86 protein-coding genes, 1 tRNA gene and 1 other RNA gene (1 of these 88 running past the window's edge) are annotated in these 91079 nt (G+C 71.7%); 67 read left to right on the top strand and 21 right to left on the bottom strand.

The genetic code is table 11. The features are described 5' to 3' along the window. Together ACLQ27_RS17680 and ACLQ27_RS17675 are read left to right on the top strand one after the other, a co-directional pair. The coding region (locus ACLQ27_RS17680) for a DUF397 domain-containing protein (protein WP_425867878.1) at positions 1–149 on the top strand (149 nt) is incomplete at its 5' end. 1 nt (position 150) lies between these two features. After that, a complete protein-coding gene (locus ACLQ27_RS17675) occupies positions 151–348 on the top strand; it encodes a DUF397 domain-containing protein (RefSeq protein ID WP_425867669.1) in 198 nt (65 codons plus the stop codon). A 103-nt stretch (positions 349–451) separates the two neighbouring features. Here the strand turns inward: ACLQ27_RS17675 and ACLQ27_RS17670 are convergent, their stop codons facing one another. Further along, positions 452–964 (bottom strand): Lrp/AsnC family transcriptional regulator, encoded by a 513-nt coding sequence (locus ACLQ27_RS17670; RefSeq protein WP_139584073.1) that lies wholly within the window; start codon positions 962–964, stop codon positions 452–454. 217 nt (positions 965–1181) lie between these two features. Here ACLQ27_RS17670 and ACLQ27_RS17665 point away from each other — a divergent pair, with 217 nt between their 5' ends. The 10 genes from ACLQ27_RS17665 to ACLQ27_RS17620 all read left to right on the top strand — a co-directional run bounded on the left by ACLQ27_RS17665 (position 1182) and on the right by ACLQ27_RS17620 (position 11860). Next, complete coding sequence (locus ACLQ27_RS17665; RefSeq protein WP_234587738.1) at positions 1182–2366, top strand: polyamine ABC transporter substrate-binding protein; 1185 nt, start codon at positions 1182–1184, stop codon at positions 2364–2366. A gap of 5 nt (positions 2367–2371) precedes the next feature. Then, positions 2372–3523: an ABC transporter ATP-binding protein gene (locus ACLQ27_RS17660; protein ID WP_425867667.1), complete on the top strand. Its 1152-nt coding sequence runs from the start codon at positions 2372–2374 to the stop codon at positions 3521–3523. Continuing rightward, the gene (locus tag ACLQ27_RS17655; RefSeq protein ID WP_357573277.1) at positions 3520–4428 is read left to right on the top strand and encodes an ABC transporter permease; all 909 of its coding nucleotides are present in this window, start codon (positions 3520–3522) and stop codon (positions 4426–4428) included. The genes ACLQ27_RS17660 and ACLQ27_RS17655 overlap by 4 nt, the downstream gene beginning before the upstream one ends. A 58-nt stretch (positions 4429–4486) precedes the next feature. Continuing rightward, positions 4487–5323, top strand: a complete 837-nt coding sequence (locus tag ACLQ27_RS17650) for an ABC transporter permease (protein WP_357493760.1) — start codon at positions 4487–4489, stop codon at positions 5321–5323. 78 nt (positions 5324–5401) lie between these two features. Further along, on the top strand, positions 5402–6823 hold the full coding sequence (locus tag ACLQ27_RS17645; protein ID WP_425867664.1) for an NAD(P)/FAD-dependent oxidoreductase: 1422 nt from the start codon (positions 5402–5404) through the stop codon (positions 6821–6823). Next, entirely contained in the window at positions 6823–8025 is a 1203-nt protein-coding gene (locus ACLQ27_RS17640) for a saccharopine dehydrogenase C-terminal domain-containing protein (protein ID WP_425867662.1), read from the top strand. Before ACLQ27_RS17645 ends, ACLQ27_RS17640 begins: the two co-directional genes overlap by 1 nt. 102 nt (positions 8026–8127) lie before the next feature. After that, the gene (locus ACLQ27_RS17635; protein ID WP_425867661.1) at positions 8128–8859 is read left to right on the top strand and encodes a LamG-like jellyroll fold domain-containing protein; all 732 of its coding nucleotides are present in this window, start codon (positions 8128–8130) and stop codon (positions 8857–8859) included. Between the two features lie 308 nt (positions 8860–9167). Further along, entirely contained in the window at positions 9168–9923 is a 756-nt protein-coding gene (locus ACLQ27_RS17630) for a G5 domain-containing protein (RefSeq protein ID WP_425867876.1), read from the top strand. A gap of 223 nt (positions 9924–10146) precedes the next feature. Then, positions 10147–11010, top strand: a complete 864-nt coding sequence (locus tag ACLQ27_RS17625) for a DUF559 domain-containing protein (protein WP_425867659.1) — start codon at positions 10147–10149, stop codon at positions 11008–11010. A gap of 184 nt (positions 11011–11194) precedes the next feature. Continuing rightward, complete coding sequence (locus tag ACLQ27_RS17620) at positions 11195–11860, top strand: hypothetical protein (RefSeq protein ID WP_425867658.1); 666 nt, start codon at positions 11195–11197, stop codon at positions 11858–11860. Between the two features lie 38 nt (positions 11861–11898). On the opposite strand, the gene gabT is transcribed toward ACLQ27_RS17620, so the two are convergent. Both gabT and ACLQ27_RS17610 read right to left on the bottom strand, forming a co-directional pair. Continuing rightward, entirely contained in the window at positions 11899–13170 is a 1272-nt protein-coding gene (gene gabT / locus ACLQ27_RS17615; protein WP_425867656.1) for a 4-aminobutyrate--2-oxoglutarate transaminase, read from the bottom strand. 3 nt (positions 13171–13173) lie between these two features. Beyond that, complete coding sequence (locus ACLQ27_RS17610) at positions 13174–14610, bottom strand: gamma-aminobutyraldehyde dehydrogenase (protein WP_425867654.1); 1437 nt, start codon at positions 14608–14610, stop codon at positions 13174–13176. A 93-nt stretch (positions 14611–14703) separates the two neighbouring features. On the opposite strand from ACLQ27_RS17610, the gene ACLQ27_RS17605 reads away from it, so the two are divergent. After that, positions 14704–16191 carry an aldehyde dehydrogenase family protein gene (locus ACLQ27_RS17605; RefSeq protein WP_425867653.1) on the top strand — a complete coding sequence of 496 codons (1488 nt, stop codon included), beginning with the start codon at positions 14704–14706 and terminating at the stop codon, positions 16189–16191. A 23-nt stretch (positions 16192–16214) separates the two neighbouring features. Here ACLQ27_RS17605 and ACLQ27_RS17600 read toward each other — a convergent pair whose 3' ends face one another. After that, a complete protein-coding gene (locus tag ACLQ27_RS17600) occupies positions 16215–17462 on the bottom strand; it encodes an SUKH-3 domain-containing protein (protein ID WP_425867651.1) in 1248 nt (415 codons plus the stop codon). 78 nt (positions 17463–17540) lie between these two features. Between ACLQ27_RS17600 and ACLQ27_RS17595 the strand changes: the two genes are divergently transcribed. The 14 genes from ACLQ27_RS17595 (at position 17541) to ahcY (ending at position 33044) form a co-directional block, all read left to right on the top strand. Then, complete coding sequence (locus ACLQ27_RS17595; RefSeq protein ID WP_425867649.1) at positions 17541–17963, top strand: YbaB/EbfC family nucleoid-associated protein; 423 nt, start codon at positions 17541–17543, stop codon at positions 17961–17963. After that, positions 17960–18292 (top strand): hypothetical protein, encoded by a 333-nt coding sequence (locus tag ACLQ27_RS17590; protein WP_234587722.1) that lies wholly within the window; start codon positions 17960–17962, stop codon positions 18290–18292. The genes ACLQ27_RS17595 and ACLQ27_RS17590 overlap by 4 nt, the downstream gene beginning before the upstream one ends. A gap of 16 nt (positions 18293–18308) precedes the next feature. After that, on the top strand, positions 18309–22385 hold the full coding sequence (locus ACLQ27_RS17585; protein WP_425867647.1) for a toxin glutamine deamidase domain-containing protein: 4077 nt from the start codon (positions 18309–18311) through the stop codon (positions 22383–22385). Positions 22386–22416: 31 nt separating this feature from the next. Beyond that, a complete protein-coding gene (locus ACLQ27_RS17580) occupies positions 22417–22674 on the top strand; it encodes a hypothetical protein (RefSeq protein ID WP_425867645.1) in 258 nt (85 codons plus the stop codon). A gap of 131 nt (positions 22675–22805) precedes the next feature. After that, on the top strand, positions 22806–23399 hold the full coding sequence (locus ACLQ27_RS17575; protein ID WP_357573268.1) for a DinB family protein: 594 nt from the start codon (positions 22806–22808) through the stop codon (positions 23397–23399). Beyond that, positions 23399–24055, top strand: a complete 657-nt coding sequence (locus ACLQ27_RS17570; RefSeq protein ID WP_425867643.1) for a tetratricopeptide repeat protein — start codon at positions 23399–23401, stop codon at positions 24053–24055. Before ACLQ27_RS17575 ends, ACLQ27_RS17570 begins: the two co-directional genes overlap by 1 nt. A gap of 240 nt (positions 24056–24295) precedes the next feature. Then, positions 24296–24988: a deoxyribonuclease V gene (nfi, locus tag ACLQ27_RS17565; protein ID WP_357493789.1), complete on the top strand. Its 693-nt coding sequence runs from the start codon at positions 24296–24298 to the stop codon at positions 24986–24988. Positions 24989–25092: 104 nt separating this feature from the next. Continuing rightward, entirely contained in the window at positions 25093–26151 is a 1059-nt protein-coding gene (locus ACLQ27_RS17560) for a hypothetical protein (RefSeq protein ID WP_357573265.1), read from the top strand. Between the two features lie 69 nt (positions 26152–26220). Beyond that, on the top strand, positions 26221–27606 hold the full coding sequence (locus ACLQ27_RS17555; RefSeq protein ID WP_425867641.1) for a phosphomannomutase/phosphoglucomutase: 1386 nt from the start codon (positions 26221–26223) through the stop codon (positions 27604–27606). A gap of 61 nt (positions 27607–27667) precedes the next feature. Further along, a complete protein-coding gene (locus ACLQ27_RS17550) occupies positions 27668–27853 on the top strand; it encodes a Trm112 family protein (protein WP_007455824.1) in 186 nt (61 codons plus the stop codon). Next, positions 27850–29046: an SIS domain-containing protein gene (locus ACLQ27_RS17545; protein ID WP_234587712.1), complete on the top strand. Its 1197-nt coding sequence runs from the start codon at positions 27850–27852 to the stop codon at positions 29044–29046. The genes ACLQ27_RS17550 and ACLQ27_RS17545 overlap by 4 nt, the downstream gene beginning before the upstream one ends. Positions 29047–29104: 58 nt before the next feature. Beyond that, positions 29105–30112 (top strand): cation diffusion facilitator family transporter, encoded by a 1008-nt coding sequence (locus ACLQ27_RS17540; protein ID WP_234587710.1) that lies wholly within the window; start codon positions 29105–29107, stop codon positions 30110–30112. 4 nt (positions 30113–30116) lie between these two features. Beyond that, positions 30117–31280 (top strand): mannose-6-phosphate isomerase, class I, encoded by a 1164-nt coding sequence (gene manA / locus ACLQ27_RS17535; RefSeq protein ID WP_425867638.1) that lies wholly within the window; start codon positions 30117–30119, stop codon positions 31278–31280. A 264-nt stretch (positions 31281–31544) separates the two neighbouring features. Then, the gene (gene ahcY, locus ACLQ27_RS17530; protein WP_234587706.1) at positions 31545–33044 is read left to right on the top strand and encodes an adenosylhomocysteinase; all 1500 of its coding nucleotides are present in this window, start codon (positions 31545–31547) and stop codon (positions 33042–33044) included. 352 nt (positions 33045–33396) lie between these two features. Here ahcY and ACLQ27_RS17525 read toward each other — a convergent pair whose 3' ends face one another. Next, the gene (locus tag ACLQ27_RS17525; protein WP_234587704.1) at positions 33397–33543 is read right to left on the bottom strand and encodes a hypothetical protein; all 147 of its coding nucleotides are present in this window, start codon (positions 33541–33543) and stop codon (positions 33397–33399) included. A 169-nt stretch (positions 33544–33712) separates the two neighbouring features. On the opposite strand from ACLQ27_RS17525, the gene efeU reads away from it, so the two are divergent. The 8 genes from efeU (at position 33713) to hpf (ending at position 43287) form a co-directional block, all read left to right on the top strand. Continuing rightward, complete coding sequence (gene efeU / locus ACLQ27_RS17520) at positions 33713–34720, top strand: iron uptake transporter permease EfeU (RefSeq protein ID WP_357493799.1); 1008 nt, start codon at positions 33713–33715, stop codon at positions 34718–34720. A 24-nt stretch (positions 34721–34744) separates the two neighbouring features. After that, entirely contained in the window at positions 34745–35878 is a 1134-nt protein-coding gene (gene efeO / locus ACLQ27_RS17515) for an iron uptake system protein EfeO (protein WP_357493801.1), read from the top strand. Positions 35879–35903: 25 nt separating this feature from the next. After that, positions 35904–37181 (top strand): iron uptake transporter deferrochelatase/peroxidase subunit, encoded by a 1278-nt coding sequence (gene efeB / locus ACLQ27_RS17510; protein ID WP_357493803.1) that lies wholly within the window; start codon positions 35904–35906, stop codon positions 37179–37181. 242 nt (positions 37182–37423) lie between these two features. Continuing rightward, positions 37424–38113, top strand: a complete 690-nt coding sequence (gene mtrA, locus ACLQ27_RS17505) for an MtrAB system response regulator MtrA (RefSeq protein ID WP_234587699.1) — start codon at positions 37424–37426, stop codon at positions 38111–38113. 12 nt (positions 38114–38125) lie between these two features. Then, entirely contained in the window at positions 38126–39883 is a 1758-nt protein-coding gene (mtrB, locus tag ACLQ27_RS17500; RefSeq protein WP_357493806.1) for an MtrAB system histidine kinase MtrB, read from the top strand. Next, on the top strand, positions 39880–41697 hold the full coding sequence (locus ACLQ27_RS17495; protein ID WP_425867633.1) for an LpqB family beta-propeller domain-containing protein: 1818 nt from the start codon (positions 39880–39882) through the stop codon (positions 41695–41697). The genes mtrB and ACLQ27_RS17495 overlap by 4 nt, the downstream gene beginning before the upstream one ends. Before the next feature lie 4 nt (positions 41698–41701). After that, positions 41702–42409: a ComF family protein gene (locus tag ACLQ27_RS17490; protein ID WP_425867631.1), complete on the top strand. Its 708-nt coding sequence runs from the start codon at positions 41702–41704 to the stop codon at positions 42407–42409. A 245-nt stretch (positions 42410–42654) separates the two neighbouring features. Then, entirely contained in the window at positions 42655–43287 is a 633-nt protein-coding gene (gene hpf, locus ACLQ27_RS17485; protein WP_234583100.1) for a ribosome hibernation-promoting factor, HPF/YfiA family, read from the top strand. A gap of 63 nt (positions 43288–43350) precedes the next feature. Here the strand turns inward: hpf and ACLQ27_RS17480 are convergent, their stop codons facing one another. Together ACLQ27_RS17480 and ACLQ27_RS17475 are read right to left on the bottom strand one after the other, a co-directional pair. Further along, positions 43351–44466: a GNAT family N-acetyltransferase gene (locus ACLQ27_RS17480; protein WP_425867628.1), complete on the bottom strand. Its 1116-nt coding sequence runs from the start codon at positions 44464–44466 to the stop codon at positions 43351–43353. Further along, on the bottom strand, positions 44463–45614 hold the full coding sequence (locus tag ACLQ27_RS17475) for a GNAT family N-acetyltransferase (protein ID WP_357493814.1): 1152 nt from the start codon (positions 45612–45614) through the stop codon (positions 44463–44465). Before ACLQ27_RS17475 ends, ACLQ27_RS17480 begins: the two co-directional genes overlap by 4 nt. Positions 45615–45782: 168 nt before the next feature. Here ACLQ27_RS17475 and secA point away from each other — a divergent pair, with 168 nt between their 5' ends. Then, positions 45783–48710, top strand: coding sequence for a preprotein translocase subunit SecA (gene secA, locus ACLQ27_RS17470; protein WP_357493816.1), 2928 nt, complete (start codon positions 45783–45785; stop codon positions 48708–48710). A 270-nt stretch (positions 48711–48980) separates the two neighbouring features. Here secA and ACLQ27_RS17465 read toward each other — a convergent pair whose 3' ends face one another. Together ACLQ27_RS17465 and ACLQ27_RS17460 are read right to left on the bottom strand one after the other, a co-directional pair. Next, entirely contained in the window at positions 48981–49562 is a 582-nt protein-coding gene (locus ACLQ27_RS17465) for an Rv3235 family protein (protein ID WP_234583096.1), read from the bottom strand. A gap of 257 nt (positions 49563–49819) precedes the next feature. Further along, a complete protein-coding gene (locus ACLQ27_RS17460; RefSeq protein ID WP_234583095.1) occupies positions 49820–50047 on the bottom strand; it encodes a helix-turn-helix transcriptional regulator in 228 nt (75 codons plus the stop codon). A 217-nt stretch (positions 50048–50264) separates the two neighbouring features. Here ACLQ27_RS17460 and ACLQ27_RS17455 point away from each other — a divergent pair, with 217 nt between their 5' ends. After that, positions 50265–50774: a DUF6912 family protein gene (locus ACLQ27_RS17455; protein WP_357493819.1), complete on the top strand. Its 510-nt coding sequence runs from the start codon at positions 50265–50267 to the stop codon at positions 50772–50774. A gap of 11 nt (positions 50775–50785) precedes the next feature. Here ACLQ27_RS17455 and ACLQ27_RS17450 read toward each other — a convergent pair whose 3' ends face one another. Beyond that, on the bottom strand, positions 50786–51895 hold the full coding sequence (locus ACLQ27_RS17450; protein WP_425867624.1) for a hypothetical protein: 1110 nt from the start codon (positions 51893–51895) through the stop codon (positions 50786–50788). A 443-nt stretch (positions 51896–52338) separates the two neighbouring features. On the opposite strand from ACLQ27_RS17450, the gene pruA reads away from it, so the two are divergent. From pruA to ACLQ27_RS17400, 10 genes are all read left to right on the top strand, one after another. Then, positions 52339–53967, top strand: coding sequence for an L-glutamate gamma-semialdehyde dehydrogenase (gene pruA, locus ACLQ27_RS17445; protein ID WP_425867622.1), 1629 nt, complete (start codon positions 52339–52341; stop codon positions 53965–53967). A 176-nt stretch (positions 53968–54143) separates the two neighbouring features. Then, entirely contained in the window at positions 54144–54659 is a 516-nt protein-coding gene (locus ACLQ27_RS17440) for a PadR family transcriptional regulator (protein WP_007455856.1), read from the top strand. 118 nt (positions 54660–54777) lie between these two features. Beyond that, entirely contained in the window at positions 54778–55899 is a 1122-nt protein-coding gene (prfB, locus tag ACLQ27_RS17435; RefSeq protein ID WP_234583091.1) for a peptide chain release factor 2, read from the top strand. A gap of 118 nt (positions 55900–56017) precedes the next feature. Then, positions 56018–56698 (top strand): cell division ATP-binding protein FtsE, encoded by a 681-nt coding sequence (ftsE, locus tag ACLQ27_RS17430; protein WP_161687384.1) that lies wholly within the window; start codon positions 56018–56020, stop codon positions 56696–56698. A gap of 68 nt (positions 56699–56766) precedes the next feature. Beyond that, complete coding sequence (gene ftsX, locus ACLQ27_RS17425) at positions 56767–57642, top strand: permease-like cell division protein FtsX (protein WP_234583090.1); 876 nt, start codon at positions 56767–56769, stop codon at positions 57640–57642. A gap of 153 nt (positions 57643–57795) precedes the next feature. Beyond that, entirely contained in the window at positions 57796–58275 is a 480-nt protein-coding gene (smpB, locus tag ACLQ27_RS17420) for an SsrA-binding protein SmpB (protein ID WP_357493826.1), read from the top strand. Positions 58276–58379: 104 nt separating this feature from the next. Beyond that, positions 58380–58755: a transfer-messenger RNA gene (ssrA, locus tag ACLQ27_RS17415) on the top strand. Positions 58756–58983: 228 nt separating this feature from the next. Continuing rightward, on the top strand, positions 58984–59640 hold the full coding sequence (locus tag ACLQ27_RS17410) for a hypothetical protein (protein ID WP_357573261.1): 657 nt from the start codon (positions 58984–58986) through the stop codon (positions 59638–59640). A 151-nt stretch (positions 59641–59791) separates the two neighbouring features. After that, positions 59792–60280 carry a hypothetical protein gene (locus tag ACLQ27_RS17405; protein WP_425867619.1) on the top strand — a complete coding sequence of 163 codons (489 nt, stop codon included), beginning with the start codon at positions 59792–59794 and terminating at the stop codon, positions 60278–60280. Between the two features lie 44 nt (positions 60281–60324). Beyond that, entirely contained in the window at positions 60325–61272 is a 948-nt protein-coding gene (locus ACLQ27_RS17400) for a hypothetical protein (RefSeq protein WP_357493832.1), read from the top strand. A gap of 29 nt (positions 61273–61301) precedes the next feature. On the opposite strand, the gene mdlC is transcribed toward ACLQ27_RS17400, so the two are convergent. Then, on the bottom strand, positions 61302–62897 hold the full coding sequence (mdlC, locus tag ACLQ27_RS17395; protein ID WP_425867617.1) for a benzoylformate decarboxylase: 1596 nt from the start codon (positions 62895–62897) through the stop codon (positions 61302–61304). Positions 62898–63039: 142 nt separating this feature from the next. Then, positions 63040–63840, bottom strand: coding sequence for an S-methyl-5'-thioadenosine phosphorylase (locus ACLQ27_RS17390; protein ID WP_234583084.1), 801 nt, complete (start codon positions 63838–63840; stop codon positions 63040–63042). A gap of 172 nt (positions 63841–64012) precedes the next feature. Here ACLQ27_RS17390 and ACLQ27_RS17385 point away from each other — a divergent pair, with 172 nt between their 5' ends. Then, positions 64013–64603, top strand: coding sequence for a YqgE/AlgH family protein (locus ACLQ27_RS17385; protein ID WP_234583082.1), 591 nt, complete (start codon positions 64013–64015; stop codon positions 64601–64603). An 86-nt stretch (positions 64604–64689) separates the two neighbouring features. Further along, a tRNA-Ala gene (locus ACLQ27_RS17380) sits at positions 64690–64762 on the top strand. Positions 64763–64824: 62 nt separating this feature from the next. On the opposite strand, the gene ACLQ27_RS17375 is transcribed toward ACLQ27_RS17380, so the two are convergent. Next, on the bottom strand, positions 64825–66075 hold the full coding sequence (locus tag ACLQ27_RS17375) for a hypothetical protein (RefSeq protein ID WP_425867615.1): 1251 nt from the start codon (positions 66073–66075) through the stop codon (positions 64825–64827). Between the two features lie 241 nt (positions 66076–66316). Here ACLQ27_RS17375 and ACLQ27_RS17370 point away from each other — a divergent pair, with 241 nt between their 5' ends. Both ACLQ27_RS17370 and ACLQ27_RS17365 read left to right on the top strand, forming a co-directional pair. Continuing rightward, positions 66317–66799, top strand: a complete 483-nt coding sequence (locus ACLQ27_RS17370; RefSeq protein WP_234583080.1) for an RNA polymerase sigma factor — start codon at positions 66317–66319, stop codon at positions 66797–66799. Between the two features lie 8 nt (positions 66800–66807). Beyond that, positions 66808–67470 carry a hypothetical protein gene (locus ACLQ27_RS17365; RefSeq protein ID WP_425867613.1) on the top strand — a complete coding sequence of 221 codons (663 nt, stop codon included), beginning with the start codon at positions 66808–66810 and terminating at the stop codon, positions 67468–67470. A gap of 76 nt (positions 67471–67546) precedes the next feature. Here the strand turns inward: ACLQ27_RS17365 and ACLQ27_RS17360 are convergent, their stop codons facing one another. Further along, positions 67547–67669 (bottom strand): 50S ribosomal protein L36, encoded by a 123-nt coding sequence (locus tag ACLQ27_RS17360; RefSeq protein ID WP_030490864.1) that lies wholly within the window; start codon positions 67667–67669, stop codon positions 67547–67549. A 139-nt stretch (positions 67670–67808) separates the two neighbouring features. Here ACLQ27_RS17360 and ACLQ27_RS17355 point away from each other — a divergent pair, with 139 nt between their 5' ends. Beyond that, a complete protein-coding gene (locus ACLQ27_RS17355; protein WP_425867611.1) occupies positions 67809–68720 on the top strand; it encodes a lytic polysaccharide monooxygenase auxiliary activity family 9 protein in 912 nt (303 codons plus the stop codon). A 28-nt stretch (positions 68721–68748) separates the two neighbouring features. Here ACLQ27_RS17355 and mgrA read toward each other — a convergent pair whose 3' ends face one another. Beyond that, positions 68749–69744 (bottom strand): L-glyceraldehyde 3-phosphate reductase, encoded by a 996-nt coding sequence (gene mgrA, locus ACLQ27_RS17350; protein ID WP_425867609.1) that lies wholly within the window; start codon positions 69742–69744, stop codon positions 68749–68751. A gap of 70 nt (positions 69745–69814) precedes the next feature. On the opposite strand from mgrA, the gene ACLQ27_RS17345 reads away from it, so the two are divergent. The 8 genes from ACLQ27_RS17345 (at position 69815) to ACLQ27_RS17310 (ending at position 78449) form a co-directional block, all read left to right on the top strand. Continuing rightward, positions 69815–70795, top strand: a complete 981-nt coding sequence (locus tag ACLQ27_RS17345; protein ID WP_425867607.1) for an aldo/keto reductase — start codon at positions 69815–69817, stop codon at positions 70793–70795. After that, entirely contained in the window at positions 70792–71298 is a 507-nt protein-coding gene (locus tag ACLQ27_RS17340) for a hemerythrin domain-containing protein (RefSeq protein ID WP_357493845.1), read from the top strand. Before ACLQ27_RS17345 ends, ACLQ27_RS17340 begins: the two co-directional genes overlap by 4 nt. A gap of 55 nt (positions 71299–71353) precedes the next feature. After that, entirely contained in the window at positions 71354–72598 is a 1245-nt protein-coding gene (locus ACLQ27_RS17335) for a sensor histidine kinase (RefSeq protein ID WP_425867605.1), read from the top strand. Beyond that, positions 72595–73245 (top strand): response regulator transcription factor, encoded by a 651-nt coding sequence (locus ACLQ27_RS17330; protein WP_234583069.1) that lies wholly within the window; start codon positions 72595–72597, stop codon positions 73243–73245. The genes ACLQ27_RS17335 and ACLQ27_RS17330 overlap by 4 nt, the downstream gene beginning before the upstream one ends. Positions 73246–73321: 76 nt before the next feature. Continuing rightward, complete coding sequence (locus ACLQ27_RS17325) at positions 73322–74398, top strand: hypothetical protein (protein ID WP_425867603.1); 1077 nt, start codon at positions 73322–73324, stop codon at positions 74396–74398. A 66-nt stretch (positions 74399–74464) separates the two neighbouring features. Beyond that, on the top strand, positions 74465–75916 hold the full coding sequence (locus ACLQ27_RS17320) for a sigma 54-interacting transcriptional regulator (protein ID WP_234583066.1): 1452 nt from the start codon (positions 74465–74467) through the stop codon (positions 75914–75916). Between the two features lie 2 nt (positions 75917–75918). Further along, a complete protein-coding gene (locus tag ACLQ27_RS17315; protein ID WP_234583065.1) occupies positions 75919–77871 on the top strand; it encodes a VWA domain-containing protein in 1953 nt (650 codons plus the stop codon). Positions 77872–77984: 113 nt separating this feature from the next. Continuing rightward, a complete protein-coding gene (locus ACLQ27_RS17310; protein ID WP_234583063.1) occupies positions 77985–78449 on the top strand; it encodes a hypothetical protein in 465 nt (154 codons plus the stop codon). A 105-nt stretch (positions 78450–78554) separates the two neighbouring features. Here the strand turns inward: ACLQ27_RS17310 and ACLQ27_RS17305 are convergent, their stop codons facing one another. After that, positions 78555–79544 (bottom strand): GlxA family transcriptional regulator, encoded by a 990-nt coding sequence (locus ACLQ27_RS17305; protein ID WP_425867600.1) that lies wholly within the window; start codon positions 79542–79544, stop codon positions 78555–78557. A gap of 71 nt (positions 79545–79615) precedes the next feature. On the opposite strand from ACLQ27_RS17305, the gene ACLQ27_RS17300 reads away from it, so the two are divergent. Further along, a complete protein-coding gene (locus ACLQ27_RS17300) occupies positions 79616–80920 on the top strand; it encodes an MFS transporter (RefSeq protein ID WP_357573248.1) in 1305 nt (434 codons plus the stop codon). A gap of 1 nt (position 80921) precedes the next feature. Here ACLQ27_RS17300 and ACLQ27_RS17295 read toward each other — a convergent pair whose 3' ends face one another. Together ACLQ27_RS17295 and ACLQ27_RS17290 are read right to left on the bottom strand one after the other, a co-directional pair. Continuing rightward, positions 80922–81632 carry an RICIN domain-containing protein gene (locus ACLQ27_RS17295; protein ID WP_357573247.1) on the bottom strand — a complete coding sequence of 237 codons (711 nt, stop codon included), beginning with the start codon at positions 81630–81632 and terminating at the stop codon, positions 80922–80924. Positions 81633–81707: 75 nt separating this feature from the next. Further along, positions 81708–82178, bottom strand: coding sequence for an aminoacyl-tRNA deacylase (locus tag ACLQ27_RS17290; protein WP_354860779.1), 471 nt, complete (start codon positions 82176–82178; stop codon positions 81708–81710). Positions 82179–82271: 93 nt separating this feature from the next. On the opposite strand from ACLQ27_RS17290, the gene ACLQ27_RS17285 reads away from it, so the two are divergent. The 4 genes from ACLQ27_RS17285 (at position 82272) to ACLQ27_RS17270 (ending at position 86546) form a co-directional block, all read left to right on the top strand. Continuing rightward, complete coding sequence (locus ACLQ27_RS17285) at positions 82272–83669, top strand: FAD-binding oxidoreductase (RefSeq protein ID WP_234583054.1); 1398 nt, start codon at positions 82272–82274, stop codon at positions 83667–83669. After that, positions 83666–85009 carry a class I SAM-dependent methyltransferase gene (locus ACLQ27_RS17280; RefSeq protein WP_357573246.1) on the top strand — a complete coding sequence of 448 codons (1344 nt, stop codon included), beginning with the start codon at positions 83666–83668 and terminating at the stop codon, positions 85007–85009. The genes ACLQ27_RS17285 and ACLQ27_RS17280 overlap by 4 nt, the downstream gene beginning before the upstream one ends. A gap of 117 nt (positions 85010–85126) precedes the next feature. Continuing rightward, complete coding sequence (locus ACLQ27_RS17275) at positions 85127–85684, top strand: winged helix-turn-helix domain-containing protein (RefSeq protein WP_234583050.1); 558 nt, start codon at positions 85127–85129, stop codon at positions 85682–85684. After that, positions 85677–86546 carry an SRPBCC family protein gene (locus tag ACLQ27_RS17270; protein WP_357493859.1) on the top strand — a complete coding sequence of 290 codons (870 nt, stop codon included), beginning with the start codon at positions 85677–85679 and terminating at the stop codon, positions 86544–86546. The genes ACLQ27_RS17275 and ACLQ27_RS17270 overlap by 8 nt, the downstream gene beginning before the upstream one ends. 181 nt (positions 86547–86727) lie before the next feature. Here ACLQ27_RS17270 and ACLQ27_RS17265 read toward each other — a convergent pair whose 3' ends face one another. Together ACLQ27_RS17265 and ACLQ27_RS17260 are read right to left on the bottom strand one after the other, a co-directional pair. Then, positions 86728–87051, bottom strand: a complete 324-nt coding sequence (locus ACLQ27_RS17265; protein ID WP_255786750.1) for a helix-turn-helix domain-containing protein — start codon at positions 87049–87051, stop codon at positions 86728–86730. After that, positions 87042–87407 (bottom strand): type II toxin-antitoxin system RelE/ParE family toxin, encoded by a 366-nt coding sequence (locus tag ACLQ27_RS17260; protein WP_357493862.1) that lies wholly within the window; start codon positions 87405–87407, stop codon positions 87042–87044. The genes ACLQ27_RS17265 and ACLQ27_RS17260 overlap by 10 nt, the downstream gene beginning before the upstream one ends. 109 nt (positions 87408–87516) lie before the next feature. Here ACLQ27_RS17260 and ACLQ27_RS17255 point away from each other — a divergent pair, with 109 nt between their 5' ends. Continuing rightward, positions 87517–87750 carry a zinc-ribbon domain-containing protein gene (locus tag ACLQ27_RS17255; RefSeq protein ID WP_355132985.1) on the top strand — a complete coding sequence of 78 codons (234 nt, stop codon included), beginning with the start codon at positions 87517–87519 and terminating at the stop codon, positions 87748–87750. 218 nt (positions 87751–87968) lie between these two features. Here the strand turns inward: ACLQ27_RS17255 and ACLQ27_RS17250 are convergent, their stop codons facing one another. After that, positions 87969–89150 (bottom strand): hypothetical protein, encoded by a 1182-nt coding sequence (locus tag ACLQ27_RS17250; protein WP_425867597.1) that lies wholly within the window; start codon positions 89148–89150, stop codon positions 87969–87971. 225 nt (positions 89151–89375) lie between these two features. Here ACLQ27_RS17250 and ACLQ27_RS17245 point away from each other — a divergent pair, with 225 nt between their 5' ends. Beyond that, on the top strand, positions 89376–91079 hold the 5' portion of the coding sequence (locus tag ACLQ27_RS17245; protein ID WP_357493866.1) for a putative bifunctional diguanylate cyclase/phosphodiesterase. The gene runs 573 nt beyond the window's last position; 1704 of the gene's 2277 nt are visible here — the first part of the coding sequence; the start codon lies at positions 89376–89378; its stop codon lies off the right edge, out of view.

Raw genomic sequence — 91079 nt, 5'->3', positions numbered from 1 at the left:
GCAGCAACAACGGCGGTGACTGCGTCGAGGTGGCCGACAACCTGCCCGGCCGGGTGCTGGTGCGGGACAGCAAGGACCCCGACGGTGGCACCCTGACCTTCGCCCCGACCAGTTGGCGCTTCTTCGTCGAGCAGTTGCGGCAGGCGTGACATGAGCGACGCACGCTGGCGCACCTCGACCCGCAGCAGCAACAACGGCGGTGACTGCGTCGAGGTGGCCGACAACCTGCCCGGCCGGGTGCTGGTGCGGGACAGCAAGGACCGCGACGGTGGCACCCTGATCTTCGCCCCGACCGCCTGGGCGTCGTTCGTCGGCGCGGCAGGCACGGTGGGCGCAGCAGGCCGCTGATCCACTCGGGTTCACGGAAACCGGGGCATCAGGGCCACCCGGACACCCCGACTTCCGGAAAGCCGAGTCGATCAAGCGCCGACGAGCGCCGACGAGCGGTGCGTCAGGCCGTACCCCAGGTGTAGGTCTGCTTGCGCAGCTTGAGGTACACGAACGCCTCGGTGGCGAGCACGCCGGGCACCGCGCGCAGCCGTTGCAGGATCTCCAGCAGGTGGTCGTCGTTGCGGCAGACCACCTCGGTGAGCAGGTCGAACGATCCGGCGGTGATGACCACGTAGTCGACCTCGTCCAGCTCGGCCAGTCGGTCGGCCACCGCCTCCAGGTCGCCGTCGGTACGTAGCCCGATCATCGCCTGGCGGGGGAAGCCGAGCTGGAGCGGATCGGTCACCGCGACGATCTGCATGACGCCCGAGTCGAGCAACCGCTGGACCCGCTGGCGGACAGCCGCCTCGGACAGGCCGACGGCCTTGCCGATCGTCGCGTACGGCCGCCGGCCGTCCTCCTGGAGCTGTTCGATGATCTGCTTGGCCACGTCGTCCAGCAGAGCGTGATTGGCGCCTTCACGTACGGCGACGCGTCGACCGCCGTTGCCGCTCTCGTGCTGCCGGTTCGTCATCGTGCGCTCCCCATGTCCCGAATCGTGATGTCGTGCGTGTGTCCCCGCGCAGTCTGGCGTATTTCGTCGTGCATCGCTAACCCCGCAACGGAATCCCTTGTGAGAGAGGGTGTCTCATGTCAGGATCAGTCGTCCCTGGTACTTGACCCTCCCGACATTCCCGCCGGCGCGCGCCTCCCCCGTCCCGCCCGCCGACGATGACCCCCTAGGAGTCGTCATGCGTACTCCCCTCCGGCCCCTTTCCCGGCGTGGACTGCTCACCGGCACTCTCGGATCGGCCGCCCTGCTCGCTGCGGGCGGCAGTCTCGCCGGCTGCGGCACCAAGGGCGCCCAGCAGACCGAGGCCGGCTGCGTCAGCGAGGACCTGTCCGGCACCGAGAAGAAGCTGGCCTTCTCCAACTGGCCGCAGTACATGGACGTCGACGAGAAGGACGAGTCGAAGCGGCCGAGCCTGGACGAGTTCATCACGAAGACCGGCATCCAGGTCACCTACACCGAGGACATCAACGACAACAACGAGTTCTTCGGCAAGGTGCAGAACCAGCTGGCCGCCTGCCAGAGCACCGACCGGGACATCATCGTGCTGACCGACTGGATGGCCGCGCGGATGATCCGGCTCGGCTGGATCCAGAAGCTCGACGCGGCAAAGATCCCGAACGTCCAGGCGAACCTGCTGCCGTCGCTGCTCAACCGCTCGTTCGACACCGAGAACCGGATCTCGATCCCGTGGCAGTCCGGCCTGGCCGGGTTGGCGTTCAACGGCAGCGTCACCAAGGAGCTGCGCACGGTCGACGAGCTGCTGACCCGCCCCGACCTCAAGGGCAAGGTGACGGCGCTCAGCGAGATGCGCGACACGATGGGTCTGCTGCTCGGCTCGAACGGGCACGACCCGTCGAACTTCACCGCTGCCCAGTTCGACGACGCGCTCAACAAGCTCAAGAAGGCAGTCGACTCCGGGCAGATCCGCAAGTTCACCGGCAACGACTACGCACCCGACCTGGCCAAGGGCGACATCGCCGCGTGCATCGGCTGGTCCGGGGATGTCATCCAGCTCTCCAGTGAGAACGAAAAGGTGCAGTTCGTCGCGCCGGACTCCGGCGCGATGCTCTACAGCGACAACATGATGGTCCCGAACAAGGCCACCCACAAGGGCAACGCCGAAGCGCTGATCAACTACTACTACGAGCCGGCGGTCGCGGCGAAGCTCGCCGCGTACGTCAACTACATCTGCCCGGTCAAGGGCGCCCAGGCCGAGATGGAGAAGATCGACCCGGACCTGGCCGCCAACCCGCTGATCTTCCCCGACGACGCGCTGCTGGCGAAGTCCAAGGTGTTCATGGCCCTGGACGAAAAGCAGGAGAAGGAGTACGAGGGTAAGTTCCAGCAGGTCATCGGGGCGTGACTCCGATGGCGCGCGAGACACCCGCAGGCGACCTGCGCCTGGCCGACCTCACCAAGCGGTTCGGCATCTTCACCGCCGTCGACGACCTCAGCCTGACGATCGGCCAGGGCTCGTTCTTCGCGCTGCTCGGCGCGTCCGGCTGCGGCAAGACCACCACGCTGCGCATGATCGCCGGGCTGGAGGAGCCGACCAGCGGCCAGGTGCTGCTCGGCGACACCGACATCGCCCGGCTGCGGCCGTACAAGCGGCCGGTCAACACGGTCTTCCAGAGCTACGCGCTCTTTCCGCACCTCACCATCTTCGAGAACGTGGCCTTCGGGCTGCGGCGGCGCGGCATCCGCTCGGTCGACGACCAGGTCCGGCGGATGCTGTCGCTGGTGCAGCTCGACGGCTTCGGCCCCCGCCGCCCGGCCCAGCTCTCCGGTGGCCAGCAGCAGCGGGTCGCGCTGGCCCGCGCTCTGATCAACCAGCCGCAGGTGCTGCTGCTCGACGAGCCGTTGGGCGCGCTCGACCTCAAGCTGCGCCGGCAGATGCAGATCGAGCTGAAGCGCATCCAGACCGAGGTTGGCATCACGTTCGTGCACGTCACCCACGACCAGGAGGAGGCCATGACCATGGCCGACACCGTCGCGGTGATGAACGCCGGCCGGATCGAACAGCAGGGCGCCCCGGCCGACCTCTACGAGTTCCCGGCCACCGCGTTCGTGGCGAACTTCCTCGGCCAGTCCAACCTGCTCGCCGGCGAGGCCGCCGGCACGAGCGGCGGCGAGGTCGCGGTGACGGTGCACGGCGCGCGCTTCTCGGTGCCCGCCGGCCGGTCGCGCGCCGACCGGGGTCCGGTCCACCTGGGGGTACGCCCGGAGAAGCTGCATCTGGTCGGCTCCGCCGACCAGATCCCCCGAGGACACCAGCACCTCACCGGTGTGGTCACCGATGCCTCCTACGTGGGGGTCAGCACGCAGTACCTGCTGCGCACCGGTTGGGGCACCGAGCTGTCGGTGTTCGCGGCGAACGACGGCGCCCAGGTGCCGGTGCCGGTGGGCAGCGAGGCCGTGGCGTACTGGGATCCGCGCCACGCGTTCCTGCTGGCGCGCGACGCCGCCGACACCGACCGGACCACGCCGGTGCTCGACGAGCCGGTGGGCGCGTCGTCATGACCCTCCTGGCCCCCACCAGACCGGGGCAGCCGGCGCCTCCACCACCGGCCGGCCGATCCGGGCGGCACCGGCTCCTGCCGTACCTGTTGCTGCTGCCCGGCGCGGTCTGGCTGCTGGTGTTCTTCGGCGTGCCGCTGCTGCAACTCGCCGCGGCGAGCCTCTACGACCCCAGCGGCTCGCTCTCCACCGGGTACGCGATGACGTGGGCGTTCGGCAACTATCCGGACGTCGTGCAGGCGTACTGGCCGCAGCTGCTGCGCTCGTTCGGCTACGCCGGACTGGCCCTGGTGCTGGCGCTGCTGCTCGGCTACCCACTGGCGTACGCCATCGCGCAGAAGGCCGGCCGGTGGAAGAACCTGCTGCTGGTGTGCGTGGTCGCGCCGATGTTCACCAGCTTCCTGGTCCGCACGCTGGCCTGGAAGACGATCCTGTCGGACAACGGCGCGCTCGTCGGCCTGCTGCGGGACGTGCACCTGCTCGCGCCCGACGGGCGGCTGCTGGCCACGCCGTTCGCGGTGGTGCTCGGCCTGACGTACAACTTCCTGCCGTTTCTGGTGCTGCCCCTGTACGCGAGCCTGGAGCGGCTGGACCCCCGGCTGTTGGAGGCGGCGAGCGACCTGTACGCGAGCGGCGTCCAGGCGTTCCGCCGGGTGACCCTGCCGTTGTCCATGCCCGGTCTGGTCGCCGGCACGCTGCTGTTCTTCATCCCGGCCAGCGGCGACTACATCAACGCCGAACTGCTCGGCACCCCGAACGAATACATGATCGGCAACGTCATCGACTCGGCGTTCCTGGTCCGGCTGGACTACCCGCAGGGCGCCGCGCTGTCGTTCCTGCTGATGGCGGCGATCCTCGCGGTGGTCTTCGGCTACCTGCGCAGGGCCGGCACGGAGGAGGTTCTCTGATGAGCGCGAGGAGTGCAGCGCAGCGGAGCCCCGCAGTCGCGAATGAAGGCAGGCTCTGATGCGAGTGTCGCGCTGGTTGGCGGATCGCTGGGTGATGATCGTGGCGCTGCTGGTGCTCGGCTACCTGGCGCTGCCGATCCTGGTGGTGGCCGGGCTGTCGTTCAACCGCCCGTCGAGCCGCCTGTCGTACGACTTCAACGAGTTCACACTGGACAACTGGCGGCAGCCCTGCGCCACCTCCGACATGTGCGACGCGGTAGTGCGCAGCGTGCAGATCGGGTTCATCGCCACGGTGGTCGCCACCGTGCTCGGCACCCTGATGGCGTTCGCGCTGGTCCGGCACCGCTTCCGCGGCCGGGCCGGCGTCAACGTGCTGATCTTCCTGCCGATGGCCACCCCGGAGCTGGTGATGGGCACGTCGCTGCTGGCCCTGTTCGTCTCGGCCGGGGTGCCGCAGGGCTTCTGGACCATCGTCATCGCGCACGTGATGTTCTGCGTGTCGTTCGTGGTGGTCACGGTAAAGGCGCGGCTCGCCGGAATGGACCGGCGGCTGGAGGAGGCCGCCATGGACCTCTACGCCAACGAGTGGCAGACCTTCCGGCGGATCACGCTGCCACTGGTGCTGCCGGGCATCGTGGCCGCCGCGCTGCTGGCGTTCTCGTTGAGCTTCGACGACTTCATCATCACGAACTTCAACGCCGGCACGACAGTCACCTTCCCCATGTACGTCTGGGGCGCCGCCCAGCGGGGCATCCCGCCGCAGGTGAACGTCATCGGCACCGCGATGTTCGCGATCGCGCTGCTGCTGGTCGGGCTCAGCTCGCTGCGCGGGAGGCGGGCCCGTCGCGCCGCGCTGCTGGCCGGCCCGGTGCCGCAACCGCGTCGCTCGTCATGACCGCCCTGGATGCGGGCCGTCCGACCGGGTCGCAGTCATGACCGTCCCGCATGCCTGCCGTTTGACCGGGTCGCAGTCATGACCGTCCCGCATACCGGTCGGGCGCTGGCCGACGCGGCGCCCGTGCCGTACTGGCTGGACCGCCCGGAGCGCCCCGACCCGCTGGCGCCGCTCACCGGCGCGCAGACCGCCGACCTGCTGGTGATCGGCGGCGGGTACGGCGGGCTCTGGGCTGCCTTGGAGGCCAAGCGGGCCGAGCCGGACCGGGACGTGCTGCTCGTCGACGCCGGGACGTGCGGGTGGGCCGCCTCCGGGCGCAACGGCGGGTTCTGTGCCGCCTCGCTCACCCACGGCCTGGCCAACGGCGTCGACAGGTTCCCCGGCGAGATCGGCGAGCTGGAACGGCTCGGCCGCGCCAACCTGGACGCGATAGCCGCCACCGTCGCGGAGTTCGACATCGACTGCGACTTCGAGCGCACCGGCGAACTGGCCGTCGCCGTCGAGCCGTACCAGCTCGACGGGTTGGCCGCCGACGCCGAGCTGGCCCGCCGGTACGGCCACCGGGTGCGGCTGCTCGACACCGATGAGGTACGCGCCGAGGTGAACTCGCCGACGTACCTGGGCGGCATGGTCGACGCCGACCGGGTCGCCATGGTGGACCCGGCGAAGCTGGCGTGGGGGCTGCGGCGGGCCTGCCTCGACCTGGGCGTACGCGTGCACGAGCACACCCGGGTCACCGGGCTGCGCGCCGACGGCCCGGCCCTGCTGGCGTCGACGGTCGGCGGGCCGGGCAACGCGCCCGGCTCGGTACGCGCCCGCCGGGTCGTGCTGACCACCAACGCGTTTCCGCCGCTGCTGCGCCGATTGCGCGCGTACGTGGTGCCCGTCTACGACCACGTGCTGATGACCGAGCCGCTCAGCCCGGCGCAGCGCGACGCGATCGGCTGGCGCAACCGGCAGGGGCTGGCCGACACCGGCAACCAGTTCCACTACTACCGGATCACCCGCGACGGGCGGATCCTCTTCGGCGGCTACGACGCCGTCTACCACTACGGCAACCGGGTCGCCCCCAAGCTGGAGCAGAACCCAGCCACCTTCACCACCCTCGCCCAGCACTTCTTCACCACGTTCCCGCAGCTCGCCGACGTGCGCTTCAGCCACCGCTGGGGCGGCGTCATCGACACCTGCACCCGGTTCTGCCCGTTCTACGGCACCGCGTTCGGCGGTCGACTCGCCTACGCGGCCGGCTACACCGGCCTCGGCGTCGGGGCCACCCGCTTCTCCGCCCGGGTGCTGCTCGACCTGCTGGCCGGCGGGGACACCCCGCTGACCCGGCTCGACCTGGTCCGCCGCAAGCCCCTGCCGTTCCCGCCGGAACCCGTCCGCGCGGTCGGCATCAATCTCACCCGCCGGTCGATGGCCCGCGCCGATGCGCATGAGGGCAGACGCGACCTGTGGCTCCGTACTCTCGATCGTCTTGGTTTGGGGTTTGATTCCTGATGCGTGTCCTGCTCGTCGGCGCCGGTGGCGTCGGCTCCGCCGCCGTAGCCATCGCCGCCCGACGCTCCTTCTTCGAGACGATCGTGGTCGCCGACCATGACCCGGACCGCGCCGCCCGCGCGGTGGCCGGGCACGGCGACCGTTTCGTCGCCGCCCAGGTGGACGCCTCCTCGGCCGACGCGGTCACCGCGCTGTGCCGCGAGCACCGGATCACCCACGTGCTCAACGCCGTCGACCCGCGCTTCGTCATGCCCATCTTCGACGGCGCGTTCGCGGCCGGCGCGGACTACCTCGACATGGCGATGTCGCTGTCCCGCCCGCACCCGTCGCAGCCGCACGCGCGGACCGGGGTGAAGCTGGGCGACGAACAGTTCGCCGCCGCCCCCGCCTGGGAGGAGGCCGGCCGGCTCGCGCTCGGCGGCATCGGCATCGAGCCCGGCCTGTCCGACATCTTCGCCCGGTACGCCGCCGACGAGCTGTTCAGCGAGATCGACGAGATCGGCGTCCGGGACGGGGCGAACCTGACCGTCGACGGCTACGACTTCGCGCCCTCGTTCTCCATCTGGACCACCATCGAGGAGTGCCTCAACCCGCCGGTGGTCTGGGAGGCCGACCGGGGGTGGTACACGACCGAGCCGTTCAGTGAGCCCGAGGTCTTCGACTTCCCGGAGGGGATCGGGCCGGTCGAGTGCGTCAACGTGGAGCACGAGGAAGTGCTGCTCATCCCGCGCTGGGTCAAGGCCCGCCGGGTCACCTTCAAGTACGGCCTCGGCGACGAATTCATCGACGTGCTCAGGACGCTGCACAAGCTCGGCCTGGACGGCGTCTCCCCGGTCCGGGTGCGCGGCGCCGACGTGTCCCCGCGCGACGTGGTCGCCGCCTGCCTGCCCGACCCGGCCACCCTCGGCGAGCGGATGCGCGGCAAGACCTGCGCCGGCACCTGGGTGCGTGGCCTGGGCCCGGACGGGAAGCCCCGGGAGGTGTACCTCTACCACGTGGTCGACAACGAATGGTCGATGCGCGAGTACGGCCACCAGGCGGTCGTCTGGCAGACCGCGGTCAACCCGGTGGTGGCGCTGGAACTGCTCGCCACCGGAGCGTGGACCGGTGTGGGCGTGCTCGGGCCGGAGGCGCTGCCCCCGGTGCCCTTCCTCGACCTGCTCACAAGTTACGGCTCGCCGTGGGGGATGCGGGAGAGCTGAGGGGGCATTGACAGCAGTCATAGCCACAGTGATCATGGTGGGGCGCTGCGGCCATACGGGGGCCCGCAGCCCAATCCCTGGAGGACCGTCATGGGTCGTGCCATGTCCGCATTCGCCCTGGGCGTCACCGCTCTCGCCGCCGCCGTCCTGGTGGACACCGCACCCGCGTACGCCGCCACTGAGCAGTTGCGGCTGGACTTCGACGCCACCCCCACCGGACAGGTCGAGCCCGGTCCGTGGACGTCCGGCTGCTTCGCTGACGTCGCCACCGTCGGCGACTCCGGCTGCATCGCCGTGAGCGCCCCGGGCGCCATCTCGCGGGCGACCCGCCCCAGCGGTGGGGGTGCCAGCCCGGCGCTCGCCTTCCCCGCCTCGGGCAGCGCGGTCGTCCAGGTCCCGGACGCCGCCAACCTCAACCCGGGCAGTCAGGACTTCACCATCAGCGCACTGGTGAAGGTGACCACCGGGCAGGTGACCAGCGGCGCCAATCTCATCCAGAAGGGCGTCTTCGCCGACCCGGCACAGTGGAAGCTCCAGCTCGACAACGGCAAGCCGGGTTGTCGAATCGCCGGTGCGGGCCCCGACGGGGCGGCGTCGCTGCTCATCACCGCCGACACCTCCATCGCCGACCAGGGCTGGAAGTTCGTGCAGTGCAAGCGGCGCGGTGACGTGCTCAGCCTGATCGTCGGCAGCGAGACCGTGAAAACCGCGACGGGCGCCACGATGACCATCACCAGCACCGCGAAGGTCAACATCGGTGCCAAGGGGCCGGGTCTCAGCAACAACGACCAGTTCCGCGGCGAACTGGACAACGCGCTGATCAGCATCGGCTGACCGTGCGGTGCCCCTGAGTCGTATCCACGACTCAGGGGCACAGTTGTCGTACCGTTCCCGTCGGACTCCGCCACCCGCTCCCGGCGTACGCCCGCTGTGTCTGCTTTTGCTGGCGTTCTGTCCCACACGATCGGCCCTGCGCGGTCGGCCCCACGGACCGGTCGACCGGCCGACCCGCCATCGACGGAGAACTGTCGGCGGCCAAGGCTGATCCCGCCGATGATCCGCCGGCGGGCGAACGGAGCAGGCGACCGGCGCGACGGTGGATATTTCCGGTAGTACTTGCGACGACACTCATCGTCGTGACGATGCAACCACCGACCGGGCCTGCGTACCCACCGCCGTACGGCCCCGGACCTCAGCCGCCCGCCGCCCCGAACTGGTTCCGCCGCGCCAGCCCAGGCCGCCGCGTCGCCGTGATCCTCGGCTCGGTGGCGCTCTCCGTCCTGCTGCTCTGCTGCGCCGGCACCGCCATCGTCAGCGCGCTGGGCGGCGAGCCGGAACCCAAGCGCACCGGCACGGCGGCCGAAGAGGCGCAGCGACCCATCGTGGCCGCCCCCGCCGAGCCCACGCAGGAGGCTCCCGCGCAGGCGCAGTCGCCGGAGGCCGCGCCCTCCGCCACGCCGGCGCCCACCCCCTCGGGTGCCGCACCCTCGCCCGTGGTGCGGGTGACGACCGTGACGGAGCGGGCCACGATCCGGCACGGCGAGCGCACCGTCAAGGACGCGTCCCTGGCCGAAGGCAAGCGGGTCGTCCGCACCAAGGGCGTCGACGGCGTCCGCACGCTGACCTACCAGGTGACCACCACCGACGGCGTGCAGACCGGCAAGAAGCTGGTCAAGTCCACCGTGACGAAGCAACCGGTGACCGAGGTGGTAGCCGTCGGCACCAAGAAGAAGTCGAACTGCGACCCGAACTACAGCCCCTGCGTCCCGATCGCCAGCGACGTGGACTGCCTTCCTGGCTCCGGAAACGGACCCGCCTACGTCCGCGGGACCGTCAAAGTCATCGGCACCGACATCTACGACCTGGACCGCGACAACGACGGCTACGGCTGCGACTAACCCTCCGCCCACAGCCCTCCGCCCTCCCGCCCTCCGCCCTCCCGCGCCGATCTTGCACTTTCTGTCCCCGCATTACGCTCCAATCGGGCATATCTGCGACAGAAAGTGCAAGATCGGCGGAGGGAGGGGTGGGGGTAGCACTGGGAGGGGTGGTTTGGGGGTTTTCCACAGGGCGGATTGTTTTCCACAGGCGGGACGCCGGGGGTCTCGTTGAGGGTCCGGGGTGGCCAGCCTGCTCGGTATGGCTATTCAGTTGTGGCGGACGGACGCGTTGGTGCGGGACCTCACCATCAGACGAATCCGTACCCGGCTCGGTCGTGAGGAACTGCTTCGAGTCCGAAGGGGCGTCTATGCCGACCAGCCCTGCGACGAGGATGACGAACTGCGTGCGCTGATGCTGCGCCTCCCCGACGAGGCCATGCTGGCGAGGCAGAGTGCTGCCCGCAGACACGGCTTCGGCGTTCTGCGGGAAGACCTGGTACATGTCCAGCTGCCTGCCTCGGTGCCGAAGCCGCGCCTTCCCGGCGTCGTCGTGCACCGGACGGTGCTACCCGTTCGACCGGTCCTGGTCAGGGGCCTGCCCTGTGTCCCCGCGGCCCGCTGCGCCGTCGACCTGGCGCGTGCCGCTCGGCGGCTCGACGCCCTGCCGGTGCTCGACGCGGCGCTCCGGTCGGGCGTGGTGAGCCAGGATGATCTGCTGGCGGAGGTTTCGGCCCACGCTGCCCTGCGGGGCGTCCGGCAAGCCCGGAGTCTCATCGCGTTGGCGGACGGTCGGGCCGAGTGTCGGCAGGAAAGCCAACTGCGACTGATCCTGATCGACGGCGGGCTTCCACCGCCCGAGCCGCAACTGTGGGTCACCGACCGGTTCGGGATCCGCCTCTACCGGCTCGACCTGGGATACCGGGAGAGGCGAGTTGGCGTTGAGTACGACGGACTGTCGCACCTGGACCGCGATCGTCTCCGCCATGACCGCGAGCGGGTCAACTGGTTGGATGCGGCCGGCTGGCGTATGCGCTACTTCACCGACCGCGACCTCTACCGCCGCCCCCACCACGTAATAGCCACCGTCCGAACGGCCCTGTCCTAACCCCCAACCCGCCGATCTTGCACTTTCTGTCCCGACCAATGACCACAACAGCGACATTTGAGCGACACAAAGTGCAAGATCGGCGGGGGTTGGGGGGCGGCGGGAGGGCGGGGCTGGTGAACGGTTTTGGGGTGCTTTCCGTATCAGGCGGTGAAGGACACCACCGAGGACGGGAGTGACGGCGATGAGGGTGCAGCGCAGGCACGTGCTGGCGGCGACCGTGGCGGTGGTCGCCGCGGCGGGCGTGGCGGTGGGGACCGGGTTCGGGTTCGCCGATACCGCTCCGGCACGGTCGTCCGTCTGCTCCGGATCGGTCACGTTCTCGGCGGAGGCCGGGGCGCCGGCGGCGACCAGCGACCGGTTCCCGGTGGGCACGCGGTTGCGGGTGACGAACCTGGACAACAACCGTACGGCCACGGTGACGGTGACCGGCCCGTCGGGCAGTTGTGTGCTGCTCAACTCCGCCGCCATGGAGCTGGTCCGCGAGCCGGGCAAGAACGTGATCCGCCGCAACGTGGTGGAGAAGCTGGAGGGCGCGGTGGCCCAGCCTGCCCCCGGTTCGGTCCGTCCGGGTGCCGCCTCGCCCGGCGTGCCGGGCCCGCCGCCCCGTTCGGCCTGCTCCGGCGCGATCACCTTCTTCGCCGAGAACGCCGCGCCGGCGGCGACCAGCGGGCAGTTCCCGGTCGGTACGCGGCTGCGGGTGACCAACCTGGACAACAACCGGGCCACCACCGTGACGGTGACCGGCCCGTCGGGCAGTTGCGTGCTGCTCAACACCGCCGCCATGGACCAGATCCGCGAGCCGGGGAAGAACCTGGTCCGCAACAACACCGTCGAGGTTCTGCGCTGACGTGAGTGGAGGGGCCCGACGTGGGCCCCTCCACACGGTCAGCCGAACGCCGCGTCGAGGATGTCGGCGCCGCGGGCGAGGTGCTCGTCGGAGATCACCAACGGCGGCAGGAAGCGCAGCACGTTGCCGTACGTGCCGCAGGTCAGGGTGAGCAGGCCGGCGGCGTGGCACGCGGCCGAGATGGCCGCCGTGGCGGTCGGGTCGGGGACGAGGGAGCCGGGCTGGACCAGTTCCACGGCGAGCATCGCGCCGCGCCCGCGTACCTCGGCGATGCGCGGGTCCCGCTCGGCGATGGCGCGGAGCCGGGGCGCCAGCACGGACTCGATCCGGCGGGCCGCGCCGGCGAGGTCCAGCTCATGCATGGTCTCGATGGTGGCCAGCGCGGCGGCGCAGGCGATCGGGTTGCCGCCGTACGTGCCGCCGAGCCCGCCGACGTGCACCGCGTCCATCAGCTCGGCCCGACCGGTCACCGCAGCGAGGGGCAGGCCGCCGGCGATGCCCTTGGCCAGCGTGACCAGGTCCGGTTCGACGCCCTCGTGCTGGCAGGCGAACCAGTCGCCGGTACGGCAGAAGCCGGTCTGGATCTCGTCGGCGACGAAGACCACCCCGGCCGCCGTCGCCCAGTCGCGCAGCGCCGGCAGGAAACCCGGCGCTGGTACGACGAAACCGCCCTCGCCCTGGATCGGTTCGATGAGCAGCGCGGCGACGTTCTCCGCGCCGACCTGCTTCTCGACCATCTCGATCGCCCGTGCGGCCGCCTCGGCGCCGGAGAGCCGGCCGTCGCGCAGCGGGTACGACATCGGCACCCGGTAGATCTCCCCGGCGAACGGTCCGAACCGGTGCTTGTACGGCATGTTCTTCGCGGTCAACGCCATGGTCAGGTTGGTCCGGCCATGGTACGCGTGGTCGAACACCACCACCGCCGGTCGCCCGGTGGCGTGCCGCGCGATCTTGACGGCGTTCTCCACCGCCTCGGCCCCGGAGTTGAACAACGCCGAGCGCTTCTCGAACCCGCCCGGCGTCAGCGCGTTGAGCTGCTCGCACACCGCCACGTACGACTCGTACGGCGCGACCATGAAGCAGGTGTGGGTGAACCGTTCCACCTGCGCGCGGACCGCCTCGACCACCCTCGGCGCGGAGTTGCCGACGCTGGTGACGGCGATGCCGGCGGCGAAGTCGATCCACTCCCGGCCGTCGACGTCGGTGAGCGTGCCCCCGGATGCGGAGTCCACGTACGAGCCGATGACGCTGCCGACGCCCCGGGCGACGGCACCACTGCGACGCTTGTGCAGATCTTCCGAGGACGGCATGGCTCAGCCCTCGATGTTGTGCATGACGTGCTTGATCCGGGTGTAGTCCTCCAGGCTGTAGACCGAGAGGTCCTTGCCGTGCCCGGAGTGCTTGAAACCGCCGTGCGGCATCTCCGAGACGAACGGGATGTGCGTGTTCACCCAGACGCAGCCGAAGTCGAGCCGTCGCGTCATCCGCATCGCCCGCCCGTGGTCGCGCGTCCAGACCGACGCCGACAGGCCGTAGTCGACGCCGTTGGCCCAGCGCACCGCCTCGTCCTCGTCGGAGAAGCGCTGCACGGTGATGACCGGCCCGAACACCTCGTCCTGGATGATCTCGTCGGCCTGGCGCAGGCCGGAGACCACCGTCGGCGCGTAGAAGTAGCCGCGCTCACCCTGCCGGGATCCCCCGGTCTGGATCGCCGCGTGGTCGGGCAGCCGGTCCACGAAGCCACTGACCCGGGCGAGCTGGTTGGCGTTGTTCAGCGGGCCGTAGAGCACGTCCGAGTCGTCCGGTGCGCCGGTCTTCGTGTTGCGGGCCTGTTCGGCGAGCGCTGCCACGAAGTCGTCGTGGATGCCCGGCCCGGCCAGCACCCGGGTCGCCGCCGTGCAGTCCTGACCGGCGTTGAAGTAGCCGCCCAGCGCGATGGCCTCGGCCGCCGCAGCCACGTCCGCGTCGTCGAAGATCACCACCGGGGCCTTGCCGCCCAGCTCCAGGTGGGTGCGCTTCAGGTCGGTGGCCGCCGCGGCGGCCACCTCCATGCCCGCGCGGGTCGAGCCGGTGATCGACACGAGCTGTGGGGTCGGGTGCGACACGAGGGTACGACCGGTGTCCCGGTCACCGCAGACCACGTTGAACACACCCGGCGGGAAGAACTCGGCGGCGATCTCGGCGAGCAGCAGCGTCGACACCGGCGTGGTGTCCGACGGCTTGAGCACCACGGTGTTGCCGGCCGCGAGTGCCGGGGCGATCTTCCACACCGCCATCATCAGCGGGTAGTTCCACGGGGTCACCTGGGCGCAGACCCCGATCGGCTCGCGCCGCACGTACGAGGTGTGCCCGGCCAGGTACTCGCCGGCGGAGCGCCCCTCCAGCAGGCGGGCGGCCCCGGCGAAGAACCGGAACTGGTCCACCGCCGGCGGCAGCTCCTCCTCGGCGGTGAGCTGGCGCGGCTTGCCGGTGTTGCGGACCTCGGCGTCCACCAGGTCGGCCGCGCGCGCCTCCACGGCGTCGGCGAGCCTGAGCATCGCCTTCTGCCGCTCGGCCGGGGTGACCTCCCGCCAGCTCTCGAACGCGGTGGCGGCGGCGGTCATCGCCGCGTCGACGTCGGCAGCCCCGGAGGCCGGCGCCTGGGCGAACACCTCGCCGGTGCAGGGGTCGACCAGATCGGCGTACCCGCCGTCGGCCGGTTCGACGTAGGAGCCGTTGACGAAGTTGCGCAGCTGCTGCTGGTCACTCATGACGGGATCACTCCGAGGGGCCGGGGATGCGGTGTGCGGCGGTTATCGCAATCTTCCTGCCATCTTCGCTACTGAATTCGCGGCAGACAAGGGATGCGGCGACTGTTTCCGTCGGCTGTTGTCTCGTCTACGCTGCACGGCGTGGAGCCCGCTGACTTCTTCGTCGCCTCCCGTCCCGCCTCCGGCGAGGGCGAGCTGACCGTCCACCATCCGTACGACGGCCGGGCGGTGGGGCGTACCACATTTGCCACCCCTGACCAGGTCGACGCCGCCGTCGCGGCCGCGGCCGGTGTGGCCGCGCAGGCCGCGGCCCTGCCCGCGCACGCCCGCGCGGCGGCCCTGGACCACGTGTCGCGGCGGCTCGCCGAGCGTGCCGACGAGATCGCGGCGCTGATCACCGCCGAGAACGGCAAGCCGGTGAAGTGGGCGCGCGCCGAGGTTGGGCGGGCGGTGTCCACCTTCCGGTGGGCCGCCGAGGAGGCCCGGCGCTTCTCCGGGGAGCTGCAACGCCTCGACACCGACCCGGCGGCCTCCGGGCGGATCGCCCTGGTCCGGCGGGTGCCGAGGGGGCCGGTGCTCGGCATCGCACCGTTCAACTTCCCGCTCAACCTGGTCGCCCACAAGGTCGCGCCCGCCATCGCGGTCGGTGCGCCGATCATCGTCAAGCCGGCCCCGGCCACGCCGCTGTCCGCGCTGCTGCTCGGCGAACTGCTGGCCGAGACCGACCTCCCCGCCGGCATGTTCTCCGTGCTGCCGCTGCCCAACGACCGCGCCGCCGAACTGGTCGCCGACCCCCGGCTGCCGGTCGTGTCGTTCACCGGGTCGGGGCCGGTCGGCGCGGCCATCCGCCGCCAGGTGCCGGACAAGCACGTGACGTTGGAGCTGGGTGGCAACGCGGCGGCGGTGCTCTGCGCGGATTGGACCGCCGACGAGGACCTGGACTTCGCCGCGCAGCGCATCGCCACGTTCGCCAACTACCAGGCCGGCCAGTCGTGCATCGCCGTGCAACGCGTGTACGTGCACCACGCGCTGCACGCCGACTTCCTGCCCCGGCTGGTCGCGGCGGTACGCGCCCTGCGCACCGGAGATCCCGCCTCGGAGTTGACCGACGTCGGGCCGATGGTGTCGAAGGAGGCGGCCCGCCGGGTCGAGACGTGGGTGGCGGAGGCGGTCGCGGCCGGCGCCACAGTCGAGGTGGGCGGCGTGCGCGACGGCGCCACGTACCCCCCGACCGTCCTCAGCGGCGTGCCGGCCGACGCCAAGGTCGTCGCCGAGGAGGTGTTCGGGCCGGTGCTCGTGGTCACCCCGGTCGCCGACGACCAGGCCGCGTTCGCCGCGGTCAACGACTCGGCGTACGGGTTGCAGGCCGGCGTGTTCACCCGGCGCCTGGACGTGGCCTTCGCCGCCGCGCGGACGCTGGAGGTGGGCGGCGTGATCGTCGGCGACGTGCCGTCGTACCGGGCCGACCAGATGCCGTACGGCGGGGTGAAGGGCAGCGGCGTCGGCCGGGAGGGACTGCGCAGCGCGATGGACGACTACACCGAGGCGCGGGTCATGGTGCTGACCGGGTTAGCGCTCTAGGGCCAGTTCTTACGAAACAGGCCCTAGCTCGGGTCGGCCGGCCAGGTGCCGTCGTCGCCGACCCGGGCGGGCGCGCGGCCGAGCAGCAACGTGGTGAGCGCGGCGTCGATGGTGTCGCCGAGGAACCACTCGCCGGCCTGGTCGAGGGCGAAGACCCGGCCGCGCTCGTCGACGGCGAGGATGCTGTCCTGCTGCTCGGTGCCGATCGGAAAGAGTCGTACGCCGAGCACCGCGCCGAAGTCCGCGAGGGTGTCGGCGGTGTGCGCGATGGCGTGCGGGCGGATGTCGAAGCGCGAGATCCACACGTGCGCGCCCGGGCCCCGCCGCGCGCCGACCAGGCTGGGGAACGCGGTCAGCGCCTCCACTGCGGCGGGAAAGACCTCGTGCCGGTGGACGGCCCCCGGCACGGCGGTGACGTCCCGCACGCCGGCGGCGGCCATGATCTGGTCACCGATGTGCGGTCGCCAGCCCGCCGCCACCAGCGCGTTGGCCACCTCGGGTGGAAAGCGGCCCGGGTCCGGGTCCGGCTCCGCCGGTGCGAGCCACGTCTCGGTGTAGGCCCGCGCCGACTCCGGCAGCATGTTGGCGCTGACCAGAAACGAGACGCACGAGTCGCAGGGTCGCTCGGCGGCGCCACCGGCCGGGTCACCCGGCTCGCGGATCCGGAAGATCTCGAAGCGCGCCGCCCCCAGCAGGGCACCCGCCTCGGCCCGCCCCATCGGCGCGATGCCGTCGGCGGCCCGACGGTGGTCGTACTCGTGCAGCACGTCGGAGACCACGATCAACTCGGCGTGACACTCGACGCCGCGGACCAGCTCGCCCGGGGGTTGCTCGTCCAGGTAGCCACGGACGAGCGGGTGGTGGTTCAGCGCGACCGCGCCCTTCGTGCCCTGGGCCGTCCAGATGCGACCGTCGAGGGTCAGGTGTGCCACCGTGTTCGGCGTCGGGGCTCGACGGATCTCCCGGATCAGCAGGCTCGACGCGTCGACGGTGCGGGGGGCGGTCGGCCCGCTGGGCTGACTGCGCCGGTACAGATCCGCCACGACCTCGCTGGGCACACGCGGCCAGGTGGTGACCTTCCCGGTCCGCCTGTCGATGACTGTCGTCGGCAGATCGCCGGGGATCGCCCGCACCCCGTTCGACACGATCGAGGTGACGACGAAACCGAGGTCGAACTCGTCGACCACCGGAGTGCACTCGTGGCCGAGGCGCTGCGAATCCCGCCTCGCCCACGCGGAAGCGAGCTGCTCGGCCTGCTGACGGTCGATCACACATCGAAACTACCGGACTACACGAATCGATGGCGGCCGGTATGGTCTCGGATACCGACGGTGACGGGAGGAGCGGCGGTGAGCGAACGCGTGGACCGGGACGCCAATCGCGAGCTACGAGCCCGATTCGACGACGTGTACGGCCAGTATCAGCAGCTCAGGTCCGGTCTGGACACTCTGCAGGCGCGACTCGCGCAACTGCGGGTGACCCGCCGCTCGCCGGACGGCCACGTCACGGCGACCGTCGGCGCGCAGGGTCAGTTGGTCGAGGTCGTCCTGGCTCCGGCGATCTACCGGGACCGCGACGCGGAGGCGCTGAGCCGGAAAGTTACCGAAACGGTCCACGCTGCCGTGGCCGCCGCCACGCAGGCCACCCAGGACCTGGTCGCCGACACCATGCCGGCCGGCGCCGGCTCGGCGGACTTCCTGCGTACCGGCGATTTCGGCGCGTTGCTCGGCCGCGCCGACGCCGTGCTCCGCCGCGGCGAGGGGCCGGCATGACCGACGGTCAGCTGTGGCTCGACGCGTCCCGGGCCCGGCGCGGTGGCGCCGACCTGGCCCTGTCCGGCGAGGCGGTGACGGCCAGCCGGGCAGCCGAGGGCGGTGAGATCGAGGCCGCCAGCGGCGCCCGCCCGTGGGGGCGGGACGACATCGGCGCCGCGTTCGAGCGGAACTACCGGGGCATCGAGCAGACCGTGCTGCGCGCCTGGGCGGGTGTCGGGCAGCGGCTCACCGAGCTGGGCGCCGACGTGGTCAGCGCCGTCGACGCGAGCGTGCAGACCGACCAGAGCAGCGCCGCCCGGCTCGACCGGGCCGCCGACCAGCGCTGACGGCGGGTCGATCTGGATGAGCGTGCTGCCCAGCCCGATCCCGCACCCGCTGGACTACGCGCCCTGGGACGTCCCCGGCTGGATCTACGAGGCCCTCGACTGGGCGGTAGGCGTGCAGTGGCCCGAGGGGAACGAACGGGCCGTCTGGGACGTCGCCGACCGGTGGTACGCGGTAGCCGGCGTCCTCGCCGGTCCGCACGCCGACGCCGCCGCGGCCGCTTCCGAGGTACGCAGCGGATACGGCGGTGTCGGAGCCGTCGACGCCGCGTTCGAGGCGGCCTGGCGTGGGATCGCCGAGGGCGATGACGCGCCCCTGCCGGTGCTCCTCGCGGTCACCGCCGACCTCGGCCGACTGGTCGAGGAGTGCGGCTGCGACATCGAGGGCGCCAAGCTCGAAGTCTGGATCGAGCTGGGCATCCTCGTCATCGAGCTGCTCTCGGTGGCGGTGGCGGCGCTGCTCACCGCGGGTGCCGCATCCCCGGCCGCCGGTGCGGCCATCACCGCCACCCGGCTGCTGATCCAGCAGATCTTCAAGCGTCTCATGGGCCAGCTGGCGAGCAAGGCGCTGCGGCGCGGGCTCAAGGAGGCCGGCGAGCGCGCCGCCAAGGAGATCGCCAAGGGTGGCGTGCGCGGCCTCGCCAAGCGAGCCACCCGGGAAGGTCTGGAGGAGGCGGCCGAGGAGTCCGGGATCAGCCTGGCCACCCAGGCGTACCAGAACTCCACGGGCCGGGCGCGCGGCGTGGACCTGACCGACCTGGGCGCGTCGGCGGTCGGCGGGCTCGCCGGGGGAGCGGTCGCGCCGCTGGCCGGCCTGGGCCGCCACGCGACCGGCCGCGCCGCGCGCATCGGCGAGCACCTGGGTCGGGAGATGACCGGCGAGATGTTCGCCGAGAGCGCCGCCAGCGTCGCCACCGGGCAGGGCCTGACCTCGGTGGAGGACGCGGTACGCGCCGCCGCGTCCGGTGCCACCGGATCGGCGACCGGGCAGACCGACCACGCCCTGCAGGCCCGGCTGCACGCGCAGGCCAACGCCCTCGCCGGAGCGGCCTTCACCGGACAGTCCCTTCCGATCCCCGCCGCGCCTTCGATGGATGCCCCGCCCCCGGAGCTCACGGCGTCCTCGCCGGTGCCTCCGGCGTCGCCGGCCGCGTCCGCCCCGGGGCCTGGGGCGGCGGATGGCGTCCACCACGCGGGGGTGGACGTTGTCGGGTCGCCGGTGCCGGCAGCACCCGACGCGACGTCGTCAGGCGTCGGGCACGGCACGAATCCGGCGCTCTCCGCTGTCGCGGCGGACCCCACGCTCTCGGCAGTCGCGGCGGATCCCGCGCTCTCGGCAGTCGCGGCCCCCGGGCTTTCCGCTGTCGGGGCCGATCCCGTGCTGTCGGCGGTCACCGCGCCCGTGGCCGGCGCCGTTGACCCGACCGGCGGGCCGGTGGCGGGTGCCGGGCCGACGGAGGGTGGCGGGCCGGCGCTCGGCACGTCGCAGGGGATCGCCTCGGGTGCGGTCACCCCGGGCACCAACGGGACGGTTGCCGTGTCTCCGTCGACCGGCCCGTCGTCGGCTTCCGTGCCTCTGTCGACCGGCCCGTCGTCGGCTTCCGTGCCTCTGTCGACCGGCCCGTCGGCGGGGGGCGTTTCCTCGTCGGCGGCCGCGAGCACGGTGGGGGTGGCGCCGCCTGCCGCGTCCGCCGGTCCCGCCTCGACAGTCGCCCCCGGTACGGCTTTTCCACCCACGTCCACCGGTACGACGCCCGATGCCGGCGGCCGGCCCGGTGGGGTCGTGACCGGGACGGGCGGTGGCACGGTCCCCGGTGCCGCGGTGGGCCGGCACGCCGCGCCCACGCGATTGCCGACGCGGGAAGCGCCCGCGCCTGCCCGCGTACCTCGTCAACGGGCCCGCGGCCGGGCCTCGGTTCCCGTCGACGTGCTGGCGTTCGGCGATCCGTCGGTGTCCGTGGCCGAGAACGACGGGTACGCCGCCCGGTGGGTGGCCGAGGCGGAGGCTGCCGAGCGGCGGCGCTACCAGGGCCACTACGAGTCGCAGCGCACCGGCTTCGAGAACAATCGCCGGCAGGCCGAGGCCACCCGTATGCGGACCCGCGCCGCGGAGCACGACCGCAGGGCTGTCGAGTACGCGAGCTACGCCCGACAGTTGCACCAGGCGGGGCACCGGCAGTGGGCCGACGGCTGGCAGCGGGCCGCGAACGACGAGACACGCGCGTACGCCCAATGGCGTGACCTGGCCGACGACGTGCTGGCGGGCATCAGGGCGCCGGCTGTCGTGGACATCGCCGACGGCGCGTTCGCGTACGCCAACAACGATGTGGGCGCGCTCGCGCTGGGTGCGGTGGAGACCGCCGGCCCGTCCCGGCTCACCGGCGACGACGTACCCCCGCCGATCGACGACTCCCGGCCGTACGGGCAGCCGGGCGGGCTCCGGCCTCCGCTCGCCCTGCACCAGGTCGACGTCGAACGGCAGATGCCCCGCGACCTCGACGGCGCTGTCAGGCGTACCGCAGACCCCCGCCGGGGCGGCTGGTTCCGCCTCCTGAACGACGGCGGCCCCCAGGCGGACGCCACCCGGGGCATCAACTGCCTGGACTGCACCCTGTCGCTCTTCGAAACCTGGGTGCACGGGCGGCCGCGGGTGTCCGCGCCGCGCACCTTCGACGGCTACCTGAACGGCGACACCCGACGTCCGATCCGCGGTGAGGCGGGTGGTCCGGGCCGGGTGGAGGACGTGACCGGCGGCCGTTTCCAGCGCGTCCTCGCCCCGCCGTCGGGCCAACGGGCACACCCGGCGCAGGCGCGGCAGGCCGCCGACCGGGGGTACGCCAACCTGCACGACCAACTGCTGCTGGGCGGCCACGGCAGCTATGCGTTCCTGATCACCGAGTGGGCGGGCGGCGGCTCGCACGCCTGGGTGGCGCTCAACCAGAACGGCACGGTGCTCTACGTCGACCCGCAGACCGGCCTCGTCCGGGACCGACCGCTCTACCCGGACGTGGTCGGCATCGACGCACTCGTGCTGGGCGGAGACGGCCGGCCGATGCCGCTCGGCGGGCTGCCCCGAGGCCGGTTCAGTGAACGTCCCGACCTGCCGACCCACCCACCGGCGTACGACGACGGCGGCCACGGCGATCCGTACATCAACCGCATGCACCTGCTGCTGGACGGGCCGGGCTCGGCGCAACACCCCACTGTGCCGGACAGCGGCGGAGCCGAGCCAGGTAGGCCGGAGTCATCGGCAGATGAACTGAACCAGCTCACGCCAGCTGAGCTGGCAGGGCTGACCGAACTACGTGATCGTGCACTTGCTGCTGCCGATCCTGTTGAGGACGCGTTGATTCAGGTCGGGCGGGACGTGTCGGAGGCCATGCGCCTCAGCGAGCGGGTGCAGCTGCGCGACCGTGAGTTCCGCGTCAAGGGGATTGAATCGCTGGCACGGAAGTACCTGGACGAGACCCGCGGTTTGTCCATCGGGGTCGAGGAGTTCGCGGAGACCGTCAATGATGTTCTGAGGTTCTTGTTCGAGGTGCCGTCCGGGACAGGGTATGGACGCGCCGTCCAGCTGATACTCGCGGGTCTCGTGGAATCAGGGTTCTCCGTACCCCGGTCTTCCCTCAAAAATTTTTGGCGGGCAGGCAACAGGTTTTACGGTTTCAACAGCACTCTCCGCTCGCCCGACGGATTCCTCTTGGAACTGCAGTTCCACACGCGGGAATCGAGGGAAGCGTGGCGGCAGACCCATGGTGACTACGAGATTCTACGGCGGTCTTCGAGCCGGCCGGAAGCCCATGTGCAAGCGTTTCTGCGGATGCTTGCACTCAACCGTGAGCGCGGGTTGCCAGAGAGCGTGCCACCCGGCTTGGAGAACCATTTCCCGCCGAAGGACGCCAGTCTCGCGAGGTGGATCAGCCGAAATGTGGGATCCTGGTCGACGTACCGAGACTGGCTTGATGCTCAGGGCAAAGACTTCTCGCAGGTAGTGCAAGAATCGGGCCTGAAGCGTAGGGATTTCCCTGTGGCCGAGGACGTGGCTCGTGAGTTGGAGAGGGATCTTGTTGACGTATTACGTAATCTACCGGAATGACGAGCGAACGGGAGGGCCGGCTGGATTGTTCGTGATGAGTTCGGACGCTGGCAAGGCACTGCTCTGGGATCATCGAGTCGGTGATTGGGTCGTCGACACAGATCTGGTCCTGCGCTTCATCAACAATCTTGGAAACATCGACCGCTTCGAGACGGTCGATCGAGCGCAGGCCGAAAGTGTGGCTGACGTCGTCACGGGTGGGAGGGCCCTGCCGGACGAGCATGGCCTACGCGCGTTGTTCGCCGCACACTCGCATGGCGGGCCCCAGGCATCCCCCGACCTTGACTGAAGTGGGAGTTCGGCTCAGCTCGCACTACCGTCCGCGATCACCAATGATGCTTCTGGAAGACGCTGGTCAGAGCGAGAAGGTGGGCGCACGGACGGTTGCCGGGGTGGACGGGTATCGACAAGAGTCGCCGTATGGCTGACGCACGCGCCGAGGCGGCGACCTCCGACGGCGAACCCACGCGGACCTTCGGTTGGTCGTACCTGTTCGTTCATCCGGACGATGACCCGCGCTCGGATGGCAACTTCGCCGACGAGCGGACGGTGCTCGTCGAGTATCTGCGCGACCAGCGCCTGACGTTCGAGCTCAAGTGTGACGGCCTGGACGCCGAGCAGTTGGCCCGGCGGGCGGTGCCGCCGTCGACGATGTCGCTGCTCGGTCTGATCCGGCATCTGGCCGAAGTGGAGCGTGGCTGGTTCCGCAGGACGATGGCGGGGCAGGTCGCGCCCAAGTTGTACTGCTCGGACGACGATCCCGACGGCGACTTCGACGGCGCGGTGGCCGACCCGGTCGTGGTGGACGAGGCGTACCGGGCGTGGCGTACGGAGGTCGAGTTCTCCGAGCGGTTCGTCGCCGAGGCGGCGGATCTGGACGTGCAGGGGCGGCAGCGGGAGGGCAACGTCATCGTGCTCCGCAGGCTGCTGGTGCACATGATCGAGGAGTATGCGCGGCACAATGGCCACGCCGATCTCCTGCGTGAGCGTATCGACGGAAGGGTGGGTCAGTGATGGCTGAAGGGTTCGACATCCGATTGACGCGGGCGCAGGAGCGCTACGAGCAGGCGGTCTTCGGCGGCGACGCGAAGTCGTTGGACGAGGCGGAGCGTGATCTGGTGGCGTTGGAGGCGGACACGGCGCTGGCCCGGGGTCGGCTCCTGCACGCGCGCTTCCTGGAGACCGGCGCGGAGGACGCCGCCGAGCTGTCGCTCTTCGAGCGGGCGGCGCAGCTCTACCGCGAGCTGGGTGACCCTCGCGGCGAGGGGGAGTCGCTGTTCTGGGTGGGCACGGTCCACCAGGTGATCCGCGGGGACCAGGCGGCAGCCGACCCGGCCTTCGCGCGGGCGCGTGAGCTGGCGACCGAGGCGGGCGACGAGCTGACCCTGTCGTACGTGCTGCGGCACCTCTGCTTCGGTGAGCAGGCAGCCGGTCGGGTCGACGCGGCGCGGGGGTTGCTGGAGGAGTCGACGCGGTTGCGCCGGAAGCTGTCGTTCACCCCGGGAGTTGCGGCGAATCTGATCGGGCTGGCGGACCTGGCGGCGACCGACGGTGACCGGGACGCCGCGCGTGGCCTGCTCGACGAGGCTGCCTCCCTGGCCACCGGCAGCGGTGCGCACGGTGTTGCCCGGTGGGTCGAGGAGGCCCGCGACGAGCTGAAACTCGCCTGACAGCGGTCGGGCGGGCGCGTTCCGGGGTCTGGACGGTCGGTCCGGGCCGGAGATCCGGCGCCGGCGCGGCGAACCGTGCGACGGCGGTCCACGTGGTCGGTGGTGCGGATTGGCATCGCGACACACTCACCGACGGGGCTTCGCCGAGGATGATCGACTCGACATCGCCGATAGTGGGGTGTCCGAGGCCGTGGGATGCCCCGATATCGCCGAAACCGAGTGGATCAAGGGTGAGTGCTCATGACGCCGGGTCTGGGGCTCGCGCCGCGCACGGTGGCGGAGGCGGTGGCCGTACAGGAGGAGTTGCGGCCGCTCGTCGACCTGGTCGGGCCGGGTCCGGCCGCGCCCGCGACGGTGGCCGGCCTGGACGTCGCGTACGACGAGAGCGGTGACCTCCTCGCGGCGGCCGTGACCGTGCTGGACGCCCGGACGCTGGCCGTGGTGGATTCCGCGGTCAGCGTGGGCCGGCCGTCGTTCGGTTACGTGCCGGGGCTGTTCGCCTTCCGCGAGCTGCCGGCTCTGCTCGCCGCCCTGGACACGTTGACGACGATGCCGGACCTGCTCGTCTGCGACGGGCACGGTGTGGCTCATCCGCGCCGGTTCGGGCTCGCCTGTCACCTCGGGGTGGTCACCGGCCTGCCGGCGATCGGCGTGGGCAAGACGCCGCTGGTCGGCGAGTGGGATCCACCGGCCGCCGAGCGGGGTGCCTGGTCGGCGCTGCGCGACGGGGGTGAGGTCGTGGGTCGGGTGCTGCGGACCCGGGACGGCGTGAAGCCGGTCTTCGTGAGCGTCGGGCACCGGATGAGCCTGGACAACGCGACAGCGCAGGTGCTCGCGTTGGCGCCGCGCTACCGCCTGCCCGAGACGACCCGTACCGCCGACCGGCTCTGCCGTGCCGCCCTCGCCGGGAGCACACGTCCGGGTCGGTCGTAAACCGTAACGCCGCACACATGCGGGCCGCTCTATGACAGGTGGCGGGGGTGGCCCGGTAGTAGCCTGGCCGCGAACCCCACCCGGGGAGGAACGGTGAGGTGATCATGACGGTGCGTCGACGCGCGGCACGGCTCGCGACGGTCTGCGGTCTGCTGGTCGGCCTGGTGATGCTCGGTGCGTCACCCGCGCTGGCCGACGACGACTCGGTCCGTGTGGGGTCGGCCAGCAGCTTCGCCGCCGGGGGCTCGGCCCAAGGGGTGAACGTCGCGGTGCGCAAGCGCTCCGGCGGCTGCGTCCTGCTGCGTACCGCCCTGGGTCTGAGCCTTGAGGGTCTCCAGCCGAACCAGGTGGCGGTCCAGGTGAACGTGGGCGGGCGTTGGGTCCCGGTGGCTGTCGGTGGCGGTGGCGGCAACGTCGAGACCGGGCAGACCGCACCGGCGAAGCCGATCCTGTGCAAGGGCAAGGGCATCACCATGCGGTATCGGGTGGCGTTCGGCGCCGACGCGCCGGGCGGTCAGCTCCGCGTGACAGGTGTGGGTCTCACCGCGGCCGGCCAGCAGTTGGGGCACGGCATCGACGCGGCGAAGGTCACCGGGCGGCTCTCCGCGCCGCCCACGCCGACGCCGTCGAAGAAGCCGACCCCGACCCCCAGCCCCACCGAGGTCGCGGCGGCCAGCGAGGTGGTGAACCCGGCCGCGCAGGGCCCGACGTCCGCCGCTCCCAGCGTGACCGCGGTGGCCGCCGAGTCCGGCGGAGGGTCACTGATCATGTTCTTCGGCATCGCGATGGTGGCGGTCGGCCTGCTGCTCATCGTGCTGCTGGTGCGCCGGTCCCGGCAGGACCGCACGTCGTCCGACGATCCCGGCCCGCTGCCGGGCAACCCCGGTGGCACCACCTACCGCTCCGGCGGTGGGTCACCGGCCGTGCCCGTGCAACCCGGCTCGGTGTACGGCCAGCAGCCGCCGGCCGCCGGCCAGGTGCCCCCGCCGCGTCCCGCCGGCGGAGGGGTCTACGGGGCGCGACCCGTGACGCCGACCCCGGACGCCACGCAACCGATGCCGGGTGCCCCGGCTGCTCCGGGTGCCCGATCGCTGCCCGGTGACCCGCCCGAGCCGCCCGACGGGGGCGATCACACCGTGTTCATGCCCCGGCTCCCCGGCTGAGCGGGGCCGGGCCGGGCCGCTCCGATACGCTCAGGTTCGTTGGGAACCTGCGGCCAAGGAGCGGAACTAGTGTCTGATCTGTCCCAGATCGTGAAGGCGTACGACGTCCGAGGGACGGTGCCGGACCAGTGGGACGAACGGGTCGCCGAGGCGCTCGGGGCCGCATTCACCCAGCTGCTCAACACCACTGACGAGCCCGGCGACGCGGTCGTCGTCGGGTACGACATGCGGGCCACCTCGCCCGGCCTGGCCGCCGCCTTCGCCGCGGGCGTACGCGCAGAGGGGCGCTCGGTGATCGAGATCGGCCTCGCCTCCACCGACCTGCTCTACTTCGCCTCCGGTTCGCTCGACCTGCCCGGCGCGATGTTCACTGCCAGTCACAACCCGGCGCAGTACAACGGCATCAAGATGTGCCGCTCCGGGGCCCGGCCGATCGGCCAGGACAGCGGGCTGGCGGAGATCCGGGAACGGGCGCAGGCCCTGCTGGACTCGGGGGCGTCGCGCCCGGCGGGCGAGCCGACCCGGCCGGCCGAGCGTCGTGACCTGCTTCCCGACTACGCCGCGTACCTGCGCAAGCTGGTCGACCTCTCCGGCATCCGGCCGCTGAAGGTGGTTGTCGACGCCGGCAACGGGATGGGTGGCTTCACCGTCCCCACCGTGCTCGGCGACGCCGCCCTGTCGGCCCTGCCGTTGGAGATCGTGCCGCTCTACTTCGAGCTGGACGGCACCTTCCCCAACCACGAGGCGAACCCGCTGGACCCGGCGAACCTGGTCGACCTCCAGCGCGCGGTGGTCGAGCACGGGGCCGACATCGGCCTGGCCTTCGACGGGGACGCCGATCGGTGTTTCGTGGTGGACGAGCGCGGCGAGCCGGTCTCGCCGTCGGCGATCACCGCGCTGGTCGCGGCACGCGAGCTGGCCAAGCACCCGGGCTCCACGGTGATCCACGGCCTGATCACCTCCAGCGCCGTCGCGGAGATCATCCGTGAGCACGGCGGGGAGCCGGTGGTCGCCCGGGTGGGGCACTCCTTCATCAAGGCGGAGATGGCCCGCACCAACGCCGTCTTCGGCGGCGAGCACTCCGCGCACTACTACTTCCGGGACTTCTGGTTCGCCGACACCGGAATGCTCGCCGCGATGCACACCCTGGCCGCCCTGGGCGAGCAGTCGCTGCCGCTGTCCGTGCTGGCTGGCGAGTACGAGCGCTACGTCGCCTCCGGCGAGATCAACTCGACGGTCTCCGACCAGGGCGCGGCGGTGGCCGAGGTGCGTGCCGCGTACCCGGACGCGACGGCCGACGAGATGGACGGGCTGACGCTGCGTTTTCCCGACGGCGCCTGGTTCAATCTGCGTGCCTCCAACACCGAGCCGCTGCTGCGGCTCAACGTCGAGGCGCCCACCCGCGAGCGGATGGTCTCGCTGCGGGACGAGGTGCTCGACCGCGTTCGCCGATAAGATCGCCTGCGCCGGTCGGCACCGCCGCCGGTGACCCCGCACTCGTGGAAGGAGCCGCGCCATGGCCCTGGATCCGCAGTTGCTCGAGATCCTCGCCTGCCCGGACACGCACCACGCCCCGCTGACCTACGACGCGGAGGCGCAGACGTTGACCTGCACGGAGTGCGGCCGGATCTTCGAGGTCCGCGACGACGTGCCGGTGCTGCTGCTCGACGAGGCGCGCGGCGGCCCCGGACAGCAGTCATGATCGACGGTACGGCTGGGGTCAGTGGGCGTCGCGACGCCGACGAGGCCCTGCTCGACAACCCGGACGCGCTGGCCGAGCACGACCCGGGCGGCATGCTGCGGCACACCGCGTCGGCCGGCGCCCAGGTGCGGGAGAGCGCGGCGTTGGCCGCCGAGGCGAACCTCGCGGTGCTCGCCGACGACGGGCGTCCCCGGGCCGTGGTGATCGCCGGCATCGGCACCGCCGGGCGTACCGGTGACGTGCTGGCCACTGTCGCCGGGCCGCGCTGCCCGGTCCCGATCATCGGGCACCGCAGCGCGGGCGTACCCGGTTGGGTGGGCGCCGCCGACGTGGTGATCGCGGTGAGCGCGTCCGGTCGGAGCCCGGAGGCGTTGGGCGCCGCCGAGGCCGCGCACCGTCGCGGCGCCCGGCTGGTCGCCGTGGGCGCACCGGACTCGCAGCTGCAGTCGGTGGCCGAGCGGGCCCGCGCGCCGTTCATCCCGGTGCCGCGACGCGCGCCGGCCCGGGCCAGTCTCTGGGCGCTCACCGTGCCGGTCCTGCTCGCCGCGCGTTCGCTCGGGTTGGTGAAGGTCAACGAGGCGGACCTGGCGGAAACGGCGGCCCGGCTCGACGCGGACGCCGACCGCTGCCGCTCCGCCGCCGAGTCGTTCGTCAACCCCGCCAAGTCGCTGGCGCTGGGCCTGGCCGGCTCGATCCCGATCGTGTGGGGCTCGTCCCCGCTGGCCACCGTGGCGGCCCGCCGCTTCGGCGACACCCTGTCCGCCAACGCCCGCTACCCGGTGGTCACCGGGGCGCTCGGCGAGGCCGGGCGGGGCCGGGTCGGGCTGCTGGACGGCGTCTTCGGCGGCCTGGCCGAGGGGGAGCGGGACATCTTCGCCGACCCGGCGGAGGACGACGGCGAAGGCACCCGGCTGCGGCTGGTCCTGCTGCGCGACGGCGGCCTCAACGCCGAGGACGACACGGATGAGCCGCTCGCCGTCGAGGAGCGCCGCGCGGACGCGGTGCAGACCCTCGCGGAGCGCCGTGGTGTGCGCTGCGACGTGGTGACCGCCGAGGGTGGTTCGGCTCTGGAGCGGCTGGCCTCGCTGATCGCCGTCCCGGATTTCGCCTCGATCTATCTTGCACTGGCACACGGATTGGACCCGATGGCCGTCCCGGCCATCACCGAGATGAAGGAGCTGTCGAACCAGTGAACGAACGCAGGCGGCGGCGCGTCACGTACGTCACCACGACGCGAAGCGGAGTGGCGGCGTGAGCGCGAACGGCGGGACGAAGGCGATCGTCGCCGCCCTGCTGGCCAACATCGGCATCGCCGTCACCAAGTTCATCGCGTTCCTGCTCTCCGGGTCCTCGTCGATGCTGGCCGAGGCGGTCCACTCGGTCGCCGACTCCGGCAACCAGGGTCTGCTGCTGCTCGGTGGGAAGCGGGCGAAGCGCGCGGCCACCCCGGAACACCCGTTCGGGTACGGCCGGGAGCGCTACATCTACGCGTTCATCGTGTCGATCGTGCTGTTCAGCATCGGCGGCCTGTTCGCCCTCTACGAGGCGTACCACAAGTGGTCGCACGCGGAGGGCATCACCGAGTGGCAGTGGCTCCCGGTGGTGGTGCTGCTGGCGGCGATCGCCATGGAGTCGGTCTCCTTCCGGACGGCGATCAAGGAGTCGAACCAGATCCGGGGCAACCAGTCCTGGGTGCGTTTCATCCGACGGGCAAAGGCGCCGGAACTGCCGGTGGTGCTCCTGGAGGACTTCGGCGCGCTTATCGGTCTGGTCTTCGCGCTCTTCGGCGTCGGCATGACGCTGATCACCGGCAACGGCAGGTGGGACGCCGCCGGCACCGCGATGATCGGCATCCTGCTGGTGCTCATCGCCATCGTGCTGGCCATCGAGACCAAGAGCCTGCTGCTCGGTGAGGGTGCCGAGCAGCAGGACCTGACCGCCATCGAACGGGCCATCACCGAAGGCCCCGAGGTGGAGCGGATCATCCACATGAAGACGCTCTACCTGGGCCCGGAAGAGCTGATGGTGGCCGCGAAGATCGGCGTGCCGGCCTACGAGAGCGCCCAGGAGCTGGCCCGCGGCATCAACGCCGTGGAGGCGCGGATCCGTACGGCCGTGCCGATCGCCCGGGTGATCTACCTGGAGCCGGACATCTACAGCGCCGCGGCCGCGGCAGCCGGCACGGGCGCCGCCGCCGACACCGCCGTACCGCAGCCCGAGGACGTGTCGGGCGAGGCGGTCGGGCGGTCCGGGGGCTGAGACGGTGGAACCGCTGTACGGACCGATCCGGGACTACGCCTGGGGGTCCCGCTCAGCCATCGCCATGTTGCAGGGTCGGCCGGTGCCCAGCGCCGGCCCGGAGGCGGAGCTGTGGCTGGGCGCCCACCCGGGCGCCCCGGCCAGTGTGGAGCGCGCCGGCCTGCGGGTGAGCCTCTGTGATCTGGTGCGCGACGAGCCGGGGCAGTGGCTGGGCCAGCGGGTGGCCGACCGGTTCGGCACCCGGTTGCCCTTCCTGCTCAAGGTGCTCGCCGCCGACGCGCCGCTGAGCCTGCAGGCCCACCCGGACGCCGAGCAGGCCCGGGCGGGTTTCGCGGCGGAGGCGGGCCGCCCCGCGGCCGAGCGCAACTACTCCGACCCGCACCACAAGCCGGAGTTGCTGGTCGCGCTCACGCCGTTCGAGGCGCTGTGCGGTTTTCGGGATCCGGCGGAGTCGGCCGAGGCGCTCGCCGCGTTCGGCGTACCGGCGTTGGGGCCGGTGGTCGACGCACTGCGGGCCGGTCCGGCGGGGCTGCGCACGGCGGTGCGGACACTGCTCGGCTGGCCGGTCGCCGAGCGCGACGGGCTGCTGCGGGCCGCAGTGGCGTCGTCGGCCGACGGGCCGGACGCGGACCTGGCCCGCCGGCTGGCGGTCGCCTATCCGGCCGACCCGGGCGTGCTGGTGGCGCTGCTGCTGCACCACCTGTGGCTGGAGCCGGGGGAGGCGATCTGGATGCCCGCGGGCAACCTGCACGCGTACCTGAGCGGCTGCGGCGTGGAGATCATGGCGGCCAGCGACAACGTGCTGCGCGGCGGCTTCACCCCGAAGCGGGTGGACGTCGACGAGCTGCTGCGGGTGCTGCGTTTCGAGGTCCTCGACGATCCGGTACGCGCCGCGCAGTCGGTCGCCCCGGGCGTGGACTGCTGGCCGGTGCCTGTGGACGACTTCGCGCTGCACCGGGTGCGGGTCGGCGCGGCCGTGCCGGAGGTCATCCTGGCGTTGCCCGGCCCCCGGGTGGTGCTCTGCGGTGCGGGCTCGGTCACTGTCGACGACGGGGCGGGCGCGCTGACGCTGGCCTCCGGCCAGGCGGCGATCGGCACCGCGGCCGGCGGGCCGCTGCGGATCAGCGGTGACGGTGAGGCGTACGTGGCGACGTCGGGGCTGCGCTGAGCCCGACACAAGTCCGACTTTCCCGGAATAGCTTGACTCGCCCCTGGCTGAGTGTGACTCTATGAGTACGCAGCGTTATCGCGACGACGGTCCGGCAACGTGCGGGGAACCAAACCGGGGGGATGCACGGGGCGGGCGGAAGTGGGCAGCAGGTCTGTCCACCACCGACCGCCCCGTGCGCTGTCCGCAGCCCGTCCCCCGTCACCCGTCGCCGGCGCGCGTAAGGTGGAGGATCGGCGCAGACATCGTTCGACAGGAGCTTTCATGACCAGCACCCTCCCGGCGGCCGCCAGCGGTACGCCGTCCGAGGCCCGGCCGAGCACGCTCGCCGAGGGCGACTTCAAGGTGGCGGATCTGTCGCTCGCCGAGTTCGGGCGCAAGGAGATCCAGCTCGCCGAACACGAGATGCCCGGCCTGATGGCGATCCGGCGGGAGTTCGCCGAAGCGCAGCCGCTCGCCGGCGCGCGGATCACCGGGTCGCTGCACATGACCATCCAGACCGCCGTCCTGATCGAGACGCTGGTCGCCCTCGGCGCGCAGGTCCGCTGGGCGTCCTGCAACATCTTCTCCACCCAGGACCACGCCGCCGCCGCGATCGTCGTCGGCCCGAACGGCACCCCCGACGCTCCCGCCGGCGTCCCGGTGTACGCCTGGAAGGGCGAGACCCTTCCGGAGTACTGGTGGTGCACCGAGCAGGTGCTCGCCTGGCCGGACGGGCAGGGCCCGAACATGATCCTCGACGACGGCGGCGACGCCACCCTGCTGGTCCACAAGGGCGCCGAGTTCGAGAAGGCCGGCGTCGTGCCGCCGGTCGAGTCCGCCGACTCCGAGGAGTACGCGGTCATCCTCGAACTGCTGCACCGCTCGCTCGCCGAGGACGGCCAGCGCTGGACCCGGATCTCCGCCGGCATCAAGGGCGTCACCGAGGAGACCACCACCGGCGTGCACCGCCTCTACGAGATGCACCGCGCCGGCACGCTGCTCTTCCCGGCCATCAACGTCAACGACTCGGTGACCAAGAGCAAGTTCGACAATAAGTACGGCTGCCGCCACTCCCTGATCGACGGCATCAACCGGGCCACCGACGTGCTGATCGGCGGCAAGATGGCAGTCGTGATGGGCTACGGCGACGTGGGCAAGGGCTGCGCCGAGTCGCTGCGCGGCCAGGGCGCCCGGGTCGTGGTGACCGAGGTCGACCCGATCTGCGCGTTGCAGGCCGCGATGGACGGTTACCAGGTCGCCACCCTGGACGACGTGGTCGAGCAGGCCGACATCTTCATCACCGCCACGGGCTGCTTCGACGTCATCACCAACGAGCACATGGCCCGGATGAAGCACCAGGCCATCGTCGGCAACATCGGTCACTTCGACAACGAGATCGACATGGCCGGCCTGGCCAAGCGCTCCGACGTCGAGCGGATCAACATCAAGCCGCAGGTCGACCTGTGGCGCTTCGCCGACGGGCACGCCATCATCGTGCTGTCCGAGGGGCGTCTGCTGAACCTGGGCAACGCGACCGGGCACCCGAGCTTCGTCATGTCGAACTCGTTCGCCAACCAGACGATCGCCCAGATCGAGCTGTTCACCAAGACCGAGGAGTACCCAGTCGGCGTCTACGTGCTGCCCAAGCACCTGGACGAGAAGGTGGCCCGCCTGCACCTGGGCGCGCTCGGCGCCAAGCTGAGCACGCTCACCAAGGAGCAGGCCGCCTACCTGGGCGTCTCGCAGGAGGGTCCGTTCAAGCCGGACCACTACCGCTACTGATCGACATCTCTCCGAACCGGGTCGGCTGCTCGCAGCCGACCCGGTTCGTCGTTCCCGCCCCGCCCCCACCCCGCCCCCGCCCTGTCCCGTCGCGTCCCGCCCTGCCCCGCGATCTTGCAGTTTCGGTCGGGGATTTGCGGCTCTCGCCCCGCTATGTCGCGACAGAAAGTGCAAGATCGCGGGGGACTGTGGGCGGGGAGACAGCAACTTCGGGGATGTTGCTGTCTCCCGCGCGTCTGACGCAGCGACATCCCTGAAACTGTGACGATCTTGGGCGCGGGGCGCGGGGCGCGGGGCGCGGGGCGCGGGGCGCGGGGCGCGGGGCGCGGGGCGCGGGGCGCGGGGCGCGGGGTCAGCCGCGGCGGGTGGGGCGGAACCACGTCCAGGCGCACCAGGCCAGCCAGCCCAGGGACACGACGGTGGCCAGTGCCCGCAGGCGCAGTGCGCTGAGCAGCAGCACCACGGCGAGCACCGCCAACCACGGCAGGAAAGCCTTCACGGCAGGGATCCTCCCACGCTCGGACGGTTTCCGGTTCGTGGTGGGCCGTCGGAGACCAGGTCACAGCGAGAGTGAGCTTGTCATGAACGACTTGACGAGGTCCCGGAACTGGAGGAAGGTATGGCTGCCCTAAGTTAGCTGAGGCGTGCCTAACGAACACGGAGCCAGGATGTTCGCCACCTACCTGATCGGCCTGCGGGAGGGCCTGGAAGCGACCCTGGTGGTCAGCATCCTGGTCGCCTTCCTGGTGAAGTCGCAGCGCCGGGACCGGTTGCCGCAGGTGTGGGCGGGCGTTGGCCTCGCCGTGGCGCTGTCCGTGCTCTTCGGCTGGCTCATCGAGTACACCTCGACCTCGCTGCTGTCCCGCTCCGAGGACCGCGAGCTGTTCGAGGCGATCACCTCCGTCGCGGCCGTGGTGTTCGTCACCTGGATGATTTTCTGGATGCGCAAGGCGGCCCGCACCATCGCGGGCGAGCTGCGCGGCAGGCTCACCGAGGCGCTGGCCGTCGGGTCGCTCGCCGTCGCCGGCATGGCCTTCCTCGCGGTGATCCGCGAGGGCCTCGAAACCGCCCTGATCTTCTACTCCGCCGCCCAGGGCGCGGCCGGCGACAGTGGGCCGCTGCTCGCGCTGATCGGCGGCATCGTCACCGCCGTGGTGCTCGGCGTGCTGCTGTACGCCAGCGCCCTGCGGATCAACCTCAGCAAGTTCTTCACCTGGACCGGCGCCCTGTTGATCCTGGTCGCCGCCGGCATCCTCAAGTACGGCGTGCACGACTTCCAGGAGGCCGGTGTCCTGCCCGGCCTCAACGACCTGGCCTTCGACATCACCGGCGCGCTCGACCCGAGCACCTGGTACGCGGCGCTGCTGGCCGGGATGTTCAACGTGACCCCGGCGCCCACCGTGCTCGAGACGATCGCCTGGATCGGGTACGCCGTGCCCGTCCTGGTGCTCTTCCTGCGCCCGGCCCGGCGTACGCCAGCACCGGCCGCGGCCACCGCGGCGTCGGCTGCGCCCGCGGCGTCGGCACCCGCCGCGGCTTCGGCGCCCGCCGTCGCCACGTCGACGGCCGGGTCGACGTCTCCGGACGAAACGACCACCACCACCGTCACCGAGCGCGGGGCCGACACCGGCGCCGAGGCCGAGGCCGATGCGGCATCCGCGCCGCAGCGTGCCTGACCCCCACGAGGAGAGACAGCTCAGATGCGTACCACCCGATTCTTCGCGCTGGCCGCTGCCGGCGTGCTGGCGACGGCCGGCGTCGCCGCGTGCTCCGATTCCAAGAAGGATGACGCGGGCGCGGCAGGTGGCGCGATCGTGGTCAAGGCCACCGACACCGCCTGCGAGGTCGGCACTACCGACCTCGGTGCCGGGACCGCCACCTTCAAGATCACCAACTCGGGCGCGAAGGTCACCGAGTTCTACGTGTACGCCTCCGGCGACCGGGTGATGGGCGAGGTGGAGAACATCGCCCCGGGCCTGAGCCGCGAGCTGCACGTCGAGTTGCCGGCGGGCACGTACGAGACGGCCTGCAAGCCGGGGATGAGCGGCAAGGGCATCCGGGGCGCGCTCAAGGTCAGCGGGTCGGCGCAGCCGCTGACCGCCGACGCCGCCCTGGCCGGGGCCACCGACAACTACCAGCGCTACGTCAAGAGCCAGACCGCCGCGCTGCTGGAGAAGACCGAGGAGTTCGTCGCCGCTGTGAAGGCCGGCGACGTGGCGAAGGCCAAGTCGCTCTACCCGGTCGCGCGCACCTACTGGGAGCGGATCGAGCCGGTGGCCGAGATCTTCGGCGACCTCGACCCCAAGATCGACGGCCGCGAGGAGGTCATCGAGGAGGGCATGGAGTTCACCGGCTTCCACCGGATCGAGAAGGACCTCTGGCAGTCCGGCGACATCAGCAAGGACGGCCCGATCGCGGACCGGCTGCTGGTCGACGTCAAGGAGATCGTGGCCAAGGCCAACGCCGAGAAGCTCTCCCCGCTCCAGCTCGCGAACGGCGCGAAGGAGCTGCTCGACGAGGTCGCCAGCGGCAAGATCACCGGCGAGGAGGACCGCTACTCGCACACCGACCTGTGGGACTTTGCCGCCAACCTCGAAGGTTCCAAGGCGGCGCTGTCCGCCCTCCGGCCCGCGCTGGAGCAGCGCTCGCCGGAGCTGGTCAAGCAGCTCGACACCGAGTTCGCGAACGTCGAGGCGCAGCTCGGCAAGCACCGCGACGGCGACGGGTGGAAGCTGCACACCGCGTTGAGCAAGGCTGAGCTCAAGGAGCTCTCCGACGGCATCAACGCGCTCGCCGAGCCGATCAGCAAGGTTGCCGCAGTCGTCGCCAAGTGACCGGACAGCAGGGGGAGTCGAGTCGATGAGCGTACGCAGGTTGACCCGCCGGCGGGCTATCACGCTCGCCGGCGCCGGGGTGGCCGGAGTCGCCGGGGTGGCCGCCGGTGCGGGCGCGCTCGTCGGCGACTCCCGCGGCCCGGCCTCGGCCAGCGACCACCCGGCGGGTGCGGTGCCGTTCTTCGGCGAGCACCAGGCGGGCATCGTCACTCCGGCCCAGGACCGGCTGCACTTCGTCGCCTTCGACGTCATCACCAAGGACCGGGCCCGCCTGGTCTCGATGCTCGAGGAGTGGTCGGCCGCCGCCGCGAGGATGACGGCCGGCCGTGACGCCGGTGTGCTCGGCGCGGTCGGTGGCATGCCGGAGGCCCCGCCGGACGACACCGGCGAGGCGCTCGGCCTCCCGCCGTCGCAGCTCACCCTGACCATCGGCTTCGGCCCGACGCTGTTCCGCGACGCCGACGGACGGGACCGCTTCGGCATCGCCGACCGCCGTCCCGCCGCCCTGGCCGAGCTGCCCAAGTTCCCCGGCGACGCGTTGCAGGCCCCGATCTCCGGCGGTGACCTGTGCGTGCAGGCGTGCGCCAACGACCCCCAGGTGGCGGTGCACGCGATCCGCAACCTGGCGCGGATCGGCATGGGGGTGGTCAGCGTCCGCTGGTCGCAGCTCGGCTTCGGCCGTACGTCGTCGACGTCCCGCGACCAGGCGACCGCCCGCAACCTGTTCGGTTTCAAGGACGGCACGGCCAACCTCAAGGCCGAGGAGACCGACAGGCTCCGCGACCAGCTGTGGGTGCAGCCGGGGGACGGGCCGGACTGGATGACCGGCGGGTCGTACCTGGTGACCCGCAAGATCCGGATGCTCGTGGAGACCTGGGACCGGACTTCCCTGGCCGAGCAGGAGGAGATCGTCGGTCGCACCAAGGGCAGCGGCGCCCCGCTCGGGCGCAGCAAGGAGTTCGACGAGCCGGACTTCGCGGCACGCGGTGACGACGGCAAGCCGCTGATCCCCGAGCACGCCCACGTCGCCCTGGCCCACCCGAGCAGGAACAACGGCGCGCACCTGCTGCGGCGGGGCTACAACTTCGTCGACGGCTCGGACGGTCTCGGCCGGCTCGACGCCGGCCTCTTCTTCATCGCCTACCAGCGGGATCCACGCCGGCAGTTCGTGCCGATCCAGACCCAGTTGGCCCGCCACGACGTGATGAACGAATATCTGCGGCACGTCTCCAGCGGCCTGTTCGCCTGCCCGCCCGGAGTACGCGACGGTGGGGACCACTGGGGCCGCGCGCTCTTCGGCTGAGCGCCGGACGGCGACCCGTCGTCTCCGATCGTGACAGCGCGGCCGGCCGGGGCTACGGTGGCGCCGGACGGCGCCGAGGGGGGATCATGGTGGCAGCCGGCCCCGGGTCCGATCCCTGTGCTGGCCCCCGCACCACGTGGCGCCGCCGCCGCGGGTCGCGGGCGACTGGTTCTGCCGGCGGCACCATCCGTACCGGGTGACGCCGGTCCCACCGAACTGAACGGGGATGCAATATTAATCCCATGAGAGCCCGGGTACTGGTGGTCGACGACGACCCCGCACTCGCCGAGATGCTCGGCATCGTGCTGCGCAATGAGGGTTTCCTGCCCTCGTTCGTGGCCGATGGCGAGCGGGCGTTGGCAGCGTTCCGTGACAGTCGACCGGACATCGTCCTGCTCGACCTCATGTTGCCCGGTATGAGTGGTATCGACGTGGCACGGTCGATCCGTGCCGAGTCCGGCGTGCCGATCGTCATGCTGACCGCCAAGAGCGACACCGTGGACGTCGTCCTGGGCCTGGAGTCCGGCGCCGACGACTACGTGGTCAAGCCGTTCAAGCCCAAGGAGCTGGTGGCCCGGATGCGGGCCCGGTTGCGCCGTGGCGAGGACGTGGCCCCGGAGATGCTGACGATCGGGCCGCCCGGCAACCAGATCACCATCGACGTGCCGGCACACACCGTGAGCCGTAACGACGAGGAGGTGAAGCTGACGCCGTTGGAGTTCGACCTGCTGGTCGCGCTCGCCCGCAAGCCGCGTCAGGTCTTCACCCGTGAGGTGCTGCTGGAGCAGGTCTGGGGCTATCGGCACGCGGCCGACACCCGACTGGTCAACGTGCACGTGCAGCGGCTGCGCGCCAAGATCGAACCAGATCCGGAGCGGCCGGAAATCATCCTCACCGTGCGGGGCGTGGGCTACAAGGCGGGCACCGGATAGCCTGGTCACACTGTGTCAACCTCGCCGCCCCCGCACCCTCAGAGCACGCCTGCCCGCCGGCTCGACGCCGGCCGGGACCTGTGGCGTGCCCTCAGTGGCCGGGTCGCACGGCTGGTGGCCCGGGCGCACCAGACCTGGCGTCGCTCGCTCCAGGTCCGGGTGGTGACCATCACGCTGGTCGCCTCAAGCCTGCTGGTGGGCGGTTTCGCGTACCTGATCGCTGACAAGATCACGACGATCCTGCTCGACAACGCCCGCAGCGACGTCCAGTTGCGGGTCAAGGGCGGCGCGGGCTACGCGGCCAAGCAGGTCTCCCTCTACGGTCAGCCGCAGGAGGCGCAGCTTCAGGAGACCATCGAGGGCACGGTCAACTACCTGGCCGGCGGCGACCCGCAGCAGACCAGTGGTGTGGTGGTGGCGATCACCGCCGCCGACTACCCGACCATGATCCAGACCCGCACCGCGCCGGCGGCCAACGTCCAGCCCCTGATCAGCAAGGAGCTGCGGGCCGCGGTCGCCAGCGGCAAGGTGGCCAGCCAGATCCAGACCGGTCGACTCACCGGCGAAACGACGAAGTACCTGGTCTACGGCTCGCCGGTGCCGACCCGCTTCGGGCAGATCGAGCTCTACTACCTGGTGCCGCTGACCCGGCAGGACGCCACCGCGGCGGACGCCCGAGCCACGGTCGTCGCCACCGGGATCGCCCTGGTGGTCCTGCTGGGTCTGCTCGCCGCCCTGGTCACCCGCCTGGTGGTCAACCCGGTCCGCGTCGCCGCGCGTACCGCCCAGCGGCTCTCCGCCGGCCTGCTCGACCAGCGGATGGTGGTCAACGGCGAGGACGATCTCGCACTTTTGGCCGCCTCGTTCAACCAGATGGCGACCAACCTGCAACGGCAGATCCTGCGTCTGGAGGAGATGTCCCGGTTGCAGCGCCGGTTCACCTCCGACGTGTCGCACGAGCTGCGGACCCCGCTGACCACGGTCCGGATGGCCGCCGACCTGATCTTCGCCGAGCGCGACGAGTTTGACCCGGCGGTGGCTCGCAGCGCCGAACTGCTCCAGGCCGAGCTGGACCGTTTCGAGGAGCTGCTCACCGACCTGTTGGAGATCAGCCGGTTCGACGCGGGCTTCGCCATGCTGGACGCCGAGCCGACCGACCTGGTGCCGGTGGTGCACCGGGTCGTCGACCGGTTGGCCGGCCTGGCCGAGCGGGTGGGCGTGGAGATCGAGCTGGACCTGCCGACCACGCCGGTGATCGCCGAGGTCGACCCCCGCCGGGTCGAGCGGGTGCTGCGCAACCTGGTCGGCAACGCCGTCGAGCACGGCGAGGCCCGCCCGGTGCTGATCACCCTCGGCATCGACGACACCGCCGTGGCGATCACGGTTCGCGACCACGGCGTGGGGCTGAAGGTGGGTGAGGAGAAGCTGGTGTTCAACCGGTTCTGGCGGGCGGATCCGTCCCGGGCCCGGCAGACCGGCGGCACCGGGCTGGGTCTGTCGATCAGCCTTGAGGACGCCCGCCTGCACGGTGGTTGGCTGGAAGCCTGGGGAGCGCCCGGGCAGGGCGCCCAGTTCCGGCTCACCCTGCCGGCCCGCGCCGGTGACCGGCTCACCACGTCGCCGCTGCGGCTGGTGCCCGCCGACGCGGCGCTGCCGTTCGGCGGCCCCCGCGACGGCGGCCCGCTGGCCATCGGGCCGGGCGCCGGTGGAGCGCTGGCGATCGGCCCCGCGTCGACGGGGGACGGCCAGCGGGCGGAGGTGCGCTCGTGAGGGCTCGACCACTTTTGGGCGCCTTCGGCGCGGCGCTGCTGCTCAGCGCGGGCTGCGGCATCCCGGCGTCGTCCGACGTGCGGGTGGACGGCAAGGCCGGCACGGCGACCGAGGCCGGGTCGAGCATCGGCCGGAGCAGCGAACCACCATCGCGTACGGCCAGCGGCAGCGACAACGAGGCGTTCGTGCGGAACTTCCTGTCCGCCGCCGCCGGCGAACCGGATCGGGCGTACGAGCGGGTGAAGGCGTTCATCGCTCCGGAGCACAAGCCCCGCCTGCAGGACAAGAAGGGCAGCGAGGTCGCGCTGACCGTGGTGCGGCTGGGCGAGACCGTCTTCACCTTCAACAGCGACTCCACCACCACGGTCAAGATCACGGTGCAGCAGATCGGCGTGCTGCGGACCAACGGCACCCTGGCACCGCCGGTGGCGACCGAGACCGAGTACGAGTTCCGGCTGCGCAGCGCCTCCCTCGGCGGGGCCGACAACGACGAGCGCGCCGGTCAGTACGTCCTCGACCCGCCGAACGTGCTGCTGCTCAGTGACGTCGCCCTTCAGCAGTACTACCAGGACGAGTCGATCTACTTCTGGAGCTCCGACCGCACGCGGCTGGTGCCCGACCAGCGTTACCTGCCGTTCGCGGTGCCGGACGAGCGCCGGGTCAACGAGGTGGTGCGTTGGCTGGTCGGCGGCCCCTCCGACTGGCTGCGGCCGGGCGTCGTCGGCCTGCCCGACGGCACCGAGCTGATCAACAACGCCACCGGCGCGAACAACCGCTGGGAGGTCAACCTGGACATGTCCGGCGACGACCAGAGCCGGGTCGACCAGGTGATCACGCAGCTCGCCTGGTCACTGGGGGACCTGCCGGGCGAGTTGGAGCTGAAGATCCGCAACAACTCGCAGCCGGTCCAGGATCTCAACGAGCGCCGGCTGGCCCAGCCGCTCTACCCGGTTCGGGAGGGCCCGCAGCGGTTCGGGGTCTACGAGGGCGCGATCCGCCCGCTGGACTTCGTCGGTGAGCCCAGCGGCGTGGTGCCCCTGGCGGCCGAGGTCAACCGCAACATCGTGTCCGCCGGCCTCGCGCGGGGCACCAGCCGGATCCTCGCCGCGATGGTGGTGACCAGCGGCAAGGACCGGCAGCGACTCGCGGTGGGCGTCGGCGCGGACGCGGTGACCGCGCTCAACCGCAGCGGCACGGAGTACGCCTCGATCAGCCGCCCGGTGTGGCTGCGTACCGTCGACTCCCGGCCGGCGCAGGGGCTGGTGGTGGCAGATGGCCGCCTGTACCGCTTCGACGAGGCCGCCCGCATGTCGGAGGTGCCGCTGAACCTGCCTTCGCCGCAGGTCACCGCGGTCGCCGCCGCGCTGGACGGTCAGCGGGTCGCGTTGATCGCTGGCGGGCGGCTCTACGTCGCGGCGATCACCCTCGACGGCGCCGGGAGCGGGATGTCGGTCGGCCCGCCCCGGGCCCTGGTCACCTCGTTGACCGGCCTGACCGCGGTGGACTGGATCGGCGAGGATCGGCTGGTGGTGGCCGGGTCGGCCGGCCAGCCGGCGATCTACGAGATCAGCGTGGACGGCGCTCTGGAGACCCCGCTGCGCACCGACGTGGGCGCGAAGGTCAACCACCTGACGGCGTACCCCACCAACCGCAGCGTGCGCGTTCCCACCGGGTCGTACATGTACGAGGCGAACAAGGTGGCGTACCGCAGCAGCCCGTTCGAACGGATCGAGCCGGGAAGTGTGCGCGACGTCCCCGCGCCGCCGGCCGGGGTCCGGCCGAGCAACCCGTCCGCCCCGTTCTTCCTCTACTGACGCCGTGCGCGGCCTCTGGGCGGACCTCGCCGACCTGGTCCTGCCCGCGGACTGCGCCGGCTGCCGGGAGCGTCACGCCGTCCTGCGGCAGGGCTTCTGCCCCGCCTGCGTGACGGCGCTGGGCGTGCTGCGTCCCCGGACGGTCCGCCCCACGCCCGCCCCACCGGGGCTGCCGCCCTGCGTCGCCCTCGGCCCGTACGCCGGCCCGCTGCGGGAGGCCCTGCTGGCGTACAAGGAGCACGGCCGGCACGGTCTGGCCCGCCCGTTGGGCGCGCTGCTGGCCGAGGTGGTCGTCGCGGCGGTCGGCGGAGTCCGCCCGGTGGAGCTGGTGCCCGTGCCGGACACCGCCGCGGCGGCCCGGACCCGCTACGGCGACCACCTGGACCGGTTGGCCCGGCACTGCGCGAGCCGGCTGCGCCGGGGCGGCTGGCCGGCGCGGGTGAGCCGTCCGCTGCGCGCGCTGCCCCGCCCGGACTCGGTGACGCTGGACAGCGCGGGCCGCGCCGCGGCGGCCGAGGCGGCGTTCCGACCCCGGTCCGGCGCCTCGGACGGGCCTCGCCGGGCGGTCGGCGCCCCGGTCGTCGTGCTGCTCGACGACATCGTCACCACGGGCGTGACCCTGGCCGCGGCGACCCGGGTGCTGACCGCGAGCGGACGGCCACCCGGTGTCGCCGCGGTGCTCGCCGCGACCGAGAAAAGACACCAGTTGTAACCGACAGTGTTTCCGTTTCACCCGTTGGTGTATGAGGTGCGAAAAATCCTGGGCGGTCTTGGCAACATGGGGTGACTGCCGAGCGAACAGGAGTTAGCGTTTCGCTGTCAGGGGTAGGAGGTCGTTCCATCCCGCCCCCGGCGGTGAGAGGAGGCGTAGCCGTACTGACCGGTCGACGCCAGCGGGTCTCCCCACGGCGCGCGACCGGGAAACCGGATCGAAGACGTCCGAACAAGGGAGGTCACGTGGACATCGTGGTCAAGGGCCGCAACGTCGAAGTGCCGGACCATTACCGGGTACACGTAGCCGAGAAACTCGCAAAGGTCGAACGCTACGACCACAAGATTATCCGTATCGATGTCGAGCTGTTTCACGAGCGCAATCCGCGCCAGGCCGACCACTGCCAGCGGGTGGAGATCACCTGCGTTTCCCGGGGCCCCGTGATTCGGGCCGAGGCCTGCACGAACGATTTCTACAGCGCGCTCGACGCCGCCATCGCGAAGCTCGACACCCGGCTACGTCGTGCGGCGGACCGCCGCCGCGTACACCGTGGTCGGCACGCGCCGATCTCCGTCGCCGCCGCCACCGCCGACCTGCCGGTCACGGATCTGGTGGCCGCCCCGCTGTCCGCGCCGGGCGCTGGCGCACGCGCCGGCACCGCCGTCGCCGAGCGGGTCGAGGAGGACCACGACCAGCCGTGGCACATCGCCCGGGAGAAGGTGCACCCGGCGGAGCCGATGACGATCGACGACGCCCTGTTCCAGATGGAGCTGGTCGGCCACGACTTCTACCTGTTCCAGGACAAGGAGACGGGCCGCCCCAGCGTCGTCTACCGACGCCACGCCTACGACTACGGCATCATCTCGCTCGACACCTGAGCCGGGCCTGACCCGCGTCGAGCACGGGGTTGTGGCGGGCGACCGCCGCAACCCCGTGTCTCGTCAGCGCCTGTCAGCCGGCAGCAGGGCGAACGTCAGGTCGTCGAGGCGGGCACCCGCCAGGCCGGGCAGACGACCGCGTTGCAGGGCCTCGCGCTGGAAGCCGACCCGCTCCAGCACGCGGTGCGAGGCGGTGTTCTCCGGCACGGTGCCGGCGGTCAGGCGGGCGATACCCGCCGGGCCGAACGCCCACTGCGCGAGCAGCCGCACCGCCCGGGTGGCGTAGCCGTGCCCCCGCCACCGCGGGAGCAGCGCGTAGCCGATCGACGCCTCACCACTTGTCACTTCGGTGTACGACAGGCCGCAACTGCCCGCCGGCTCGCCGGTGGCCACGTCGACGATCAGCAGTCGGGCGATGTCGCCGGTCAGCCATGCGCTCTCCGCCAGCCGGCAGCGCCGCTCGATCGACTCGTGCGTCGGTGGCACCGGCGGGGCCTGGTTGGCGACGACCTCGGGCCGGCTGTGCAACCCGTACATCATCTCCGCGTCGTCCGGCGCGAGGCGGCGCAGCGCCACCACCTGATCGGTGAGCATCCCGTCGGGCAGGTCGGGCAGCAGCCGGGGGGTCGGGCCGGGCGGATCGTCGGCGAGGCGTACCCAGGTCAGCAGATCGTGCCGGCCGCCGTCCCGGCGCTGCCCGGCCGACCGACGCAGGCCCTCGTACCGGAAGCCGGCGGCCAGCGCGACCCGCTGGCTGGCCGCGTTCTCCAACTCGGTGAGCAGCTCCAGCCGGAGCGTCCCGGTGCCGAAGGCGTGTTCGCTCAACGCGCGGGTCGCGGCCGTGGCCACCCCGCGCCCCCGCGCCGCCGGCCGCAGCCAGTAGCCGATCTCCGCCTGACTCCGGCCCGGTACCGGGTTGCTCAGTCCGGCCCCGCCGAGCAGCCGGTCGGTGGCCGGGTCCGCGATGGCGTACGCGGCGCCGCCGCCGGCCCAGACCGCCGGTGCGCCGGCCTCGACCCACCAGTGGGCGTCGATTTCGGTGTACGGGGACGGCATGCTGGACACGAACCGTTGGCTGAGCGGGTCGGCGCACCCCTCGACCAGGTCCGCGATGTCGCCGGCCCGAAACGGCCGGAGCCGCACCCCGTGCGCCTCGACGACCGGCACCGCCCCGGTCATGCCAGATCTCCGGCGAGCAGCGCGGCCACCCAGGCGTCGACCCGCTCACCCCGGTGCTGGACGCCGCCCCGGGCGGTCCCCTCGAACGTGAACCCCGCCTTCTCGGCGGCCCGCCGGGAGGACGTGTTGCCCACGTTCGCCTTCCATTCGATCCGGGCCAGTCCCAGCGTGGTGAAACCCCAGGCGCTCAGCGCGATCAGGGCGGCCGGCAGGTGACCCCGCCCGCGGGCCGCCGGGGCGGTCATGAAGCCCACGTCCGCGAGCAGCGGGTCGGCGGGGGAGAGCCGCAGGTCCAGGGTGCCGACGTACCTGTCGTCCGGGTCGGCGACCACGAAGCAGGCGGAGTTCCCCCGGGCCCAGGCGTCCTGGGCGTAGCCCCGGTACCCCTGGGCGTCGGAGCGGTCGTACGGGTCCGGAACCGTTGTCCACCGGATCGTCTCCGGGTCGCGGCAGGTCTGCACGATGGCGTCCAGATCGCGCTCCTCCATCGGTCGCAGCCGCAGCTCACCGGTCGCCGAGGTGGCGAACAGGGTCGGCTGTGGGCGGCCGAAGACGGCGGCCCGGCGAGCGACCAGGGTGCCGGGGCCGGCCGGCCCGGTCGATCCGGGTTCGGGCACCTCGCCGGGCAGCAGCGAGCCGATCCAGGTGTCCGCGCCGTTGTGCGGTTCCGTCTCGGCCGACCGGACCCGGCCGTCGATGCGGAACCCGGCCCGCAGGGCGACCAGCCGCGAGGCGTGGTTGCCCACCTCGGCCTGCCAGAGCAGCCGGCGCAGCCCCAGCTTCTCGAAGGACCAGCGGGCGACCGCCCGGGCGGCCCGGACGGTCACGCCCCGACCGCGCGCCCACGGTGCCGTCCAGTAGCCGATCTCACCGGTGCCGGCACGGTCGACGGAGATCAGCCCGCACGAGCCGAGCAGCTCGCCGGTGGCCGCGTCGCAGACCGCGAACGGCGCCCCGGTGCCGTCCGCCCAGGCCCGACCGCTCAGCTCCGTGACGAAACTGTGGGCATGTTCGCGAAGGTATGGGCGCGGTACGGTGGTCCAACGCTGAATGTCCCGATCCTGGCAGGCGCGGTGTACGCCGTCGGCGTCCGCCTCCCGCCAGGGTCGCAGCAGCACGCCGTCCTCGACGATCTCCACAGGCTCCACCCGTGCATCGTGCCGGAACGTTCGCCGAAGGCGTAACCGGATAACGTCCCGGGCGCATCCCGTGCGCGAATTATGTCGGGTTCGGCGAGGTGGACCGCCGCCACCAGTGACCATCGCGCCGATGGAGCGCCTACGATGGTTCGAGACTGTCTAGGGGAGCGTTGATCCGTGTCGATTCTGGAAAAGGTCCTTAATGCGGGCGAGGGCCGCATGGTGCGCCGGCTCAAGGCCATCGCCGCCGCCGTCAGCTCGATCGAGGACGACTACGTCAACCTCACCGACGAGGAACTGCGCGGCATGACCGAGCAGTTCCGGGAGCGGCTCGCCGACGGTGAGACCCTCGACGACCTGCTGCCGGAGGCGTTCGCGGTGGCCCGCGAGGCGGCCGCCCGGGTGCTCGGCCAGCGGCCGTACGACGTCCAGGTGATGGGTGGCGCCGCGCTGCACTTCGGCAACATCGCCGAGATGAAGACCGGTGAGGGCAAGACGCTGACCTCGGTCATGGCCGTCTACCTCAACGCGCTCTCCGGCGACGGCGTGCACGTGGTCACCGTCAACGACTACCTCGCCCAGCGTGACGCGGCCTGGATGGGTCGCGTGCACGAGTTCCTCGGGTTGACCGTCGGCGTGGTGCTGCCCAACCGGCCGGCCAGTGAGCACAAGGCCGCCTACGAGTGCGACATCACGTACGGCACCAACAACGAGTTCGGCTTCGACTACCTGCGCGACAACATGGCCTGGTCCAAGGACGAGCTGGTGCAGCGCGGGCACAACTTCGCGGTGGTCGACGAGGTCGACTCCATCCTGATCGACGAGGCGCGCACCCCGCTGATCATCTCCGGCCCGGCCGAGCACTCCGCCCGCTGGTACGGCGAGTTCGCCGGCGTCGTGGCCCGGCTCCAGCCCGGCACGGACGGCGAGGGCGACTACGAGGTCGACCACTCCAAGCGCACCATCGCGGTCACCGAGCGCGGCGTCGCCAAGGTCGAGGACCGGCTCGGCATCGACAACCTGTACGAGTCGGTGAACACCCCGCTGGTCGGCTACCTCAACAACGCCATCAAGGCCAAGGAGCTCTACAAGCGCGACAAGGACTACATCGTCAGCGACGGTGAGGTCCTGATCGTCGACGAGTTCACCGGTCGCATCCTGCACGGCCGTCGCTACAACGAGGGCATGCACCAGGCGATCGAGGCCAAGGAGGGGGTGGAGATCAAGCAGGAGAACCAGACCCTGGCCACCATCACCCTCCAGAACTACTTCCGCCTCTACAACAAGCTGTCCGGGATGACCGGTACGGCGCAGACCGAGGCGAGCGAGTTCAACAAGGTCTACAAGGTCGGCGTCGTGAGCATTCCGACGCACCGCCCGATGGTCCGCGAGGACCGGCCGGACGTCATCTACAAGACCGAGAAGGCCAAGTTCAACGCCGTCATCGAGGACATCGCCGAGCGGCACCAGATGGGCCAGCCGGTGCTGGTCGGCACCGTCTCGGTGGAAAACTCGGAGATCCTCTCCCAGCTGCTGCGCCGCCGGGGCATCCCGCACAACGTGCTGAACGCCAAGTTCCACGCCCGGGAGGCCGAGATCGTCGCCCAGGCCGGGCGTAAGGGCGCGGTCACCGTGGCCACCAACATGGCCGGCCGCGGCACCGACATCCTGCTCGGCGGCAACCCCGAGTTCCTCGCGGCCAACGAGCTGCGCCAGCGCGGTCTCGACCCGCTGGAGAACGAGGAGGACTACGCCAAGGCGATGGAGGAGGTCCTGCCCACCTGGAAGCAGGCCTGCGACGCCGAGGCGGACGAGGTCGCCGCCGCCGGTGGCCTGTACGTGCTGGGCACCGAGCGGCACGAGTCCCGGCGGATCGACAACCAGCTGCGCGGTCGCGCCGGCCGGCAGGGCGACCCGGGCGAGTCCCGCTTCTACCTGTCGCTGCAGGACGAGCTGATGCGACGCTTCCGGGCCGGCGCGGTCGAGGCGGTGATGGAGCGCTTCAACATCCCGGAGGACGTGCCCATCGAGTCGAAGATGGTCACCCGCCAGATCAAGAGCGCCCAGGCCCAGATCGAGGGTCAGAACGCCGAGATCCGCAAGAACGTTCTGAAGTACGACGAGGTGCTCAACAAGCAGCGCCAGGTCGTCTACGCCGAGCGGCTGCGGGTGCTCAACGGCGAGGACCTCTCCGACCAGGTCCGCAACATGATCGACGACACCGTCGAGGCGTACGTGCGGGGTGCCACCTCCGAGGGTTACGGCGAGGACTGGGATCTTGAGCAGCTCTGGTCCAGCCTCAAGCAGCTCTACCCGGTCGGCGTGACGATCGAGGAGCTGGAGGAGGAGGCCGGTGGTTCCCGGGCCGGCATGGACGCCGACTTCCTGGTCGCCCGCCTCAAGGAGGACGCGAACGCCGCGTACGACCGCCGCGAGGAGCAGCTCGGCACCGAGGGGGTGCGCCAGCTCGAGCGGATGGTGCTGCTCCAGGTGATCGACCGCAAGTGGCGCGAGCACCTCTACGAGATGGACTACCTCCAGGAGGGCATCAACCTCCGGGCGTACGCCCAGCGCGACCCGGTGGTGGAGTACCAGCGCGAGGGCTTCGACATGTTCGCCACCATGATGGAGGGCATCAAGGAGGAGACCGTCGGCTTCCTCTACAACGTGGACGTCCAGGTCACCGAGCCCGAGCCGGCAGCCGACTCGGAAGAGGTCACGCTGCTCGACAAGCCGGTGGAGATCCGGGCCAAGGGCCTCAACCGCTCGCCGCAGCGGCAGGGCCTGCAGTATTCGGCTCCGACCATCGACGGTGAAGCCAGCCCCGGCGCCGTCAGCGTCGAGCAGGAGCAGCAGCAGGCGCCGGCGCTCGGTGTGGGCCGGCCGGCCCAGGGCATGCCCGCAGCCCCCGGGCAGAGCGCACCGTCCGCCCCGCAGCGGCCGGCCTCCGGGCTGCGTGGCCCGACGCTGCCGTCCGCCGGCTCCCGACGTCCGGTCCCCAACCAGGCCGATGCCGGCAACGGCCCGTCCCGCAACGCGCCGTGCCCGTGTGGCTCGGGCCGCAAGTACAAGCGCTGCCACGGCGCCCCCAACGGCGGCAACTGACCCACAGCGCGTCCCGATGGGCCCTGGCCGACGAGGCCGGGGCCCATCGGCGTCTCCACCCGGCGCATCCCCGGGCCACGTCCCCTCCGACGCCCACGGCCGGGTGACGGCCGATCATCTCGGGTTCCTGGAAGTCGGGGCGTCGGCGCCAGGTTGATACGGCGCTTTCCTGGAAGTCGAGTCGATCAACGCAGAGCCTGGGCCTGCGGCACGCCGCGTGGCCCCCCCGGGGGGCGGCGGTGGCGGCGTGGGCGGGCCCCTGGCGGGTTGTCAGAGGACGTGCAGGGCCGTGCACAACCAGCGGCCTCGGCGGTGTTCCAGGCGTACCGCCATGGCCCAGCTCCGGCCACCGGCACCGCTCACCACGGCAGCCGCTTCCACAGCGGCTTCCCGGGGCTCACACACCCGCAGTCGGAGCAGCCGCAGGGCCGGCCGCGTTGCGCGACGGCGAACCGGCCCGGCCCGGCCGGTCGCGCGGGCGAGTTCGGTGAGCAGTTCGACGGCCCGGCCCGGGTCGAGCAGGGGGCGCACCTGGGCCGGCGAGCGGTAGCCGTTGACCACCTCCAGGCACGTGCCGACGAAGCGGTGTGCGGCGCGGGTCGCCTCGGGGGCGCTCGCCGGTGGGAGCGGCGCACCCGGGTGGCTGGCCGGCCGGGACGGCGTCCGGCGTGGGGCCGCGCGGCGCTCCGCCGGCCGGACCGGATCCGGTCGTGTCGAGGCGAACAGGTCGAGGGCGAGTTGGCCGTGGGTCGGCCCCGGCCAGTACGTCTCGTCGGGGTACGGCGGATCGATGGGCGGGACGGGGCGCAGGCGCACAGGTGGCCGGGAGGGACCGGGTCGCCGCTCACTCATCGCTGCTCCCTTTGATCTTGCGTTTGCCTTCGTTTGCCTCCGACTGACTCGATTGTGCGCGACACAACGGCCTCGGTCAATGCCCGCGACGGTGGGCGTGCCGCCCCTGGGAATGATCGACTCGGTGTCGCCGACATCGCGGTGTCCCGGCAGGCCGGACCGCCCCATCCCGGCGATACGGAGCCGATCACGCGGGCCGTGAGCAGGGCGGAAGCGGGCCGGAAGCGGGGCGGAACGTGGCACGCGGCCACCCGGGCCTACTCCGGGTCGCGGTCGATCAGGGGGTTACCGCGTACCCAGTCGGCGGTTTCGGCGTACTTCTGCGCGATGTACTCCTCCAGCCGGGCGCGCTCGACCCGCCACTGACCGCGTCCGCCGATCTTGATCGCCGGCAGCTCCCCGCTGCGGACCATGTGGTAGACCTGCGAGTCCGACACGTTCAGCTCGGTGGCCACGTCGGAGAGCAGCAGGAACCTCGGCTCCACGGAAACTCCCGGGGTTGACGTCGTTTGCCTCAGTTTGCCATCGGCAGGGCTCACCGCCCAGCATCCACCCGGCCCGGCGGCGGACCAACCAGAGCCCGGACACACCGGCGGGAAACTTCCACCGGCCGGAGGCGGGGTGTATGACGGTCACGGCGTGCGGCATGATCTGCGCCCGTGCCGGCTGCCGCCGGCACAGGACCGAGCGGGGAGACGACCGGTGACCGACGAGCTTGTCCGGGTGTACGTGCCGGCGACCGTACCCATGCTGGCCCGCCTGCGCGAGCAGGGGCTGACCGCCGACCGGGCGCACGCGGTGACACCCGCGCTGCGCGAGTGGTACGCCGAGGGCGACGAGGAGGAGTTGGAGTACGTCGCGTTCACCCGGGCTGCCCAGGACGCGCTGCACCTGCTCCGGGCCGATCCCGCCGCGCCCCGCCGCCGCGTGGTCGTCTCGGTCGACGTGCCGCCCGCCGCGCTCGGCCGTGGCGATGGTGAGCTGGGGTCCAGCATGGTGACGTTGGCCGACACCGTGCCGGTGGGAGCCGTCGCGGCGATCCACGTGGACGGCGCGGACGCCGTCGAGGAGGTCGCCGCCGCGGCCGACGTGGTGGCCGAGGCCGCTGCCGGCGACCCCGACGCCCAGTTCACCGTCGACGGGGCCGAGGATCACGAGCTGGAGTGGTACGACGTGACTGAGCTGGACCTGCTGCTGCGCGCCACCGACTGAGCCGGCAGCGGTCAGCGGGCCGGGTCGGCCCTGGCCGGGTCGACGTCGTCGTGAGCGGTCGTGTCCGCCTCGTCGTCGGCGTCGGTGCCGGCGTTGGTCTCGTTCGCGACTGCCGGCTGCGTGGCACCGGCACCGTCGGCCAGGGCGGGGTCGTCGTCGGTGTGCGAAGGGCCGAGCGTGCGGCCGAACGCGATGAGCGCGGTCAGCGCCCCCACGAAGACCATCCAGATGCCGTTGTCCACCCGCGAGGTGCCCAGCGAGGTCTGGGCCACCGCGTCCGCCTCGCTGAGCGCGCTGGCGAGGTCCAGCAGTGACCGGCCGCCGATCCGGATGATCACCTCGGCGAGCAGCAGGAGCAGGCCCGGCCCGGCGCCGGCGAGCAGGTAGGCCGGCCAGCGCAGCGCGGGCGTCAGCGGATCGCGCCGCAGGGCTCGCCGCCGTGCCCAGGTGAGGTAGCCGAAGGCGAGCAGCCCGGCCAGGAGGCCGGCGATGAGCGACTCGGTGCGCGACACCCACTTGGCGGCGTCGACAAGCGACTGCTGGGTGTCGCCCGCGCCGAACAGGTCGAACAGCGGGTCCCGGGCACGACTGAACGCCACCACGAAGACCAGCGCGCCCAGCGCGGCGGTCACCACCGCACCGACCGCCGGGGCGGTTCGCGCGCCGGCGATCGCCCCGCCGATGATCGCGGCGGCCGCCGTCGTCCCGGCGATCACGTTGGTGGTCGAGGTGTCGAAGTAGGTCAGGTTGATCGCCAGCGCGGCGGCCAGCCCGACGAGCATCCCCGCGCCGATCGCACCGACGAAACGCAGGGTCGCTCCGTCGCCGTACCGGCGCGACAGCAGGTTGCCGAAGGCCAGCGCGGTCGCCGCGCCGGCCACCAGCGCCGCCGAGATCACACCGGGCAGAGCGAACGCGGAGAGGCTGATCGCGGTGATGCCCGCCGCCGCCGAGGTGATGGCCTGACGGGTCGACCAGAGCATGGCGGCCAGCCAGCCGAGCGCCAGCAGCGCGAGCACTGCCGCGCCGGGCGCGGACACCGGTCGGCCGCCGGGGGTGGCCGCGTCGACCGCCGGCTGGTCCGACTCCGCGGCTGGGACGCGGCCGGGCTGCTTGGTCATCGTCTCCCCTTCGAGGCGCCAGGTCACCGACCATTCAGGGTACGCGGGCCGCCGCGACCCCCTCTGAACGAGCCACACCTCATGGGTACGCGCCAGCGACGTACCCCCGAAGGAACCGCAACGGGCCCACGGTCCGCGACCAACGTCGGGGCTGGGGCGAGCGTCCCCGGCGCAGGGATCAAGCCTGACCGCCCGGAGCCGGGGACGCTCGCCCCAGCCCCACCACGACGCCCGATATGGCACGACGCCCAGTAAGGAGAGAAAGGGCAGCCGGTCCTGAGCAACCGGGAGGTGGTGGAGGCGAGTCGAGCACCCCCGCATGAAACAATCGTGGGAGGTCCCGCCGCTGCTCGGCCCTCCCGCGCGGCGTCCGGTGTCCGGCCGTCCGGTCGGTGCCCGCGGGTCCGGTTTCGCCACCGCTGTCGAGATCGCCAGGAGCCTTGATGGATGCCGTGTTCTCCGTTCCCGAGCCGCGCAACGAGCCGGTTCGCAACTACGAGCCGGGCAGCGGAGACCGGGACCGGCTCCAGCGGCGGCTGACCGAGCTGGCCGCCGAGCGCATCGACCTGCCGATGACCATCGGCGGGGAGCAGCGGATGGCGGTCGGCGACCCGATCAACGTGGTGCAGCCGCACAAGCACGCCCACGTGCTCGGCGTGACCGCGCACGCCACCCACGACGACGCCCGCGCCGCGATCAAGGCGGCCAAGGACGCCGCGCCGATGTGGCGGGCGCTGCCGTTCGAGGAGCGCGCCGCGATCTTCCTGCGCGCCGCCGAACTGCTCGCCGGCCCGTGGCGCGACACTCTCAACGCCGCGACCATGCTCGGCCAGTCGAAGACCGCGATCCAGGCGGAGATCGACGCGGCGTGCGAGTTCATCGACTTCCTGCGGTTCAACGTGCACTTCGCCCGCCGCCTGCTCGAGGAGCAGCCGGCGTCCTCGCCGGGCGTCTGGAACCGCTTCGACCACCGCCCGCTGGAGGGCTTCGTCTACGCGGTCACCCCGTTCAACTTCACTGCCATCGCCGGCAACCTGCCGTCCGCGCCGGCGCTGCTGGGCAACACGGTGATCTGGAAGCCGGGCCCCACGCAGCAGTTCGCGGCGCACTTCACCATGCGGCTGTTCGAGGCCGCCGGCCTGCCGCCCGGCGTGATCAACATGGTCACCGGCCGGGGCGAGGAGGTCTCCGACGTCGTGCTCGCCGACCCGGATCTGGCGGGTATCCACTTCACCGGTTCGACAAAGGTCTTCCAGCAGTTGTGGCGGACCGTCGGCGACAACATCTCCCGCTACCGGGGCTACCCGCGGCTGGTCGGCGAGACCGGTGGCAAGGACTTCGTGGTCGCGCACACCAGCGCCGACGTCGACGCGCTGCACACCGCGCTGATCCGTGGCGCGTACGAGTACCAGGGCCAGAAGTGCTCGGCGGCCTCCCGGGCGTACGTGCCGCGCTCGCTCTGGGAGGGGGGCCTGCGGGACCGCCTGGCCGCCACCGCCGACTCGCTGACCTACGGCGACGTGGCCGACTTCGGCAACTTCGGTGGCGCGGTGATCGACGACAAGGCGTTCGCCCGGCACACCGCGGCGCTGGAGCTGATCGGCGGTGACGACAGCTGCCGGGTGCTCGCCGGCGGCACGGCCGACGACTCGGTCGGATACTTCGTCCGGCCGACGCTCTTCGAGTGCTCCGACGCCGCGCACGAGACGTTCACCACCGAGTACTTCGGGCCGATCCTGGGCGTGCACGTGTTCGACGACGCGCGCTTCGACGAGGTGGTCACGCAGGCCGAGTCGATCGCCCCGTACGCGCTGACGGGGTCGGTGTTCGCCACCGACCGCCGGGTGATCGACGCGGTCGGCGAGCGCATGCGGTACGCGGCCGGCAACTTCTACATCAACGACAAGCCGACCGGCGCGGTGGTCGGGCAGCAGCCGTTCGGCGGCGCCCGGGCCAGCGGCACCAACGACAAGGCGGGCTCCTGGCTCAACCTGGTTCGCTGGGTGTCGCCGCGGACGATCAAGGAGACCTTCGTGCCGCCGACCGACCACACGTACCCCCACATGGGCTGACCTGCGGCGACCCGCCGGCGGCGTGCGCAGCGCCGCCGGCGGTCGGCCGAGGGGCCGCAACCCATCGATAGTCCTCAACGGACAGTCTGCCGCCGACAGTGCACTTAGGAAGTCCTGTTGGGTGGCAAACTGCCAAATCCTGGACGCCGGCAGCGCAAAGTGGCAGCGTAACGGGCATGGCGGAATCCGGAGTCAACCCCACGGCGGCGGCCCTGCTCGGGCTGCTCCACGAGGGTCCCATGACAGGCGGCCAGTTGATGGCCGCCGCAGAGCGCCGGCTGGCGCCGTACTGGTCGATGACCCGCAGTCAGGTCTACCGCGAGTTGCCGGTGCTGGCCGAGCGGGGTTACGTGCGGCTCGGCAAGCCGGGCCCACGAATGAGTCAGCCGTACGCGCTCACCGCCAGCGGGAAACGGACGTTTTCCCGCTGGCTGGCGGAGAACCCGGGGCGGGACACCATCCGCAACCCGATCGCGCTCCGGATGGCCTTCGGCAACCTGCACTCGTCCAGCCAGCTCAAGAGCCTGTACGCCTCGGCCAACGAATACCACACCGAGGCCCTCGCCCAGGTACGCGAACAGGTCAAGAACGCCAAACGGGACGGCGAGACGTACGACGCCAGCGCGCTGGAGTTCGCCGTCGCCTACCACCGGGCGGCCCTGTCGTGGCTGAAGTCCGCCCCCGTCGGGTGATCTCCTGCGGCTTCGCCGACACGGAACGAGCTGTGCTGCTCCCGGCACGGAACCGATTTGGCGCCGACCTGCGGGGCTCGCAAGCTCACTCCTCGTCCGCGCAGTACGCTTGTCTGTCGTGACCGCTGCCGATTACGCCGAACAGCTCAAGGAACTCGACGCGACCCTGCGCAACATCGAGGCCGTCCTCAATCTGGACCGGCTGCACGAGGACAAGGCCCGCCTGGAGCAGGAGGCGTCCGCCCCCGACCTGTGGGACGACCAGGCCAAGGCGCAGCAGGTGACCTCTCAGCTGTCGTACGTCAACGGCGAGATCAGCAAGCTGGGCAGTCTGCGCTCCCAGCTCGACGACGCCCGGGTGCTGCTGGAGTTGGCCGAGGCCGAGTCCGACCCCGGCGTGCTGACCGAGGTCGAGGCGGAGATCACCGGCCTGACCAAATCCATCCAGGAGATGGAGGTCCGCACCCTGCTCTCCGGCGAGTACGACTCCCGGGAGGCGCTGGTCGCCATCCGGGCCGGTGCCGGTGGCGTGGACGCGGCGGACTTCGCCGAGATGCTGCTGCGGATGTACCTGCGCTGGGCCGAGCGGCACGGCTACCCGACCGAGGTCTACGAGACCTCGTACGCCGAGGAGGCGGGCCTGAAGTCGGCCACCTTCGCGGTCAAGGTGCCCTACGCGTACGGCACCCTCAGTGTCGAGTCGGGCACCCATCGGCTGGTCCGGATCAGTCCGTTCGACAACCAGGGCCGCCGGCAGACCAGCTTCGCGGGCGTGGAGGTGCTGCCGGTGACCGAGCAGACCGACCACATCGACATCCCGGAGAACGAGGTACGCGTCGACGTCTACCGTTCCTCCGGCCCCGGTGGGCAGAGCGTCAACACCACCGACTCGGCGGTCCGGCTCACCCACATCCCGACCGGCATCGTGGTGACCTGCCAGAACGAGAAGTCCCAGCTGCAGAACAAGGCCTCCGCGCTGCGGGTGCTCCAGGCCCGGCTGCTGGAGCGCAAGCGCCAGGAGGAGCAGGCCAAGCTGGAGGGCCTGAAGGAGAACGCGGCCGGGTCGTGGGGCGACCAGATGCGCTCCTACGTCCTGCACCCGTATCAGATGGTGAAGGATCTCCGAACCGAGCAGGAGACCGGCAATCCGAGCGCTGTCTTCGACGGCGAGTTGGACGGTTTCATCGAAGCTGGTATCCGTTGGCGTAAGCAGCGGCAGCTCGCCGGCGACGGTGCGTGACGGCTCGCGGGCGGAGCGCTTCGTCGATCTCCAGGTGAGGGCCTGATTCGACGACGCGCGCCGCTTCTGCGGGGCGTGGGGCTTGGCTCAGTTGTTACACCGCGTAGACTCACCACCCGTGATTCAGCTTGAGCAAGTGACGAAGACGTACCCGAAGGCGTCCCGGCCTTCGCTCGACAACGTGTCCGTCTCGATCGAGAAGGGCGAGTTCGTCTTCTTCATCGGTCCATCCGGCTCCGGCAAGTCCACAATCATCAAGATGCTGCTGCACGAGGTCACCCCCAACAAGGGGCGGGTCGTCGTCAACAGCAAGGACGTCACGTCGATGCGCTCCTGGAAGCGACCCCACTTCCGGCGTTCGATCGGCTGCGTCTTCCAGGACTTCCGGCTGCTGCCGAACCGCACCGCGTACGAGAACGTGGCGTTCGCCCTTGAGGTGATCGGCAAGACCAAGGCGGTTGCCCGCCGGGTCGTGCCGGAGGTGCTGGAGCTGGTCGGGCTCGGTGGCAAGGAGCATCGCTACCCGCACGAGCTCTCCGGTGGTGAGCAGCAGCGGGTCGCCGTCGCCCGGGCGTTCGTGAACCGTCCGCTGATCCTGCTGGCGGACGAGCCCACCGGAAACCTGGACCCGGACACCTCGATCGAGATCATGCGCCTCCTGGACCGGATCAACCGCACCGGCACGACCGTCGTGATGGTCACCCACGACTCCAACATCGTGAACCAGATGCGTCGCCGCGTCATCGAGATCGAGAGCGGTCGCATCGTGCGTGACCAGGCCCGCGGCGTCTACGGGTGAGCCGGCGCTCCACCCCTCTCGCAGCCTGACGACGAACACCTCATGCCGGAGACCCGGAGGAAATCCCGATGCGCGTGAAATACGTCCTGTCCGAGGTACTGGTCGGACTGTGGCGCAACGTGACCATGACCATCGCGATGATCATCACGATGGCGGTCTCGCTGACCATGCTTGGCGCCAGCGGTCTCATGTACCGCCAGGTTGACGACATGAAGGACCTCTACTACAAGAACATCGAGGTCTCGATCTTCCTGAGTCAGGAGGTGAGCGAGCAACAGCGCACCGACCTGGACGGCAAGCTGAAGAACGACCCCCTGGTCAAGGAGGTCATCTACGTCAACAAGGACGAGGCGTACAAGAAGTTCCAGGAGATGTACCAGGACGCGCCGGACCTGGTCAACGCGGTCAAGCCGGACCAGCTGCCGGAGTCGTTCCGGCTCAAGCTGAAGAACCCGGAGCAGTACAAGAACATCTACGACCAGTACAAGGACACCGAGGGTGTCGACGAGATCGTCGACCAGAGTCGACTGCTGGACAAGATCTTCGACGTCCTCACCGCGATCCAGAACATCGCCCTGGCCGCCGCGATCGTGATGGCCATCGCCGCACTGCTCCTGGTGGCCAACACCATCCAGGTCGCCGCGTACAGCAAGCGGCGTGAGGTGGCGGTCATGAAGCTGGTCGGCGCATCCAACTGGTTCATCCAGGCGCCGTTCGTGCTGGAGGCCGTGGTGGCCGGCCTGATCGGCTCACTGCTCGGCCTGGTGGCCCTCGTCGCGGCGAAGTATCTGCTCTTCGACGGGTCACTCAAGGCGTTGCAGGGCCTGCTGTCGCCGATCAGCTGGGGCGACATCCTGTTCATCTTCCCGCTGATGGCCGGCGTCGGTGGCCTCGTCAGCGCCGCCACCGCCTGGATCACCCTGCGCTTCTACCTGCGGGTCTAGGCAGCGTACGGGTCGTCCCGTCGTCACTCGGGGACCCTCCCGCAGCCGGAAATAAACGGCGCGGGAGGGTCCTTGTCATTCGGGTAGCATGATCGGTTGTCCGGCCGGGGTGAGCTCGGCGACGGACGTTTTCCGGGAGAGGGGGTGGCGCCGATGCCACGGGAAAAGGGGCGCAAGGTGGTCGCCTCCAACAAGAAGGCACGCCACGACTACTCGATCCTCGACACGTACGAGGCGGGCATGGCGCTGACCGGCACCGAGGTCAAGTCGCTGCGGGCCGGGCGGGCGTCGCTCGTCGACGCGTTCGCGCAGGAACGTGACGGCGAGTTGTATCTGCACTCGATGCACATCCCGGAGTACACCCAGGGCACGTGGACCAATCACGAGCCCCGGCGTACGCGCAAGCTGCTGCTCAACCGGGGCGAGATCGACAAGCTGCTCGGCAAGACCCGCGAGGGCGGTTACACGATCGTCCCGTTGCAGGTCTACTTCTCGGACGGCTGGGCCAAGGTCGAGATCGCCCTGGCCAAGGGCAAGAAGTCGTACGACAAGCGTCAGGACCTCGCCAAGCGCGACGCGGACCGGGAGATCGCCCGGGTGTCCGGTCGACGTGGCAAGGGGATGGACGACTGATTCATCCTGTTTGTCCGGGTCGGTGGGTCGGCCCGGGGCTCGGGATGAAAGCTGTTGCGCCAGGCGTTAGTCTTGTCAGTGCCGCCACATCGGCGGCCTGTCGAGGGGGTGACTGGTTTCGACTTCGTACGCAGCGACAGGGGAAGCGAGCCGAGGAAGCCGACGTCGTCTCGAGAATCGGTCGTCGGAACTTTATAAGCGCCAATAACAATCGCGCTGACTTCGCTCTCGCCGCCTGAGGCGAGTAGCTAAGTCTGTCGGTCTGGGAACGCCTTCGTCCCAGTAGCCGGCATCAGCTAGGAGGCTGGCCAATCGGACCCGGTCGCGGGGTCCGTGCGGCGAGATCAATCAGCGACTGGGCCCGTCACACCAACTTGCTCGCGTGAGCGGTGGGGCCGAGTAGAGGCACAGCGAGCTGCGCTCGGAGAAGCCCTGACAAACCGGCGAAGGACCCGGGTTCGATTCCCGGCACCTCCACCACCTCGAAGCGATGCGCCCCGGCCCACCGGCCGGGGCGCATCGTCGTATCCGCCGACGCCACCGAGCGAGGCAGGGTGAATGATCCACTCCACCTCGCCGATGTGGCGGTATCCGACCGTCCTGACACGCCCACATCCGCGACCTGGAGTGGATCACCGGGGGCGGCGGACCGCATCGACACCGACGCCCGGGCACCGCGGGCGGGGCGCCGCCGCCTACGCTGCCGCTGTGACGAACCAGCAGCTGCGCCTGTCGGTCGGCGCGTCGGCCGGCCAGCGCACCGTCGCGGTGGTGACCGGGGTCCTCGTCGCGGCGATCGGCGCGGCGTTCGTGCTGGTGCCCCTGCTCGCCGGCGGGCTGCTGCGCCGCCTCACCGGCCCGGGAGACGGGTTCGCTTCCTACGAGGAGGCCCGCGACCTGCCGCCCGGAATGCTGCCGCCCGCGCTGCGCGAGTCCACGAGCGGCTCGGGAGGGGCCGGACCGTTCCTCGGGCTGTGCGGGCTGCCGTTCGTCCTGCTCGGCGTCTACCTGGTGCTGCGGGTGCTGCGTACGGCCGCGTGGCTGGACGGCAGCCGGGTGCGGGTGCGGGGCGCCATCCGCAGTCGTACCGTCGATCTCGCCATCGCCCACGTCGACTCCCGTCCCGCCGGGCAGTTGGGGGCCGACCCGTCGGCTCGTGCGGGTCGATCGCCGGGGATCGTCGTCACCGATCGGGCCAGTGGGCATCGCGTCACCATCCCGCTGCAGGGGATGGGCCTGCCCGTCCTGCCGCCGTCCGAGCTGCGCGCGCTCGCCGACGCGTTCGCGGCGAGCCGACCCGGCGCGGAGCCCAGCGACGAGGCCCGCGCCGTCGCCGCCGACCTGCGTCGTCTGGCGAGCGCCTGAGCGGCCCGCTGACGGCGGTGCCCGGCGTGCGGGTGAGGCGCAGGCCAACAGCTGTTACCAGTGGGACGGATGAGCAGCAGACGCCTCTGGACAGGGCGAACGGGCGGGTTCACCATCACGGTATGGGATAGCAGCCCGCGCGGGAGGTGCCATGGTCACCGGTGGAATCCAGCAGCCGTCAGTCACCGCGTGGCCGTCCGCCGCCCGCACGTATCCGGCCGGGCTCCCCGGTGAGCCGGGGCCCGCCGGGCTCGCCGGCGACCTGCACGCCCTGGCCCGTGCCGTGGCGGTCGCCACGACCGAGCCGAGCTGGCGCGAGACCGTGCTGCTTCGCCTGCGCCCGGTCGGGCAGGGCTTCGCCGAGCACGTCCGGGTCACCGAAGGGCCGGCCGGGCTCTATCGGGAGCTGCTCACCCACTCGCCCCGCCTCGACCACGGCATCCGGCTGCTGACCCGGGAGCACGGCGCGATAGTCGCCGCGATCCTGGCCGTGCAGCGGGTCGCCGAGCGGTCCGAGGCCGGCCCGGACGAACTGCGCCGCCGGACGGGGCACCTGCTGCGGACCCTCGCGCGGCACCGGCGCCGAGGTGCCAATCTGCTCTGGCAGGCGTACCAGACGGATCTGGGCGGCGAGACCTGAGCCGAGGCGGGAACCCACCTGGCGGCGGTCCCGTCGAACCTGGCATGCGTCGACCGGTTCTGCTGCTCGTACTTCCGCTGCTGTCCATGGTGGGCTGCGCCGCGACCGGCGCGACGCCCGCCGCCGGGCCCACCACGACGGCGCACAGCGCCTTCGACCAGCGGGCCAGCGCGGTCGCCGCGGCGTGGCGGCCCGGCCCCGGCTGGCGTGACGGCTACGTCCCCCTGCAGGGGCCGACGGTGCTCACCGGCGACCCGCGCTTCACGCCCGACACCGAGACGGCCTTCCGGGCCGGCTGGTACCGCGCCCAGGTCGCCATCCCACCCACCCGCGTCGGTGCCGAGATCCGGTTCCCGGACGGGCGGTTGACCCTGCCGCTGGTCAGCGCGGCCGAGGCGTACCGGCAGCTCGACCGGGGTGACCCGCTGCCCTGCCCCGGACGGCCGAAGCGGCCCGGTCTGCCGACTCCCGGCGGTCCCACAGTCGAACCCGGACCGGACGGCTGGGCGACCAGCACGACGGAGACAGCCTGCCTTCCGCTGACCGTCACCGGGGTGACCCTCGGCGCCGTCCCGGTCCGCACGAGTCGCGGTGAGGCGCAGGTGCCGGCCTGGCTGTTCACGGTGGAGGAGCTGGCCACCCCGGTCGCCCAGCTCGCCGTCGCGCCGACGGCCGTCACGCCCGTCCCCTCGGCGCCCACGCCGACCCAGCCCCTGCCGGAGGGTCTGGTGGCCGCCCAGGACATGGTGGCGGTGGACGGCGCTCGGTTGACCGTCCGGCTCGGCGTCGGCGCCTGCGACACCGACATCACCCCGGTGGTGTCGGAACGGCCGGACGTGGTCGTGGTCGGCGGCGCCGTCACCCGGGCCACCGGCGTGTGCACCGACGTGCTCAAGCTGGAGCCGGTCACCGTCACCCTGACCGCCCCGCTGGGGGCGCGGCCGGTGCTGGACGTCTTCACCGGCGCCCCGCTGACGATCGCCGCCCGGTGACGGGCCGCTGACCGCCCGCGCGGGCTCGGTCAGAGGATCGTGGGCACGTCGGTGCTGATCGGCACCGGCAGCACCGTGGGTCCGTCGGCGCGCAGGCCGGCGGCGAGGGCGGCGCCGAGCTGGTCGGGGGTCCGCACCACCTCGGTGGCGCAGCCGTAGCCGGCCGCGATGGCGGTGACGTCCAGCCCCGGCAGGTCCAGGCCGGGCACCCCGGGAGTGTTCTTCAGCTCGGCGAACGCCTTGAGGATCGCGTACTGCTGATTGACCGGGACGACGACCACCACGGGCAGTGCCAGGCGCGCGGCGGTCCACAGCGCCTGCACCGAGTAGTGGAACGAGCCGTCGCCGATCACCGCCACCACCGGCCGGCGACGCCCGGTGTCCCGCTCGGCCAGCGCCACCCCGATCGCGGCCGGTAGGCCGTAGCCGAGTCCGCCGCTGGCCATCGTGAAGTACGACGCCGGCCGGGTGATGCGCAGGTGGCGGCGCAGTGCGGACAGGTTGGACGGTGACTCCTGGACCAGTACGCCGTCGGCCGGCCAGTGCGCGGCCAGCGCGGCGAACATCGCGTCGGCGCTCAGCGGAACGGTGACCTCCGGGGGCTGCGGAGCGGCGCGCGGCGTCGGCGGTTGCCGGTCGGCGGCCGGAAGCCTGTCGAGCAGCGCGGCGAGGGTCAGCCCGGGGTCGCCGAGCAGGCTGTCCCCGACCGGAGCGCGGGCGGCCTCGTCCGGGTCGTCCGTGACGTGCAGCAGGCGGGCGCCCTCGGGCAGGTGGTCGCCCGGGACGTGCGGGTAGTAGCGGAACACCGGGGCACCGACGACCAGGACGGTGTCGTGCCCCTGCAACGCTTCGGCCAGCGGCCTGATGGCGAACGGCAGGACCCCGCGGAACTGCGGGTGATCCTCCGGGAACACGGCCCGTTCCGGTGCGGGGGCCGACCAGACCGGTGCGGCCAGCCGCTCGGCCAGGGCGACGGCCGCCGGCCAGCTGCCGGAGCGGTCCACGCCGGGCCCGAACACCAGCACCGGATTGCGGCTCTCGGCCAGCACCCGCGCGAACATGTCCAACCGCTGCGGATCCGGCCCGAAGCGGGTCGCCACCGAGCGCGACGCGGGAGGCGCCTCGGCGGGCTGCGCCCAGTCGTCCATCGGCAGCGAGAGGAAGACGGGCCCGGCGGGCGGCTGCACGGCTGTCGCGTACGCCCGCAGCAGCGCCGCCGGGATGTCCTGCGCGCGGACCGGCTCGTAGCTCCACTTGACGTACGGTTCGGGCAGCTCTACCGCCCGTCGGTTGGTCAGCCGGGGCTCCAGCAGCAGCATCTCCCGGGTCTGCTGGCCGGCGGTGACGATCAGTGGCGTCTTGTTGTGCCAGGCGGTGACCAGGTTGCCCATACCGTTGCCCATTCCCGGGGCGGTGTGCAGGTTGACGTGCGCGGGCCTGCCCGCCGCCTGGGCGTACCCGTCGGCCATCGCCACCGCCGTGGCCTCCTGCAACGCGTGCACGTAGTGGAAGTCGGCCGGGAAGTCCTGCAGGAACGGTTCCTCGGTGGAGCCGGGGTTGCCGAAGACGGTGGTCATGCCGAGGGTGCGGAGCACGTCGTACGTCGCGTCCCGGACCGTTGCCATCGTCACCTGCCTCCGTGTCGCGCGCAGGGGCGACCGTGGCCGCCCTCCCGATCAGCCGAATCTATCGGGATGTGACGGACCTTTCGGGCGTTTCCCGGCCGTCAGCGGTCCGGCTCACCCACCGGGCCTCGTGCGGCGCAGGTCAGGGCAGCGCGAAGGGCAGTGTGATTCCGTCCAGCGCCCGGCCGCACGCGCAGTCCTGCTCGGCGGGCAGCGCCGCCACCGCGTCCAGCAGCACGTCCCGCAGGCGCTCGGTGTTGGCCGCGAAGACCCGGAACACCTCGTCCTGGGTCACCGACTCGCCCGCCTGCACCCCGGCGTCCAGGTCGGTGATCAACGCGATGGACGAGTAGCAGAGCGCCATCTCCCGGGCGAGCACCGCCTCCGGGTGACCAGTCATGTTCACGACAGTGCCGCCGATCGAAGCGAACCAGCGGGACTCGGCACGGGTGGAGAACCGTGGACCCTCGACCACCACCACCGTCCCGCCGTCCACCGCCGTGACGTCCCGGGACGCCGCCGCGGCGAGCAGCGCGTGCCGGCCCCGCGGGCAGTACGGGTCGGCGAACGGCACGTGCACCGCGCCCTCGTCGTAGTAGGTCTGCACGCGCCCGCTGGTGCGGTCGATGAGCTGGTCCGGCACCACGAACGTGCCCGGCCCCAGCTCCGGACGCAGCCCACCGACAGCGCACGGCGCCAACACCTGGCGTACGCCGAGGGACCGCAGTGCCCACATGTTGGCCCGGTACGGGATCCGGTGCGGCGGGTACCGGTGGTCGGAACCGTGCCGGGGCAGGAACGCGACCCGCCGCCCGGCCACCTCCGCAATGGTCACCGCGTCCGAGGGCGGACCGTAAGGGGTGCCCAGCTCATGCGGGGTGCCGTCGAGGAGGGCGTACAGGCCGGAGCCGCCGATCACTGCGAGGTCCGCCGTCGGTGCCATGGAACCTCCGTCGCAACTGTCCGATCACCCGCCGGTCAGACCTTAGCCAGCACCGGGGACGCAGGCTATGGTGCCAGGCATGGCGTTGACAGCGCGGCTGATCCCGATGCACCGTGCGGGTCCGGCGAATGACGGGTCCCCGGCGCGGGCTCACGGCTGACGGGTAGGTGAGATGCAGGGAGAGGGCCAGGCGATCGGCGGACGAGCGATGGAGTCGATGACCGGGCGGCTGCTGGTCGCGACTCCGGCGCTCAAAGACCCGAACTTCGACCGTACGGTGGTGCTGCTGGTCGCCCACGAGCCGGGTGGCGCGCTCGGCGTGGTCCTGAACCGGGCGACCGAGGTGCCGGTCGCCGAGGTGCTGGGTGACTGGAGTGACCTGGCCCGCCACCCCGCGGTGCTCTTCGAGGGCGGCCCGGTGCAGCCCGACTCGGCGATCTGCCTGGCCCGGATGCGGCAACCGCTGCGCCGGCTCAAGGGCTTTCACCAGGTCTCCGGCGCGGTCGGCACGATCGACCTCTCGGTCGACCCGGAGAAGCTGCGCGAGAGCATCGGCGGCATCCGGGTCTTCGCCGGCTACTCCGGCTGGGGCAGCGGGCAGTTGGAGCAGGAGATCGCCGACGGGTCCTGGTTCCTGCTGGACGCTCTGCCCGGCGACGCCTTCGTCGACCGCCCCGACGACCTGTGGCCGATGGTGCTGCGGCGGCAGGGCGGCATGATGGCCGCCGTCGCCCACTTCCCGCCGGACGTGGCCCTCAACTGACCCGGCCGGGCGGGACCCCGCGAGATGACCATGCCGGCCGGTCTGTGTATAGTTTCCCAGTGCCCGGGCGACCGGGACGACAGCAAGGGGCCGTGGCGCAGCTGGTAGCGCACCACACTGGCAGTGTGGGGGTCAGGGGTTCGAGTCCCCTCGGCTCCACCCTTGCGAAACGCCCTGGCGGGGATCATTCCCTGCCAGGGCGTTCTGCTGTGCCGACTCGTCTACTGGCTGAAGCGCATCCGGATGTCGTACTCGTAGGTGCTCTTCTGCCAGATCACCGAGAAGCGGCCCGTCGGGCTGGACGCGGGCTGCGCGAAGCGCCCGTCCGGGGAGAGGATCTCGGCCGCGCCGAACGCGCCGTTCGGCCCGATCGTCCTGGCCTGCACCCGTGTGGTCGAGAAGTCCGGGCTGGGCGAGTTCCACGTGACCAGGCCGTCACCGTCGTCGTCCAGGGCGACCTTCGGCCAGTCGCCGACACCGAGCCTGGTCACCGCGCCGAGGGCGCCGGTGCTGGAGATCGTGCGACCGAACACCTGGGTGCCCTCCGGGGTCCAGCGGCCCCAGGTCAGCACCGCGTCGCCGTCCAGGTCGGCGGCCAGTTCGTCGTGCAGGGTCAGCTCGTGGGTGGCCGGCGACACGCTGATGACGCTGCCCAGCGTGTCGGTGTGGCTGTAGTGGCGCACCCGCAGGCGAGGAGGCGCACCCGCCTTCGACAGGCGGTAACTGATCACCGCGTCCCCGTCGCGGTCCAGGGCGACCGAGACGCTGCCGTACCGGATGTCGGTGGCCGCCCCGGCGATCGCGCGCGGGGCGGACACACCCTCCGGGCGGACCCGCCGCGCGACCACGCGCTCGTAGTTCTCGGTCCAGGCGACGAGGGCCGTTCCGGTGCGGTCCATGGCCACGACGGGCTGGTCGGCGCCCACGCCGAGGGTCAGCTCCGGCCCGAGGGAGCTGTCCGCGGCGAAGTACCGAGCCTTCGTGATGAACCCGCCGTCGCGGATCTCGGTCCAGGTGACCAGCGCCTGACCCGTGGGGTCCACCGCGACAGCCGGACTGCTCGCGCTCCAGGTCGCGATCGTCTGCAGCGGACCCGGTTCGCCCGTCGCGGACACCCGGCGGCCCACCACGAGGCTGTCCTGCGTCCACACCACTGCGGAGTCGCCGTCGTCGTCGGAGGCGATCTTGGGCCAGGACGCCACGGCGCCGCGCGGCGAGAGGGTCTGGATCGGGCCCCACACGCCGTCGGCGGAGACGGTCTGCGTCTTGACCTGGTCGTAGCAGCCGCTCGCGCTGCTGTCGCACCCCGCCCAGGCGAGCAGCGAGTCACCGTCGCGGTCGACCGCGACGAAGGGCTGGTCCTGCCCGCTCCAGCCGGCCTCGGACACCACCCGGACCGGGGTCCAACTGGCGGCCCGCGCAGGTGCCGGAACGGTGGCCAGCACCGCCAACGCGCCCACCGCGCCGGCCACGAACCTGCGCGTACGCCGTCGGGTCGCTGACCTGTCTTCTCCGTGCACCGTCGCCCCCTGCAATCGATGAACATGCTCAGTCCAGGGCATGATCGCATCGACCGGGCCGTACCGCTCGCCGGTCGGGCCGCGGTGTGCGGGGCCTGCGGCCATCGCGACCACCGGGGCCCGTCGAGGGGTGCCGTGCAAATCTTTTTCCGGCTGCGGTAAATGAATCACCGTGCTCATGCGTGTGCCAGGTGTGGAGCAAGAACGGAAGGACTTCGCGGACTTCTACCAGCGCTGCCGGGACAACTGCCTGCGTGCCGTACTGGCCAGTACGGGTGATCGTGCGCTGGCGGAGGACCTGGTCGCCGAGGCGTTCGCGCGGGCCTGGGCCTCCTGGCGGAAGGTGAGTCGGCATCCGGCACCAACGGCGTGGGTGGTGCGCACCGCCCTCAACGTCCGGGTGTCCTGGTGGCGGCGTCGTCGGCGCGAGGTCGCCTTCGACGGCCACGACCTGCCCCGGCCGGATGACGACGTTCACGACGTCGACCAGGCGATGCTGAGCGCCATTCGCCAGCTACCGAAGCGGCAACGCGAGGTGATCGTTTTGCGGGTCTGGCTTGACCTGGACACCAACACCGTGGCCCACGAACTGGGCATCTCACCGCGGACCGTAGCGGTCCACCTGTCTCGCGCCACAGCGGCCCTGCGGGCGCAATTCGTGCCCGTGACCAGTTAGGACTCGAAATGAACGAGGATGAGGTGCTCAACGCGATGAGGAAAACTCTCTCCGGCGTGCGGATGGACCGTCCGGTCGAGGCGATCGAGGCGCGGGGCCACGCACGCCGGCGTAACCGTGGCGTGCTCGGTGTGGCCGCCGGCGGCGGGCTCGCCGCCCTGGCCGCCATCGCGCTGGCTGTGCCGTTGGGCTTCGGCAGTTCCGGCTCGTCGACGGCCGGCAGCACCGCTGCCGGCGGTACCGCGGCCTCGGCGGGTGACGCCGTCACGGCGCCGGCCATGGAACCGGCGGCGTTCTCGGTGGTCAAGAAGGCGGACGGCTCGGTGCAGCTGCGCCTGCGGTCCAAGCAGGTGATCAATCCCGATGCGCTGGAGAAGGCGCTTGCCGACGCGGGCGTTCCGTCCGTCGTCAAGGCGGATCTCCTGTGCACGCCCAAGGGTGCGGAACTGCCCCAGATCAAGGAGGTCCTGACGTTCGACCGGATCCCCGGCGCCAACGAGGACGGCGTGTTCGGTGACTCGGAGTGGGTGATCGCGCCGTCGAAGATGCCGAAGGGCAGCATCCTGCACTTCAGCGTCTTCCCGGTGCACAAGGGCGCGGGCTACGAGAAGGTGGCCTGGGCTCTGGTGCCCAAGGACGCCCCGATGAACTGCCGCTCCCTCGTGGACTGAGTCCCGAACAGCGCCGGGGCGGATGCGGCATCGTGCCGCATCCGCCCCGGCGGAGGTATATCCGATAAGTGTGTTATCAGCCCTGACGGCTCTTCCACTGCGGGTTCGCGCGGTTCACCACGACCACCCGGCCGCGACGACGGACCACCACCGAACCCGGCTTCTGCTTCAGCGCACGCAACGAGCTACGTACCTTCATGTCTGCCTCCTCGGCCTGGGGGTCTGGCCTGAATCCGTACCGCCTATCGAAACGCCGAGGCCCGCCGGGCGATTCCCGGGCCCCGAGCGGTCGAACCTTTGGCGTCCCGCGTCCGTACCACTGCGCGGGAGGTCAATCCATGAGCGTGCGTCGAGTGCTCGCAGCCGTGCTGGTCGCCGTGGCGGCCGCACCGCTGGGCGCGGCGCCCGCCTGGGCGCACGGCGCCCCCACCGACCCGATCAGCCGCGCGGCGGCCTGCGGGCCGGAGGGCCGGCACGCCGCCAGTGCGGCCTGCCGGGCGGCGGTGGCGGCGGGCGCGGCCGTACGGGAATGGGACAACGTACGCGTCGCGGCCGTCAACGGTCGGGACCGGGAACGGATCCCGGACGGTGAGCTGTGCAGCGGTGGGCTGTCCGCGTACCGGGGACTGGACCTGCCCCGCACCGACTGGCCGAGCACCGAGGTGACCACGGGCGCGGCGTTCACCTTCCGCTACCGGACGACCATCGAGCACCGGGGCACCTTCCGGCTCTACGTCACCAAGTCCGGCTACGACCCTCGCAAGCCGCTGACCTGGTCGGATCTGGAGTCACGGCCATTTCTGACCCGGACCGACCCGCCGGTGCGGGGTGGGGCGTACCAGTTGGCGGGGCGGCTGCCGGCGGACCGCAGCGGCCGACACCTGATCTACACGATCTGGCAGAACTCGAACACCCCGGACACCTACTACTCCTGCTCGGACGTCGTGTTCCGCACGGCGCGAAGCGGCGCGACGAAGAGCGCGACGAAGGCGGCCCCGGCTGCTGCGCGTACCGCCGCGAGTCAGCCGGCCGCCACCGACGCGGCGACGGTGGCGGCGGCGGCCGACCCGGGCGTGCCGGTGGCGTCGGTGACCGACCTGGGCGCGCGGTGGCCGGTGCTGGCCGGCGCCGCAGTCGTGCTGGTCCTGGTGCTGGTCGGTGTGGGCCGGCGGCGACGCGGCGCGGCCGCGCCGGTGGGACGGCAGTGCGAGGTCCGCAACCACCGGGCCGGGCGGCGCCGGATCTGGTGACCCGGCCCGCCGCTCGACCCGGCGGCGCTCAGCCCAGCAGCCGGTCGATCTCGGCCAGCTCCTCGGCGGTGAAGTCGAGGTTGTCCACGGCGGCGATGTTGGTCTCCAACTGCTCGACGCTGCTCGCACCGATGATGAGGCTGGTCATCCGCGGGTCGCGCAGCGCCCAGGCCAGCGCGAGCTGCGCGAGGGACTGACCGCGTCGCTCGGCGACCGCGCCGAGCCCCCGGATGGTGGCCATCTTCTCGTCGCTGAGGTCGCTCTCGTTGAGAAAGACGCTGGTGCGCACCCGCGAGTCGGCCGGGATGCCACCCAGGTAGCGGTCGGTCAGCAGACCCTGAGCCAGCGGGCTGTACGCGATGCAGCCGGCCCCGACCTGCTCCAACGTGTCGAGCAGACCGTCGGACTCGGTCCAACGGTTGAGCATCGAGTACGACGGCTGGTTGATCAGCAGCGGCGTGCCCAGCTCGCGCAGGATCGCGGCGGCCCGCGTGGTCTGCTCCGAGTTGTAGTTCGAGATGCCCACGTACAGCGCCTTGCCGGAGCGGACGATGGCGTCCAACGCGCCCATCGTCTCCTCGAGCGGGGTGTCCGGGTCGAAGCGGTGCGAGTAGAAGATGTCGACGTAGTCCAACCCCATCCGGCCCAGCGACTGGTCCAGCGACGAGATCAGGTTCTTGCGCGAGCCCCACTCGCCGTACGGGCCGGGCCACATCAGGTAGCCGGCCTTGCTGGAGATGACCAGCTCGTCCCGGTACGGCTTGAGGTCGGTGGCGAGCATCCGACCGAAGTTCTCCTCCGCCGAACCGGGCGGCGGACCGTAGTTGTTGGCCAGGTCGAAGTGGGTGACGCCCAGGTCGAAGGCACGGCGGACGATGTCGCGCTGCCTGTCGAACGGACGGTCCGGGCCGAAGTTGTGCCAGAGCCCGAGGGAGACGACGGGCAGCCGCAGGCCACTGCGTCCGCTGCGCCGGTAGGTCATGGTGTCGTAGCGGTCATCCGGGGCGAGGTAAGTCACGATCATGAGCCTAGCCGCGGGCCGTGGTGCACGGGATCGGGCGTGGAAACCGGGACAACGGGGTAGTTTCGAGGCCATGCGGTTCATCGCCCTCGACACCCCCAAACCGCTCTCCAAGATCGGCCTCGGCACCTGGCAGTTCGGCTCCCGCGAGTGGGGCTACGGCCCCGACTTCGCGCAGCGGGCCGCGCAGATCGTCCGGCGGGCCGTCGAGCTGGGCGTGACAGTCTTCGACACCGCGGAGATCTACGGCTTCGGGCGCAGCGAGCGGATCCTCGGCGCGGCGCTCGGCGACGACCGGCCCAAGGTCGTGGTCGCCAGCAAGATCTTCCCCGTGCTGCCGGTGGCCGCGGTGGTGCAGCAGCGGGCGGTCGCCTCGGCGGCCCGCCTCGGCGTCACAAGCATCGACCTCTACCAGGTGCACCAGCCCCACCCGCTGGTCGCCGACCACACCACGATGCGCGGCATGCGGGCCCTGCAGGACGTCGGGCTGGTCGGCGAGGTGGGGGTCAGCAACTACGGGCTGCGCCGCTGGCAGGTCGCCGAGGCCGCACTCGGCCGGCGGGTGCTCAGCAACCAGGTCCGCTACAGCATGCTGGACCGCGCACCCGAACAGGACCTGCTGCCGTACGCGCGCCAGACCGGCCGGGTCGTCATCGCGTACAGCCCGCTGGCGCAGGGCTTCCTGTCCGGCCGGTACGACGCGAAGAACCCGCCGACCGGCGCGGTCCGCCGCGCCAACCCGTACTTCCTGCCGGAGAACCTGGAGCGGGGCGCCGTCCTGATCGACACGCTGCGCCAGGTCGCCGAGGCACACGACGCCACAGCCAGCCAGATCGCGCTGGCGTACCTGCTGCGCCACCCCAACGTGCTGGCCATTCCCGGCGCGTCAAGCGTGGAGCAGATGGAACGCAACGCCGCGGCGGCCGACCTCGACCTCGCCGACGACGAGTACGCGGCGCTGGCCGAGGCCGCCAAACGGTTCCGCCCGGTCACCGGGCTCGCCGCGCTGCCCCGGATGCTGCGTAACCGGATCGCCGGCCCGACGGAGAAATGAGCACAGTGGACGACATCACCGCACTGATCCTGGACGACCACGCCACCTTCCGGCGCGGCTTCGCCCGCCTGGACGATGCCCGCGACGAGCAGGAGCTGCTGGCCATCTGGGAGGCGCTCGCCCTGCACCTGGACATCCACGCCGAGGCGGAGGAGGCGATCCTCTACCCGCACCTGGTCAAGCACGGTGACGACGGCGAGGACGAGACCGCCGACGCGATCGGCGACCACAACAAGATCCGGGACGCCATCGCCGAATCCAAGCTGCACCCGGTCGGCTCGAAAAAGTGGTGGGAGGCCGTCGGTACGGCCCGCCGGGAGAACAGCGAGCACCTCGCCGAGGAGGAGGACGAGGCGCTGCCCGACTTCCGCCGGCACGCCAGCTTCGAACTGCGCGCCGAGCTGGGCCAGCGCTGGCTGACCTTCTACGGCGAGCACAAGAACGGCCGCGACCTGCCGTTCCGCGACAAGGACCCGCAGGGGTACGTCGCCGACCACCGCTGAGATCTCCCCGGTGCGGGGGAGTCGCACCCCGGGGTGACGGCAGCAGAATGACCGCATGACCTTCCGCGCGGCACTGGCCCCGCTGGTGGCCGGCAGCACCTGGCGACGCGGCGTGTTCCTGCTGCTCGGTGGTGTGCTGGCGCTGCCGTACGGCGTCCTCGCGGTGACGTTCGCGCAACTGCTCACCGACTCGACGATCCCCCGCCCACTGGTGTACGCCCTCCTGCTGATCGCGGCGTTGATCGCCGTGGTGCCACTGCTGCTGGACGGCAGCCGGGCGCTGGAGATCGCCGCCGTGCGGGCGCTGCTCGGCGTCGACCTGCCCGACCCCGCCCCGGGGCACCGCGGCGACCGGGAGAGCCGCCTGCGCAGCGCGCTCTGGATCGCCACGCACCTCATCATCGGCGCGCTGGTGATGATCGCCCTGTTCAGCGCCCTGCCGATGGCGCTGGCGTTCATCGCCCAGCAGTTCGGTGTGGGCGCCGAACTGACCAGCCAGGAGCGGTTCGGGCCGCTGGACGGACGGGACGGCGGCTGGCTGACGCTGACCGGGGTGGCCCTGCTGGTCGGCCTCGGCTACGCCGTCGCCGGACTCGGCGCGCTCGCCGTCTCGATGGCGCCGGTGCTGCTCGGCCCCGCGCAAGCCGAGCGGATCGCCGCGCTCGAGGCGCGGGCCACCCGACTGGCCGAGCGCAACCGGCTGGCCCGGGAACTGCACGACTCGGTAGGTCACGCGCTGACCGTGGCCACCCTCCAGGCCGGCGCGGCCCGCGAGGTGCTCGACAGCGATCCGGAGTTCGTCAGGCGGGCGCTCACCGCCATCGAGGAGGCCGGGCGGACCGCGATGGACGAGCTGGACCACGTGCTCGGGCTGCTCCGCGAGAACGGCGGCGACCGGCCCTCGGTGGCACCGCAACGTACCCTCGCCGACCTGGACCGGCTGGTCGCCGACACCCGCGCGGCCGGGCTGACCGTGCACGCGCAGCGCGTCGGCGACCCGGCGCGACTGCCCGCGATCGTCTCCCGGGAGGGCTACCGGATCGTCCAGGAGGGACTGACCAACGCCGTCCGCTACGGCCACGGGCCGGTGACACTGCGCCTGGACCTGCAGCCGGACGCGCTGGAGCTGGAACTGGTCAACACGATGAGCAGCCCCGACCGGGCCGACACGGGGCGGTCCGGTCGGGGCCTGGACGGCATGCGGGAACGGGTGCTGCTGCTCGGCGGTCGACTCACCGTGGGGCCGGACGGCGACCGCTGGCTGATCCGGGCCCGCCTGCCCTATGAGGACGTGCGATGACCACGGGTGTGCTGATCGTCGACGACGACGAGTTGATCCGGGTCGGGCTGCGGGCCATCATCGACGCTCAACCCGATCTGCGGGTGCTCGCCGAGGCCGCCGACGGCGCCGAGGTGCCGCCCCTGGTCGCCCGGCACCGCCCGGACGTGGTGCTGATGGACGTGCGGATGCCCGGCATCGACGGCATCCAGGCCACCCGGCACCTGCTGGCCACCTCCGCCGACCCGCCCCGGGTGCTGGTCGTCACCACGTTCGCCAACGACGAGTACGTCTACGAGGCGCTGCGCGCCGGCGCCTCCGGCTTCCTGCTCAAACGGGCCCGGCCGGCGGAGGTCATCGAGGCGGTCCGGGTCGTCGCGGCGGGCGAGTCGCTGCTCTTCCCGGCCGCGATCCGCCAGCTCGTCGGGGCGTACGGGCCGGCGGGTGGCGACCGGCTGCGGGCCGCCCGGCTCACCGAGCGGGAGGCCGAGGTGCTGCGGCTGATGACCACCGGCCGGTCCAACCCGGAGATCGCCGCGCACCTGGTGGTCGGGGTGGAGACGGTCAAGACGCACGTCGGCAACGTGCTGGCCAAGCTGGGCGTCCGGGACCGTACGCAGGCAGTGATCGCCGCCTACGAGTCCGGCTTCGTCACCCCGTCCGGCTGATCGGTCCCCCACCCGGGGGAGCGGGTTCACCGCCGGCCGGGAGGGTTTCGACCGGCCGTCGGCCGAGGCTGAGAGCATGACGACGATCACCGCATCCCGACCCCGTTCGGACTCCCGCTGGCCGGACCGGTTCGCCCCACTGGCCGCCGGTTGGCTCGGCCTGTGGGGCGTACTCGCCCTGGTCAGCACGCTCACCGGCGCCGGCTACCCGTTCGGCGCGAACGACAGGCACGGCGGCGACGTGAACCTGCTGCGCCTGGTGCCCGTGGACGTGGCCACCCCACTCTTCGCCGGCGTCCTGCTCACCGCCGCGGTGGCCGCCCTCGCCATGAGCCGCCCCGCGGTCCGCCCGCCCGGCCCGCTGCGGGTGCTGCTCGCCGGCTACGGCTGGGCGGTGGCGTTCGGACTCGCCGTGGTCGTCCCGGACGCCCGGGTGCTGATCGTCCTCGGCTACCTGCCGATCCTGATCGTGGGAGCGCCGTTCGGCTGGCCGCCCGTCGACTACTCCGACATCTTCAACTGGGCGCTGTTCGGCCGGTTCGCCGCGCTCGCCGGCGGGCTGCTGCTGGCCGGGGCGGTCCTCACCTGGCAGCGCCGTACCGCCGGGGCCTGCGTCGGCTGCGGACGCGGCGACACCGACCGGGGTTGGACCACCCCGGCCGCCGCCGCGCGCTGGGGTCGGTGGGCCGCCGGCATCGCGGCGGCGATTCCGCTGACGTACGCGTCGACCCGGTTCGCCTGGGCCGCCGGCATCCCGCTCGGCATCTCCCGCGAGTTCCTGACCGAGATGCAGGACACCGGGCTGGTCTGGGCCGGGTTCGGGCTGGGCGCGTTCGCCACCGTCGGCGCGATCCTCACCCTCGGGCTGGTCCAGCCTTGGGGCGAGCGGTTCCCGCGCTGGATGGTCGGGCTCGCCGGTCGCCGGGTGCCGGTGCTGCTGGCCGTGGTGCCGGCCACCCTGGTCGCCATCGCGGTGACCGCCGCCAGCCTGGGACTGCTCAGCAACCCCAGGTTCTGGGAGCTCACCGGCGGGGTCAGCCTGACCGGGGCGCCCATGCTGCTCTGGCCGCTGTGGGGCGTGGCGCTCGGCGCGGCGACGTACGCGTACCACAGGCGCCGCCGGGGGACCTGCGGACGCTGCGGCCGGGGCTGAGGGCGGGCGGTGGGGGTGCTCCCGATGCCCGGGGCGCCTCCGCGAATGTGAGCTAGCGTTACTCGGGTGACTGCGCCTACCCCGGTAATCCCGGTTCCACCGGCCGACCTGCCCGGCACGCTCGGCGCGCTGCGCGCGGCCGGTCACCAGTACCGCACCGTCAAGCAGGAACTCCGCGACAACCTCCTCGCCCGGATGCGCTCCGGCGAGACCCGTTTCCCCGGCATCGTCGGCTACGACGACAGCGTCCTTCCCGAGGTCGAGCGGGCTCTGCTCGCCGGGCACGACATGGTGCTGCTCGGCGAGCGCGGCCAGGGCAAGACCCGACTGATCCGCGCGCTGGGCGGGCTGCTCGACGAGTGGACCCCCGTCATTGCAGGTTCGGTCCTCAACGAGCACCCGATGCACCCGCTCACCCCCGCGTCGGTCGCCCAGGTCGCCGAGGCCGGCGACGAGCTGCCGATCGGCTGGCTGCACCGCTCGATGCGCTACGGCGAGAAGCTCGCCACCCCGGACACCAGCGTCGGCGACCTGATCGGTGACGTCGACCCGATCCGGATCGCCCAGGGACGCACCCTCGGTGACCCGGAGACCATCCACTTCGGGTTGGTGCCGCGCACCAACCGGGGCATCTTCGCCGTCAACGAACTGCCCGACCTGGCCGAGCGGATCCAGGTGGCGCTGCTCAACGTGCTGGAGGAGCGGGACATCCAGGTCCGCGGCTACCAGCTGCGCCTCCCGCTGGACCTGCTCCTGGTGGCCAGCGCCAACCCGGAGGACTACACCAACCGCGGCCGGATCATCACCCCGCTCAAGGACCGGTTCGGCGCCGAGATCCGCACCCACTACCCGGTCGACCTGGAGTTGGAGCTGGCGCTGATCCGCCAGGAGGCCGACCTGGTCGCCGAGGTGCCGGAGCACGTGCTGGAGGTGCTGGCCCGGTTCGCCCGCGCCGTGCGGGAGTCCCCGTCGGTGGACCCGCGCTCCGGTGTCTCCGCCCGGTTCGCGATCGCCGCCGCCGAGACGGTCGCCGGTGCCGCGTTGCGCCGTGCCGGCCTGCTCGCTGCCTCCGCCAACCCGGACGGTCGGTCCGAGGCCGCGGTGGCGCGGGTCGGCGACGCGGTGTCGGTGACCAGCACGCTGCGCGGCAAGGTGGAGTTCGAGAGCGGCGAGGAGGGGCGGGAGATCGAGGTCCTCGCCCACCTGCTGCGGACCGCAACCGCCGAGACGTTCCGCGCCCACCTGGCCGGCCTGGACTTGTCCGGGTTCACCGCCCTGGTCGAGGACGGGACGGCGATCGAGACCGGCGAGCTGGTCGGTTCGACCGAGCTGCTGCGCCAGGTGGGCACCGTTCCCGGCCTGGCCAAGGTGCTGGACCGGCTCGGCCTCGGCGACGCGCCCACCCCGGAGGAGGCCGCTGCCGCGGTCGAGTTCGTGCTGGAGGGGCTGCACCTGACCCGCCGGCTCGGCAAGGACGTGACCGACTCGGGGCGCACCGTCTACGGCGGCCGGGGCTGACCATGGCCGGCAACCGGTTCCGGTACGGGCAGTGGAACGGCGGGCCCGACCCGCTCGCACCCCCGTACGACGTGCGTGAGGCGGTGGACGCGGTCGGCGCCGAGGTGCTGGCCGGCGGCAGCCTGCGGGAGGCGCTGCGCGACCTGCTGCGCCGTGGCCCGCTGGGGCGTGGCGGGCTCGACGACCTGGCCGCCCGGGCGCGACGGCTGCGCCGCGAGGCGCTGCGCCGTGGCGATCTCGACGGTGCGGTGACCCGCGCACAGGCGCTGCTCGACCAGGCCCTCGCCGCCGAGCGCGACGAGCTGCGGGGCCGCGACGACGACGACGCGCGGTTCGCCGAGGCGGTGCTGGACAACCTGCCCCGCTCCACCGCGCGGGCGGTCGAGGAGCTGTCCGGCTACCAGTGGGCCAGCGAGGACGCCCGCCGCTCGTACCAGCAGATCCTCGACCAGCTCCGCGACGACGTCCTCGGTCAGCGGTTCGCCGGGCTGCGCGACGCGGTACGCGCGTCGGCCGATCCGGCGGCGCAGCAGCGGCTCGCCGAGATGATGCGGGACCTGAACGACCTGCTGGCCCGGCACGGCCGCGCGGAGGACACCACCGACGCGTTCGCCGAGTTCATGCGCCGGCACGGTGACTTCTTCCCGGAGCAGCCGGAGACTGTCGACGAGCTGATCGACGTGCTGGCCCGCCGCTCGGCGGCCGGTGAGCGGCTGATGAACTCGCTCTCCGAGCGGCAGCGCGCCGAGCTGGCCGGCCTGATGCGGCAGTCACTCGGCGACCGACTCGCCGGGGAGCTGTCCGCGCTCGACGCGAACCTGCGGGCGCTGCGACCGGATCTGCGGTGGGGGCGTGGCGAGCGGGTCCGGGGTGAGCAGCCGCTGGACTACGCCGACGCCGCCGGGGCGCTGGGTGAGATCGGCGAGCTGGACGACCTGCTGGACCAGCTCGACCAGGAACACCCCGGGGCCACGCTGGACGACGTGGACGTCGACGCGGTGGCCCGGACGCTGGGCCGGGACGCCGCCGACGACGTACGCCGCCTGCGTGATCTGGAGCGGGAGCTACGCCGGCAGGGTTGGGTGAGTCGGGACGCGGACGGGCTCACGCTGAGCCCGAAAGCGCTGCGCCGACTCGGTGGCACCGCGCTGCGGCGGGTCTTCGCCGAACTGACCGCCGGGCCGCGGGGCCAGCACGACCTGCGCTCGGCGGGCGCCGCGGGCGAGGTCAGCGGCGCGTCCCGCCCCTGGGAGTACGGCGACGAGCAGCCGTTGGACGTGGTCCGCACGCTGACCCGGGCGGTCCGCCGGGCCGGCCCGACAGTTCCGCTTCAGCTCGCGGTGGACGACTTCGAGGTGGTGGAGACCGAGAAGCGGGCCTCCGCGGCGGTGGTGCTCTGCGTCGACCTGTCGTACTCGATGATCTCGCAGGGTCGTTGGGGGCCGATGAAGCAGACGGCGCTGGCGTTGGCGCACCTGATGGAGACCCGTTTCCCGCAGGACGCGTTGCAGATCGTGGGCTTCGGTCGGGAGGCGATGACCCTCACCCAGCAGGAGCTGGCGGCGGTGGAGCCCGACATGGAGCAGGGCACGAACCTTCAGCACGCGTTGCGGCTGGCCGCTCGGCACCTGCGCCGCCATCCGGACGCCGAGCCGGTGGTGCTGGTGGTCACGGACGGGGAGCCGACCGCCCACCTGGACCCGGACGACGGCGAGGCGCTGTTCCACTGGCCGCCGCTGCCGGAGACGATCGAGGCGACCGTCCGTGAGGTGGACAAGCTGAGCCGCTACGGCGCCACTCTCAACCTGTTCATGCTCGGCGACGACCCGGGTCTGCGCCGCTTCGTCGACGCGGTGGCCCGGCGCAGCCGGGGTCGCATGTTCACTCCCGACACGGACGACCTGGGCGAGTACGTGGTGTCCGACTACCTCCGCTCCCGCCAGTCCCGCCGCTGAACCGACCCGTGTCGATCATGGAGTTGTCGTGGGTGGCAAATGCCGCTCATCCGGGTGAACCGGGCACCACAACGCCATGATCGACACGGTGGGGCGGGTGTGGTGGGGGTGTGGTGGAGACTGGTGGCTTGCGGCGCGCTTATGACGGGGTGTTCGCCGAGATCGACGGGGCGACGTTTGGTCCGGCTCCGGAGGGGCAGCTCAGCGCGGAGCAGATCGTCGCGCATCTGGTCGCCAACGACGAGCTGATGATCCAGGCCACCGAGGCGCTGCTGGCCGGGTCGCCGTTCGCCTACTACGAGCTGGAAGAGGACATCCACCGTCCGCAGCTCGACGCGCTCGCCGCCGAGCACGGTGGTCTGCGTGGCCTGACCGCGCTGCTGCACGACACCAGCGACCGGCTGTGCGGGCTGGTCGATCAGCTCGGCCTGGCCGCCGACACCCCGGTCGAAACGCACCTGCGCGAGGGCTTCGACCTCATCGTGGACGAGCCGCTGCCCTGGTCCCGCACCCTCGACCTGCACACCCGCGTGCACCTGCCCAAACACCAGTCCCAGCTGCACCTGCTCCGTACCTGAGCCGCAGCCCCAGGGCCCTCGCCGATCTTGCATATTCTGTCTCGACAAAGGTGTGCACAAAGGGCATCTCGGCGACCGAAAGCGCAAGATCGCGGTGGTGGGGGGTCAGGGGTTGATCAGCTCGGGGCGAGGGTGGAAGGTGCGGCGGTAGGTGGACGGGGCCACGCCGACGCGTTGGTGGAGCTGCTGGCGTAGGGCCGCCGTCGTGCCGAAACCGCAGCGGCTGGCGATCTGGTCGACGGTGAGGTCGGTCGTCTCCAACAGCAGTCGCGCGTGGTCGGTGCGCTGCTGCAGCAGCCACTGGGCCGGGCTCAGGCCGGTCTCCGAGCGGAAGCGGCGGGTGAAGGTCCGCACGCTCATCCGCGACTGCTCGGCCAGGTCGCGCAGCGCGATCGGCTCGTGCAGCCGCTGCCGTGCCCACTCCCGGGCGCCCGCCGTGCTGGTGTCGGTCGCCTTCGGCACCGGCTGCTCGATGTACTGCGCCTGCCCACCGTCGCGCCACGGCGGCATCACGCAGCGGCGGGCCGCCCGGTTGGCGACCTCGCTGCCGTGGTCGAGGCGGATGACGTGCAGGCAGAGGTCGATGCCGGCGGCCACTCCGGCCGAGGTGAACACCCGGTCGTCGACGATGAAGAGCACGTCCGGGTCGAGGGCCACCCGGTCGTACAGGCAGCGGAACCGCTCGGCGTACGCCCAGTGGGTGGTGGCCCGGCGTCCGTCGAGCAGACCGGCCGCGGCCAGCACGAACGCCCCCGTGCAGATCGACATGATCCGGGCGCCCCGCTCGTACGCCGACCGCAGCGCCGCGGCCACCTCCGGCTCGATGCCGCCCGAGGTCAGTGCGGCGCCGTCGTGGATGCCCGGGACGATCACCGTGTCGGCGGTGTCGAGCAGCTCCAGCCCGTGGTCGGCGAGCACCTGGAAGCCTGCGGTGCTGCGGACCGGCCGCCCACCCGGGGTGCACACCCGCACGTCGTAGCGGGGCCTGTCGTCCGCGCCCCGGGCGGTGCTGAAGACCTGGGACGGGGTGCCCAGATCGAGGCCGACGACCTGGTCGAGGGCGAGGACGGCGATCCGGTGCGGGCCACTGCTCATGGCCCGATTATTGCGCATGATGGCTTTCCGGCCACTCGTCGCCACCGAGAGCGCGACTCAGACTGATCAGCGTGACCAAGAACCGTCGCCTGCACCCCGCCTGGCTCGTCGCCGCCGTGGCCTTCGTGGCGCTGGTCGGCGCGGCCGGCTTCCGCGCCACCCCGTCGGTGCTGCTGCACCCGTTGCACGAGGAGTTCGGCTGGCCGCTCGCCACCATCTCCGCGGCCGTCTCGGTCAACCTGCTCCTGTACGGGCTGACCGCGCCTTTCGCCGCCGCGCTGATGGACCGGTTCGGGATCCGCCGGGTGGTCTCGGTGGCGCTGCTGCTGGTCGCCGCCGGCAGCGGCCTGACGGTCTTCATGACCGCGAGCTGGCAGTTGCTGCTGTGCTGGGGCGTCCTCGTCGGCCTGGGCACCGGCTCGATGGCGCTGGCGTTCGTGGCGACGGTCACCGGGCGCTGGTTCGTCCGTCGACGGGGACTCGTCACCGGCGTGCTGACCGCGGGCGGTGCGGCCGGCCAACTGATCTTCCTGCCGCTGATCGCCGTGCTGGTGCGCGACCACGGATGGCGCACGGCGGCGCTCGTCGTGGCCGGAGCCGCCCTGGCGGTCGTACCCCTGGTGGTGTGGTTGCTGCGCGAACACCCGGCGGATCTCGACCTGCCCGCCTACGGCGCGACCGAGGTTGTCGCGGCGCCGCCGCCGACCGGCGGCGCGGCGACCCGGGCGCTGGGCGCGCTGGCCGCCGCGGCCCGGACCCGGCCGTTCTGGCTGCTGGCCGGCGGGTTCGCGATCTGCGGCGCCACCACCAACGGCCTCGTCGGTACGCACTTCGTGCCGGCCGCGCACGACCACGGCATGGCCGAGACCACGGCGGCCGGGCTGCTCGCGCTGGTGGGGCTCTTCGACATCGTCGGCACCATCGCCTCCGGCTGGCTCACCGACCGGGTGGACAGTCGGTTGCTGCTCGGCGCGTACTACGCCCTGCGCGGGTTGTCGCTGCTGGTGCTGCCGAGCCTGTTCAGTGGCGCCGCCCGCCCGAGCATGCTGGTGTTCATCGTCTTCTACGGCCTGGACTGGGTGGCCACCGTGCCGCCGACTGTCGCGCTGTGCCGGGAGTACTTCGGCGGCGCCGGCGCCGTCGTGTTCGGCTGGGTGTTCGCCGCCCACCAGTTCGGGGCGGCGCTCGCGGCGACGGGCGCGGGGCTGGTCCGCGACCGGCTCGGCGACTACGCGCTGGCCTGGTACGTGGCGGGTGCCCTGTCGATCGGCGCCGCCGGGCTGTCGTTGCTGCTGCGTCGACGGCCGGGCCGACCGGTGCCGGAGGCCGTCCTGCTCGCCGCGACCGCACCCCGGGCGTGGAGCTTCCGGGGCTGAGTCAGCTCAACGTCCACTGCTGGGCGGGCCGGCCGTCGCAGGGCCGCTGCCGGATCTCGTCCCCGGCCTCGGCGCCGTCGTCGTCGGCCTGCGCGCACTTGCCGCTGTGCACGGCGACGACCAGCACCGGACCGGTGCCGGTCGGGCTCAGCCGCCACTGCTGGTTGGCCTTACCGTGGCAGGGGAACTGCTGCAACTTCGCGCCGTCGTCACCGCTGCCGCCCTCGACGTCGAGGCACTGCCCGTGGGCGGCGTTGGTCAGCGTCACCGCATCCGTTCCGATCGGGCTGACGACCCACTGCTGCTCCGGGCCGCCGGTGCAGGCGGCCAACTCGGCCTGCGCCTTCTCGCCGTCGCCGTCGAGCCCGAGGCAGAGCCCGGAGGGCGAGCGCAGCACGCGGGGCCCGGTGGTCGGGACGGCCGGGGTGGCCGACGGGGTCGGCGACGGCTCGACCGAGGGGGTCGGGCTGGGCTCGGCCGCCGCGGTGGTCGGCTCGGCCGCGCCGGACTGCGCGGCGACGGTGGCGGGCACCACCGGTTTGTCGTCGCCGTCGAGGAGGCCGGTGGCGAAGACCACCCCGAGGAGTACGCCCACCAGCCCGACCGCCAACGCCACCCGCAGCAGCGGGTCGGCGAGCGGCCCGGAACGCGCTCGCCGCCGACCGCCGTAGACGGTGCCGGCGGGATCGGGGCGCTCCTCGGGCGGGGACATACTGGCCATCCTCGCCCACCGCGGCGGGTCGGGGCCAGCCGAGCCACGCCGGGCGGGGCAGCCGGCCCGGCGGGATCAGCGGGTCGGCTGCGGGTCGGTGACGTCGGCAACAGTCGCGCCGAGGGCGGTGATCGCCGCGTCGGCGTCGACCGCGACGGCGAGACCGCGCTCGCCCGCGCCGAGGGTGATCTCCCGGCCGCGCAGTCGCTCGTCGGCGATCACCGGCCACGCGGTGCTCGCGCCGAACGGGGTGATCGTGCCGCGCTCGTACCCGGTGGCGGCCAGGGCGCCCGCCGCGTCCGGCATGGAGATGCGCTGCACACCGAGCAGGGCGCGCAGCTTGGGCCAGGAGACGACCCGGTCGCCGGGGGTCAGCACGAACAGGTGATCGTCGGCACCCCGGCGGACGACAATGGTCTTGACCACATCCGGGACCGCCACGCCACGGGCTGCGGCGGCCTCCGCGAGGCTGCCTACCGCACCGTGGCTGACCAGGCGATACGGCAGTCCGGCGGAGTCCAGGGCGGCGATCGCGGGCGACGGCATGCCCGCCACGGTAACCGTCGAACCTGGCGTCGGACGGGAAACAGCGGGCGTCGACATCCCACCGTTTCCGGGGGCCGGGCGTAAGGTGATCACATGCGCGCTGAGCGTGTGGATCACCCCATTGACCATGATGAAGCGGTGGACACGCTGCGGCGGTCGTACGCCGCGGTGCCCACGGGCGAGCCTGTCCGGCTGGCCAAACGCACCTCCAACCTGTTCCGCCCCCGGTCCGCACCCCGGACCCCGGGCCTCGACGTGAGCGGCCTCAACCGGGTGCTCACGGTGGACGCGACCGCCCGGACCGCCGACGTGCAGGGCATGTGCACGTACGAGGACCTGGTCGACGCGACGCTGCCGCACGGGCTGATGCCCCTGGTGGTGCCGCAACTGCGCACCATCACCCTGGGCGGGGCGGTGACCGGCCTCGGGATCGAGTCGACCTCGTTCCGCAACGGCCTGCCCCACGAATCGGTACGCGAGATGGACATCCTCACCGGCTCCGGCGAGATCGTCACCGCCCGGCCGGACGGGGAGCACGCCGACCTGTTCACCGCGTTCCCCAACTCGCTGGGCAGCCTGGGGTACGCCACCCGGCTGCGCATCGAGCTGCAACCGATCGGCCGGTACGTGGCGTTGCGCAACATCCGGTTCACCCAACTGGAGGCGCTCACCGACGCGATCGCCGAGGTGACCGCCACCCGGTCGTGGGCCGGCGAACCGGTCGACGTGATGGACGGCGTGATGTTCAGCCCCGGTGAGGCGTACCTGATCCTGGGCACGTTCACCGACGCCGCCGACCCGCCCAGCGACTACACCGGCCAGTCGATCTACTACCGGTCGCTGCGTCGGCGCACGCGGGACGTGCTGACCGCGTACGACTATCTGTGGCGCTGGGACACCGACTGGTTCTGGTGTTCGGCGGCGTTCGGCGCGCAGCACCCGGTCGTGCGCAGGCTCTGGCCGGCGCGATATCGGCGCAGCGACGTCTACCACCGACTGGTCCGCCTCGAGCACCGGCACCAGGTGGCGGCCCGGATCGACCGGCTGCGCGGCCAGCCGGCCCGCGAGCGGGTCGTGCAGGACGTGGAGATCCCGCTGGACCGCACTGCCGACTTCCTGCGCTGGTTCGCGGGCAGCGTGGGGATGACCCCGGTGTGGCTCTGCCCGTTGCGGTTGCGCGAGCCGGAGGGTCCCGGTTCCGCGCGGTCGTGGCCGCTGTATCCACTCCACGCGGGGCAGGACTACGTCAACATTGGTTTCTGGGGGAGCGTTCCGATCGCGCCCGGCGCCGCCGACGGCGACGTCAACCGCACGATCGAACGCAGGGTGTCGGAGTCGGGCGGGCACAAGTCGCTCTACTCGGACGCGTACTACGACCGGGACGCCTTCGATCGCCTCTACGGCGGCGAGACCTGGCGCGCGGTGAAGGACCGCTACGACCCGGACCACCGGCTGACGGGACTGTACGAGAAGGCGGTAGCACGAGCATGAGCCTGACCGATCGAGACCAGGGGGCGGCGAGCGTCCCCGCCACCCCGCCGGCGGGGGGCCGGCGCACCGGTCCGACTGTGGCGGACGTCGTCCGCGCGGTCACCGGGGGGCCATTGCCGGTGCGGATCACCGGGTACGACGGCAGCGCCGTCGGCCCGGCCGACGCGGGCATCACCCTGTCGATCCGTTCCGAGCGGGGTCTGTCGTACCTGCTCACCGCACCCGGTGACCTGGGTATGGCCCGGGCGTACGTCAGCGGTGACCTGGCGTTGCAGGGGGTGCACCCGGGTGACCCGTACGAGGCGCTGCGGGTGCTCAAGGACGAGTTGCGGCTGCGCCCGCCGTCGGTTGCCGACGGGGTGGCGCTGGTGCGCGGGCTGGGCTGGGAGCGGCTGCTTCCGCCACCGGCTCCGCCGCAGGAGGCGCTTCCGCGCTGGAAGCGGGTGATGAACGGGCTGCGGCACTCGCGGGTGCGTGACAGCACGGCGATCTCGCACCACTACGACGTCTCGAACGCCTTCTACGAGAAGGTGCTCGGCCCGTCGATGACGTACACCTGCGCGGTCTACCGGTCCCCGGACGACACGCTGGAGCAGGCCCAGGCGGCGAAGTACGACCTGGTCGCCGGCAAGCTGGCGCTGAAGAAGGGCATGCGGCTGCTGGACGTGGGCTGCGGCTGGGGCGGGATGGTCCGCCACGCCGCCCGGGAGTACGGCGTGAAGGCGCTCGGGGTGACCCTGTCGAAGGCGCAGGCGCAGTGGGCGCAGGCGGCGATCGAGCGGGAGGGGTTGAGCGAGCTGGCCGAGGTGCGGCACCTGGACTACCGGGACGCGCCGGCGGAGCAGTTCGACGCCATCTCCTCGATCGGTCTGACCGAGCACATCGGTGTGCGCAACTACCCGTCCTACTTCGGCGCGCTGCGGTCGCGGCTGCGTACGGGTGGACGGCTGCTGAACCACACGATCACGCGGGCCGACAACCGGGCGCCCCACCGCTCGGGCGCGTTCATCGACAGGTACGTCTTCCCGGACGGCGAGTTGGCCGGCCCGGGTCGGTTGATCAGCGAGGTGCACGACGCCGGGCTGGAGGTGCACCACGAGGAGAACCTGCGCCAGCACTACGCGCTGACGCTTGCCGCGTGGTGTCGCAACCTGGTGGAGCACTGGGACTTCTGCGTCTCGGAGGTGGGCGCGGGGACCGCCCGGGTGTGGGGCCTCTACATGGCCGGCTCGCGGATGGCCTTCGAGCGCAACGGCATCCAGCTGCACCAGGTGCTGGCCACCCACAACGGCCCGGACGGTGTGAACGGCTACCCGCTGCGACCCGACTGGTTGCCCTGATCATCTACTGAACGTCGCCTGAAGCTGAGCATCGCCTGGAGCCGCGTCGAGAAAGTCGGCGCGGCTTCTCGCGAAGCGATTGACAAACAAATTTTGTACGTACAAACTGATTTTGCCATGAGAGACGTCCTGTACCTGGAGCAGATCGAGCAGGCCGAAGTCCTGCTCAAGCCGCAGCGCGTCGAGGTGCTGCGGCAACTCGCCGAACCGCGCACCTGCACGGAGGTCGCGGCCCGACTCGACCAGACGCCGCAGCGCGTCTACTACCACGTCAAGCAGCTCGTCTCGGCCGGCCTGGTCGAGCTCGTCAACGAGCGCAAGGTTCGCGGCATCACCGAAGGCATCTACCAGGCCGCCGCCCGGTCCTACTGGCTCTCCCCGCGGCTGGTCGGCCGGATCGGGCTGCGCCGGGCCCGCGACGAGCTGAGCCTGGGCTACCTGCTCGACCTGATGGAGGAGGTCCAGGCCGACATCGCCGACCTGGACCGCTCGGCGCCCGAACTGCCCTCGATCGGGGTCTCCGGCGAGATCCGGGTGCCCGCCGAGCAGCGCCAGCAGTTCCTGCACGACCTGCAAACCGCACTTCAGGACCTGTTCAGTCGCTACGGCGGGAGCGAAGGCGATGCCTTCAAGCTCGCCGTCGCCTGCTATCCGAAAGGGAATGACAATGAGTGAACAGCTGAAGGTCCAGGCCCGCCTCTCCGCGTCTGTCGGGCGCGTCCGTGAGGCCCTGACCGACCCGGCCGAGCTGCGACTCTGGCTGGCCGAGCACGCCGAGGTCGAGCTGCCCCAGCGGTACGAGTTCTGGGGTCGCTACACGCCCGAGGGTGACGCCCCGCACCAGCGTCTGCTGCACGCCGACGACGACACGCTGCGCTTCGGCTGGGTGCTCGACGGGGTGGAGACCACCACCGAGTTCCAGTTGACAGCCGAGGGCACGGACAGCACGGTGTTGACGCTGACCCAGAGCCACTTCGACTTCGCCGAGGCGATGAGCGGTTCCAGCATCCGGGGCGTGCTCCAGACGTTCTGGGCGCTGTCCATCGCCAACCTGGCCGCCCACCTGGAGGGTCGGCCGCTGCTGCCGCGTACCGACTTCACCTCCGCCGACCTGCGCGGCGAGCTGGTCATCGCCGCCCCGATGGACAAGGTGTGGGAGTCGCTCACCGACTCCGAGCAGGCCAGCGCCTGGTTCGGCTACCCGATCGGGATCGAGCCGTGGGTCGGCGGCCGATACGCGATGGGCGGCTTCGAGACCGGGTACGCGGCCAAGATCGTCGACCTGGAGCCGGGCCGGAAGATGTCCGTGGACTGGGGACCGACCGGCGTCACGAACTGGGAGCTGGCCGAGTCCAACGGCCGGACCACGCTGACCTTCGTGCAGAGCGGCTTCGACGAGGGCAATCCTCCGTACGCTGCCTGGAGCGGGTCGGTGGCCGGCCTGGCCGAGCTGCGCCGCTTCCACGAGGTGCCGGACTGGCAGCCGATCTGGCTCGCGACCGAGGTGCCCGGCCTGGAGCCCGAGCCCGCGAGCTGACCGTCGCGCCGGGAAGCCCGCCCGGGTGGTCACGCCCATCCGCTCAGCGAGCTGGGTTCAACATCCGAGCAACATCAGGGAAACTGCTGCCTCAAGCGGTGCGGAGGCAGCAGTTTCCCGGCACTTGTGCGGATCTTGTGTTGGTCGGGGCGGCTCCGGTCGGGCACGCCACCCGAGCGTCTCAGGCGATGGCGGCGATGTCTCCGTCATCGAAGTAGATCGCCTGGTGCAGCCGGCCGCCGAGTGCCGCGGCGTACCGGGCCACCACATCCTGGCCGGAGATCCGGCCCTGCTCGATCTGGGACACGCGGCCCTTGGTCACGCCCATCCGCTCAGCGATCTGTTGCTGAGTGAAACCGCGAGCACGTCGGACCTCTGCGAGACGGTGCCCGACGACCTGCGCGAGCAGCTCCTCCTTGCCCGCCTCGACGGCCGCCTCGCCGCCAGCGCGCTGCACATACTCCGCCCGAACGTCCGACCACCGCACATGACCGCTCACCGCCATCCCCCTTCCTGCTGTGTGCGTTCCTTCAAGTAGATCTCATACCGTTGTTCGGCGAGCGGGATGGCCTGTCGATACCAGCTGCTCCACTGACCCGCTTTGTCGCCGGCGACAAGGAGAATGCTGGCTCGCCAGGGGTCGAACACGAAGAGGATGCGGACAGTGCCTGGCCGCAACTCTTTCAGGTTGGCTATCGATGAGCCGGTGATGGTGTCGACGAGCGGCCGTCCCAGCCCGGGCCCGGCTTCGGCGAGAGCATCGATCGCCTGCACAACGCGGGCGAACGTCGCTTGATCAAGGCCGTCGATCCAGTCTCGAACCTCGTCGACGACGAAGACGTCCCAATCTTCCTGACGCACCAAAGAAGTATAGCGAACGCTATACCCTGTGGCGAGTGTTCGGGTGGGTTTCACCGATCCGGCTGTCGGACCCGGTGACTTTTCGGGGCCGAGTGGGTAATGGCGGGCGATGTTCTTCATCTTCGGTCTGCGTACGAAGGTCGACAGGTCCGGCGTCGTGCAGCAGGTCTGCCGCCACTGCGGCAATCACGCCGCGCAGGTCATCACCCGCCGGTCGACCAGGTTCACCCTCTTCTTCATTCCGCTCATCCCGATCCGCACCCGCTACGCGCAGCAGTGCACGTTCTGCGGCGCGCAGTACGAAATCGCCAAGTCCGACGCCCAGCGCCTCCCGGTCGGCTGAACCGCAGATGGCCCGCTTCCTGTGCTGGCTGATCGGCAGGCAACCCCGGCCCGCCGGCCCTCTGGTGCACACCGTTCGCCGCCCGCCCTGCACCCCGGGCCGGCGCAAGCGCCGACGCGCGCGTCGACCGCTGGCCGGCACCACGCTGCCGCGCTCGCCGTGGAACCGCTCCGCCGGCCGCTGACGTACGCCCGTACCGGTGGTTGGCGGCGCACCTGTCAGGTGTCAGCCATCGGTGCCGGGGCGAACAGCGGGGGCATCGGATCCGCCGCCCGGATCGTGGCGACGAGCTGGGCCAGTTGCGGGTAGCCGCCGCCGGCCGCCCTGATGTGGGCGTCCGCGTCGGCGCGGTTGCCGAGGTGGCACTCCGCGATGGCCCGCAGGAGAGACGCGACGGCGCACAGGTCCGGCGGGTCCACCCCGGGCCGGACGTCGAGAAGTAGCGACCGCGCCTGCTCGGGCCGCTGGTTGAGCAGGTACGCCAGGCTCATCGCGACACGGGCGGCCAAGCTCTGTGGCCGCACCCGGGAGCCGAGCTCCGCCAGTTCCCAGATCTCCACCACCTCCCGGTGCGCGACAGGCGATCGGGCCACCACCGCGGCGTGCAGGTACCACAACCCGAACTGGACGCTGAGGACCTGCCCGATGGCGGCGGCCGTCGGGGGATCGGTGCTGTCGGCGCGAGCCGTCGCCGCGAGTCGCTCGGCGTCGGCCACGAAGTCCGTCGGGGAGCGCCCGTGGCCGGTGCTCCAGCGCCGTTGGAAGGCGGCGAGCGCGAGCCGCGGCTCGTCACCGAAGCGATCCGGATCCGCGCGGTGACCGTCGGCCGCCTCCACGGGGCTGATCGTCCGCAGCGTCCGGGCTATCTCCTCCTCGTAGTAGGCAGCCCACAGCGCCGCGCCGGTGGCGGTCGGCGCCCGGAGCCAGTGGAGCAGGTTGCGGCCGTCGCTGCGGGGCGAGGGGACGAGGCTGACCAGTCCGCGAAGCGCCGCCAGAAGCGCCGTGCCGAACAGCGCGAGACGGGTCACCGCTGTGGTCGCCGACGCCGTCGCCGCACCGAGCGCCGCAGCGGTGCACAGGTTGACCACCGGGCCGGCGAGGTAGAACAGCACCAGGCGCAGCGGCAACGCGGTCGTCGACGGCGCCGGCCGGATCGCCACGTTGTTGCGCCACCTGGTGAACGGTGCGACACGGACCGCGACGACCTCCAGGCGCAGCAGCTTCGCCGCGACGAGGTGCCCGCACTCGTGCAGGACTGTGTGCACCCACAGCGACAGGCAGGTGATGCCGACGACGACGATGGCACCCACCAGGGACTCGGTGACGACGAGCGCGAACAGCAGCGCTTCGATCACCAGGAGGACGGACGCGGCCACCAGCCGTCGGCGGGGAGAGGTCACCGCGGAGATGGTACGGCGCACCGGGTGGCGGCGGGGGTACGTCCGCGCGTCGCGACGCCACCCGGAGGCGGACCGTTCCGGAAGGACCGTCCTACGTGGCCGGACCGGCTCGATGCGCGCGGCCGTCCGGACCTTGGCGGGCACCCGGGGCGCTGGCTAGGCTTTCGGGGTTTGCCGTGGACAGGTCCGCCGAGGGTGCACGTACGACGAAGAGCCGGAGCGACCGTGTCGCGACAGGACGTGAAGCAGGCCGCGCGGACCAGTGGCGTCGCGCCGGCCCGGCTCAGCCGCGTCGGGCTGGTCGGCGCGGGCTCGGTGGTCCTCCTGGAGGCGTTCTGGCTGGTCGCGGCGCTGCCCGGGGCCGCGCTGGTCAGCGACGTGGGCGCGCTGGTGGTGGCCGGCTGGGCGACCGTCGCCTGCGCCGGCGTGGCCCGTCGGCACCCGGCCCCGCTGCGCAGGTTCTGGAGGCTGCTCGCCGGCACCATGGCGCTCGCGGCGCTGGGCCGGGCGATCTGGACGGCGCAGCGGCTCGTCGGCGGCGACCTGCCGCACACTCCGCTGGTCGGGGTGGTCTTCACCGCCGGCATTCTCACCGGCACGGCCGCGCTGCTCAGCTCCCCGTCCGGGCCCCGGACGGGGGTGGGCCGGGCCCGGACGCTGCTGGACGGCGTGATCGTCGCGCTGGCCCTGGTGCCGATCGGCTGGGTGCTGGTGTTCCGCGGGGTCGCCGCCGCCGAGCTGGCCGACCCGGCGCGCACGCTGGGGCTGCTCTACCCGATGTTCGACCTGATGCAGCTCACCATCCTGGTGGCGGTGGCCGGGCCGGCGCGACCGCTGTGGCGGCCGATGAGCGTGCTCGCGGTGAGCCTCACCATCCGGGTGGTAGCCGACGTCGTCTACGTCTCGCTTGTCGCCCGCGCTGACTACGCCGCCGGTCACCCCATCGACCTGTGCTGGCCGCTGAGCTACCTGCTGATCGGCCTGGCCACGGGGAACCCGCCGCCGCCGGACTGCGACGGCACCGACGAGACCGCCGAGTCGCCGCTGCCGCCGTGGTGGCGGGTGGCGCTGCCGTACCTGCCGGTCGGTGGGGCGATCATCGCGGTGCTGCTGGCCCGCCGGCCCACCGGCCAGACCCCGCCGCTGGTCTTCGTGACCATGATGACGTTGCTCGCCGCTCTCGCCGTGCGCCAGGGGCTGGCCGCCAACGAGAACCTGCGCCTGGTGGCGCGACTGCGCCGGCTCGCGTACGGCGACCAGCTCACCGGCCTACCGAATCGGCTGTTGTTCAACAGGCTGCTGCGCCTGGCTCTGCGCGACGGCCGGCCGGTGGCCGTCCTGCTGCTCGACCTCGACGGGTTCAAGCAGGTCAACGACCGGTTCGGGCACGCCACCGGGGACACCCTGCTGACCGGCCTGGCGGCTCGGATGCGGACGGCGGTGGCCGGCGACGGCACCATCGCGCGGCTCGGCGGGGACGAGTTCGCGGTGCTGGTCGAGCGGGAGGGGCCGGTGTCGCCGGAGCGGCTGGCCGAACGTCTGCTGGACGCGCTGCGGCCGTCCGAGGGTGAGGAGGACGTGGGCGTGCACCCGTCGGCGAGCATCGGCATCGCCGAGTACGGGCCGCAGCACGCCTCGCACACCGACCTCCTGCGCGACGCCGACATCGCCATGTACGCGGCGAAGGCGGCCGGCAAGTCCGCGTACCGGACGTGCACGCCGGGCCTGCGCGAGTCGGCCGTGTCCCGGGCGGAGTTGATCGCCGACCTGCGCCGGGCCGTCGACGAGGAGCAGCTGCACCTGGAGTTCCAGCCCATCGTCGACCTGTCCAGCGGTGCGGTCCGCAGCGCCGAGGCGTTGGTGCGCTGGCGGCATCCCCGGCTCGGGATGCTGCCGCCGGCGAAGTTCCTGCCGCTGGCCGAGGAGACC

This window comes from Micromonospora sp. DT63, assembly GCF_049841615.1.
Taxonomy (GTDB): domain Bacteria; phylum Actinomycetota; class Actinomycetes; order Mycobacteriales; family Micromonosporaceae; genus Micromonospora.
Note: the sequence above shows the minus strand (reverse complement) of the source record. Positions and strands in the feature narration are given on the sequence as shown.

Excerpts from the sequence above, each read along its gene's own strand:
- ACLQ27_RS17275 (WP_234583050.1), top strand. The coding sequence starts at position 85,127 with ATGAGAGACGTCCTGTACCTGGAGCAGATCGAGCAGGCCGAAGTCCTG.
- ACLQ27_RS17465 (WP_234583096.1), bottom strand. The coding sequence starts at position 49,562 with ATGAGTGAGCGGCGACCCGGTCCCTCCCGGCCACCTGTGCGCCTGCGC.
- pruA (WP_425867622.1), top strand. The coding sequence starts at position 52,339 with ATGGATGCCGTGTTCTCCGTTCCCGAGCCGCGCAACGAGCCGGTTCGC.
- ACLQ27_RS17290 (WP_354860779.1), bottom strand. The coding sequence starts at position 82,178 with ATGCCGTCGCCCGCGATCGCCGCCCTGGACTCCGCCGGACTGCCGTAT.
- ACLQ27_RS17665 (WP_234587738.1), top strand. The coding sequence starts at position 1,182 with ATGCGTACTCCCCTCCGGCCCCTTTCCCGGCGTGGACTGCTCACCGGC.
- ACLQ27_RS17590 (WP_234587722.1), top strand. The coding sequence starts at position 17,960 with ATGACCGACGGTCAGCTGTGGCTCGACGCGTCCCGGGCCCGGCGCGGT.
- efeO (WP_357493801.1), top strand. The coding sequence starts at position 34,745 with ATGCGTACCACCCGATTCTTCGCGCTGGCCGCTGCCGGCGTGCTGGCG.
- ACLQ27_RS17285 (WP_234583054.1), top strand. The coding sequence starts at position 82,272 with ATGCGCGCTGAGCGTGTGGATCACCCCATTGACCATGATGAAGCGGTG.
- mgrA (WP_425867609.1), bottom strand. The coding sequence starts at position 69,744 with ATGATCGTGACTTACCTCGCCCCGGATGACCGCTACGACACCATGACC.
- ACLQ27_RS17440 (WP_007455856.1), top strand. The coding sequence starts at position 54,144 with ATGGCGGAATCCGGAGTCAACCCCACGGCGGCGGCCCTGCTCGGGCTG.
- ACLQ27_RS17635 (WP_425867661.1), top strand. The coding sequence starts at position 8,128 with ATGTCCGCATTCGCCCTGGGCGTCACCGCTCTCGCCGCCGCCGTCCTG.
- ACLQ27_RS17610 (WP_425867654.1), bottom strand. The coding sequence starts at position 14,610 with ATGAGTGACCAGCAGCAGCTGCGCAACTTCGTCAACGGCTCCTACGTC.
- ACLQ27_RS17390 (WP_234583084.1), bottom strand. The coding sequence starts at position 63,840 with ATGGCACCGACGGCGGACCTCGCAGTGATCGGCGGCTCCGGCCTGTAC.
- mtrA (WP_234587699.1), top strand. The coding sequence starts at position 37,424 with ATGAGAGCCCGGGTACTGGTGGTCGACGACGACCCCGCACTCGCCGAG.
- ACLQ27_RS17640 (WP_425867662.1), top strand. The coding sequence starts at position 6,823 with ATGCGTGTCCTGCTCGTCGGCGCCGGTGGCGTCGGCTCCGCCGCCGTA.
- ACLQ27_RS17545 (WP_234587712.1), top strand. The coding sequence starts at position 27,850 with ATGATCGACGGTACGGCTGGGGTCAGTGGGCGTCGCGACGCCGACGAG.
- ACLQ27_RS17295 (WP_357573247.1), bottom strand. The coding sequence starts at position 81,632 with ATGTCCCCGCCCGAGGAGCGCCCCGATCCCGCCGGCACCGTCTACGGC.
- ACLQ27_RS17605 (WP_425867653.1), top strand. The coding sequence starts at position 14,704 with ATGCGGCGACTGTTTCCGTCGGCTGTTGTCTCGTCTACGCTGCACGGC.
- ACLQ27_RS17340 (WP_357493845.1), top strand. The coding sequence starts at position 70,792 with ATGAGCACAGTGGACGACATCACCGCACTGATCCTGGACGACCACGCC.
- ACLQ27_RS17335 (WP_425867605.1), top strand. The coding sequence starts at position 71,354 with ATGACCTTCCGCGCGGCACTGGCCCCGCTGGTGGCCGGCAGCACCTGG.
- ACLQ27_RS17330 (WP_234583069.1), top strand. The coding sequence starts at position 72,595 with ATGACCACGGGTGTGCTGATCGTCGACGACGACGAGTTGATCCGGGTC.
- ACLQ27_RS17270 (WP_357493859.1), top strand. The coding sequence starts at position 85,677 with ATGAGTGAACAGCTGAAGGTCCAGGCCCGCCTCTCCGCGTCTGTCGGG.
- ACLQ27_RS17400 (WP_357493832.1), top strand. The coding sequence starts at position 60,325 with ATGCGTCGACCGGTTCTGCTGCTCGTACTTCCGCTGCTGTCCATGGTG.
- smpB (WP_357493826.1), top strand. The coding sequence starts at position 57,796 with ATGCCACGGGAAAAGGGGCGCAAGGTGGTCGCCTCCAACAAGAAGGCA.
- ACLQ27_RS17560 (WP_357573265.1), top strand. The coding sequence starts at position 25,093 with ATGACGGTGCGTCGACGCGCGGCACGGCTCGCGACGGTCTGCGGTCTG.
- ACLQ27_RS17325 (WP_425867603.1), top strand. The coding sequence starts at position 73,322 with ATGACGACGATCACCGCATCCCGACCCCGTTCGGACTCCCGCTGGCCG.
- ACLQ27_RS17660 (WP_425867667.1), top strand. The coding sequence starts at position 2,372 with ATGGCGCGCGAGACACCCGCAGGCGACCTGCGCCTGGCCGACCTCACC.
- ACLQ27_RS17575 (WP_357573268.1), top strand. The coding sequence starts at position 22,806 with ATGGCTGACGCACGCGCCGAGGCGGCGACCTCCGACGGCGAACCCACG.
- ACLQ27_RS17345 (WP_425867607.1), top strand. The coding sequence starts at position 69,815 with ATGCGGTTCATCGCCCTCGACACCCCCAAACCGCTCTCCAAGATCGGC.
- ACLQ27_RS17265 (WP_255786750.1), bottom strand. The coding sequence starts at position 87,051 with ATGGCGGTGAGCGGTCATGTGCGGTGGTCGGACGTTCGGGCGGAGTAT.
- ACLQ27_RS17570 (WP_425867643.1), top strand. The coding sequence starts at position 23,399 with ATGGCTGAAGGGTTCGACATCCGATTGACGCGGGCGCAGGAGCGCTAC.
- ACLQ27_RS17305 (WP_425867600.1), bottom strand. The coding sequence starts at position 79,544 with ATGAGCAGTGGCCCGCACCGGATCGCCGTCCTCGCCCTCGACCAGGTC.
- ftsX (WP_234583090.1), top strand. The coding sequence starts at position 56,767 with ATGCGCGTGAAATACGTCCTGTCCGAGGTACTGGTCGGACTGTGGCGC.
- efeU (WP_357493799.1), top strand. The coding sequence starts at position 33,713 with ATGTTCGCCACCTACCTGATCGGCCTGCGGGAGGGCCTGGAAGCGACC.
- efeB (WP_357493803.1), top strand. The coding sequence starts at position 35,904 with ATGAGCGTACGCAGGTTGACCCGCCGGCGGGCTATCACGCTCGCCGGC.
- ACLQ27_RS17585 (WP_425867647.1), top strand. The coding sequence starts at position 18,309 with ATGAGCGTGCTGCCCAGCCCGATCCCGCACCCGCTGGACTACGCGCCC.
- gabT (WP_425867656.1), bottom strand. The coding sequence starts at position 13,170 with ATGCCGTCCTCGGAAGATCTGCACAAGCGTCGCAGTGGTGCCGTCGCC.
- ACLQ27_RS17355 (WP_425867611.1), top strand. The coding sequence starts at position 67,809 with ATGAGCGTGCGTCGAGTGCTCGCAGCCGTGCTGGTCGCCGTGGCGGCC.
- ACLQ27_RS17550 (WP_007455824.1), top strand. The coding sequence starts at position 27,668 with ATGGCCCTGGATCCGCAGTTGCTCGAGATCCTCGCCTGCCCGGACACG.
- ACLQ27_RS17670 (WP_139584073.1), bottom strand. The coding sequence starts at position 964 with ATGACGAACCGGCAGCACGAGAGCGGCAACGGCGGTCGACGCGTCGCC.
- ahcY (WP_234587706.1), top strand. The coding sequence starts at position 31,545 with ATGACCAGCACCCTCCCGGCGGCCGCCAGCGGTACGCCGTCCGAGGCC.
- ACLQ27_RS17620 (WP_425867658.1), top strand. The coding sequence starts at position 11,195 with ATGAGGGTGCAGCGCAGGCACGTGCTGGCGGCGACCGTGGCGGTGGTC.
- ACLQ27_RS17480 (WP_425867628.1), bottom strand. The coding sequence starts at position 44,466 with ATGACCGGGGCGGTGCCGGTCGTCGAGGCGCACGGGGTGCGGCTCCGG.
- ACLQ27_RS17365 (WP_425867613.1), top strand. The coding sequence starts at position 66,808 with ATGAACGAGGATGAGGTGCTCAACGCGATGAGGAAAACTCTCTCCGGC.
- ACLQ27_RS17385 (WP_234583082.1), top strand. The coding sequence starts at position 64,013 with ATGCAGGGAGAGGGCCAGGCGATCGGCGGACGAGCGATGGAGTCGATG.
- ACLQ27_RS17315 (WP_234583065.1), top strand. The coding sequence starts at position 75,919 with ATGGCCGGCAACCGGTTCCGGTACGGGCAGTGGAACGGCGGGCCCGAC.
- ACLQ27_RS17405 (WP_425867619.1), top strand. The coding sequence starts at position 59,792 with ATGGTCACCGGTGGAATCCAGCAGCCGTCAGTCACCGCGTGGCCGTCC.
- nfi (WP_357493789.1), top strand. The coding sequence starts at position 24,296 with ATGACGCCGGGTCTGGGGCTCGCGCCGCGCACGGTGGCGGAGGCGGTG.
- ACLQ27_RS17650 (WP_357493760.1), top strand. The coding sequence starts at position 4,487 with ATGCGAGTGTCGCGCTGGTTGGCGGATCGCTGGGTGATGATCGTGGCG.
- ACLQ27_RS17255 (WP_355132985.1), top strand. The coding sequence starts at position 87,517 with ATGTTCTTCATCTTCGGTCTGCGTACGAAGGTCGACAGGTCCGGCGTC.
- ACLQ27_RS17450 (WP_425867624.1), bottom strand. The coding sequence starts at position 51,895 with ATGACCAAGCAGCCCGGCCGCGTCCCAGCCGCGGAGTCGGACCAGCCG.
- ACLQ27_RS17655 (WP_357573277.1), top strand. The coding sequence starts at position 3,520 with ATGACCCTCCTGGCCCCCACCAGACCGGGGCAGCCGGCGCCTCCACCA.
- ACLQ27_RS17630 (WP_425867876.1), top strand. The coding sequence starts at position 9,168 with ATGCAACCACCGACCGGGCCTGCGTACCCACCGCCGTACGGCCCCGGA.
- ACLQ27_RS17675 (WP_425867669.1), top strand. The coding sequence starts at position 151 with ATGAGCGACGCACGCTGGCGCACCTCGACCCGCAGCAGCAACAACGGC.
- mdlC (WP_425867617.1), bottom strand. The coding sequence starts at position 62,897 with ATGGCAACGGTCCGGGACGCGACGTACGACGTGCTCCGCACCCTCGGC.
- ACLQ27_RS17645 (WP_425867664.1), top strand. The coding sequence starts at position 5,402 with ATGACCGTCCCGCATACCGGTCGGGCGCTGGCCGACGCGGCGCCCGTG.
- ACLQ27_RS17360 (WP_030490864.1), bottom strand. The coding sequence starts at position 67,669 with ATGAAGGTACGTAGCTCGTTGCGTGCGCTGAAGCAGAAGCCGGGTTCG.
- ACLQ27_RS17280 (WP_357573246.1), top strand. The coding sequence starts at position 83,666 with ATGAGCCTGACCGATCGAGACCAGGGGGCGGCGAGCGTCCCCGCCACC.